This window comes from Ectobacillus sp. OTK (genome assembly GCF_059698935.1).
The window spans coordinates 4,139,750-4,255,092 of sequence record NZ_AP048547.1 but is presented as its reverse complement, the minus strand read 5'-3'; the positions used below and the strand labels follow the sequence as shown (position 1 = coordinate 4,255,092).

Sequence of the window (115,343 nt, the reverse complement as noted above, 5' to 3'; positions counted from 1 at the left end):
TTGAGGTAACGAAGCTAAAAAGCATTGTGCATGAAATTGATCCGAATGCGTTTATTACCATTATGAATACGCAGGAAACAAAAGGAGCAAAGTTTAAATCTGCAATCCATTAACAAGAGGTGGCGCCATCTCTTGTTTCACTTTAGGAAAGTATAAGTGCAGCTATACCTCTGTCTTCGCCTAACGGCTCGCCAATCGGCGAGTTCTCTTTATTTCGTGCAAATAGGCGAAAAGAGGAAAGGCCTATTCTATTGCAAGATAAATGAGTTTACAATCTGCGCGAACTGTACTATAATTCGAACAGATATAAATCGGAAGAATTCTGAATTATAAAGGTGAGATACGATGACATATTGTATAGAAATTGATCATTTGTCGTTTCAGTACGAGGATCAAAGGGTACTAGAGGATATTCATTTAAATGTTCCTAAAGGTTCTTTTCTTGGTTTGGTTGGTCCGAATGGTTCCGGTAAATCTACACTTTTAAAATGTATATTGGGTATTTTAAGACCAAACCAAGGAACGATTCGGTTATTTGGTACAGATAGCCGCAAATTTAAAGACTGGAATAAAATCGGCTATGTGTCTCAAAAGGCAAGTAGCTTTAATTCTGGATTCCCGGCAACTGTATTTGAAGTAGTATCAATGGGGCTTGTATCAAAAATCGGTTTGTTTCGATTTTTGAATAAAGCACAAAAGAAAAAGGTGCAGCAAGCAATCGCTGATGTCGGCATGAGCGAATTTATGGACCGCAACATTGGGGAATTGTCGGGCGGACAGCAGCAGCGTGTTTTTATTGCCCGGGCGCTTGTCAGCGAGCCAGAGCTTCTCATTTTGGATGAACCGACAGTGGGTGTTGATGCCGAAAATGTACAAAACTTTTACAGCATGCTGGAGTATTTAAATAAACAGCTTGGGATTACACTTATTCTTGTTACACATGATATCGGAGCGATTACGGAAAAGGTCACACATGTTGCTTGCTTGAATAAGCATTTGCATTTTCATGGAGAGACAGAGATATTTGAGGAGCGGAAGGACCATGATTTGTCATTATTTTATGGTCATCATATTCATCTGCTTGAGCATAGTCATGAGCATCACGGGAGGACAAGATGATACAAGATTTTTTGCAGTATGATTTTTTGCGTAATTCGCTTTATGCCGCTATTCTGATTGGTCTTGTTGCCCCGCTGCTTGGTGTGTTTATTGTCATTCGGCGCCTGTCGCTTATTGCGGATGCACTTAGCCACGTGACGCTTTCTGGTATTGCAGCAAGCCTTCTTCTGGAGAAAACATTATTTCCGGGAGGGTTTATTAATCCATTATATATGGGCATGGTGTTTTCCATCGGCGGAGCGCTGTTCATTGAAAAACTGCGGAGTGTGTACAAGCATTACCAAGAGCTTGCCGTACCAATTATTTTATCGAGCGGAATCGGACTTGGTGTGATTTTTATTTCATTAGCGAATGGTTTTAATACCGATTTGTTTACCTATTTATTTGGAAGTATCAGTGCGGTGAGCGAGGGGGACCTTTCCGTTATTATCGGCATAGCTGTTCTCGTCCTTGCGGTAGTTTTCCTTTTATATAAAGAATTGTTTTTACTTTCCTTTGATGAAGAGTATGCGACAGCAACTGGTCTGCGTGCCAAGTGGATTCACTTTATTTTTATTGTGCTGGTTGCGCTTGTGATTGCTGCGTCCATGAGAGTTGTCGGTATTTTGCTCGTATCATCGCTCATGACCTTACCAGTCGCGGCGAGCATTCGCATCGCAAAGGGTTTTAAACAGACCATTTTCTTTTCTATTCTTTTTGGAGAACTGGCTGTTATCGGAGGGCTTATCGTATCGTATCAACTAGATTTGGCTCCGGGCGGTACAATTGTAATGATTGCTGTTATGATTTTGGTCGGAGCGATTATGTGGAAAAAGAAAAAAACAGCGTAAAGTAGGGATGGACATGAACCTGACAGAAGCGTTAAAGCTAATGAAGGAGAACGGATTTAAGCATACAGGAAAGCGTGAAGATATGCTGAATTTATTTTCTTCACATAATAAATATTTAACAGCAAAAGACGTGTTGGAGAATATGAAGGATGATTATCCAGGCTTAAGCTTTGATACAATCTATCGCAATCTATCTCTGTTTGTTGAGCTTGGTATTTTAGAGCAAACGGAATTGAACGGGGAGAAGCACTTCCGCTTTACCTGCTCAACGACGAAGCATCATCACCACTTCATTTGTCTTGACTGTGGGAGAACGAAAGAGGTTCACGTCTGTCCGATGGACGTGTCCTTTCCAGAGTTCGAAGGCTTTGAGGTAACAGGACATAAATTCGAAATCTATGGGAAATGCCCAGAATGTACAAAATAAAAAAAGCGGACATGAGTTCCGCTTTTTTTATTTGAAGATAAGAATTATAACTTTTGAGGCGTAAGAGCTTTTCTTACTTTTGCTGCGCCTTCGCAGCGTATTCCTCTGCAATCTTGTCGACTTCTTTTTTCAATTCCTCTACCATTACAGCCTCTGGTACCTTACGGACAATTTGGCCTTTGCGGAAGAGAAGACCTTCACCGCGGGCGCCGGCAATACCGATATCCGCTTCTCGTGCTTCTCCCGGTCCGTTTACCGCACAGCCTAACACAGCTACCTTAATCGGCGCTTTTATTTTGGAAATGTATTCTTCAACTTCATTCGCGATGCTAATTAAATCAATTTCAATGCGGCCGCAGGTTGGGCATGAAATTAATGTAGCAGCATTGGAAGAAAGGCCAAATGATTTGAGTAATTCACGCGCAACCTTCACTTCCTCTACTGGGTCAGCGCTTAAGGAAATGCGCAATGTATTGCCGATTCCCTTGCTTAAGATTGCACCGAGACCTGCTGCGCTTTTCACTGTTCCGGCAAACAATGTTCCTGATTCTGTAATGCCAAGGTGAAGAGGGTATTGAAAAGCTTTTGCTGCTTTCTCATATGCTTCAATCGCTAGGTTTACATCAGATGCTTTCATGGACACGATAATGTCATGAAAGTCCAGATCTTCCAAAATCTTAATATGGTGAAGTGCACTTTCCACCATTCCGTCAGCTGTTGGATAGCCGTATTTCTCTAAAATATGGCGCTCCAAAGAGCCGGCATTGACACCGATTCGGATCGGAATACCTTTCGCTTTTGCGGCATTTACAACGGCTTCTACCTTTTCGCGTCTTCCTATATTTCCTGGATTAATGCGAACCTTATCGACGCCGCCCTCAATTGCCTTTAAAGCAAGACGGTAGTCAAAGTGAATATCCGCAACAAGAGGAATATTGATTCGCTTTTTAATATCCGCGATGGCATTCGCAGCGCGTTCATCTGGAACGGCAACGCGAACAACCTGGCAGCCTGCCTCCTCTAGGCGGAGAATTTCTGCTACCGTTGCCTCGACATCATGTGTTTTTGTTGTTGTCATGCTTTGTATCACTAATTCATTATTTCCACCAATTGTTAAGTTTCCGACCTTCACTGGTCGGGTTTTTGTACGATGTGTAATTTCATTCACGAACATATCGCTCTCCTTGTAAAAGAGTTAACCGTAACGGCTGCCCTCCCTATTGTATCAGTGCTTTCATAAAATTGACAAGAATTTATGATGTTCCTCATTTATATAATGGGAATTTATATCTCTTTCCTATTCTCAGCTTAGATGGAGATTCGTTTGTATTTAGCTTTTTAAAATCATTTGTAATCGTGTCTACAGAAGGCAGCTTGCCTCTTTTGTTAATGGCTTCTACAATGGAAAGAACGGTATCGCCGCTTTTCACCTCGATTTGTTCATATTCGGCATCTGCTTCGTTTTGCACGATGGTGCTGGAATCCTTAACAGGCTTTGCGGTTGTTTCCTGTGCTTTCGATTTGAGGAGCGGCAGCGTTCCAATGGTTATATCGTAAAATAAAGAGTATCCGATTAGTAAAATAACAAGCGTTATGCCGATGCGTTTCATACATTCTCCCCCTTCTTTGTAGAGAATATATGCTTGTCCTACAAAAAAATGCCGCACTCGGCGGCATTTTTACAACATTTTTTTTTCCTTTACAGGAGGAATTTCCTTCAATATTAAATAGAGAACAAAACACGCAACAGCGACGAAAATCAAAAATGAGTGTAAAACCACTATATTTAAGAATTTCATAATCATAAAAAATACAATCGGAATTGTAAAGCTGTACGCCGTCAGCGTCCATGCCTGCTTATAATTAAGATTGCGCCTCATTTGAGCGGCGAAAAACCTGCCGATGAAGGCAATAGCAGTCACGCCAAACAACACGACAAAGCTGTCAAACAAATATAAAAGCGTACCAAGAACAACTAAGGCAATCGGATAGATGCTTTGGATCATGCTAAGAAAATCTTCTATATCCGCTTTTGTGATCGTGGCATTGTTCAGCAACGAGTATTTATATGTTTCGTTGTTTGTATCTGAGACGATAACTGCTTGATGCTTTAAAAAAAACAAGCCATCCTGCTTGGTGAGAGAGGAAGGAAGCTCCTCGCTGTTTGGGTCAAACAGGAATATAAAATTATCCTCTTTTTTTAAAACGGGCTCCTGTATATCCGCTTTTAACTCTCCTTGTTCAATTGTAAATTCTGGAATTTCTGATTGTACGGTCCGTTCAGCAAGAGATAATTCCGTGCGGACCAAATTTGTCAAATGAACCATTTCTGGAATAAGGGCAAGTAAAGAAAGAAGAAATATGTATAAAATTGATTTTCCGATTTTTTGAAATCGATAGCGTGCCATATCTTTTGGGGAGTATATGCTTTTATACAACTGCTGGAATACTGACATGATTTCACTTCCTTCTTTAAAATTCGGCATCTTCATTGTAACGCAGCGGGAAGAGGAAGGACAAGGCATAGATATGGAAAGATTTGCGAGAATATGGAATAATTACGATTGACATAGTTATTTTACATATGATAAATTTATATATGTCTCAAGTTTGTATCGTTATGGCGGTGTAGCTCAGCTGGCTAGAGCGTACGGTTCATACCCGTAAGGTCGGGGGTTCGATCCCCTCCGCCGCTACCATAAAGGACCCTTAGCTCAGCTGGTTAGAGCAGACGGCTCATAACCGTCCGGTCGTAGGTTCGAGTCCTACAGGGTCCATCCATCTTGGAAAAGTACCCAAGTGGTTCAAGGGGTCGCACTCGAAATGCGATAGACGTGCAAGCGTGCGTGGGTTCGAATCCCACCTTTTCCGCCATACATATGATCAAAAGCTCAAGCTCCCAATTTGGGGCTTTTTTTATTTACTCTGGACAACTGCCAACATCAGTGATTCCTGAACAAGACAGGCTTTTCCGTTTCGTTCATTATGGGATGCTTCTTGCGAAAGAATCGCATTCCAAATTGTGTAAAATAAAAAGCAGATTTATTTTCCATCTTGAAAAAATAGTGTACAATAAGTATGGGCTATAGGCAGAGAAGCTTGCGTCCAAGTACATATACGGGAGGAATTACAAAATGGCAAAGTATGAATTACCACAATTACCTTACGCTTATGATGCGTTAGAGCCTCATATCGATAAGGAAACAATGAACATTCACCACACAAAGCATCATAACACTTACGTAACAAACGTAAACGCAGCTTTGGAAAACTATCCAGAATTGGCAGCGAAAAGTGTAGAAGAGCTTATCTCTAACATGGAAGAAGTACCAGAAGCAATCCGTACTGCAGTTCGCAACAATGGCGGCGGTCATGCAAACCACTCCTTATTCTGGACAATCCTTTCTCCAAATGGCGGCGGCGAGCCAGTAGGCGAGCTTGCAGCAGCAATCAACACAAAATTTGGCAGCTATGCTGCATTTAAAGAAGAGTTTACAAAAGCAGCTACAACTCGCTTCGGTTCTGGTTGGGCATGGCTTGTTGTAAACAATGGTGAAATCGAAGTAACAAGCACTCCAAACCAAGACTCTCCATTAATGGAAGGAAAAACACCTGTTCTTGGATTAGACGTATGGGAGCATGCGTACTACTTGAACTACCAAAACCGTCGTCCTGACTACATTGCTGCATTCTGGAATGTAGTAGATTGGAACGCTGTTGAGAAACGCTACCAAGAAGCAAAATAATGATTTAGCAGGCCGGATATCCGGCCTGCTTTTTTTAGGCTGTTTTCGCATAGATTGTTGCTTTTGCATGTGGCCGGCAGCACGCTGCAGCACTGTGAGAAGAGGTGAGAAATTAGAAATGAGAGGTTGATTGCAAGAGGCGAATAGCCTCTTGTTTGTATCGAAACATGTTCTGTTTATTCCTGCAGCAACAATTGTTTAGAAAAGAGCCTTTTTTATGCTGCTGCATGGGTCTTCAGTTGTTCTCCCCTTTTCCTTACATAATTCTCCCGTAACTCGGAAGACTAAACTTTGAAGTAAAGGGGAGTTTTGAATGATGAAAACAAAGCACTTAATTGGAGATGTGGAAATCAACCGTGATCTTGTTTTGCTGTTAACAATCGGCGGATTGTACACATTAGCTATTTCATTGTCCAATACGTTTGTAAACATTTACATTTGGAAGCAAACGAAGGATTTTCTGAATATCGGGATCTATAATTTAGCTGTTGTTGTAGCGCAGCCGGTTACATTTGCGCTTGCAGGGAAGCTGGCGAAAAATGTGGATCGCATCATTATTTTGCGCTTAGGAGTGAGTGCACTTGCCGCGTTCTTCATCACCGTTTTATGGACTGGAACGCATGCATCACAATATATTTTACTTATTGGAAGCATGCTTGGAATTGGCTATGGATTTTATTGGCTCGCATTTAATTTACTTACATTTGAAATTACGGAGCCGGAAACGAGGGATTTTTTCAATGGTTTCCTCGGGCTCTTAACGTCACTTGCCGGCATGGTCGGTCCTATTTTGGCCGGATATGTGATTTCCCACATGAAAAGATGGAATGGGTACACTTTTATTTTCATTCTTTCATTAACCTTATTTACTATTGCGATTGTGCTGAGTTTTTTCTTGTCACGCCGGGAGTGTGAGGGGAAATACGAGCTCATGAGAATTATTCGGGAACGGCGATATAATCGAAATTGGAACCGGGTGACGCTTGCTCATTTTTTCCAAGGACTTCGAGAGGGAACCTTTGTATTTGTTGTCTCGGTCTATGTGTACATAACAACGGGAAGTGAGCTTGCCATTGGAAAGTTCGGGCTTGTCAGCTCAGGTGTTTCGTTTATTTGTTATTATCTGGCAACTCGCTTCATTAAAGATAAGTATCGGAAAAAGGCAATTTTTCTTGGGGGACTGCTTTTGTACGCAGCGGTGTATCTTGTGATTATCGATGTCACCTACCGGAAGCTCCTCATTTATGCAGGCTGCATTGCGGTGGCGTATCCTATTTTGCTTGTGCCGTATATGTCCATGACATATGATGTGATCGGAAAGGCTCGTCAAGCGAAAGAGCTGCGTGTCGAGTATATCGTTGTCCGTGAGCTGTTTTTAAATTTCGGAAGAATCTGCTCCATCGTCTCCTTTTTGCTTGCTGTTCATTTTTTTCAGCCGCAGCAAAGCCTCCCTGTTTTGCTTGGCATTTTAGGAATCGGGCATTTTCTCATTTATTTTGCAGTTCGTAATGTAGCATATCATCCAACCGTGCAGCCTAAACCAGGACTGCAAGTATCTCGAACGAGGCAGGAACTTACGGAAGGTGAAGGTTAACTTCTCGTATGTTTTATGGTAGAATAAGAACTATGTGAGGACACCTTGTCTACAAGGTGTCCCTTTTTCCGGCTTACTCAATATAGCTGACTTCCAAAGCTATAGATGATGTGTTTGACTGAAAGGAGGGGAAGAGGAGAATGTCTCTTTTATAAGAGATTCCCTTGTGAAATGAAAAAGAAAAATAAAAAAAAGAAAAGCCCTGTGCCGCTCCGATTGAATATATTATTTTTTATGGTCTTTCTTATGTTCTCCGCGCTTATTCTGCGTCTTGGCGTTGTGCAAATTGTATACGGGGAGGATTATAAAAAGGAAGTGGAGCGCACCGAGAATTTAACGGTGAGCACGTCGGTGCCGCGCGGAAAGATTTATGACCGCTATCATCGTATTGTTGTCGACAATACCCCTCTGCGAACGATTACGTATACAAGAATGCAAGGATCTACAAATGAGGATCGCCTAAAGGTAGCCAGACAGCTTGCGCAGCTAATCGATATGCCGACCGATAAGGTTACCGAGCGCGACAAAAAGGATTTTTGGATGCTGCTAAATAAGGATCGCGCAGAGAAGAAAATCACAGCAAAAGATCGACAAGAGTTAAAAGATAAAAAAATTGATGATAACGAAGTATATAAACGCCAGCTGGCGCGAATTACGCCTGAGGAGCTGGCAGAGCTGACGCCGGCTGATTTGGAAGTACTAGCTATCAAGCGGCAAATGGATAGCGGCTATGCGAATACGCCGCAAATTATTAAAAATAAAGATGTGACGCCTGAGGAGTATGCGGTCATCAGCGAAAATTTGGATAAGCTGCCGGGTGTTGATACAACAACGGACTGGGATCGAAATTATACTTACGGCAACATGTTCCGAACGATTCTCGGCAATGTATCGAGCGCTGACGAAGGGCTGCCTGTTGATCGGCTGAATTATTATTTAGTGCGTGATTACGACCGTAACGACCGCGTGGGCAAAAGCTATATTGAGCAGGAGTTTGAGGATGTGCTGCACGGCACGAAGGCCCAGGTGAAAAATGTTACAGATAAAGATGGGAATATTTTAGAGACGATTTATCTTTCCAAAGGATCACGCGGAAACGATTTGATTTTAACGCTGGATATGGAGCTGCAAAAGAAGGTAGAACAAATTATTGAAGAAGAACTAAAGGCAGCAAAGGCCAAAGGGGAAACAATGCTTGACCGTGCGTTTGTTGTGATGATGAACCCGAAAAACGGGGAGGTTTTATCTATGGCCGGCAAGCAGCTCGTTACCAAGGATGGAAAGCAGGAGGTGCAGGATTTTGCACTTGGCACGATGACGAGCTCTTATGCGATGGGCTCTACTGTCAAGGGAGCAACGATTTTGACAGGTCTGCAAACAGGAGCCATTAAGCCAAATACAGTGCTGGTGGATGAGCCGATCCAAATTAAAGGAACTCCTGTTAAGAAATCGTGGAAAAATATGGGTTCTATTGGGGTAATCACGGCACTGCAACAATCATCTAACGTGTATATGTTTAAAACTGCGATGAACATCGCAGGCGTACAATATGTTCCAGGCCGTTCTATTGATGTTAAACAAAAAACCTTTGATACGATGCGTATGTACTTTAGCCAATTTGGCCTTGGTGTACCGACGGGTATTGATTTACCAAACGAGTCGACCGGCTTTAAGGGAACAGCTGACCAGCCAGGGCTTCTGTTGGACTTTTCAATTGGACAATATGACACATATACGCCGCTGCAGCTGGCGCAATATGTGTCTGTGATCGCGAACGGCGGCTATCGCATTAAACCGCAGGTCATGAAGGAAATTCGTGAACCGAGCACAACGCCGGGAGCGATCGGAAAAGTAGTAGAATCAACTGAGCCGGTTGTTCTTAACCGTATTGATATGGATGAGAGCTATCTTAAGGTTGTACAGGATGGCTTCCGTGCGGTTATGCAAACATCGAATGGAACGGGAGCTTCTCATTTTATGAACGCGCCGTACAAGGTGGCCGGAAAAACAGGAACGGCTGAAACCTTCTATGATGGTCCTGACAAGTCATTCAGAGGGACAGATGCCTATAACTTAACATTAATCGGCTATGCGCCGGACGATGAGCCAGAAGTTGCATTTTCTGTTGTAGTTCCTTGGATGAAGAATGATAAAAACGCTGTAAACAAGGAAATAGGCCGACGTATTTTGGATGCGTATTTTGAACTGAAAAAAGAAGAAGCAGCAATGGAAGTAAGTCCGTCCCTATACGGAGAAGCAGGAAACCAATAAAGAAAACTCACCGATTGGCAAGCCATTAGGCGAAGACAGAGGTGCAGCTGCACTTACACTGTATTCTTAAAATTTCCTAAAGGGTAAGAAAAACGGACACAGACGGTTTTGCTTTAGATAAAAATAGCAAAAAGCACACGATTCCTTCGATGAATCGTGTGCTTTTTTTTGGACAAGCTTCATATAATAATACAGCCCGATTGCTTGTACAAGTACAGTGCTTATCGAAATATGTCGACATTTACAAAAGATTTACAAAGCATTAAAACCCTATTAATAGTTACACATTATTCTTATTCGTGTAGTCCTGTGCGCAGGACTCTTTAGGAGGAAGTAACGATGAAAACAGGCTTTACAGGCATAGCTGCTTTGCTATTTGCTTGTACTGTATTTGCGTTCGAAGTGCACGCAAATCCCTATCTGCGGGGAAATGTGACGATGGACGGATCCTCTACTGTATTTCCCATTATGGAGGCTGTATCAGAAGAATATGCACATAAGCAATTCTATGTGAAAACACCCATTAGTATCTCTGGCACAGGGGGAGGATTCAATCGATTTATTAAAGGAGAAATAGACATTAATAATGCCTCCCGTCCTATTAAAAGAGAAGAGCAGGAAGCTGCAAAACAAAATAACATACGATATGCTGTATTTCCAATTGCGTATGATGGTCTGACTATTATTGTCAGTCATCGCAATACATGGCTTAAAAACATAACGGACAGTGAGCTGAAGCAGCTTTGGTCGGAAAACGGCACACAAAAGAAATGGTCTGATATCAATCCAAGCTGGCCGCAGCATCCCATTCACTTCTATGCACCGGGTGTTGATTCCGGTACATATGATTACTTTCAGGATACCATTTTAGGAGAACGGGACATGACAAGGTTTGCTACATTTTCAGAGGATGATAATGTGCTTGTCAAAGGAGTTATGACCGACCCGTATGCAATTGCTTTTTTAGGGTTTGCATACTACTCCTTAAATAAGCAAAATGTGAGAGCTGTCGCTGTAAACGGAGTGTTGCCTGAGAAGGAAACGATTCAGTCCGGCCTTTATGCACCTCTTTCCCGTCCGCTTTACCTGTATGTGAATGAGGCATCTATCCGTGAAAAGGAATGCGTGTACGATTACCTGCGCTTTGCTTTCCAGTATGGCGGACAGCTTGCGGAAGAGGTTGGCTATGTGCAATTACCGCGCCAAAAGTATGAGCAGCAGCTGAGACGATTAGATGAAATAAAGAAAACTCGCTGATTGGCGAGCCGTTAGGCGAAGACAGGGGCGTAGTTGCACTTATACTGTATTCCTAAAATTTCCGACTACGCCGAATGATTTCTAGCTGGAAATTTATACTTTCTTACAGTGTAAAAAGAGAAAAAACATAATCTTGCCTGGAGGATGGAAAGGGGTTTTCATCTTTGGCTTTGTCCAAACGCAGTCGTTCTGTCGGTTCGGTTCGTATGTTCATTCGGCATAACCGCAAACATCACAGAAAAGAACAGCTGCTCAGCAAAGCGGTTCCGGTTTTGTTGTTTACTGTAGCAAGTATATCGATCCTTACAACAGCTGGAATTGTATGGACGCTTGCAACGGAAACGACAGTTTTTTTTCAGCACATATCGATTACACATTTTGTAACGGGAAAAGAGTGGCTCCCATTTTTTCGAACAAACGCGCAATACGGTATTCTCCCTCTTGTATGCGGTACGCTTCTCGTGACAGCTATCGCGATGATTGTAGCCGTTCCAATTGGCCTTGGATGTGCGATATTTTTGAGTGAATATGCATCAGATAGAGTAAGAAGAATTGTTAAGCCCCTTTTAGAGATTTTGGCAGGTATTCCGACCATTGTATATGGATTTTTTGCGCTAACATTTGTCACACCTATGCTGCAAACGATCGTTCCAAGCTTGCAATTCTTCAATGCACTAAGTCCAGGCATTGTGATTGGCATTATGCTCATTCCGACTGTTGCCTCTCTTTCAGAGGATGCGATACATGCCGTTCCGTTTTCATTTCGGGAAGGTTCGCTCGGGCTGGGAGCTACGCGCTTTGAAACAACGGTTAAGGTTGTTCTGCCATCTGCTTTTTCAGGAATCATTGCTTCTATTGTGCTCGCTGTTTCCCGCGCGATGGGAGAAACGATGATTGTTGTCATTGCCGGGGGTTCGACCCCTGTGTTGTCTGTTAATCCGACGCAATCGATTCAGACATTGACGGCATATATTGTACAGGTCAGCCTTGGAGATGCGCCGCATGGCACGACCGCTTATTACAGCATGTATGCGGTTGGGGCTGTGCTGTTCATTTTTACATTTTTCATGAATATGGCCGCTCGTCATATCACTCATCGCTTTAAAGGGGGCTATTCATGAGCATGATAGACCACAAAGCAGTGAAGAAGCAGATGAAGAGGCGTTTTCGGATAGATGTGCTGCAGCGCTTGTTCTTTGTATTAGCTACTTTATTCTCATTACTGATTTTATTGCTTCTTATATATCAAATTGTGAAGCAAGGGACTTCTTATATAGATTTTGATTTTGTGACGCATTTCTCGTCACGAAAGCCGGAGAATGCCGGTATTGCCGCCGCTCTTTGGGGGACAATAGCATTAATGGCAATTGTAACCCCTGTTTCCTTATTGTTGGGAGTTGGAACGGCATTATATTTAGAGGAATATGCTCCAAGAACAGTATTTACAAGGTTTGTTGAGCTAAACATTCAAACGCTTGCCGGCGTGCCATCTATTGTATTTGGATTGCTTGGGTTAACCGTTTTTGTATACGGTCTTGGTTTAGGCCAAAGTCTATTGGCTGGCGGTTTGACGATGAGCTTGCTGGCACTTCCCACAATTGTGGTAGCCTCGCAGGAGGCGCTGCGATCCGTACCGCGTTCCTTGCAGGAGGCCTCCTACGCACTCGGTGCTACAAAGTGGCGAACGATGCGATCTGTTGTAATCCCTGCAGCGTTTCCAGGCATACTAACGGGATGCATCCTGTCCTTATCCCGCGCAGTAGGAGAGGCAGCTCCTTTGCTTGTGATTGGGGCGCTTGCCTTTATTAATTATTTGCCCGTTAGTCCGCTAGATGGCTTTACCGTTTTACCGATTCAAATTTTTAATTGGATGAGCAGACCGCAGGAGGAGTTTCATTCTGTGGCAGCTGCAGGGATTCTTGTTCTGCTTGCTTTACTGCTCGCAATGAATGCCATTGCTGTATTGCTAAGAAACCGAAAGCAAAAAAGATATTGACCGTTAAGAGATGGATGAAAGGGGAATTCAAAATGGCAGCTACCGTTGTAAACGTAAAAGTAAAAGGTGAGAAGACAAAAATAGATACACCGAAAAATATCGTATTTCATACGAAAAAGTTAAATCTTTGGTATGGGGAAGACCATGCGCTAAAGGATATTGATTTTAGTATTTATGAAAATGAAGTAACAGCAATTATCGGGCCAAGCGGATGCGGGAAATCTACGTATTTGAAAACATTAAACCGTATGGTTGAGCTTGTGCCAATCGTTCGTACAACGGGAGAAATTGAATATCGCGGACGTAACATCTTCGATAAGTCCTATCATGTCGAAGAGCTGCGTACTCACGTCGGAATGGTGTTCCAAAAGCCGAATCCATTCCCAAAATCCATTTATGAAAACATTGCATATGGTCCGAAGATTCACGGCATTCGTGATAAGAAGCAGCTTGATGAAATTGTAGAAAAAAGCTTGCGCGGCGCAGCGATTTGGGATGAGTTGAAGGATCGTCTTCATGACAATGCATATGGTTTATCAGGCGGACAGCAGCAGCGTGTATGTATTGCACGATGCTTGGCAATCGAGCCGGATGTGATTTTAATGGATGAACCAACATCAGCGTTAGATCCTATTTCTACATTAAAGGTAGAAGAGCTGATTCAAGAGCTGAAAAAGAACTTTAGCATCGTGATTGTTACGCATAACATGCAGCAGGCAGCACGTGTTTCTGATCGCACAGCATTTTTCTTAAGCGGTGAGGTTGTCGAATATACAGATACAAATCAATTATTTACAACGCCAAAGGACAAGAGAACAGAGGATTACATTACAGGACGTTTCGGTTAATACTTCATTGGTAGGGGGCAGACAAAATGGTACGTGGACAGTTTCACTATGATTTAGATACATTGCAGGCTAAAGTCATTGAACTAGGCGAATTAGCGAAGGAAGCTCTTGACACAGCAATGAACGGACTTCGTTCAAAAAATATTGAGTTAGCACTGCAGGTCATTGATAATGATCAACGAGCGGATGATCTAGAGGAAGAAATTAACGATTTTGCATTGATGCTTATTACAAAGCAGCAGCCTGTTGCTATTGACTTGAGACGGATTTTTGTATCCATTAAAATTGCGACGGACCTAGAACGTATTGCGGACCATGCAGTAAACGTTGCAAAATCTACGATTCGTCTTGGTGAGAAAGAGCGTACTATTACGCTTGAGGACTTAGAAACAATGTTTAAAAATGCGCATGAAATGTTATCTGTTGTAATGCAAGCCTATAAAGAGGAAGACTTGACATTGGCGAAGAAGGTAGCAGAAATGGATGATATAGTGGATGAGCTGTACGGAAAGTCCATTCGAGAGTTTATTGCTTTTATTCCGGAACATCCACAGGAAATCGCGCAAGTTACGCAAATGTCCTTGATTGCACGCTACATTGAGCGTGTTGCCGACCATATTACGAATATTGCAGAAAATGTGTTTTACCTTGTCAAAGGAAAGCATTATTTACTGAATGAGTAAAAGAAGCAGAGATGCTTCTTTTTTTCTTTGTACCCAAAAGGTATAAGCTATCTAGATAGAAGCTAATTCGGCGCATCAGAAAATTTTAGGAATAAAGTATAAATGTAACTATGCTTCTGTCTTCGCTAAAGGCTCGCCAATCAGCGAGTTTTCTCTACAAAAAATGATGTGCTTGACTTAGGTCTTTCTTGGGAAGTTTGCTCCGTTCTTGTAACAAAAACAACCTGTATGTAATCATAGCAGCTTGGAATGCACCTAGATAAGAAAGTTTGCCTTTCCTCTGAGGCAGATAAGTATTTTTTATTGTTCATATTCCAAAATTAGACAAAATACAGCGTTGTCACCGCTATTCACAGGTGTTATCATTTTATTGAGAATTCTATTTATTCTGACTATTATTATGAAAGTGTTTACAATATCTGCATAATTAGATAAGTCTCTTTTGGTAGAGACAGGAGGGAAGTATAAAAGTGTTGCAAATTCTTCTGTTAGCGTGGGAATATCCTCCAATGCTTGTGGGCGGTCTTGGAAGACATGTATATGAACTTTCTAAGGCCGTGGCTGCAAAAGGTCATACGGTTCATGTCATTACTACATATGTAGAGGGCTTCCGGTTTTATGAACAAATCAATCATGTACATGTACATCGCGTAAAAAGTCATTATGAAAATCGGGCAGATTTTTATACGTGGATTGATGGTTTAAACAAGGCTATTGTGCAATATGCACAGGTTTTGTGTAAGGAAGTTGCATTTGACCTTATTCATGCACATGATTGGCTTGTTTGCAGCGCTGCAACAGCAATTAAGCGACAGGAACGCATCCCTCTTCTCACTACGATTCATGCAACGGAGCATGGACGCAATAATGGGATTCATACATCACTGCAGTATGAAATACATATGAAAGAAAAAGAACTCGTAAAAGAGTCCGATGTTTTAATTGTATGCAGCACATATATGAAGCATGAGATTGAGCTGATTTTAGATGCATCTCCTCATAAAATCGCCATATTTCCCAATGGAATTGATACAAACTTTTTTGAGTTAAGTGTCGGGCAAAGTGTACGAAATGCATACGCATTGCAAGATCGAATCATTGTCTTCTCAATTGGACGCATTGTAAATGAAAAAGGATTTCAAACGGTTATTGATGCTGCCCCTGATCTTTCCAGGCGCTATCCTCGTTTAATGTTTATCGTTGCGGGGAAAGGACCCATGTTAGATTATTATCGTTCAGTCGTTATAGAAAGAGGACTCGGGCATGCGGTTTCCTTTGTGGGGCATATAAGCGAGGAGGAGCAAAGAGCGTTTTTGCAGGAAAGCGATATTGTACTCGTTCCGAGCTTGTATGAGCCGTTTGGCATCGTTGCATTAGAAGGGATGCTGGCAGCTAAGCCGACCATCGTATCTGATGTAGGAGGCTTGAGTGAGATTGTCATTCATATTGAGAATGGCTTTAAGATGCATCCTGGTGATGTAAGAAGCTTAACAGAGCAGATCGAACGTATTATTACAAATCCAAAGGAAGCAGCCAGAATTGCGCAAAATGGAAGGGAATACGTTCTGCAAAAATATAATTGGACAACAATAGCAGAAAATACAATTCGTGTTTATACAGAAGCAGTTCATCATTCTAAAAGTGGGGGTTGAGAGGAATGAAGGGAGTCATTTTGGCAGGAGGAAAGGGTACGCGTTTACGGCCATTAACATGCAATCTCCCAAAGCCTATGCTGCCTCTGCTCAATAAGCCGGTTATGGAGTATAGCTTAGAATTGCTAAAGCAGCATGGAATTCGGGAGATTGCTGTTACGGTCCAATACATGGGCAATGCGATTCAAAATTATTTTGGGGATGGAAGCAAGTGGGGAGTGAAGCTTCATTATTTTGAAGATTCACCTCCGCTTGGAACCGCCGGCAGTGTAAAGCAGGCAGAAGCTTTTTTGGATGAACCGTTTGTTGTTATCAGCGGTGATGCATTAACTGATTTTCAACTATCTCGCGGAATGGATTTTCATCGAAGCGAAGATCGCTTGGTGACTATTTTTTTAAAAGAAGTATCTCACCCGCTTGATTTTGGTCTTGCTGTTACAGAAGAAGACGGACGCATTGTGAAGTACATTGAGAAGCCAGGGTGGAATGAGGTTGTTTCTAATACTGTGAATACAGGGATTTATATTATGAATCCAGAGGTTTTCTCATACATGGAACGCAATATGTTCTATGACTTCAGTCGTGATATTTTTCCAAGATTGCTAGAAGAGAAGAAAGACTTATACGGTTATTTAAGTGATGGATATTGGCTTGATATCGGGACATTTCCACAATACAGACAGGCGCATTTTGATTTATTAACGAAAAAGGTGAATGTGAAGCTTCCGTTTACGGAGGTGTTGCCAACGGTATGGATGGGGACGGATGTTACAATCGAGGATGGAACAAAAATACAAGGCCCGCTTCTTATTGGCGATGGTGCTGTTGTGAAAAGCGGCGCACTGATTGAGCCGTATTCCATTATTGGAAAAAATAACATAATCGGCGAAAATACGCATGTACAAAAAACAATTTTGTGGAATGATGTGTATGTTGGAAAGCAATGCGAGCTAACAGGGACAACGGTTGCATCCGGAACAGTGATAGAGGATGGCTCGACATTGTTTGAAAAAAGCATTATAGCGGATCACTGCAAGTTAGGAAAAAACACGGTCGTTAAGGCTAAGATAAAGGTTGCACCTGGAAAAATCATTGAAGGAAGCTCCGTATTAAGCTCATCCCTTATGTCCGAGCAGGAAAGCACGCTTTCCTTGCTGCAAAGAGGCACTGCTGCCGGTCGGGCCAATTTAGATATTACCCCTGAATTCATAGTGAAATTGGCTGCAGCATACGGTTCTATTTTTCCTCTTCATTCCTCTATTTTAATTGGAGGTGATTGGAATCCGTATTCGCAGCTTATGAAACAAACGTTTATGAGCGGGCTGCATGCAGCGGGTATCCATACAATTGAGTGTCAGCCTGTGAGCGATTCTTGCTTTCGCTATGCGGCCTTGATGGAGGATGTGGCAGGAGGGGTGTTTCTATCTGTCTTGCAGCATGAAGATGAAGAAAAAATGATTGTCCGCTTTTATGATCGAGACGGCTATCCTATTTCTGTCCGTATGGAGAAAGAGATTGAAACAATGTATATGTCAGAGCTGTATCGGCATGTAAGCGTAACAAATATAGGCACAAATGCAGAGGCAAGCATTAGTGAAGAGCAGTATGTATATTCCTTGCTGCAATCTTTAAACATATCAATCATACGAAACGAGCAATTTCATCTTCTTGTAAATAAAACAGAGAATCCATTTCATAATATGGTGATTTCATTTCTGCAGCTTCTTGGGTGCTCTCTTACATGGGTATATTCGCAGGCGAACGAGAGCCATATTAAATCCCTCATGCAATCAAGCAAAGCCGATGTTGGTATTATCTTTCATGAGCAAGGGAGAATGTTTGAGCTGTACGACCGATTTGGAAATGTATATAAAAGCATCGGACCGGAGAACACTGCTATCCCGGATATCTTGCTCCATCAGGGAGAAGGAGTACTGTATCCCTTATTGCTAAAGCATGGAGCAAGCTATGTCATTTGCTATGTTAAGGAGGAGCGTCAAGGGGGAGAGTTTAGGCATAAGAGATTTGAGCATGATTCTTTATACCAGATTGGAAAGCTATTAGAGCTCATTTCATCTCGAAAGCAACCGCTTCATGGAGTTTTTGAGCAGTATCCGCAATGCTATTTATTTTGGGATGAGGTGGTTTGCCCGTGGGGAGAAAAAGGGAAGGTCATGCGCATGCTTCTAGCTGATATGCAGAATCAGGAGATGGAGGTCATGGATGGAATTCGATTTCAGTATGAAAATGGGGACTGGTCCTATATCGTATCCGATCTCAGTCAGCCGAAGCTCATCGTGTATTCTCAGTCGTCAAACCCGGAAGCCGCAAAGGAAAAAAATATACATCTAATCGAAAAAATAAGACAATATCAAAAGGTCTAGAAATTTTGTGAAAAAGGTGATATCATAGTCTAGTCTGATTTATGCCACAATGACTGGAGGGAAATAAGAATGCGCGTAAATATCACTTTGGCTTGCACAGAATGCGGCGAGCGTAACTATATCTCAAAGAAAAACAAACGTAACAACCCAGAGCGTCTTGAGCTTAAAAAATATTGTTCAAGAGATAAAAAAGCGACATTACACCGCGAAACAAAGTAAGCAGTAGGAATTCCTACTGCTTCTTTTTTATAGCTTAAGAAAGCATAGCTTTTGTGGAACTGGCTCTCAGAGTGAGCAAAAGCGGGGCATGTCCAATTTTCTTGATAAAAGGAGGGTGTGAGATGAGCGAGGTTAAACAACAGCTTCGGAAGCAAGTAAGGGAGCGTATGATGTGCATACCAGAGGAACAAAGGAAGCAATGGTCTAGGCAAATTGCCAGTCGTTTATATGAGCAGGATGAATGGAAGCAAGCCCGTACGATAGGTATTACGATTTCCGTGGATGAAGAGGTTTCTACATTTGAGATCATTGAACGGGCTTGGCAGGAAGGAAAGAGAGTAGCTGCACCAAAGTGCGAGCGGCTTTCCAGGACAATGAGGTTTCGTGAAATACAGCGCTGGGATGAGCTTGAGAAAGTATACATGAATCTAAGGGAGCCGATTCCAGCTCTTACGAAAGAAATTGCTCCTGATGAGATTGACCTGCTTATTATGCCAGGCATTGCATTTACAGAGCAAGGAGATCGTTTAGGATACGGTGGAGGCTATTATGACCGATTTTTATCCCATTACAGCGGTCATACAATCGCACTTGCCTATTCTCAGCAGCTTGTTGCCTCTATTCCAATGGATGAATATGATAAACGTGTACAGAAAATTGTAACAGAGTCGCGGGTATATAACAGCTTGTAACGTATGGCTCTCCTCTAAGTAACCTATAGGTACATGCTTGGAGATTATTTGAATGTCGATAGCCTCTATCCATGCTTATATTATCGGCGAGCATGGCAATACGGAGCTGCCTGTATGGAGCCATGCAACGGTAGGAGCACAAACCTTGCATGAGGAGGAAAAACAAAAGTTTACTCATTCTGTGCAGGTGCTTCGCCAGACGATGTCACCTGTTTTATAAGGAAATACTGCAAAAAGACAAATCGCTAAGAAGGTTTGTCTTTTTTATATCTCATTCCCATAAGCAGCTTCCCTTTCAGCAAAGAACCCTCCTAGCTAAAGGAAGTGCTTGATAACCGCTTTTGTGATCAAAACAGAGCGATTCCGCTTTTTTGTGACCGCACAATCCTGATTAAGAGACGTACTGCATACTTTTAATAATAAGAATTAAACTCTCCCGCCTATTTGTTAGTATTGTCGCACCTCTGTACAAATTGAGGAGGGAGTCTTCTTGGCTAAAAACGATAAAAAGGGAATTGGAGGAGATTTCTTGCATCAGCGACAGGATTCCTTATATTGGGCGCTGCTCTATAGTCTCGTATCTTTACATAAGTATGAACTCCTGTATTACTCTGAGGAACAAGGAGAAGCATGGCTGCAATCCGCAGCACTTAAAAGCAATGCGATTGTCCGCGTGAAGCGCTGCGATGTGGATTGGAGCAGCTGGGTAAGAAAGGATTTGGAGCAGCTTGAACAGACGAGGCTCCAACGGTTTCGAGGAAAGAAAAAGGTATACAATATTTATATTTCGCGGTTTGAGCCTTTGGATGATTGGCAGGCGGCAGTTGCAGATACAAAAAGCCATGCTTTTGTTAGAACAGTATTCTTCACCGAACATAACGAAAAGCGGCAAATCGATTTTATGCAGATGGCGCTAAGAATGAGCGATGCAGAGACAGCAGCTGTATGTTCTCTCAAGGAGGAACCGGCTGACGTAATACGGCTTCGCCTGTACCGCTTTTTGGAATTGAAGAGAAAGCAGCAGCAGCACCTTTTAAATTATGCTCGTCCAACCATTACTAAGCTATTTGCGGCTATTCAAGTCATGATGTTTGGGGTTCTAGAATACTTTGGAAGCAGTACGGATACCACAACACTTATTACATTCGGCGCGAAATATAATCCGCTTATTTTACAGGGGGAATGGTGGCGTTTCTTTACTCCTATGTTTTTGCATATTGGCCTGTTGCACCTTTTTATGAATACGGCAGCACTCTACTATATTGGGAGTCAGGTTGAGCGTATTTTAGGAAATATGAGATTTTTATTTGTTTATTTGTTTGCGGGCTTTTGCGGCAGTCTTTTGAGCTTTGTGTCCTCAGATAGTGTATCTGCAGGTGCCTCAGGAGCCATTTTCGGATGCTTCGGGGCTCTCCTGTATATCGCTGCGTCGTATGCAAAGGTATTTTCCAAAACGATGATGCAAAGCGTTCTGACACTCATTGGGGTCAATCTGTTATTTGGGTTTGCTGTTCCCGGCATTGATAATGCCGGGCATATTGGCGGTTTAATCGGGGGATTTTTGGCAACTGTTATTGTACACGTCCCAGAGAAAAAAGGATCGTTATTTCGGAAAGCTGCAGCACTGCTTATTACCCTTTTGTTTGTCGGTGCCCTGCTGTTTTATGGTCTGCGCATTCAAGGAGGCGGCGTCTAGATGCTGACAAAGATACAAGAATGAAGCGGTGTATTGTAAATGCAGAAGGAAAAATGATAGAAAATGCCGAACATAAATAAATATGCGTAATGGATAAAGAGTAAATTGACGCCTCCTTCTGTTCTTTTTATAATGAGGATGGGAACGTTTTCTTAGAGCAGGATGCACGAAGGAAGGTGAAGCGTTGACATCCATTTACGACATTCAGCAATTATTAAAGAAATTCGGAACCATCATTTATACGGGAGAACGTGTTGCCGATTTAGAATTGATGGCGGACGAATTGCATGAGCTGCATGAGGCGCGGCTAATTGAAGCAAAGGACTATGAAGCGGCTTTGTTTGTGCTTAAACAAGAAATTCAAAAACAAAAAGACAAATTACATTAAGGGGTGCGTCATGCAGGAGAAATGGTTAGTAGGTGTCGATCTTGGGGGCACAACAATTAAACTAGCGTTTATTAGCGTATACGGCGAGATTTTACATAAATGGGAAATCCCGACGAATATTAGTGAGCAAGGAAAGCATATTACTGTTGATATTGCAAAGGCAATTGATGAAAAGCTGCAGGAGCTAGGAGAGCAAAAGAGCAAGCTTGCGGGCATCGGTATGGGAGCGCCAGGACCGGTACATATGGCAACAGGCTTGATTTATGAGGCAGTAAATTTAGGGTGGAAGGATTATCCGCTCAAGGATTTGCTTGAGGTAGAAACAGGACTTCCAGTTGTAGTTGATAATGATGCAAATATTGCAGCCATCGGCGAAATGTGGAAGGGCGCTGGAGAAGGCGCGAAGGATATTGTGTGTGTGACGCTTGGTACGGGAGTCGGCGGCGGTGTAATCGCTAACGGAGAGGTTGTACACGGCGTAAGCGGAGCAGGCGGCGAGATTGGGCATATTACGGTTCTTCCAGAGGGAGGAGCTCCGTGTAATTGCGGAAAAACTGGCTGTTTGGAAACAGTGGCATCTGCAACTGGCATTGTACGTTTAGCGAAGGAGGCACTTCAAAGCAGCAAAGAAGAGAGCGAGCTTCGCGGCAGATTGGCTGAGGCGGGTACAGTAACCGCAAAGGATGTATTTGATGCTGCGCGTAATGGGGACACATTTGCCCAAAGCATTCTTAACCGTGTGGCTTCCTATTTAGGACTGGCTATTGCAAACTTTTCCAATGCATTAAATCCAGAGAAAGTCGTGATAGGCGGGGGAGTATCAAAAGCTGGAGATGTATTGCTGCAACCGGTTCAGCGCTACTTTGAAATGTATGCATTTCCTCGTGTTGCAAAAAGTACAAAGCTGGCGATTGCTACGCTTGGCAATGATGCAGGCGTGATTGGCGGCGCTTGGTTAGTAAAAACAAAAATAGGGAAATATTAAAGTAAAGAAAAAAGCCTGCACAGGCTTTTTTCTTTTGGATAAAAAGAAGGGAGAGTGAATGATGCTGACCAAATGGCGCTTCGTGCTGACAACTGTTTTTCTGCTATGGTTAAAAACATATATCGTATGCAAAAGCGTATTTGAAATCGAACTAAAAAATAAGACACAGGAGCTGCTTTTATGCGTCAGCCCAATAAGCTCGCTTTTCTTTTTTATTGGTCTTTCTTTTTTTGTGAAAGGAAAATGGCAGGTTCTTGTTGTACTGCTTACGAATGTTTTTTTGTCACTCATACTATACGCAAATATAATATTTTACAGCTTTTTTCATGATTTTCTCACGTTCCCTGTATTGTTTCAGGGAAATAATATGGGAGATTTAGGATCCAGCATCCGGGAGCTGACAAGCTTGCAAACAGCCTTCATGTTTGTGGATGTGCTGCTGCTTGCAGCAATTGTGCGGCGGTTCCCTTCTTTTGCACGTCCAGTACATCTTTCTTATGCGGAGAAGGCAGTTTATTTTTTTTGTGTATGGGCTTTGTTTGCAGTAAATTTGGTTCTTGCAGAATTAGAGCGGCCACAGCTGCTTACGCGCTCATTTGACCGTGAAATGCTTGTTAAAAATCTTGGCCTATTTAATTACCATATTTACGATGCAGTGCTGCAATCACGTTCGTCCGTGCAGCGTGCTATGGCTGACGGAAACAAATTAGTAGAGATTGAGAACTATATTTCCATACATAAAAAGAGACCGAAAGCGCGTCTATTTGGAAGCGCTAAAGGAAAAAATATTCTAATCATTTCAATGGAATCTCTACAAAGCTTTGTTATTGACAGCAAGGTAAACGGACAGGAATTAACGCCATTTTTGAACAAGCTCAAGAGAGAAAGCTATTATTTTAATCAATTTTATCATCAAACGGGACAAGGGAAGACATCCGATGCGGAATTTATTATGGAGAACTCATTATTTCCGTTAGATAGAGGAGCGGTGTTCTTTACTCATTCCGGCAACGAGTTTATTGCTTTTCCGGAAATTATTAAGGGACACGGCTATTATTCCGCTGTGTTTCATGCAAATAACAAAAGCTTTTGGAATCGGGACTTGATGTATCCGTCACTTGGCTATGACCGTTACTTTCACGGTGCATATTATACAGCTAATACGGATAACTCCGTTGGATGGGGGCTAAAGGACCGGGAGTTTTTTGATCAGTCGATTGCTTATATCAAGTCGCTTCCACAGCCGTTTTATGCGAAATGTATTACGCTCACCAATCACTTCCCATTTAAGCTGCAAGCGCAGGACCAGCTTATTCAAGGAGTGAACTTGACGGATGGAACGCTAAAGCGATATTTTGCAACGGTTCGCTATACAGATGAAGCTATTCGGTACCTCGTAGAGCAGCTTAAGGAAGAAGGGCTATATGAGCACACATTGCTTGTTTTGTATGGAGATCATTACGGAATTTCCGAGAACCATAATAAGGAAATGGCTCAATACCTAGGAAAAGAAACAATCTCTCCCTTTGATCAGCTTCAACTGCAGCGTGTTCCGCTGCTCATTCATATACCGGGACATGAAGGTGCAACCATTTCCCGCATAGCAGGGCAAGTAGATGTGAAGCCGACACTTTTGCATTTGTTAGGCATTGACGAAAAACGAGATATTCATTTTGGGGAAGATGTGTTTTCACCGGACAAGGAATCATTTACAGTGCTGCGCGATGGCAGCTTTATTTTAGACCGATACGTATACACGCGCGGTGTTTGCTACGACAAACAAACAGCTTCGCCTGCCTTGTTTGAGAATTGTGCGCCCTACATTGAACGCGCTAAGACGGAGCTGCAGTATTCGGATCGAATTATTTATGGTGATTTGCTTCGTTTTTTTGAGGGGAGCAAACGGACAAGCAGGCAGCATAAAATGCTATATTAAAAGGGCTCTGAAGAACCAGAGCCCTTTAATATATTAGATAAAAAACGATGTACAGCTTCCTTGACCTGCTTACTGCGAAATTTCTGCCATAAGCAGGCTGAGGTCGCTTTTCTGATTAGTGTGCCGGCGGGTAACCGTTATTGAGTACAGTCATGATCGTAAACCAGCCGAAAACAAGAAAGGTTGCTGCGGAGAAGGCTACTCCTAGCATATTCTTGTCCTTGAAGGTTTTGAGCGTCGCGAATACGCCCAATAGCGTTACTAGCGCGAAAATCACTACAAGGCCCATATATATCCCCCTCTGCTCTCCCACCTCTTTGCATACGGGAGTTGTAAAAATATTCCCTCTTTTTTCATTGTACATGGTTTTCCAAAAAATGTCGAGGTGAAACCGCTGACAAATATGCAGCTCCTGTGACTCGTTTTATTTTTGAACTGCCCTCCGCCTACTCGCTAACGCTCCTTTCCCACAAGGGGACTTCCGGTGGCCGAAGGCGGGAGATTCTGATTCCTAAGAACTCCGTTCAATCGAACAGATATGGATTAGGCGATCCCTGCCGTTCCATGCAGAGAGAAAATGGTGTATCATGAAAGTAAAATACAGGTTTGGAGGAAATATACATGAAATTGAAATGGAGACAGCTTCCCCTAGGACCGCTGCAAACAAATGCATACGTGCTGCGTAATGAGAAAAAGGAGTGTGTAATCTTTGATCCAGGGCATGAAGGGGAGAAGCTGATTAGCTACCTGCAGCAGGAGGGGCTAACGCCGCTTGCGATTTTGTTAACACATGCTCATTTTGACCATATTGGCGCAGTAGATGATGTGCGTGACACCTATACGATTCCTGTTTATTTACATAAAGAAGAGCAATATTGGCTATCTGACCCCGAGTTAAACGGCTCATATATGTTTATGACAAACCGCGAAATTACAACAAAGCCTGCAGATCGGCTGATTGAAAGAGAGGGAGAGCTGACAATTGGCTCATTTACGTTTACTATACTGGAGACACCAGGACACTCTCCAGGAAGCGTCTCGTATTACTGCAAGGAAGCTGGTGCAGTATTTTCCGGGGACGCTCTGTTTCAAATGAGCATTGGACGGACCGATTTGCCGGGCGGCAGCTTTAATGAGCTGATAATGAGTATTGAAAGCAAGCTTTTTTCATTACCAGATGATACAGTAGTGCTCAGCGGTCATGGCCCTAAGACGAGCATTGGCTTTGAAAAAGCAAACAATCCGTTTTTGAAATAAGGGGAGACGCGATGCGGGATATTTTAAAGGAAGCTATGCGAGAGCGGAAAGAAAACGCTATTCCCTATAGCACGTTTATCGAGCTTGCTCTTTATCATCCGGAATATGGGTACTATATGAAAGAGAAGGAAAAGATAGGAAGAGCAGGAGATTTTTTTACAAGCAGTAATGTGTCTTCTATATTTGCTAAGCAGTTTGCCCGATTTTTCATGCGTCTTGTATCAGATAGAATTGTACCGCCGATCATTTACGAGATTGGAGCAGGCACGGGCAGGTTTGCCCGCGATGTATTGACTGAGTGGAGCACAAGTGAGCCTGACTCCTTTTCGAAGCTGCGCTATATCATCATTGAGACGAGTCCTTATCATCGCAAGATGCAGCTTGCGATGCTCTCATCGTTCGGAAATGTGGCGCAGTATGCTTCTCTTGCTGATGTACCTGAGGGACTTGAAGGGATTGTATTTTCCAACGAGCTGTACGATGCGTTTCCAGTGGAAGTGGTGGAGCAGCAGGATGGTGCACTATGGGAGGTATATGTCAGCCTGGAGGATCATCAGTTAAAGGAAGTAATGCATCCGCTGCAAAATAAAGAGATCGTTCAGTACTTGGAGAGGCACAGCTTGCATTTGAAAAACGGGCAGCGTTTTGAAATTCCGCTTGCGATGGGGCGATTTGTGCAAGAGCTTAGCAGGCGTGTAAAACGAGCTGTGTTCGTGACTATTGATTATGGTTACACAAATGAAGAGTGGATGCATCCCAGCCGCCGAGAAGGAAGCTTACGCGGGTATTATGAGCATCAGCTCGTCCGTAATCCGCTTGAACGTCCTGGTGAGATGGATTTGACGGCGCATATTCACTGGGATGAGCTGCGCCTGGCGGGGGAGGATGCCGGATTACATACATTGCTTCGAATGAAACAGCGCTCCTTTCTCCTTAGCACGGGTATTTTACAGCATCTTGTAAATCATCAGGATAGAAATCCTTTTTCAGAAGCAAACAAGCAAAACCGTGCCATTCGTTCTTTGATTTTAAGCGGCGGGATGAGTGATGCCTTTGATGTACTGATTCAGCAAAAGGGCATTCCACAGCTGCATCTAGAACGTTATATGGACTTTGCTGTTTGCTCCATGTCGTTTTAACGAAATGAAAAGAAAAATGGCCGATTGACAAGTCTTTAGGCAAAGACAGAGGCTCAGTTGCACTGATACTTTATTCCTAAAATTTCCTGATGCGCTGAATTTGCTTCTATCCGGAAATTGATACCTTATTAAAGTGCAAAAAAATTCCCCCTCCTCAAACATGTAACAGGCACAGCCTGGCGGCAGGCGGAGGAGGGGATAAATAATTAAAAGCGTAGAGACAGCTCTGCGCTTTTACATTATAATCATCTTTGCATTAAGATAAGAAAATGTAAAAGTACAAAAGTAAGTATGTTCTGCTACAAAAGTAAGTATGTTCTGCTACAAAAGTAAGTATGTTCTGCTACAAAAGTAAGTATGTTCTGCTACAAAAGTAAGTATGTTCTGCTACAAAAGTAAGTATGTTCTGTTACAAATAGGAGTGTTGATTTTTCTTAATTAAATAGTACTTGAATGAGTTGGATTACTTTTTCATTTTGTACGTCATAATAAATTTCCAGCCCTTTTCGTTCGCTTGTTACGATTTTAGCACTTTTTAGCTTAGCTAGATGCTGTGAAATCGTAGATTGCGGCATATTTAAGCAAGTGTACATAGTAGATACATTGCTAGCTCCTTTCTCAATCAATCCTTTCACGATGCACAGACGTACTGGGTGTGCGAGAACCTTTAGTAGCTCTGCGTTATTTTCATAGACTTCTAATTCTTCTTGGAACATTTCCAACATGTCTTCCACCTCCGTCTCCGTATATGCTGCAAGTATAGCACATAATATACATAACAAAATTTTAAGATGAATAGAATGGGTTTTGCAAAAAAAAAATTTAAAAATAAAGAAAATGTAAAAAAAGAGAAGGAAATGTAAAAAGGAATTTTATAAAATCAGGAAAAAGGGAGAAAACCGGCTAATTTGGCTGAAAATGAGGATTGTGAAATTTTAATAGTAAAATAAGAGACTTTACATGTGTTTTTATTTTATCTATTTTTCGAGTAATTTTGCACACTGGAATGTGTCTAATTTTTAACGTGATTTCGAAAGAACCCTCCTTCCTCAAGGAGAGCGCAGGGGAGAGGTTCATAGGACAATCGGTTAGAAGGAAAAGTACAGGAGCTTTATCTTTTGAATAAAAGCAAAAACCCAGGTTTCCCCGGGTTTTAGATTAAAGAGATACAGCGGATGCTTTAACTGCCGCAAGTGCTTGCTCCATGTCGCGAATGAGATCGTTCGGATTTTCGAGTCCTGCAGACAAGCGAAGAAGAGAAGCGGAGATGCCGCGTTTTTCTCTCTCCTCCTGCCCCATCGCAGCGTGCGACATTTTAGCAGGGTATGAAAGAATCGATTCTACAGCGCCAAGGCTGACTGCGAAAACTGGAAGCTTAACATGTGCAAGAAATTGCCGAAGCGCTTCTTCGTTTTCAAGCTCAAAGGATAAAACAGCACCTGCATCTGCTGCTTGCGCAAACTGGATAGCATGTCCAGGATGATCAGCAAGTCCTGGATAATAGACGTGCTTCACCTTTGGATGTGCTTGTAAATATGCGGCAATTGCTTCAGCGGCTGCAACGGAGTGCTGCAGGCGGACATGAAGCGTTTTTAGGCCGCGCAGCACAAGCCAAGAATCCTGCGGACTGAGAATTGCGCCAAACGCATTTTGTAAAAAGTAGAGACGCTTTGCCAATTCTTCATCCTTTACAACCGCAAGGCCTGCCATCACGTCGCTATGCCCGGCAAGGAACTTCGTTGCGCTGTGAAGTACAACATCTGCTCCTAGCTCAAGCGGCTTTTGTGAAAGCGGCGTTAGGAAGGTATTATCTACAAATGTTAACGCGCCTGCTCGTTTGGCGATTTCGCATACCGCACGAATATCCGTAATTTTCAAAAGCGGATTAGAAGGCGTCTCCATATAAATGACCTTTGTATTTGGACGGATTGCCGCTTCTACCTGCTCTAAGTCGGTCATATCGACAAAGGTATGGCTAATGCCGTAGCGCGTTAATACCTCTGTTACAACGCGGTACGTTCCGCCGTATACATCCTCGGTAATGACAACATGGTCTCCTTGAGATAAAAGAAGGAATGCAGTTGAGATTGCTGCCATGCCGGATGCAAATGCAAAGCCTCTCACACCGCCTTCTAAAAGCGCGATTGTTTCTTCGAGCACCTCACGTGTCGGATTGCCGGAGCGGCTGTAGTCATATTTCCCAAATCCATCTACATCAAGCTGATGGAACGTAGAGGAGTTGTAAATCGGAACGCTCACAGCTCCTGTACCTGGATCGTATTTAAAACCGTTATGAATTAGCAGTGTATCTTGCTCGTATCTTGTCATGCTTTCACCCCTTCACGCACTGCGATAAGAGCTTGCGTTAAATCTTGAATTAAATCTTCTGCATTTTCAATTCCGACAGAGAAGCGAAGCAGGCGATTACACACGCCGCGCGCTGAGCGAATTTCTTCCGGAATCTCTGCATGTGTTTGCGTAGCTGGATAGGTCATCAAGCTTTCTACACCGCCTAAGCTTTCGGCAAAGGTAATAAGCTTTAAGGACTGTAAGAACGGATTGACCCAGCTTTCATCCGCTAAACGGAAGGAAAGCATACCTCCGTTTCCTGGATATAAGACATCTGTAATGCCGTCAGCATCTTCTAAAAATGCCGCAATCGCTTTTGCGTTTGCTTCATGCTGCTTCATACGAAGAGCCAATGTTTTCATCCCGCGAATCACAAGCCAAGAATCAAACGGACTTAATACAGCGCCAGATGCGTTATGGTAATAACCAATTTGCTGACATAGCTCCTCGCCTTTTGCCACAATCAAACCGCTTAATACATCATTATGTCCGCTTAAGTATTTTGTAGCACTATGGATGACAATGTCTGCACCAAGTAAAATAGGCTGCTGCAGCACTGGCGTATAGAATGTGTTATCTACAATTAAAAGAAGATCATGTTTTTTCGTGATTTTTGCGACAGCGGAGATATCAGTTACTTCCATTAAAGGATTGGTAGGAGTTTCCACGAATACAGCCTTTGTGTTTTCGGAAATTGCCGCTTCCACTTCCGCTAGGTTATGCGTATCAACATATTTAAAGCGAACACCCCATTTATTTTCATGCTCTGTAAATAAACGGTACGTTCCACCGTATAAATCTTTAGATACAATCATTTCGTCTCCTGTTTTAAACAGAGAGAGAACAACAAGAATGGCAGCCATACCAGAGCTGCATGCAAAGCCTTGATCGCCGCCTTCTAGATCAGCAATAGCGTGCTCCAAAATTTTTCTTGTCGGGTTTCCTGTGCGAATATAATCAAAGCCAGTAGATTGTCCAATTCCTTCATGACGATAAGCAGTAGAAAAATAAACAGGTGGATTAACTGCTCCTGTAGCCGTTTCGCTGCGGTTTCCAATTTGAGCTAGTTTCGTTTCTTGTGAATACATGATAGAGTCCTCCTTAAATAAACAAATAAAGCCTTCTTTTTGTGAAAGAAGGCTTTGTGCGCGGCGCGAATACCTTCTTATCTCTCAAATTCTGTTAGAATTTGCTGGAGTTAGCACCTTTTTAACTATGTGTTAATGGTTGCTGAGGCGTCATCAGGCCAGATCCCTCGACCTCTCTGGATAAGAGAAAAATTATAAAATTGTAAATCCTCTATATAATTTATACTAAATGCACTATAAAAATCAATTCCCTTTTTATAATCTTCCGTAAATTCTTTGATTTCAAAAAATGCCATTGACTTAACTGAGGTACACATGCTAAATTAAGTGAAAATTGGGATTTGCTATATGAATACGATAATGCCGATTCTATGTTATCATAACCTTAGATGAAAATATAATGCTCTTATCGAGAGAGGCAGAGGGAAAGGCCCGATGAAGCCCGGCAACCTTCAAGTTTGTATGCTTGAAACGGTGCTAACACCTGCAGAACGAATCTGTTCTGGATGATAAGAGGGACATGAAACCCCCTCTTTCTGTGTGAAGAGGGGGTTTTTTAATAAGAATTAGGCGGTGTCTGCACAGCTAGCCCTTAGAAGAGGAAACCTGCCTGCCGTAAAGGCCAAAAGCGCCTTTCACGGTAAAGAACACACGGAACGCTTCTGTGAATCGGCTTCGCCCGAACTACGGCGTTTTGTGCGTGGGTTGTTTGCCTGTCCTAGCTAAGCAGGGCGCTTGCGCTTTTCGTAGTAGCATTTTCCTTCCGGGAACGGAATTGCACATATATTGACTAGAGAAAGAAGGGGAAGAGATTGAGGCTATTAGATAGATTAAAGGGAGGCATCGTGCTCGGGGACGGTGCGATGGGAACACTTTTATATTCACATGGCTTGCAAAGCTGCTTTGAGGAGTTAAACGTAACGGATCCGGAGCGAATTATTGATATTCATCGGCAATATGTAGAAGCTGGCGCGGATGTCATTCAAACGAATACGTACGGAGCAAACGAAGGAAAGCTTCGCATGCACGGCTTAGGGGACCAAGTCTCCCGCATTAACCGTGCAGCTGTACAAAATGCGAAGCAAGCGGCTAATAAAGACACATTGATTATTGGTACAATCGGCGGTATGAAGCATATCGGCGGTGTTACAATTAATGAGGTAGAACGTGAGTTTATGCTGATGGAGCAGGCAAATGCCTTGCTTGGAGAAGGGATAGACGGCCTTTTGCTTGAAACGTTTTACGATGAAACAGAGCTGCTGCACGCGCTCCGTATTTTACGAAAAGAAACGAATGTACCGATTGTTGCGCAGCTTGCTTTGCACGAAGCAGGACTTACGCAAAGCGGAACATATGCAGAAACGATTTTAGCGGAGCTTCTTGAGCAAGGAGCGGATGTTGTGGGTCTCAATTGTCGTCTTGGTCCTCTTCATATGATTGAATCATTGCAATTGGTATCCATTCCAGAAAAAGGGTATTTATCTGCATATCCAAATGCAGGCTTGCCGAAATATGCAGATGGTCGTTACACTTACGAAGGAACTGTAAAATACTTTGAGGATACAGCGGAGCAGTTTGTAAAGCAGGGAGTACGTCTTTTAGGAGGCTGCTGCGGTACGACACCTGAACATATAAGAGCGATGAAACGAGTGCTTGCAGGTGCTGCACCGGTTCTTGAGAAAGAGCGTCACGTTCGTCCGGCTCCTGTTGTTGTAAAAGAGGCGCCTTCGATTCAGAAGGCTACGCTGGCAGAAAAGGCAAAAAAGGATACAACGATTATCGTTGAGCTGGATCCGCCAAAAACACTGAATACGCAGCTTTTCTTTGAAGGGGCAAAGGCGTTAAAACGCGCAGGAGCTGATGCGGTTACGCTTGCTGACAATTCACTGGCTAGTCCTCGCGTTTCTAATATGGCGATGGGCGCGCTTCTAACTCGTAACGATATTCCGGTACTCACGCATTTAACGTGCCGTGACCATAATTTAATCGGACTGCAATCCCATTTGCTTGGATTATCGGCTTTAGGTCTTCATGAGGTGCTTGCGCTCACAGGCGACCCTGCAAGAGTCGGTGATTTTCCTGGGGCAACATCTGTATATGATGTTTCTTCCTTTGAGCTCATTCGCATGATTAAGGAAATGAATCAAGGACGCTCGCCTTTAGGAAAAACGATTGGACAAGCTACGACCTTCTCAGTAGCGGCTGCCTTTAACCCAAATGTACGTCATTTGGATGCGGCTGTACGAAGAATGGAGAAAAAAATAGAAGCGGGTGCGGATTACTTTTTAACGCAGCCAATTTATGATTTGGACGTGCTCTATAGAACATACGAAGCGACAAAGCATATCGAGCAGCCTGTGTACGTTGGGATTATGCCGCTTGTCAGCAAGAAAAATGCAGATTTTCTGCATTATGAAGTACCAGGTATTACATTGCCTGAGGAAGTGCGCCGCCGTATGGATGGCCATGCTACGCCGCAGGAAGCGGCTCAGGAAGGCATTCGTCTTTCCGAAGAGCTTGTAGATGAAGCAATGAAGCTGTTTAAAGGCATTTATTTAATTACGCCTTTCTTGCGATATGAAATGACGGAAACGCTCGTCCGCTATGTAAGAGAAAAACAAGAGCAAAGAGAGGAACTAAACGCATGAAACCAATCGAACAAGCGCTTGAAGAACGCATATTAATACTAGACGGTGCGATGGGGACAATGATTCAACAAGCTGATTTGAACGCGGATGATTTCGGCGGCGAGGAATATGAAGGCTGTAATGAATATTTAGTTATGACGCGCCCCGATGTCATTGTAAATATTCATAAGGCATACGTTGAAGCAGGCGCTGATATCATTGAAACGAACACATTTGGTGCGACAAATATCGTACTAAGCGACTATAACCTGCAGCATCTGGATGAAGAGCTGAACGTGATTGCAGCGAAGTTGGCAAAGCAAGCCGTGTTAGAGTGCGGCAAGGAAGCATACGTGGCCGGTGCAATGGGGCCGACAACAAAGGCGATCAGCGTAACGGGCGGTGTTACGTTTGATGAGTTAATCGAGGCGTATCATCGCCAAGCGCGCGGCTTATTGCGCGGCGGGGTAGATTTGCTTTTAGTTGAAACAAGCCAAGATATGCGTAACGTAAAGGCTGCCTGCATCGGCATTGAAAAGGCATTTGAGGAGCTTGGCGTGAAGGTGCCTCTTATGATTTCCGGAACGATTGAGCCGATGGGAACGACGCTTGCGGGTCAAACGATCGAGGCGTTTTATCTTTCTATCGAACATTTAAAGCCGCTGTCTGTTGGATTAAACTGTGCGACCGGACCAGAATTCATGCGCGATCATATTCGTTCATTAGATACACTTTCCGAGTGCTATATTTCTTGTTATCCAAATGCCGGTTTGCCGGATGAGGATGGACATTACCATGAATCGCCGCAATCGCTCGCTCATAAAGTAAAGGCATTTGCGGACGAAGGCTGGGTAAATATTGTCGGCGGCTGCTGCGGTACAACGCCGGATCATATTCGCGCGATGAAAGAAGTGCTGGAGCAGTCCCAGCCGCGCAAGAAAACAGCCCGCTCCGGACATGCTGTCAGCGGTTTAGAGTCATTGCAATACGATGACTCTATGCGCCCTTTGTTTGTTGGAGAACGGACAAACGTTATCGGATCTAGAGCGTTTAAACGTATGATTGCGGAAGGGAAGTTTGAGGAGGCGGCTGAAATTGCCCGCGCCCAAGTGAAACGGAATGCTCACGTAATCGATGTTTGTATGGCGGATCCGGATCGTGACGAAATGCAGGATATGGAGACATTTTTACAATATGTAACAAAAATGATTAAAGCTCCGCTGATGATCGACTCTACTGACGAAGCGGTTATTGAACGTGCCTTAACGTATTCCCAAGGAAAAGCGATCATCAACTCTATTAACCTAGAAAACGGGGAAGAACGCTTTGAAAAGGTTGTGCCGCTTGCGAAACGATATGGTGCTGCTCTTGTTGTCGGTACGATTGACGAGCAGGGGATGGCAGTTAGCGCGGAGCGGAAGCTTGAAATTGCAAAGCGCAGCTACGATTTATTAACGACTAAATACGGCATCCGTCCGTCTGATATTATTTTTGACCCGCTTGTATTCCCGGTTGGAACAGGGGATGAGGAATATATCGGTTCTGCAAATGCGACGGTAGAAGGTGTTCGGTTAATTAAGGAGGCTATGCCGGAATGCTTGACGATTCTTGGCGTAAGTAATATCTCCTTTGGTCTTCCTCCTGCTGGACGCGAAGTACTGAATTCTGTGTTCCTGCATCACTGTACGAAGGCTGGGCTTGACTACGCTATTGTTAACACAGAAAAGCTAGAGCGCTTCGCTTCGATTCCGGATGAAGAAAAGCTGCTAAGCGATCGTCTTTTATTTGAAACGAGCACAGAAACACTTGAGGAGTTTACGGCATTCTACCGTGTGGCTAAGAAGAAGGAAGAGGTTTCTCGTGAAAGCTTAACGCTTGATGAGCGTCTAGCGCGTTACATTGTAGAGGGCACGAAGCAAGGCTTATATGATGATTTACAAATCGCTCTTGATGAAGGCCGCAAACCTCTTGATATTGTAAATGGACCGCTGATGACAGGTATGGACGAGGTTGGCCGTTTATTTAACAACAATGAGCTGATCGTTGCTGAGGTATTGCAAAGCGCGGAAAGCATGAAGGCAGCTGTTTCCTATTTAGAACCGCATATGGAAACGGCAGATGTTGCGAAAAAAGGAAAAGTCATGCTTGCGACAGTTAAGGGCGACGTGCATGATATCGGCAAAAACCTTGTTGAAATTATCTTAGCTAACAACGGCTTTGAGATTGTGAATCTTGGTATTAACGTCCGCTCTGATCAGCTTGTGCAGCAGGCGAAGGAGCATAAGCCTGATATTATCGGCTTGTCTGGGCTTCTAGTAAAATCCGCACAACAGATGGTATTAACAGCTGAGGACTTAAAGGCTGCTGATATTCATATCCCAATCTTAGTAGGCGGTGCGGCGCTTACACGTAAATTTACGGAAACGCGTATTTCCCCATCCTATGAAGGTCTTGTATTGTACGCAAGCGATGCGATGAATGGTTTAGATCTTGCGAATCGCCTGCAGCATGAGGAAGAGCGGGAGAAGCTGGCGCAGCAAAAGCAGGAAAAGCTGCAGACAATTGTTGTGAAGGAAGAAAAGGTTGTAGAAATTCCAAAGGAAATCGAGAAGCTTCCGCCAGCACCAGTGATGGTTCCGGATTCTACAAAGCGCGTTGTGCTTCGTGATATTCCAGCATCTCATGTGGCACCGTTTGTAAACCGCCAAATGCTGCTTGGTCACCACCTTGGTGTGAAAGGTCAAGTGAAAAAGCTGCTAAAAGAAGGCGACAAGCGTACGCATGAGTTGAACGATTTAATTGATGAATTGCTGCAGCAAGGCGAATCTTGGCTTCGTCCGCAGGCTGTGTATCAATTCTTCCCAGCGCAAAGCAACGGTCAGGAGATTCTTATTTATGACCCAGAGGATACATCTCGCGTGCTTGAAACATTTACGTTCCCAAGACAAATGAAGGCGCCGTACCGTACGCTTGGCGATTATTTACGCCCAGTTGGAGACGAAATGGATTATGTGGCGTTTTTCTCCGTAACTGTTGGAGCAGGAGTAAGAGAAGTAGCTGAGGAATGGAAGCAAAAAGGCGATTATTTGCGCAGCCATGCGATCCAATCGTTGGCGCTTGAGCTGGCGGAAGGACTGGCTGAACGGACGCATATGCTCATTCGTGACCGTTGGGGCTTCCCAGATCCGGCAAGCATGACAATGGATGAACGCTTCCGTGCGAAATATCAAGGTATTCGTGTATCATTCGGCTATCCGGCTTGTCCAGAGTTGTCCGATCAAGAAAAGCTATTCCGTTTAATTCGACCAGAGGAAATCGGGATTCAATTAACGGAAGGACATATGATGGAGCCGGAAGCGTCTGTTACTGCGATGGTATTTGCTCATCCGAAGGCTAGCTACTTTAGTGTTATTTAATGGCTATTTTCGGGTAGATTACCGCTTTTGCATCTCGTACAGCAGCACTGTGCGAAGAGGCGGGAAGTCAGAAGTGAGAGGTCGACTGCAAGAGGCGAATAGCTTCTTGCTTGTATCGAAACACGTTCTTTTATTTCTACAGCAGCAATTGTTTAGAAAAGAGCCTATTTAATAAGAAAAAGCGCTCCCGCCGCTTGCCAGGAGGGGGCGTTTTTTCTTTCACTAACGCCCATAGTAGGAATAAAACCTTTGAAACTTGACGGTATATAGTATAATGGATAAGGAAATCTGTTCATAAAGGAGCTGCCAACATGAAAAAAATCGTGTTTACAGGCGGAGGGTCTGCCGGACATGTAACGCCGAATTTAGCGCTCATTCCGAAATTACAGCAACGCAGCTGGAACGTTCATTATATCGGTTCAAAGGACGGCATTGAAAAAGGAATTGTAGAGGGAGCGGGTATTCCGTATACAGGGATTTCAAGCGGAAAGCTGCGCAGATATTTTGATTTAAAAAACTTTAAAGATCCGTTTAAGGTAATGAAGGGTATCATGGAAGCATACGCGCTTATACGCAAGCATAAGCCGGATGTTGTGTTTTCAAAGGGCGGCTTTGTCTCCGTTCCGGTCGTAATTGGGGCGTGGCTCAACAAAGTGCCGGTATTTTTGCACGAATCGGATATTACACCGGGACTGGCTAATAAAATTGCACTTCGATTTGCGACGAACATTTTTGTAACCTTTGAGGAAGCGAAAGCGCATCTTCCAAAGGAAAAGGTAATTTACACTGGTTCACCGATTCGAGAGGATTTGTTAAAAGGAAAGCGTGAAAAAGGATTGACGCTGCTTGGATTTACTCCGCGTAAGCCTATTATCATTGTGATGGGCGGAAGCTTAGGAGCAAAGCGAATTAATGAAGCAGTTAGAGCGGCTTTACCGGAGCTGCTGCAAAACTATCAGGTTGTTCATTTATGCGGTAAAGGGAATAAGGATGAAAGTTTAGAAGGAACTGAGGGCTACCGACAATTTGAGTACATAAGCAGTGAGCTCCCTGATGTATTGGCCGCAGCTGACCTTGTCATTTCGCGCGCTGGCTCTAACTCCATCTTTGAGTTTCTCACATTGAAAAAGCCAATGATTCTCATTCCTCTCTCGAAAGCAGCCAGCCGCGGAGACCAAATTTTAAACGCGCAGGCATTTGAGAAAAAGGGGTATTGCCATGTGCTATATGAGGAAAATCTGGAAAAGGATACGTTAATTGAAGCGGTACAGCATGTTCAGAAAAACCGTCTTCACTATAAAGAGAATATGCTGCGCTATTCTGCAGAAAACTGCCTTGAGGAGATTATGGGCTATCTGGAGAATGCACGAAAAAAATGACCTTTTATTGGGTCATTTTTTTCGTGTGCATATTGTTGATTTCAACTCTTTTATTTTACAGTCTATAAGCCGCTTACCCTCATACATACAAGCATACTCATACAAGGCCGAGTGACTGAGGGCATGAGGTAGAAATATGCATAGATTGCTTACGACTCCGTTATTATCCGGGTTGAAAATCCAGGCAAGAGGCTTCCAGTCAAGAATACCTTCTGTCATGGCAACAGGAGTATCATAACAAAAAGAGTCTGGTACTTCAGCAAGAAATAAATGCATGCCTCCATAATATGTCTCATTTTCGCTCCAAGTCACCACACCTTTATAGGTAACAGAAGGAAGAGAAATATGGGTTTCTTCATAGACTTCCCGCAAAACACCAGCCTCTGGTGATTCCCCGGTATTCAGCTTTCCGCCTACCCCGTTCCATAGTCCCATATTTGGTGAAAAGTTACGGTTTAAGAGAAGCAGCTCTTTGCCTCGCTTTATAAAACAAATCGTATACATATACATCGTATATCCCTACTTTATTTACATTCTGTTATAATTATACAATAGGACTGAGTTAGGAAAAAGAAATCTTTCTATCTTGCTTTAGCAATTGTACTTGTATAGCCAAACATCATAATGTGTAAGAAGCAGGAACGGTAAAAAAGAAAAAATAGTCGAATGAAGCAAGGATGTATGCTACAATAGGGATATTTAATGGGGAATTCCAGTTTATTTCACCATCATATAATGTAAAGGCAAGAAGCTGTGAACAGTTGATTGTATTATACAGCATAAAAAAGTATGGAATCGTTACCTTTAGATTTTGGACTGTCCGTTCATTGTTTTCCGGCTCAGGTGAGTGTAGAGGAGTGTAGAATATGGGGATGCATCTCTTTGGAAATATTATTGTCGTTTTATGTATTTTATCTTATATTGGGAGCTTTTTGTTTTGTGCAATCAGCCCTTTTTTACACGAAAGAAAGCTAAAGAGGCTGGAGCTTGCAGCAGAGTTAGCTATTCTATCAGAGAAGCTGTACAGAGAAAACAGAGTTTAGGAGAACATCGTTTGTAATATTTTGATTTTGCCTTTCTTTTTTTCAATCAGCGGGTTGCGGAATTCCTCTTCATTTAACGACATGCAGCAATATGCTGCATATCGTTTCTTCTAGCTTTTGTCTCCTTAGAATTGTTCATATACAAAATTAATCTTGTAATCTATTACATATCTCCCATTTCCTGTTACTAATGTGAAACCGTATTCCGTTACCAACTTTTATGTTATGCTGATAGTAGATTCAAAGAATAGAAAAAGGGGTATCGATCATGATTCCGAGACGAAACAGAACGAGGAAGAGGAAAAAGAAGATAAGGTTGTCACTTTCTATTTTTTTAGTTTCTACGGCTGTTGCCGCAGGAGGAATTTCGTGGTGGTATAGTGCAGGGGGAAAACAAGAGATCGGTGCTAAGCGTACAACAGCTGTAGCAAATGAAGTGAAAACAGAAACTCCTGAGCCTAAGTCTCCAGAGCCGGTTCCGCAGGAGGATCCTGAAATCAAACTTGTTTTTTCAGGGGATACAATGTTTGATTGGGCGCTGCGTCCTGTTGTAGCACAAAAGGGAGCGGATTTCCCTTTTCAATACGTCAAACCGCAAATTGAAAGTGCTGATTATGCATTTGTAAATTTGGAAACGTCATTTACCACGCGCACTCAAAGGATTCCAGGGCAAAAGTTTTGGATTAAAAGCGATCCAGCAACAATCAATGCTATTAAAAATACAGGCTATGATATTGTATCCTTAGGGAATAATCATTCATTAGATTATGGCAGAGGAGCATTACTGGACTCTATTGCCAATGCTGAAGGTGCCGGGCTGCAATACGTGGGAGTAGGCCGGAATGCAGCGGAGGCCTATGCAGCGAAGGAGGTCACAATTAAAGGGAAGAAAATTAAGTTTCTTTCTTTCGTTCGTTTTATGCCAAGTGCAGACTGGACAGCAACGGGCACAACGCCTGGCGTGGCTGGCGGCTACGATTTAAATGTAGTAACAAAAACCATTAAAGAACAAAAAGGCGATGCAGATTATCTAATTGTATATATGCACTGGGGTGTAGAGCAGACAAATACACCGGCTGCTTATCAAAAGGAATATGTGGCAAAGATGACGGAAGCAGGAGCGAATGCGATTGTTGGAAGCCATCCGCACTGGCTGCAAGGCTTTGAATATTACAATGGGGTTCCGGTTGCATATTCGCTTGGAAACTTTCTATTTCCAGAATACGTAAAAGGACATTCTGCTGAAACAGGTGTGTTAACGCTCACGTGTAAGGGAAAGGACATTCAGATGTCGTTCTCGCCATATGTCATTCGCGGCAATCAGATTCAACCGATAGATGGACAGGAAAAGGCTGCGATGTACCAGTATTTACAATCGATTTCCTATGATGTGGAAATTACAGGTGATGGAAAAATCGTAAATAAACGAACTGTTGCACAGTAAAACGAATAGGGCTGCTTCAAAAGGAGTATGATGCACCTTTTGAGGCAGCCCTATTTTGTGCTTTAGAAAAGTATACATTTCCAAGATGGGCAGCGATTTGATGTAGTGAGAAATTTTGAGTATAAAGTATCAGGACTACTCGTTTACTGAACAAACGATAGGAAACTTCATTTGAAACTGGGCCAAGTTGAAAAAATAATACATCGGCGATTGCTTCTAAAACGAGCAGGTATCCTGTTTAAGCCATTTTGCATATTCACTTTTTTAACGTTGGCTGTTATTTGGATTCAAATAGGAGGGAGCGATACTCATTTGGAGTGAGACCCTCGACCTTTTTAAATACTTTACGGAAATATTTATCATCTTGATATCCAATCATATGGGCAATTTCATAAATTTTGAAATCCTTATTTTTTAATAAAGCCTTTGCTCGATTCATTCGAATCTTTACGACATAATCAGAGATATTCTCCTTGAATTCTTGCTTGAATTTCCTTGAGATATACTCTCTGCTTAAATAAAAGCGATCTGCTATCTCTTGAAGCTTTACATCTCGATCGAAGTTAGCCTGAAGGTATTTTTCAATGTCGTAAATAATATTGATGTTTTTCTGCAGCGATCGTCGTTTTATTCTAGTTAAGAAGAGAGAAATCTCTCGTTTTTTTCTTTCAATATATTTTTCTAATTGAAAGGTACCGTTTTGATCGAAGAAAAGGTCAATATGCCCAGTATCAGTCTCTGTTACAGCGGAAGGAAGCTCATATTTTTTAATCCACCGATTGCTTATAACTTGATATTCCTTTTCAAAATGCATAAGCTGTTTTAATGATAAGAACCCGTTTTGCGTAAATTCCTTCGTAATTCGTTCAATGATTTCCTCAAATGCTCCTATTTCACCAGCCTGTACAGCCAGTTCAATATCAGAAGAATAAGCCATTAAACTCTTTACATCAGTCTCAGCTGGAATTTTGTGTACATAGACTTTTTCCTCGTTTGTGCTCAGTATATTACTGTTTAATAAAAGCTGTTTGGCATAATGGTAAGAATCAATCAATTTGGAGCTGTGATTCACTGGGCTTCCTAAGGCGATCGGACAAGACACGTGCAGTACATCCCTTAAAGCCTGATAAATGCGTACTAGCAATTCGGATATTTGCTCAAATTTGTCCCAGAATATAATAATCACTTCGCCTTTATTGGATAAATAACGAAAACCAATACCGCAGTCATTTTTCGTTACTATTTCATTAATCACGTTCAATACAGTAAAGTAGGTTAAATCCCGGTCACCTTGGAATTCTGCAATCGTTCTGCCGCTTATTCTGACAAGAGCAGCCATATAATCTTGGGATAAATGAAATCCAAGCTCTTCATATACGTTTTCCTTAATGGTATCGTTATTTATAAATTTGGTAAGCATTCGATCCCGATAAATCGGCTTCATTTCATTAATTAATTGATGGCTGCTTTGATGTTTCTTTCGCTCAGCTTCTTCTTTTTTCCATTCTATTACCGCATTTTCTAACGTTTGATTTAAAATCTCTGGATCAATGGGCTTTAAAATATAATCAAAGCTCCCAAAGTGAATGGCTTTTCTCATATAGTGATAGTCGTCATATCCGGTTACACAAATCGTCTTGCTCGTTGGGTGTTGTTCTTTAATCTTCTCCAGCAGCTCGATGCCATCCATCTTTGGCATCTTCATATCTGAAAAAATGATAGCTGGTTTATATGTTTGAATGAGAGAGAGGGCCTCTTCTCCATTTGCTGCTTCATAAATTTGATCAATTCCATACCGTTCCCAATCTCCTAGCAGCCGTATCCCCTCCCGAACATGCTGTTCATCATCTACAATTAGTACTTTCATGAGGGTTGCATCTCCTTGCTTAAGGTCTTTGGTATTTCGATCATAACCGTAAATCCGCTGTTTTCATCACTTGTAATGAGCATTTTTGCCTCATTATTGTAGTAAATCTGTAAGCGATCATAGATATTTTTTAAACCAATCGATTCTCCTTGCTTTGTGGTAGTAGGAGATCGTTCTATCAATCCTTGCTGAAGCCTTTTTACCTGCTCGCCATTCATTCCTCTTCCATTATCCGTTATATTAATGTAAACGATTTTGTGGTCCTGCAAATGAGCGTCGATATGAATAAGGGCTGTTTCTGTTTGCTGATCAAATCCGTGCTTAAAGCAATTTTCTATAATTGGCTGCAACATCATTTTTGGTACAAAAACATCTTCTAATTCAGGTTGAATATGCAGTTCATATTCAAGCTGATCGCCAAATCGTTGTTTTTGTAAAGTCAAGTAATCCTTCACATGCTGCACCTCTTGTGCAAACGGTACAATATCATCCTTCATATTTAAGCTATATCTCATAATCTTCGATAAAGAAGTTAGCAGGGAGTATACTTGAACTGCTTTATGCTTTAAAGCCAGCGTACCGATAGACTGAAGGGCATTATACAGAAAATGCGGATTAATTTGTGATTGCAATACCTGCAATTGCGAGCGTTTATTTTCAAGCTCCAATTTATATTCCCGCTGAATCAAGTCATTAATCGTAGCAATCATTAATTTGAAATGCCTGCCGAGCATTCCAAATTCATCGTTTCCTAATGAATCAAAATCAGCTTGAAATTCGCCTTTTTCCACCCTCTTCATATTTGCGATTAATACCTTAATCGGTGAGGTGAATTTGAAGGAAATAACCATAGTGGCCAATACAACGATAATTAATGTAACAATACCAATTAAAATATTAATAAAGGCAGTTTCCCTAGCGCTTTGATATAGAAAATCATAAGGAATTCTTTTTACAATATACCAGTCTTTAAATGGTGCGGAAAACCTCTCATGAACAATCACACCAGAAAACTGCTTATCCTTCCATTCCAAGCTGTGACTTGATAAAGGCGCCTTTTTCACATTTTGAAACCATTTTTGATTATTTTCTGTTCCTATTAACTTTTCTTCAGAGGAGTAAATGATTACTCCATTTTCATTCATAATATAAAAATTTTCCGCTCCTTTCATATATAAACGATCGGCGATTGCACCGAGCTGCGAAAGGTTAATATCAATGGATAAAAAGCCTAAAAAATCTTCGGAGGGGACATTTTTTATTATATTATGAAAGCTTAAAACCTTTTTCTTTTCTGAATCCGGAATAACAGATAAATTGTTATAGCTATAGATTTCATGCGGCGGTTCAATTTCAGTATAGTTATGGGATGTAATTAATCGAAAATAGTATGGATGTGAAAAGACATCCTCATATCTCCCGCGTCCGCTTACATTCCAATGGTAGTTCGTATAGGAGTCCTTTCCCTCATGAATATACAGATGCAATTGTTCAAATTCAGGACGCGTATTATACAAATACAAGAGTACTCTGTTCACTTCTTCCTGGTTTTGTTCTAAATTGCTGGAAATCCCGGCCCTTAAGGTATTCATAAGCGGGTTATATGTGTACAGTGTTGTTGTGATTTGGGCGATATCCTGTAAATAGGTTGTAATATCCTGTTTCCCGCTTTCAATTACATCATGATTGGTTGAAACAAAACGATCCTTAAGAGACTCCTTTGTATGATAGTATGTGATTGCGATGGCTGACCCAAAAGGGAGGACGGTTACAATCATTAGAAAGATAATAAGTTTTTTACGAATACTCCATCCCATATCATTTTGGTTAGTTTAAGGTGTATAGCAGTACAAAACATCATACGAAACTAACCACTCCTCCTTCTCATAAGTCTTTTAAATATTCTAGAGCATACATATGTTTTTTCATTGTAGCATAAATCGGAACCGGTTTTAACTGGTACAGAATCGCTTAGCAACATCTTGACTTTATCAATATTTGCTGCACCTAACAAGAGATCAATTTTAGAGTGTGTTCAATATTTTACACCCTATCGGTCAATGTAAGCCGTTTCATTATTTCTGCTATCCTTTAAAATAAAGATATCGGAGGTGCAGTTGATGAATAATCAGAGTAAATTGGAAAATGCAAATGTGACAACCCTGAATAACGGGAAACATACTAAGGTTTCTGAGGCAGCTACCTTGCTGAAGCAAAGGAAGCTGAAACAAGCAGGATTGTTCGCACTATTTGTTGGGCCAGCCTTTTTAGCCTTTACCCTGATCGTCTTAATTCCATTTTTCACAGGGATGTATTACGCATTTACCGATTGGAATGGGATCACGGGTACCGTGAAGTGGGTTGGACTCGATAACTTTAAATATTTATTTACAGAAGACAAGCAGTTTCAAACATCCTTTTGGCTAACACTTCGTTATACGGTTATCGCAATTATCCTTACAAATGCAGTAGGCTTTGGACTCGCATTGATTGTGACGAGAATGCTGAAAACAAGAAATGTGCTGCGCACAGTGTTTTTCTTGCCGAACTTAATCGGAGGCTTGTTGCTTGGATTTATTTGGCAGTTCATTTTTATCAAAGGCTTTGCATCAATTGGACAGCTGACAGGTCTTTCTTTCTTTAAATTGTCTTGGCTTGGGGATGAAAAAACAGCCTTCTGGGGCATTGTCATTGTCAGCGTATGGCAAGGTGCGGGTTATCTGATGCTAATTTACACAGCGGCTCTGCAAAACGTACCGCAGGAGTTGATTGAAGCAGCAACAATTGATGGAGCGAACCGCTGGCAGGTGCTTCGCCACATCACATTACCAATGGTAGCGCCGGCTGTCACAATCTGTTTATTCCTTACCATTTCATCATCATTTAAAATCTTTGATGTCAACCTATCGTTAACAAACGGTGGTCCATTTAAATCAACAGAAATGTTAGCGCTTAATATTTACACAGAAGCGTTTGTCAACAACCGCTACGGCCTTGGAGAAGCAAAAGCATTAGTGTTCTTTATCGTAGTAGCGCTCATTACAGTGATTCAAGTTACGTACACGAAGAGAAAGGAGATTGAATCATAATGGGAAATAAGTATACTGGAAAATTATTTATCCTTGAAATCATCGCCATTTTGATCGGTCTTGTCTTTCTAATTCCGTTCTATTATGTCGTAACGAACTCTTTAAAATCTTTCTCTGAGATTTTAATGAATACATCCGCTCTGCCATCTGTCCTGCAGTTTAAAAACTATGTGAACGCATTTCAGCAGATGGATTATTTGAAGGTATTTTTCAACTCACTCATCATTACAGTAGCTAGTAACGTTATTATTGTGGTGTTCTGTTCGATGGCAGCCTATATGCTTGTAAGAACGAAAAAGAAAATTAGTAATATCATCTTTATGACGTTTGTAGCGGCGATGGTCATCCCATTCCAGTCCATTATGATTCCGCTTATCAAGGTAGCGGGGAATCTTGGGATGCTCAACAGCATTTGGGGATTGGTCTTTATGTATCTAGGATTTGGATCCGGGATGGCAATCTTCTTGTACCACGGTTTTATTAAAGGCATTCCGGTAGAGCTTGAAGAGGCGGCAATTATTGATGGCTGTTCACCGCTTGGGGTGTTCTGGAGAATTGTATTCCCGTTATTAAAACCGATTACAGTTACGATTATCATTTTGAACAGCTTATGGATTTGGAATGACTTCTTATTGCCAATGCTTGTATTACAAGACCCAGAATTACGAACAATCCCGTTAGCGACGTTCTTCTTCTTCGGTCAATATACGAAGCAATGGGATATGGCACTAGCAGCATTAGTGATCAGCATTATTCCATTATTAATCTTCTTCTTCTCGATGCAGAAGCACATTATTAAAGGTATTACAAGCGGCTCAATTAAATAAGCCGGGAAATGCGGTTAATATCATATGTCTGCCCCATAGGATGGGTAGACATATGATAGAGATAAATTAGATATATATACTAGGGGGTAAATAAACATGAAAAAATTTCCATTCGCAGCAGGTGCATTGTCATTATCTTTGCTTTTAGCAGCAGGTTGTTCTAACGATAAGACAACAGGAGAGAAAAAAGATACTGCCGGCGGAACAGGCGATAAAGTTGTTATTGACTTGTTCCAAGGAAAGGTTGAAATTGCCGATCAATTGAAAGCGCTAACAGATCAATATACAAAAGAGCATCCAAATGTTACATTCAATCTGCAAACAGTGGGCGGCGGTGCAGATGCTTCAGCAGCATTAAAAGCGAAGTTTGCTTCGGGAAGCGCGCCTGATATCTTTACGATCGAAGGCTACCAATCCACTATAACATGGAAGGATAAGTTAGAGGATTTATCTGACCAGCCATGGGTAAAGGATGCATATGAAAGTGCATTAAAGCCAACGACACTAGACGGAAAAATTTATGGACAGCCAGCTAACCTAGAAGGCTATGGCTTTATCTACAATAAAGAATTATTCAAAAAAGCTGGCATTACAGAGCTGCCAAAAACAATGGATCAGCTAGAGGAAGCAGCGAAAAAGCTAAAGGCTGCCGGTATTACCCCATTCTCAATCGGATATGCGGAGTGGTGGGTACTAGGAAACCACGGCTTGAATATGCCATTTACAACGCAGGCAGATCCGGATGCATTTGTTAAGAGCTTAAATGACGGTACAGGTAAGATTGAAGGAAATGAACAATTCAAGAAATACTTCGACCTATTAGACTTAACAATCAAATACGGCAATGCAAACCCATTAACAACAGACTACAACACACAAGTTACATTGTTTGCGAGCGGCGAGGCTGCGATGATTCAGCAAGGGAACTGGATTCAACCAATGCTTGATAAGCTAAAGCCAAACATGGATGTCGGCATCCTGCCAATGCCTCTTAGCAATGACGCTGCTGCTTCCGATAAGCTGGCAGTTGACGTACCAAACAGCTGGGTAATTCACAACGGGGCACCTGAAGCAGACAAAAAGGCTGCAAAGGAATTCTTAAACTGGATCGTGTCCTCTGAAGCAGGAAAGAAAGCAATGGTGGAAGAGTTCAAATATATCCCGGCCTTCAAAACAATTGAAGCAAAAGCAGAAGATATCGGACCATTAGGTGCAGAACTTGTGAAATATTCTAAAGAAGGAAAAACCTTCTCTTGGCAGTTCCCGAAATATCCAGATGGTGCAGCACAGCAATTTGGTGCAACTTTACAAACGTATGTTGGTGGAAAAGCATCTGAAGAAGAGACTATGAAGGCTCTTGATGCAACTTGGGCTAAATTGAAAAAATAATAGATAAGTGACTCAAAAGGACTCATTCAAAAGGTGGAGTATATACCTGTTGGATGAGTCCTTGTTTTGTAATAAGGAAAAATGGTTTACACTATATAGGAATATACATAAGGGAGATAAAGAAATGAATGTACAGGATCAGTGGAATACAAAATTTTTGGACGTTGTCCGCCAAAGCGAACTCAAACGTGATGCAACGCGAGAGCAGCTATTATTTCCAGATAGTGAAGAAGTCGAAGAATTGATGGATGACTACGGATACGAGGCTGTTTTGGAGCGGGAGCACGATGACGAACTGGAGGGGATACTGGGCGAGAATCTCTTTGAGATTATGGAGCGTTCTGTTTTTTCAGCTGAGCATCCGCGCAAGCAGCTCATTTCATTTATTAACGGATTAGGGTTTCATCTTCTTGACTGGATTGTACTGCTTGAAACGGAGTTTGGTGTAAGCAGTGCACAATTTACAGGAGAGGTTACGAAAAAAATGGAAAAGCGGCTGCCGCACTTTCCATACATCGACAGAGAAACAAGCATCTTTGATGTAACGTTTGGGGAAGCAATGGAGCTTTTGGAGCAGGTAACTGACGGAGCGGTATCGATCCGATAATTTTACACTTTAAGAAAGCATAAATTTTCAGCTAGAAGTTCATTCGATGCAGCAGGAAATTTTAGGAATAAAGTGTAAGGGCAACTACGCCTCTGTCTTCGCCTAACGGCTCGCCAATCGGCGAGTCTTCTTTATCGGACATAAAAAAACTCGTTATAGATGAATAACGAGTTTTTTTGTGTCCGTTTGTGGCTGCTTGTTTAGAATACGATTGAGTTTCTCCACAAGGAATGTACACATCTCCAGCCGCTTTGCTACCTCTTTCAGTTCTACAATGTTAGAGGTTTCAATCGGATACATGCAGACGTTGAACTTTTTAAAAGCTTTGCTGTATATAATTGTCACGTAGTTGTTCATAATATCTGAGTTATTATGGAAGTGGAATTGTTTTGTTTTCTTGCAATACTCGACATCCTCAAAGCCGAAAGATTTCAACGCCTGCACAATTTGCATGATCGTCAGGTTGTTCATAATAACCCCTCTTTTTGAAATTTTTTCTAGCTCCTTGGTTCCTTCTTTATTGTAAGGCCTTTTATCGCAATACTCAATGAATTGTGCTTGGTTTTTAGTACCTTTTTATCAGATTGAAACATCGTAAAGGAATTGTAATAAATTTTGAGATTATGCAATAAAGGAAAGGGACTATTTTTCAAACTTCATCATATACATACAGAAATGGAGCAAGAAAAAGAGGTGAATTGCTTGAATTTTGACATTACAGGGCAAAAAGCCTATGTGAAAAACGGTCCGCATCGAGATCAGATCGGAATGGTAAAGCGGAATACAGGAAGCGGTCCAGAATATACCCTCGTAATTGGGGGCGAGCTTCATGTAGATGTAGAGCTGCAAGACTTAGTGCTTGTAGACGTTGATTTGAAAGAGTTTCATGATTGGTGTGAACGCAATGGATATATCTAAAGGGGACAGGGGGGTCCTCTTTAGCATTGTGTGATTCGTTCCAGCTATTTATGTCATGCTGATGCAGAATACATGGTACACAATAATGACGGCGGGCATAACAGCTGAAATGGACAAGTCTTGAATCTAAGAAATTAAATATTTGTATAAAAAGCGACGGATCAGAGGACCGCCGCTTTTACACTTTACGAAAATATAAACCTCCAGCTAGAAGCTCATTCGACGCAGCAGGACATTTTAGGAACAAAGTGTAACTACGCCTCTGTCTTCGCCAAATCGGCGAGTTTTCTTTATAATATCAGAATGTATATGTTGCTCTTTTTTTGTTCTGTAAGAAATTTGGGGAATTGTCTAGCTTCAGCACCCAGCCCCTCGCAGTCAAATAGCCCTCACCACATAAGGACAAAAAGCGCCCTTAGCGGTGAGAAGCATTTGTCTGCCCCAGCTAAGCAGGGCGCTTGCGCTTTTCTTAATGACCTACACCTGGAACGAGCAGGAACGTTGTGTAATATGTAAAGCCGATGAAGAACACTGTTAAATATGCGCCAAAAACATACACATACATGCGTTCCGACAACTTTAAATAGCTTAAAAGTACGAAAAATCCAGTTTGACCAAAGAACAGTAATGCTGTTTGCGGCATATCGCCTAGATAAAACATAACAGCGAAGATGCCTGTCCAAAAGCCTAAAACGCGAAACATACGCTCCATTCGTATCCCCTCCCCTTCGGATAATTGGTCTCTCCGTCTCCATTATAAAGGACTTTTCTTATTATTGTAAACATTTACAATAATAAGAAAAGTGCCAGGGTTCAATTTTGCCCCAAATATACAACGGAGTTTTCCATTACAAATCAATATTTTGACAGATATAGCGATCCAAAGGAATAAGCCCCATTGTGTTGGAAACATTAGGAATAACACAAGCGAAGTCTGTCCGGTTGTTATCGGAAGCGAAAACAAAAAAGAAAGATGAATATGTTAGCATATAAAAAGGTGTGTGCCGGCATTATCAGCCGAACTACTAAAATAGAGCAGTGTCTAGTTTCATCGACTTGCCTGCTATGTGGGAAGGCCTGATGACCAATAGGAAAAAAGTGCCTCATCACTTGGAAAACTGTCCCTATCGCGAGCAAATTAATTAATATGAACCTTATAATTGCAGGATTTGCAATCGGTAAGCATGCTTTCTGTACGAACAAGCTTTACAGCTGGGAATAGAGCTTGAAAAATGCCTTGCATCATCAACCCGTGCATATTGCAAATGGCCTTCGGATACTCTGCAGCCATTTCCTTAAAAGGACAATTATGTACTTGATAAAATACCTTCGTTTCATCCTTACTCAGTTCAAATTGAGGGGATAATCCTGCTGTTGTCATTGCTTCCTTTGCAATGTTGACTTTATCTTCTTTTGAGAGCTCTTCTTCGGAAATGCTAAGCTGATTTATGTGACGCATCATTAAATCCCGGCCGAAATGTTTTCCTGTTTCGAATAAAGCCTGCTCGCCGATGCTTCCTAAGCGAAGCAATGCATCAAGGGCAATTTGCGATAGCAGCTTGTAGTCGCGAAACGGAAATTGCAGCTGGATGACGTCGTTCGAGAGACGATATAAACGGCTCGGTCTGCCGCCTTTTCCTGTTTTTTGTGTTTCGGAAATGAGCATATTTACATCTTCAAGTTTTGTTAAATGGAGGCGGGCTACATTTGGATGAATATTAAATTCATCTGCAATTTCCTGTACTGTTACCTGGTCGTGCTTTTGAGAAATATATTGATAAATGTAATATCTCGTTGGATCTGCTAATACACTCGTAATCTTTAATGCCTGTTCCATTTTAGTCGCCACCTTTATATGTGTTGGAGGATATTAACATTATAATACAGGCAATGTTACATAATAACAGGGCAGGAGCACTATTCATGAATTGTTCATATTTCTCCTATAAAATATGTCTGAAATGTGAAGCGGAAAAGGCGAACATAGCAGGAGGAAAAGGCTTTAATAGCAATTTTTCTTCTCGTTGCTTCTATGGTATATAAAAGAGAGAGGAGGTGATAGATATGAAAAATGTGGAACAATTTGCAGATAAGATTTTAAAGGAGGCCTATGAGTTAAAGGCATCGGATATTCATCTCGTGCCGACAAGAGAAGGAGCAGAGATCCGGATGCGGGTAGATAAGGATTTGGTTACAAAGTATACAATTTCTAAGGATTTTTGTGAACGAGTAATTTCCCATTTTAAGTTTTTGGCGGCAATGGATATTGGCGAGAGAAGAAAGCCTCAAAATGGTTCACTTGAACTGCAAATGGGTTTTGGTGACATGCATTTGCGTATGTCGACCTTGCCGACTATTCAAAATGAAAGTCTTGTTATTCGTGTTCATTTACAAGCATCCGTACAGCCTCTTTCCGAGCTGTCCCTCTTCCCGAATTCCGCCAAAACGCTTCTTTCCTTCCTTTACCATTCCCATGGTCTCATTATCTTTACAGGACCAACTGGTTCCGGTAAAACGACGACGATGTATTCGCTGCTAGAGACAGCAAAAACAACATTCAATCGGAGTATTGTTACGCTTGAGGATCCGATTGAAAAGCGCAACGATGGCCTGCTGCAAATTCAAATTAATGAACGTGCCGGTATTACGTATGAAACGGGATTAAAGGCTGTCCTCCGCCATGATCCTGACATTATTTTAGTAGGGGAAATTCGTGATGCACAAACTGCAAAGGTGGCAGTTCGTGCCAGCTTAACGGGCCATCTTGTGTTAACGACACTGCACACAAAGGATGCAAAGGGAGCTGTACTGCGCCTGCTTGATTATGGTATTACTCTAGAAGAGATCGAACAATCGTTGCTTGCGGTTGCTGCTCAAAGGCTCATTGAAGTAAAATGCCCATTTTGCCAAGGAAAATGCTCACCGCTTTGCAAAAAGCTGCGTCGTCTTCGGCGCCTTAGCGTATATGAGCTGTTGTATGGACAAGCCTTGCAGGAGGTGATTCGAGAGGCGAGGGGCGAACCAGCTTCGTATTGCTATACAACGCTCCGACAGGCGATGAATAAAGGGTATGCGCTCGGATTTATCGGAGAAGAGGATGCCCGTGTATAAGCGGACTGTAACAAAATGGACGTTGCGTGAGCAGGTTGTGCTGCTTCGTCATCTTGGCAATTTGCTTGAGAAGGGCTACTCGCTTTGGCATGCGCTCGAGTTTCTGCAATTATATGCGACAAAGGAAAAACAACAGCAGCTCCATCGGTCAGTTGAGCAGCTAAAAAATGGCGGCAGTCTGTACAATGTTTTTACAGACCTTAGGTTTCACCGCGATATGCTGGCATATTTGTTTTACGCTGAGCAGCACGGCGATATCGCCTTCGCTTTAAGACAGGGAAGTATGTTTCTAGAGCGGAAGGAGAAGCATTATCGAAAGCTGCTGCAAGTGCTGCGTTATCCGATATTTTTACTTTCCTTTTTGACTGTGATGATCGTTTTGTTTAACACCGTGCTGTTTCCGCAGTTTGCAAGTCTTCACAGCTCTGCAGCTTCTGAATCCTCAATGCTGGTGGATACTATTTTGCTGTTTATCCGCTTGCTTCCTTACATGTTTGGAATCTTCCTTTCCCTCATTGGGCTAGCTATTGTTTTGTACTATGCGTACTTTCGAAAGCTGCACCCGGTTACGAAAATGAACTATCTCCTCTCGATTCCTATTATCAAATCCTTTTGTTTGTCGCTAAACTCGCATTATTTTGCCGTGCAAATGAGCAGCCTGCTGCAAGGCGGCTTGTCTGTATTGGAGGCTTTTTTATTAATGGAGCAGCAGCGTCATCAGCCATTTTTTCAGAGTGAGGCCATGGATATGAAGCGTCTGCTTGTCGGAGGTGAAACATTGGAGCACATTTTGAAGGAGCGGCCGTACTACGAGAGGGAATTGTCTTATGTAGTGACGCATGGGCAAGCAGGGGGGACCTTGGCGAACGAGCTGGCAGATTACAGTGAGATGGTTGTAGAGAAATTAGAAGCACGTGTAAGCAAGCTTGTGCTAGTAGTACAGCCTCTCTTATTTTCTGTTGTCGGCCTGATTGTTGTCCTGATGTACTTAGCTATTTTGCTTCCTATGTTTCAAACGATGAGTTCTATGTAAAGGGGAAATCGCATGAAAAATGAAAAAGGCTTTACCTTGCTGGAAATGCTGCTGGTTATGTTTGTCATTTCTGTTTTATTGCTGTTGATTGTGCCCAATATCGTCAATCAACGAAAGATGGTAGAGGGAAAAGGCTGTGATGCATTGCTTCGTGCGGTATCTGCACAGGTGCAGGCATATAAGCTGGAGTATGACAAAATTCCAACTATTGAAGAACTGGAAACAGGCGGATATATCACTTCAAAAACATGTCCGAATGGAAAGGTGATTCAGGTTTCTGCAGAAGATGGTTCCGTTAGCGCAGAATGAGCAAGCAGATCGTACGTAAGGAGAAAGGCTTTACCTTTCTTGAAACCTTGCTTGTTTTGCTAATCATGTCGATTCTGATCTCCATTGCCTCCGTTACCTTGCTTCCGCTTTCTGATAGCCGGAAAGCGAAGCAGTTTGTAGAACAGTTTCGTCAGGATATTGCATTTATGCAACAGGCAGCGATTAGCAATAATAGCCGATATAGCCTGCGCATGTATACGGCCGACCATAAATATGTCATTACAAAGTCAGGGGATGCCGGTATTGTACTGTCGAGAAGCTATGACCCTATGGTAGCGATCGATATCAATACGATGCCAAATCCTCTTACATATGGTCAAGACGGCAATATTAACAAAGCAGGCACGATGTATGTTCGGCATAAAGAGGTAACATATCGCGTTGTGTTTCAGCTGGGAAGAGGGAGAATGTATTACCATGAGGAGTGAAGGAGGGTATCTTATGCTTGAAATGCTCATATCACTTACAGTTTTGCTGATGATTGCTGCATTTTTGCTGCCGCAGACCATTGCAGTCATACAAGATAGGAAAAACATCCGACTGGCTCAGGCTGCAAATGTATTTTTACGTGAACAGGTTGTTTCTTACCGATTTGATGCCCGTCCCCCGGATTCTGCGGTGCAGAATGTACATGGCACGAAGTATACAGCTAGGTGGAGCGAAACAGGGGATGCATACAGCGTATGCGTAATTTGGAAGAATGTGCAAAGCAAACAGCAAAGCAAGTGCCGCTATGTTGCGAAATAAAAATCTCGGAGAACATGGTTTCACATTGCTTGAAATGATGTTTTGTGTATTTTTGCTGTCAGTGCTGCTTCTGATTGCACCGCGGCTGCAGCCTTTGTTTTTTGGATTGCCCAAGCAAAAAAGCTTTAACGAATTTGAATGGATTATTTTTTTGCAGCAAGCACAAATGGAGTATCGGGAGGCGAAAACAGTACAGTCTATTGATAAAAAATTGCTTATGAAGGACCCAAGCGGATTTCTCGTCACGTACACGGCGGCAGGGACTCAGTTAATTCGAAAGGTAAACGGCAGTGGAAATGAAATTTTATTACAAAATGTAAAGACCGTGTTTTACGAGCGATCCTCAAACAAGCTTGTTATCCATGTCCAAGATCTGGATGGCAATATGCACAAGGGGATTTTAACCCGTTTGTCTGCGTTGGAGGAAGCATAGGTGCGGAATGAACGAGGAGCTACCATGCCGGCTGTTCTTATATTTACTTTTTTATTTCTTGCGTTGTTTCTTCATCAGGTAAATCTCTGTCTATTAGAAAAGCGGTTTTATTATGAGACGGAGCAGTTTTTTCTATTGGAGAATATAATGACGAATGCAGTTTGGGAGTTTCAACGCGATGTGCAGACGAATGACATCCCGGCTGCCTATGAGTATGAAGAAGGAACGGCACGTCTATCGCAGTCCCTTTCTTCGTCGGGTTTGCTGCAGGTTTCGATTCACTGTGTAACAAAGGAAGGAAGGGCATATAAAGCAAGCTTTTTCTATGATAGAGATAACAAACGAATAACGAGTTGGACAGAGAAGCGATAAGGAGAATCAGCTGGTGATTAAATAAAAATGGAATGGGCATACTGATCATTTAGAAATATGCAGGTGGTGAGAGTATGTCGACTAATGATTACGTAAAATTTGTCACACAGCAATTCGTGACATACATGGATAGTCCGAAGCAGGAACGAAAGCAAAAGCGGGAGCAGCGCCGCAGCATGCGTGATCCGTTTCTTGTCAGATGGTTCGGCATTTTGCCTCTTAGTCTGGCGCTGCTGTATAAGGAGCTGCGGATGAAGCATGAGAATACCAAAAAAGATGCATAGCGCCTGCTTTTTGGGCGTTTTTTCTATTTTAGAAGAGTATAAAGTGAAGGAAGGGAGGAATAGAGATGCATAAGCCGAAATTATTCAGTATCCTTTTCTTTACACTATGCTTAGGAATGATAACAGGCTGGATTACATATATGATGACAATCGCTATGAATATCTTATCCAAGTGAGAAGAATAATCAGTTTAAAATTATTATTACTTAATGTTGACTTAAAAGTAAAACTTGCTATAATAAAGATTGTAATCATTCTAAATAAGTAATCAATGTTGTTTATGCGTGAGGAGGACCATCAACGTGGCAGAACGTTTAGTAGGAAAACAAGCACCTCGCTTCGAAATGGAAGCAGTATTAGCTAATAAAGAATTCGGTAAAGTAAGTCTTGAGCAAAATATGAAAGAAGGCAAATGGACTGTACTGTACTTCTATCCAATGGACTTTACATTTGTATGTCCAACAGAAATTATTGCGCTTTCTGACCGTTATGATGAGTTTGAGGACTTGGATGCAGAGGTAATCGGCGTATCTACTGATACGATTCATACACATTTAGCATGGATTAACACAGACCGTACGAAAAATGGTTTAGGAGATCTTCGCTACCCATTAGCCGCTGATACAAACCATGTTGTATCTCGTGAATATGGCGTGTTAATTGAAGAAGAAGGAATTGCCCTTCGCGGTTTGTTCATTATTAGCCCAGAGGGAGAATTGATGTACCAAGTTGTACACCATAATAACATTGGACGCGAGACAGACGAAGTATTGCGCGTATTGCAAGCATTACAAACAGGCGGGCTTTGCCCGGCAAACTGGAAACCAGGTCAAGCAACACTATAATAAAGGGGGATATAATCATGAAATTACGTGAACCAATGCCAGCTTTAGACGGCGCAACACATACATTAAACGATGCGGTGGTAAGAGAAGATTTAATTGGAGATGCTCCAACATTAATCCATTTCTGGTCTGTAAGCTGCTACTTATGTAAAGAAGCAATGCCGCTTGTAAACGAGCTTCGCGACGAATATGACGACCGCTTAAATGTAGTGGCAGTTCATATGCCTCGTTCCGAGGAAGATTTAGATTTGGGCTTAATTGAGAAAACAGCAGAGAGCCATGATATTATTCAACCGATCTTGGTTGATAATAACCATGCGATTACAGACGCATTTGAAAACAAATACGTTCCGGCATATTATGTATTTGATAAAACAGGTGTACTTCGTCATTTCCAAGCAGGTGGAAGCGGTATGGAAATGCTTCGTAAGCGTCTTGAGCGTGTATTAAACGAGCAATAAACAAGAAAAAGGGCCGGGCGCCATTCATTAGCGCCTGGTCCTTTTTAAAGGATAAGAATTATAACTGTGAGTAATGTCCAATCTTAGTACGAACCTCGCGTTTTGTGCACAGGCGGTTTGTCTGTCGGGATTAAGCAGGGAGTCCCAGCTTTTCTTATTCAGTAATCGCTCCGTCCTGATGCTTTTGCTCCTGATGTCTTGGCGCAGTGGCTTCAGCTTGCTGTTTGCGCTCTGCTGTAATATTATTTCTGTTAACCTTTTGTTCGTTGGATCCTAAATAAACGCCTCTATCATTATTCCTAACAACCGCATGAAAATCTTCATTAATCATTGGTTTTAAACTCCTTTTCTAAAGCATTTCTTCCTTAATATGTGCATAATAAAGGGGAAGTAGTCGATATTTGTCTGAGATATGAACATTGTTCACAAAATGTTCGTAAAATAATTGTATGCACGGTTTTTATATTGTTTTATAATGAAACCATGCAAGACCTTTAGCATACATTATTGTGAAATGACTAACATATAATGCTTGTTCATAGAAATGAAAACGTTGTCAAAATGGAGGGAGAAGAAATGAGCAAATTTTTTTATGATCGAAATTCAGCTGAAATCGAAAACGTAAAGCTGTTAGAGTATGCGGAAGTGATTTATGGAACAGGAGGCCGCTCTGTATTGGAGAACTTAATGGCTAAGGCCTCGATTCGCCTTAGGGATTTGTATCCTGACAAATCAGACGAGCAAATATCCCATCTTGTGAATCAAGGGCTCTATCATATGTTTAGCAAATATGTAGAAAAGCAATAAAAGAACGTCTTGTTTTTATACTTTAAGAAAGCATAAAATTCCAGTTAGAAACTTATTCGGCGCAGCAGGAAATTTTGGGAATAAAGTATAAGGGCAACTGCGTCTCTGTATTCGCCTAACGGCTGGCTAATCGGCGAGTTTTTCTTTAAAGGCCATTGCATAAATTCACCCTTCTGACAAAAGCTACAAATGAATCACTTTTGGCAGGAGGTGCAGCATATGAGCAATGGGTCCGGGGGTTCTAAAAAGAATCAAGAAAGCGATGCGAATCAGGTGACTGCGAGCACAAAAGCGCATCAGCGCCGCATGACGAAGATTCATCAGCAGGAGCATAATGACGGTCGTAAGTATAACGGCAAGATATAGGCTGGGAACGTACGGCGATATACAGTAACGTAAATAAAAAGCAGCGTCGATCAAGAGACGCTGCTTTTTATTATACTCTATTGGGCGTTAAATAAAACAAGCCGCCGTTAATAATTTCAAACACAATTTTTGGTTCGTACTGCTCCTGCAGCGCTTGCTTCTCAATCTCGTAGCTGTCGGGAATTTCCTCCATATCCGTATAAAATTGATCCAAAAGCTGCAAGTCATGCGCCCATCTTAGGCGCGCTTCCTCTGCCCATGTATGGTCCTCCCTAGAAACAAGAGACTTCACGGCTTCTTCAATTCGGATTAACCCGCTTTTCGGCATAATCATCGGCGTCAGCGTAAAGCAAAAGTCAGGAATCTTCGGTGTGAGCGGGATTGTTTGCAGCGTCTCGTGGAAATTGCTTACCATCATCCCCGTAATGAGATGCAAACCGAGTGAATACAACGTTTCTTTTTTTCGGTCGCATTGATAAGAAACCTTCAGATTGACTCCAAGCCATGGGTGAAGGGGGATATTTCCGTTTTCACTCGTATGGACCTCTTCATATAGGCGAATATAGGCACCAAGCTCCTGCGCCGCACGGAAGACTTGATGAAGACGAGGAGACCCGTAGTGAACCGCTTCCCCTTTTACGTCCTCAGGAGCGCGCTGGGGATCCGTAATAAAGGTAATCCGCATTGGGTTCGGCACGCCGCCTGTTTTCTCTAAATAGTGCCAATAAAACGGCCGATTCATGAGCAATTTATCCATCTCGACAGTGAGCTGTACATCTAGTAAGGCGTTCGTGGCATGTTTGATTTCACATTGATTTGCTGTGAAAAAACGGTGCAGGTAATTATGAATTTCATGTTGCTGCATAATGATCCGCTCCTGTTCCGCTTCGCTGTGCAAGCTCGATAACGGAAGTCAAATTATCCATTTTAATTCGTATTTCTCCTTCACTTTTAGAGCCGGCAAAAATTTCGTGCAGATGGTCCTCAATATTTTTCATATCAATTCGTGTTAAAATATCATCCAATTCCCCAATTACCCGCTCAAATAGATTAATTTTCTCATACAGCAATTTTAAAATATGCTCCTCTACCGTGTTTTTTGTCGCCATGTTGTAAATATGGACATCGTTCTTCTGACCGAGGCGGTGAATGCGGCCGATGCGCTGTTCAAGCCTCATTGGATTCCATGGTAAATCGTAGTTAATCATATGATTACAAAACTGCAAGTTAATCCCCTCGCCGCCGGCCTCTGTTGCAATTAATACTTGTGCATGATTTTGGAATAATTCCTTCATCCAATCCTTTTTGCCCCGCTTAAATCCTCCGCGAAACGGAACAGATGAAATGCCATGCTGCTTTAAAAACCACTGCAAATACATTTGTGAGGCACGGTACTCTGTAAAAATAATAACTTTATCGTTAATGCTTTTAATAATCTCCAGCGTTTTCGCCGCTTTTGAGTTAGAAGGAATCGCATTAATTTTCTCCAGCATTATATGAATATGAGGGTCAATGACGTAATCTGGATTGTCCCGCTGCCGTTTTTCTACATATTTTTTCAATGAGAAATAGACGGCTTCCCGGCTGCTGCATGCCTCCCGTTTTAAGGTTAAAGAAGAAAAGGCCGATGTAAAGGCATTTTCAGTCCTCCAGTTGTGAATCGCTTCATACAGCTCTCGTTCCTGCTCGTTCAAATCAATAAACACAGTATGAACCTGCCGCTTCGGCCACTCAATGCCCGTATTGTGGCGACGGTTTCGCACCATTACCTTATTGATAAGCTCCTTCAAATGCTGGTCGGTCTCGAGCGTTCTGTTGTTAGAAGCGTAATATTCCTCAAAGTTAGATTGATTGCCGAGATGCCCTGGCTTTAAAAGCGAGACGAGGTTAAAGATTTCATCAATTTTATTTTGAACGGGCGTAGCTGTCAGCAGTAAGCAAAACTTCTTTTTTAGTAGTTGCGCAAACTCATAGTTTTTTGTTTTATTGTTTTTTAGCTTGTGTGCTTCATCAATAATGATTAAATCGTATTCCATGTTAAGCACAATGTCGCGGTGCGGTGCCCGTTTCGCTGTGTCGATGGAGGAGACGATAACATCAGCCTGCTCCCACGAATAGCTTTTTCGGTGTGCAATAGCAGGAATATAAAACTTTGTATTGAGCTCGTATGCCCATTGGGAGACCAGTGAGGCAGGGACGAGAATGAGTGCCTTTTTAACTAGCCCGCGAATCATATACTCCTTCAGAATCAGCCCGGCTTCAATTGTTTTGCCAAGTCCGACTTCATCCGCTAAAATGGCTTTTCCGTTCATTTCTTCAATGACTGTTTTCGCTGCTTCCAGCTGATGGGGTAAAGGTGTTAAGTGCGGCAAGTATTTTGGCGCCTGCAAGCCTTCAAATGAAGGGATGAGCAGCTGTTTTTCCGTTTCGTATGCAAGATTGTACAAATCCCAATTTGACCATGGTCCATCGTCTTCTATTTTTTTCAGAAACTCTTCCTGCCAAGACCGGTTTGCCGTCATTTCCACATTCATGTGCTGCGCCCTGCCTTTCTATAAAAAAATTATGAAGCAAATTTCCTAATAGGAATATTGCTGATATGAAATGAGAAATGTTAGGATATGGATAAAGAGAATGAAATCTTTTGTATTTTATCCTGAATTTGTAACTTTTATGTATATTTTTGTCATAACGTATTTTTCATCGTTTTGTCCAACATAGCGCAAGGGGGAGGAAACATGGTTCGGTTACATCGCACACCTTTATTTGACGTATACGCAGCATACGGAGCGAAAACGATTGATTTTGGCGGCTGGGAGCTGCCCGTTCAGTTTTCAAGCATTAAGGAAGAGCATGAAGCAGTACGTACGGCAGCGGGATTATTTGATGTTTCTCATATGGGGGAAATTACAGTAAGGGGAAGCGGCAGCTTCGACTTTTTACAGCTTATGCTGACAAATGACCTTGCTTTGCTTTCAAGCGGCGGTGCACAATATACGGCGATGTGCTATGAGGATGGCGGCACAGTAGATGATTTGCTTGTATATAAAAAAGGGGAGCAGGACTATCTTCTCGTTGTGAATGCAGCTAATATCCAGAAGGACTATGAGTGGCTTCTTGCTCATGCTGGAGAAGACGTGCAAATCGAAAATGTTTCGGACGAAATCGCACAGCTTGCGCTGCAAGGTCCGAAGGCGGAAAAAATATTGCAAACCTTAACAGTAGAGCCTTTGCAAGATATTCAGTTTTTTAAATTTAAAGATGATGTAGATATACAAGGCATGCCTACTCTCGTATCTCGAACCGGTTATACGGGAGAAGACGGGTTCGAGCTATATTGTAAGAGCGAAGATGCACGCAGGCTTTGGGAATTGCTCATGCAGGCGGGGGAGGCAGAAGGGTTGAAGCCGTGCGGTCTCGGCGCCCGCGATACTCTTCGTTTTGAAGCTGCGCTTCCATTATACGGCCAGGAGCTGACGAAGGAGATCACGCCTATTGAGGCCAGAATTGGCTTTGCTGTGAAGACGAATAAGGAGCGGCATTTCCTAGGAAAAGAAGTGTTAAAGGATCAAAAGGAAAATGGAGCGCCGCGCAAGCTAGCGGGAATTGAGATGATAGAACGGGGAATTCCGCGCAGTCATTACGCGGTGTTTGCTCAAGGGAAGAAAATCGGTGAAGTAACGAGCGGGACACAATCACCAACATTAAAGAAAAATATCGGTTTGGCACTGCTGGACGAAGCGTTCGCAATGCTTGGTACGGAAGTCGAGGTGGAAATTCGCGGTAAGCGGGTAAAGGCTATTGTAGTACCTATCCCGTTTTATAAACGATCTAAATAGGGGGTATATGTGATGCTGCATCGTTATTTGCCGATGACAGAAGACGATAAAAAAGAAATGCTCCATGTAATTGGCGTCGAGTCGATTGAGGAATTGTTCTCAGATGTTCCAGAGCGCGTGAGATTTCAGGGCGATTTACAATTGAAGCCTGCAAAAGCTGAGCCGGCATTGTTAAAAGAATTGTCGCAGCTTGCCGGCAAAAATGCAAACGCAAAGGAATATGCATCGTTTCTTGGAGCCGGTGTGTACGATCATTATGTTCCGGTGATTGTAGACCACGTAATTTCCCGCTCCGAGTTTTACACAGCATATACACCGTATCAGCCTGAGATTTCACAGGGAGAATTGCAGGCTATTTTCGAGTTTCAGACGATGATTTGCGAATTAACAGGTATGGATGTAGCCAATTCCTCCATGTATGACGGCGGTACAGCCCTTGCGGAAGCAGCCATGTTAGCAGCAGGGCATACGCGTAAAAAGAAAATTGTCGTATCAAAAGCAGTTCATCCAGAAGCAAGGGATGTACTCAAAACATATGCCACCGGACAAAACCTAGAGGTGGTAGAGATCGGCTGCACGGATGGCGTAACAGACCTAGAGGCCCTTGAGCGCCAAATGAATGAGAACGTTGCTTGTGTTGTTGTGCAGTATCCCAACTTTTTAGGACAAGTGGAGCGCTTAGCGGATATTGAAACAATCGCGCACCAGCATAAAGGGTTGTTTATCGTATCAGCGAATCCGCTCGCGCTCGGGGTATTAATGCCTCCCGGCAAATTTGGTGCAGATATCGTGGTCGGTGACGCGCAGCCGTTTGGCATTCCAGCTCAGTTTGGAGGGCCGCACTGCGGTTATTTCGCTACAACAAAGGCGCTCATGCGCAAAATTCCGGGACGTCTCGTCGGCCAAACAACAGATTCAGACGGAAAAAGGGGCTTCGTATTAACCCTGCAGGCACGTGAACAGCATATTCGCCGCGATAAAGCGACGTCTAATATTTGCTCGAATCAGGCGCTTAATGCACTTGCTGCAGCTGTCGCGATGACGGCGCTCGGCAAACAAGGCGTAAAGGAAATGGCTCTTCAGAACATTTCTAAAACACAGTATGCGAAGAAGAAATTTGAGCAGGGCGGCTTTACCGTTGCGTTTTCTGGACCGGCCTTTAATGAAATTGTTGTCAATTGCAAGCGTCCGGTAAAGGAGATCAATGAAGGGCTCATGCGCTGCAATATCATTGGCGGCTATGACCTGGGCAAATATGATGCAGAGCTTTCCAATCATATGCTCGTCGCCGTAACAGAGCTTCGGACGAAAGAGGAAGTCGATATTCTTGTGAAGGAAATGGGGGATATGCAATGACAATGCAGGATCAACCGCTCATTTTTGAAATCAGCAAGCCGGGACGCATCGGATACAGCCTGCCTCCTTTAGACGTAGAGGAGGCGGACCTAGAAGCTTTATTTGGCAGCGAATACGTTCGCACCGAAGCCGCCGAGCTGCCGGAGGTATCGGAGCTAGACATTATGCGTCATTATACAGCGCTATCGAGACGTAACCACGGTGTGGATTCTGGCTTTTATCCTCTTGGTTCTTGTACAATGAAATACAATCCCAAAATCAACGAGCATGTTGCTCGGCTTGCAGGATTTTCTCATATTCATCCGCTTCAAGATGAAAGCACAGTGCAGGGTGCGATGGAGCTTATGTATGACCTTCAGGAGAGCCTAAAGGAAATTACAGGAATGGACGCGGTGACGCTGCAGCCGGCAGCGGGTGCTCATGGAGAATGGACAGGACTTATGCTCATCCGAGCCTACCACGAAGCAAGAGGCGATTATAAACGTACAAAGGTGCTCGTTCCCGATTCAGCACACGGCACAAATCCTGCTTCTGCAACCGTAGCCGGGTTTGAGACCATTACAGTGAAATCTGACGAAAACGGGCTTGTCGACTTAGAAGATTTAAAGCGATATGTTGGCGAGGATACAGCGGCTTTAATGTTGACAAATCCGAATACGCTCGGATTATTTGAGAGAAATATTTCAGAAATGGCGAGCATTGTACACGAAGCGGGCGGAAAGCTGTATTACGACGGTGCTAATTTAAATGCAGTACTAAGCAAGGCTCGTCCGGGAGATATGGGCTTTGATGTTGTGCATTTAAACCTTCATAAAACATTTACAGGCCCGCACGGGGGCGGCGGCCCAGGCTCTGGTCCTGTTGGTGTGAAAGCTGATCTCATTCCGTTTTTGCCAAAGCCGATATTAGAGAAAAGAGAAAATGGCTATGTATTTAACTATAACTGTCCAGAGTCTATTGGCCGCGTGAAGCCGTATTACGGAAATTTCGGCATCAATGTCCGTGCGTATACGTACATTCGCTCTATGGGGCCGGAGGGCTTGCGTCAGGTTACGGAATATGCTGTGCTAAATGCCAATTATATGATGAGACGACTGGCGCCGTATTATGATTTGCCGTTTGATCAGCATTGCAAGCATGAGTTTGTACTATCGGGCAGGCGTCAAAAGAAGCTTGGTGCAAGAACGCTTGATATTGCTAAACGTTTATTAGACTTCGGCTATCATCCGCCAACGATCTATTTTCCGCTTAATGTTGAGGAATGTATGATGATTGAGCCGACGGAAACGGAATCGAAGGAAACGCTGGATGCGTTCATTGACGTGATGATTCAAATTGCGAAGGAAGTAGAGGAGAATCCGGAGGTTGTGCAGGAAGCGCCGCATACAACTGTTGTGAAGCGTCTTGATGAAACAAAGGCGGCGCGCAAGCCTGTTTTACGCTACGAAAGGATATAGGCAAGGCCTGTAGAGGAGCTGGACATGTCTAGCTCCCGCGACCTGCTCCCGTCTTCAGAATAATCTCCCATGCAAAAGGCAAAAAGCGCCTTTCATAGGGAAGAACACACGGAAAACCCATGAATAGGCTTAGCCCCAGCTTTTCTTATGTATGTCCTTGCGCCTAAGCTTGCGCCCATGATATAGTTGGAACGGAATGGAAGGCCAAAAATAGAGAGAATTCGCGGGTTTTGGAAGCCTTCGATCGATATCTATTATTCATTTACATATTGTTTACAAAAAACAGGCATATAATAGGGCCTGCAGCCATACATTTTGAAATGGTAATACCGTGAAGAGAGGGGAACAGTATGAGGCAAAACATCAGCTTTTATCTATTTATCACAGCTTTCGTGATGGTAGCTGCTGTAACAGTCTATTTGATTGTGAATAATGACTGGTACAATGCTGTAAATCCAATTATGTTAGTGTTTATGTATATCGGCATTGCAGTTGTCAGCTTCGGCATGAGAGAAGAGATGTTAAACCGATTTGAGAAGTAGTACATAGAAAAAGAGCTAAACGATCGTGTTTAGCTCTTTTTTGCAGAATAGCCTTCGGCAAAAAAGGAAGAACTGCCTGCTTTGCCGGAGAACATTCTTGCGAGGAAGCCCGAGGCAGACCGTATTCGCTTTTTTATACTTTAAGAAAGTATAAAATTCCAGCTGGAAACTCATTCGACGCAGCGGGAAATTGTAAGAATAAAGTGCAACTGCGCCTCTGTCTTCGTCTAAAGGCCCGCCAAGAGTTTTCTTTAGCGAAAGAGGCTTGTGACAATATGATAAAACGATCTCGTGCTCCAAAAATGAGCCGGAATGTTATACGAATGGGCTGTCATGCTTAGAAATATAACCAAAAGGATAAACAAAAAGAAAAAAAGCAAAATGTGTTTATGAAAGGATAACTCCATCTCATTCGCTCCCTTCTCTATATATGTTTATCTTTTGTTAACAGATATAATTTATGAGTAAAAATCTCAGCTGATTGCCTTTAAACCGACGGCACCGATTACGATACAGCTTAAATACATCATGCGCCGCCAATCGGCAGGCTCTCGGAAAAATAAAATACCAATGATGACACTGCCGGCTGTTCCAATGCCCGTCCATACCGCATAGGCAGTTCCCATCGGCAATTCCTGCATTGCTCTTGATAAAAAGAAAAAGCTTAAGCTAAAGCTTGCAATAAGCGATAGAAGTGAAGGCCAATTTTTTCGTTCACTGGCCATTTTCATCGAAAGTACGCCCGCTACTTCCCCAAGCCCTGCCAGAATCAGAAATACCCAAGCCATTATTACTGCGCCTCCTTTTTCTGTTCACTTGTTAACCGCTTTAAGCCCATTACACCCCCGATTAGGAGTGCGATAAACATCAGCTTTGCGATCGATACAGGCTCTCCGAAGAAAATCATCTCCACAAGGACAATGCCGCTTGTGCCAATACCTGTAAATACAGCATAAACCGTGCCGACAGGAAGCGTTTCAAACGAACGAAACAAAAACCAGAAGCTAAGTAAAATAGCAGCTGAGACTCCTGTCCATTCGAGGAGAGAGCCCGCATGCTTTAAGCCCATTACCCAAATAACTTCAATAAGGCCTCCTACAAGTACATAGATCCATCCCATTATGAATCTCCTTTCTTTAGATACGAATTCCTCGCCAGAATATAGGCCACGTTGCATGTAGACGCTTTTGAAAGCCGTCTGGCCCGCTGCACTGCAGTTCAACCATAAGTCCATCAAATAAGCATAAATAAGCAGCCACAGCCGCCTCAGCGCTTGCTGCAGCAATTATGTTTTTCTCTATAGCCTCTGAAAACACAGGAGTAAGCAAGTCTCCTGCTTCTTCCACATACTGGTTTGCTTTTTCTACAATCCGCTCCTTGAATGCAGCCGGCGGAAAAAATAAGGATCGAAGCCAAAACATCGCTTCTGCATTTTCGCAAAAGCGTCTTTCATAGCCTTCGAGCAGCTCATATAGGAAAGAGGATAGGCTTTTATTTTTATGCACTGCCACACAGCTTCGCAAGTAATGTATATCTTGCTCTAACGATTCGTCTAAGCAAACGAAATAGAGCTGCTCTTTTCCTGTGAAGTGTGCGTAAAGTGAAGGCTTCTTAATACCAACATCATGTGCGATGTCGGAGAGAGACGTACCTTCATAGCCGAATTGGGCGAAGCGGGCAAGTGCCGCCTCCTTAATACGAGTAGCTGTCATAGTAACCAACCTTCCTACCGTTTGGTAGTTTAAAGGTAAAAGAAAAAGGGAAAAAAGTCAAGGAAGGAGTTTGTCGCAAACGAGTCGAAAGGGTAAGAAAAAGGAGGCTTTAGGAGATGATTTTCTTTTCGTTTCCTGTTTTAGAGACAGAGCGATTTCGATTGCGAGATTTAAAAAGAGAGGATGCGCCTCATTTGTATGGCTATTTTTCCGATGAAGAGGTTGTACAATATTACGGCTTAGAGCCGTTCACACGAAAGGAACAGGCAGAGCAATTTGTGACGCAGGTGAAGAGCGGGTTTCGTAATGGAACGATGATTCGGTGGGCAATTGTTGATAAACAAACAGAGGAGCTTATGGGGTCGGTTGGCTATCATAATTGGAGCAGGCAGCATCACCGTGCGGAAATCGGCTATGAATTAAAGAAGGAGATGTGGAGACAAGGCATTATGACAGAGGTGCTGGAAATGGTGATTCCGTTTGGATTTGATAAGCTCCTTTTGAATCGAATCGGCGCAACTGTACGTGAGGAAAATGTTTCCTCACGCGAGCTTCTTCATAAATTCGGATTTTCGGAGGAAGGTATACTTCAGGAATACCAATATTACTTAGGAAACTTTTATGATTTGCTGATGTACGGCTTAACTCGCAGCACGTATGAGGCAAGGATAGAAAAGAAACAATGCTAGTAAATGTGCCCCTCTGCTTAGTCTTTAGTTAAAGGAGAAGAAAATAAGAGGAAGGAAGTTTGCTATGCGAAAGATTAGTTTGTTGTTGATAACTCTTTGTTTCTTTGCGGGCAGCTGCCAATCAAAAGAAGAAACTTTGCCGGTGAATCAAAGCTCTGAGCCAAGGGAGGAGTTTCAATTTATGGCTGAAGCTGCTGTGTATGAAGATCGTGCTGAAGTAAAGCTGCAGCTTTATAATAGGGGGGATAAGCCGCTTTCATTAACTTTTCCATCTTCCCAACAATTTGAGGTTATCATAAAGCGTGCAAGCGGAGAGGAATTGTACCGATATTCAAAGGGTAAAATGTTCTCGCAAGCATTAACAAATGTTGAGCTGCAGCCAGGGGAAACAAAAACATGGCAGACAACTTGGAATTACGATAAAAATCCGTTTCAAAAGGGAGAGGAGTATACGATTATAGCGAAACTGCTCCCAATTAAGGTAAATGGGCAGAAAGTATCAGCAGATCTGTTCACAAAAACAATTTCTTATAAAGGCGGTGACGTGACAAACCCAATCGAAGCAGCGTTAACATATCCTTAGAGAAAACTCGCTGATTGGCGAGTCTTTAGGCGAAGACAGAGGCATAGCTGCACTTACACTTTGTTCTTAAAATTTCCTGCTGCGCCGCATGAGCTTTTAGCTGGAAATTTATACTTTTTTAAAGTGTAAGAAAAAGGACATACTCTCTAGCGGTGAGTATGTCCTTTTTCTGCAAGATTAAGAAGATACGAATGTTTGTTGCCTGCTTTTTTAATTTATGCTTTCTTTTTAATTTTTCCTGTCCAAGTTTTAAAGCCGCCTTTAAGCTGATACAGTTCCGTATATTTCTTTTTCTTGAGGAACTGTCCCGCGCGTCCTGTACGAAGACCGTTTTGGCAATATAGATAAACCGGTTGATCAGGACGAATTTCCTTATAACGCATCCGAAGCTGCGATAGTGGAATGTTACGGGAACCTAGGATGTGGCCTGCGTTATACTCATCTGGTTCACGAATATCAATTAGTTGAGCCTTACGGTAGCCGGCGCGGAATTCTTCTTCAGTAAGCGATTTAACAATTTTACGCTGATAAAAGAATAGAATTACAGAGTATGCCATAAACGCTACAACAGCTACAAGGAAGATGGTTAGATTAGCTGACAAGATGAATCGACTCCTTTTTTCTTACTTCTACCATTTCATATTATAATGGTGCTAGCATGATATGCAATATATTCATGAATTGTAGGACGAAATTTCGTATCTTTTCACAAACTCTTGCGAATTTGGTAGACTATAACATGCAAATAACACTAGGCAAGAGGTGTAGTATGGAAAAAGAGCAGTGGTATTATATCAACTCAGGAAAGTGTTCCCCTTCTTATAACATGGCACTTGATGAATGCCTGCTGAACTGGCAGAGCGCAGGCGCTATGCCGGCAACGATTCGATTTTATGAATGGGAGGTCCCAACTCTATCAATTGGATACTTTCAGCGTGTCGAAAAGGAAATTGATATGGAGGAAGTAACAAAACGGGGTTTTGGCTTTGTGCGCCGTCAAACAGGGGGGCGGAGCGTGCTGCATGATCGCGAACTCACTTATAGTGTGATTGTCTCGGAGAATCATCCAAAGATGCCGAAAACAGTAACAGAAGCGTATCGCGTTATTTCTCAGGGGCTTCTAGAAGGCTTCCGAGCGTTAGGATTAGATGCATATTTCGCTGTTCCAAAGACCGAGCAGGAGCGTGAGGATTTAAAAAATCCGCGGTCCGCTGTTTGTTTTGATGCACCGTCCTGGTATGAAATCGTTGTGGAGGGGCGTAAAATTGCAGGAAGTGCACAAACGCGCCAACGGGGAGTTATCCTGCAGCACGGATCGATTCCGCTTGAAATTGACCTAGATACACTATATGACTTATTCCTCTTTCCAAATGAGCGCTTGAAGGAGCGTATGAAGAGCATGTTTTCATCTAAGGCGGTAGCAATAAACGAACTAACGGATCGGACATTTACAATCGAACAGCTTACCGAGGCGTTTCGGGTTGGTTTTGAAAAGGGGCTGGATATTGAGCTGGTTCCATATGAGCTGACAGAGGAACAACGCGAGGAAGTAGAGCGTCTTGCAAAGGAAAAATATGAAAGTGATGAATGGAATTATAAAAAATAAAAGTGGACATAGCAAAGCAGACCGCTGGAGCTGGATGATGCTTCGAAAAGGAATGTTTTCTTCTTTAAAGAAAACTCGCCGTTAGGCGAAGACAGAGGCGTAGTTGCACTTACACTTTGTTCCTAAAATTTCCTGCTGCGTCGAATGAGCTTCTAGCTGGAAATTTATACTTTCTTAAAGTGTAAGAAAGGCGGCTAAAACGAGATGCTTTTAGCCGCCTTATAAAAGACCAACAAGCAAAGCCTGTAAAAGGGTTTGTTTGTTGGTCTTTTTCTCATGTGCTTTTTTCTTGTATCACAGGCGAATGGGAGCCGCTGCGAACATCCCAGCCAGCCTGCTTAAAATAAAGGGTATCTTTTAAAAAATTACGATACAAAAGGGTGAGATGATCTTATAGTACCACGCTATTTAGAAGGTCTGCTCTGTTATTCTAAAAGCTCAAGTTTTTATACAAGATTTAATATTTTATCAAGACTGATGCCTCTTGTTTTTAGTTCACGAAGGCTGCGAACAGCATCCATAATTTCCGCGTCAAAATCTAATGAAACTCCCTGCTTTTTTAGTTCTTCTTTTAGAGCTTCAATGGAATCATCCATATCCAGGCCTAAATCATAATCCTGACACACCTCTTTTGCTTTAGAAACGAGACGTTCATAATGGCCAGCCAACTCAGATTGTGTTTCCTGTGCAAATGGTTCCTCTATTACTGCAGGCTTGACCGGAGGGACTGCTGCTTCCGCGGCGCGTACAATTGGTTCAGGGGCAGCCTGCTTCACAGTCTGTGTACTGGATGCGCTTACTGTCTCAGCCTTTACTTGCGGAACGATCGGCTTGTTCACCTCTTGTGGTTTAGCCTCTATACGAACTGGAGCTGGTGATAGAGGTTCGGCTTTCTTTGCTCTATCTTTCTCTGGAGATATCGTTGTATGTATAGCAGCAGGTTTGCTCTCTTCCTCGCTTATTGCAATCGGTTCGGCTTCGGCATCCGCTTCTTCCTGTGCATCCTTGCTCCACATCACACGTTCGATTTCTAAGATAACGTTATTTTTCTTCATATCTGTTAGCAGCGCCTTACCAACTTCAGCTTTGCCTGTAAAATCAACCGTTTTGTAAATGACGCTTTTATTCCAATCGACCTTACCGCTTAGAAATAACTCTTCATTGGACTTTGGGTGTAACCCCTCGATTTTAATTTCCTCATTCACGCCATTTTTGCTATATACCATAATTAAAGATGCAGTTACCTCTTTATCAGCAAGCATGAGTTCACGCACCATTTTCCCAGTCCGCACATTCGTTTGTTTCTTAACCGACATTCCTTTTCCCCTCTCATCCATTCATAGTTACAAAAATCCGAATAATAAAATAACGGCTCACGAAATCATATCATACAGAGAAAAAAAGAGGCGAGTCAACAATTTGCTTTTTTATACTTTAAAAAATTATAAAACTCCAGCTAAAAGCTCGTCTGACGCAGCGGGAAATTTAAGTATAAAGTATATATGCAACTACGCCTCTGTCTTCGCCAATCGGCGAGTGTTCTTGAAAGAATTAAGAAAATATAGCTTTTAAATCGTTGTCTAGTTCCCGCGGCCTGATCCGCTCTCCAGAATAACCTTTGTCACAAAAGGAAAAACGCATTTTGTAAGAGAGCATTTGCCTGTCGGGATAGGGCAGGACGCTTACGTTTTTTTATTTTGGGTCTTTCTTGCATAATTATGTCTGTCAGTTGTTTGTAAAATTAGTCAGGTATTATTGCTGCGTATACACAGCCCGTACGGAAGGAAGCAGTATTTCTTCTTCATGCAGCCGTTTCGCCAGCAGAAATTTTGCTTCCTGCGCCGCTTGCAAATAATGCATATCCTGCACCGTGGCAGCAATGGAAAATTTGAAGCCATAGGGGGATGCATCGAGAGAGGATAATCCCCAGTAGCGGTACGATTCTGCAAAATTACCGTCTGCATCCCGCAGCAGATATTCCCTCTGCAGCTCGTTTAACTCTTCGCATAATGACTCCAGCAGCACGCGCACACGGGTCGGATCTTCTTTGAAATCTATAATGACGCTTTCGAAGACACGCCGGTGATTCACGTTTCCGTTCACAACCTTTAACACTTCTCCATTTGGCACCGTCATTAATCGTCCATCCGTCAAACGAACGCTCACAGCACGAAATCCCAATTCTTCTACATTCCCTGCCAATTCGTTATTGATGGTGACAAAATCCCCTTTTTTCAGCTGACCCTCAAACAGAAAGAAAAATCCGTACAGAAAGTCTTTAATGGCAGATTGTGCACCAAAGCCAACAATAGCAGTTAGCACGCCGCCCGCAACAAGGATATTTCTCCAATCAACAAACGGTTGGATTGCCGTTATAAGAACAAGGATAAGCGTTAAGTACTTGGATGTGTTTTTTACAACAGACTCAATGGTATTTTCTTTTTTCTCATCGATAAAGTTTGTTCGCTTGAAAAATTGATGAAGCGAGTAGCGAAGAACCCAAAATCCACAGTAAGCGATAATATAAGTAAAAATCACATCAATGACGACTTGACCGTAGCGATTGGCGTAAATACCTGATACGAACTCCCACATTGCTGTTCCCTCCTTTGTTAAGTAAGTGCCTAGTGTTCATAGCGAGCAAACCGGGCTGTGTACATTTTTTTATGTATTCTTTTCAATTATACAGAATTACAAAGAAAAGTGATGTTGGCAAGGACTTTTTTATAAGTTTTCCATTTTTCTTGGTATGGAAATCATTAAACTTACGCAAAGGTAGTATTTCGCCCATACTACAGGTAAAGCAGGGTTTTATAGAAAGAGGTGAATGCAGTGGAGCCGTTTATACCGAAATTAGTATATATTGAGCCGCAAGCGTTAGAATATCCGCTCGGGAAAGAGCTATATGATAAATTTACAAACATGGGTTTAGAGGTTCGCGAGACAACCTCTCATAATCAAATCCGAAACCTTCCGGGAGAGAATGAGCTGCAGCAATATCGAGTTGCGAAATCCACGCTCGTTGTCGGAGTAAGGCGTACACTAAAGTTTGATACGTCAAAGCCTTCAGCAGAATATGCGATTCCGCTGGCGACCGGATGTATGGGACATTGTCATTACTGCTATTTACAGACGACGCTTGGCAGTAAGCCGTATGTTCGTGTATATGTGAACCTTGATGAGATTTTTTCCCAAGCGCAAAAATATATGGATGAACGTGCACCGCAGATTACACGCTTTGAGGCAGCGTGTACATCCGATATTGTTGGAATCGATCATTTGACGCATGCATTGAAGAAAACCATTGAATTTATCGGAAGGACAGAGTATGGCCGCTTGCGATTTGTTACGAAATACTCGCATGTTGATCATTTGCTGGACGCGGAGCATAATGGGAGAACGCGATTTCGCTTTAGTGTCAATTCCCGTTATGTTATTAAACATTTTGAGCCGGGGACATCTCCGTTCGAGGATCGAATTGCTGCTGCACGAAAGGTAGCGCAGGCGGGCTATCCTCTTGGATTTATTGTTGCACCTATTTATAGGCACGATGAGTGGGAGGAGGGCTATCATGAATTGTTTCAGCGTTTGCATGCATCTCTGCAGGATTTAGATCTGCCGAACCTATCGTTTGAAATGATTCAGCATCGCTTTACAAAGCCTGCTAAAAAGGTCATTCAGCAGCGCTATCCGAACACGAAGCTCGAAATGGATGAAGAAAAAAGAAAGTATAAGTGGGGCCGGTATGGTATTGGAAAATATGTGTATCCAACAGATGAGGCTGCGCAGCTAGAGAAAACCATACGTTCCTACATTACGGAATACTTTCCACAGGCGGAAATTCAATATTTTACGTAATGGGGCTTATCATCTCTTCCCTTGTCACGAAGCGCTTTCTATTGTATCATTTTATTGATTGCTTAGCGCGGAGGATAAAGAAAACTCGCCGATTGGCGAGCCTTTAGGCGAAGACAGAGGCGTAGTTACACGTATACTTTATTCCTAAAATTTCCTACTACGTCGAATTAGCTTCTAGCTGGGAATTTATACCTCCTTAAAGTGAGAAAAAGGATTGGATGGAGGAAACTGATGCCTACCCCTAGTATGGAAGATTATATAGAACAGATCTATCTTTTGATTGAAGAGAAGGGCTATGCCCGCGTATCCGATATTGCGGAAGCGTTAAGTGTACATCCGTCGTCCGTTACAAAAATGGTACAAAAGCTTGATAAAGACGAATACTTAATTTATGAAAAATACAGAGGACTTGTATTAACCGCAAAAGGAAAAAAAATTGGAAAGCGTCTCGTATACCGTCATGAACTGCTCGAGCAGTTTATGCGCATTATCGGGGTGGAGGAAAGCGCAATTTATGGGGACGTTGAGGGAATTGAGCATCATTTAAGCTGGGATGCTATCGACCGAATCGGTGATCTTGTGCAATATTTTGAAGAAGACGCTTCGCGTGTAGAAGCGCTCCGCAATATACAGAAAACGAATGGTGAATAAGAAAGCGGACACGGCCTTCCCTGCTCCCGAAGGAGACAGTTCTCTGCACATGGAGGCGCTTTTTTGCTCGGCAGGAGGCGTTCTTTCTCTACAGGGAGCAGACCTTGGGAGCTAGACATGCCCTAAAGGTATGCTTTCTTATCTCACAAAAGAAAGACCGCACATCAAAACGATGCACGGTCTTTCTTTTTGCCCTTTTTCCCCTCGATAACAGTTAGATGGGATGGCTTTCGCTTCTTTTTCAATAAACCAACAGATGTTTTTTTGTTTTTTGCATCTAAAGACAATTTTTTGCTTAGAGGTGTTACATTCGGTTTTGCATATTTCCGCTTAGACTGTTTAGCTGCACGGTCGTAAGAGGAGCGGGAATTTTTTCCCTGACCTGTAAACAGTTTGTAAAGCCAGTAAAAAGCAACTACCACAATCCCGATGGTTAACAAGTTTTTTAAGAGACCGCCAGGATCCTCAACAGCAAAGGAGACAAGCTGGAATACTGCCAGCCCGATTACGAGAAAGAAAAGGACTAAGGCAAAGGATCGACCGTTCAAGGGATACACCTCCTAATGTCATTGCTTTAGAAAAACGAAAAATACAATTATTGCTTGCCTTCTAAACGAAGCAGTTCATCAAATGATGCGATGGCAACCTCTACTTGATCATCTGTAGGTTCCTTCGTGGTGAGAAGCTGCAGCCATAATCCCGGATATCCGAGAACGCGCAAAACGGGAATATTGCGCACCAAATTTGTAACCTGCAATACTTCAAACGAAATTCCCAGCACAACGGGAATGAGAAGGATACGATTGATAACGCGTGCCCACAGCGGGTCTGTCGGTACAAGCAAGTATACAAACATCCCGACAATGACAGTAAATAGAATAAAGCTGCTGCCGCAACGATAGTGGAGACGCGTTTGAGCCTGCACATTTTCCACGGTTAGCGGAAGGTTGTTTTCATACGCGTTAATCACTTTATGTTCTGCTCCATGATATTGAAATACCCGCTTAATAAGCGGTGTAAGAGAAACAAGATAAATATAGATGAGAAGAAGAATAAGCTTAATGATGCTCTCGATCATGACTTGAGCGAGGTGCGAAGGAAATATGGATCTCGTCAAGTCTGCCAGTACCGCAGGAACAGCAGTGAAAATAACTTTTCCAAATAGAAAGGAAAGAACGCCGACTGCCGCTACTCCAAGGAACATTGTGAGCTTAGATTGTTCTTCTTGTTTCTTTGCGATCGTGTGATCATCATGCGGATCTACATCAAACCGTTCTGATGAGAAGTTCAAATGCTTTGATCCGTTTGCGCTCGCATATAAAATTGCAGCAATGCCGCGCAAGAATGGAATGCGTTTAAGAACGTCAAGGAATCGGTTCTTCATACGCGGCAATCGGTAAAATTCGATTGATAAATCCTTTCTTCGAACGGCTGTAACAGTATATTCTCTGCCGCCGAACATAACTCCTTCTATTACGGCTTGCCCGCCGTATATTTGTTTTGCTTCCTCTGCCATGTAAACACCAACCTGTATTTATTTTCTTCATTGTATCGGTAAAACTTGCCTTCTGACAAGCAAAATAGAAAGGTTGGGTTTCCATACTCTTTGTTTTCGTTATAGACATGTTTTTTTCCTTTTAAACTCCAAATTTCAACATAAAATTTCTCTGTTGTGGGCATATTAACAATCGGGGTGAAAAAATGGAAAATAAAAAAGAACAACCGTTATCTTTCACAAAAAAGGTGGCGCAAATTGGGTTTTTTGGTGGTTTGTTTTGGAGCTCTATCTGGTATTTTCTCCATATCTTTTCCTTCTCGAAGGTTGGGCCGAATTATATTATTATGCCGTTTGCGTTGGGAGATTGGAAGCAAGGTGTTTGGGGGAATCTATTGGGCATTGTGCTTATGGCCATACTATCGATTCTGGCTGCCATTTTATATGGAGCTTTGTTTAAAAGGTTTCAAGGTATCATTCCAGGTATTATTTACGGGATCTTTTGGTGGGCCGTTCTTTTCTTTGCAATCGGGCTTCTATCTCCAGTCGTGGAATCTGCGCTGGAATTTCCGCGGCCTACGTTCGTTACAACTCTTTGTATTTTTATTTTATATGGCGTATTCATCACTTATTCCGTGTCCTTTGAAGCTGCAGAAGAAAATCGCACAAAACCTTCTGATGAGACAGCCTATTCAAATAAGCCTTGAGCTATGATAGAATGTTCTAAGAACATTCTTTTTTGTTAGGGTCTCAGACAACGAGAAGATTGCTCCTCATGAACGGGCCAAACTTAAGCCGTCGCGGCATGCAGGACATGTACGGCGAAGAGGCGTAGAACAGATTATGTTATGGGGAGGCGTAAGGATGGAAAGATTAACAAAGCTGAGAAGTATGCTGGAGCAAGAAGGCATTGACGGGCTTTTGCTCACAAACAGCTATAATCGTACATATATGACAGGATTTACGGGAACAGCCGGTGTTGTATTGCTTTCTGCAGCGCGCGCGCTTTTTATTACAGATTTTCGTTATGTGGAGCAAGCGCAAAAGCAGGCAGTCGGCTATGAGATCATCCAGCATACAGGTCCGATTGTAGAAGAGGTGGCAAAGCGTGCAAAGGAGCTTGGTATCACGAAGCTCGGCTTTGAACAAGATACTCTTACATACAGCGAATATAGAATGTATGGTGATGAGACAGAGGCAGAGCTTGTGCCTGTTTCCGGTCTTGTAGAAAAGTTACGCTTGATTAAGACCGATGCGGAGATTAAGATATTAAAGGAAGCTGCACAGATTGCGGATGCTGCCTTCACTCACATTCTATCATTCATTCGCCCAGGCGTTTCCGAGCTTTCAGTGTCGAACGAGCTGGAGTTTTTTATGCGCAAACAAGGTGCTGCCTCTTCTTCGTTCGATATTATCGTTGCTTCCGGGCATCGTTCCGCGCTGCCGCATGGCGTAGCATCTGAAAAGCTGATTGAAAAAGGTGAGTTTGTTACATTGGACTTTGGTGCGTATTATAAGGGATATTGTTCGGACATTACGCGTACAATCGCTGTCGGCGAACCTTCTCAGGCGCTGAAGGATATTTATGATGTGGTTCTTGAGGCGCAGCTGCGCGGATTGAATGGCATTCGTGCCGGCATAACCGGAAAAGAAGCAGACGCCTTAACGCGTGATTACATAACAGAAAAAGGCTACGGACAGTATTTTGGCCATTCTACAGGTCACGGTATTGGTCTTGAAATTCATGAAGGACCCGGGCTGTCTTTTCGTTCTAACACGGTGCTTGAGCCGGGCATGGCTGTTACTGTCGAGCCGGGCATTTATATTGCGGGCTTAGGCGGCGTACGCATTGAGGATGACGTTATTGTAACAAAGGAAGGTAATGAAATTTTGACTCATTCCTCGAAGGAGCTCATTATTTTATAACATACTAGTAGGAGGATTTTTAGAATGATTTCAGTAAACGATTTTCGTACAGGTTTAACAATCGAAACAGACGGCGGAATTTGGCAGGTTATCGAATTCCAACACGTAAAGCCGGGTAAAGGGGCAGCATTCGTACGCTCCAAGCTCCGCAACCTTCGTTCAGGCTCCATTCAGGAGAAAACATTCCGCGCAGGTGAAAAAGTAGAAAAAGCGCACATCGAGAACCGTCGTATGCAATATTTATATGCAAGCGGTGAAGCTCATGTATTCATGGATAATGAGAGCTATGAGCAAATTGAAATTCCAGCGAAGCAAATTGAGCGCGAGCTGAAATTCTTGAAGGAAAACATGGAAGTATTCATCATGACATTCCATGGTGAAGTGCTTGGCGTTGAGCTTCCAAACACAGTAGAGCTAAAGGTTGTAGAAACAGAGCCTGGTATTAAAGGCGACACTGCATCTAACGTAACGAAGCCTGCAACATTAGAAACGGGCCTAGTTGTACAAGTGCCGATCTTCATTAACGAAGGTGAAACGCTAATCATCAACACAGTAGAATCAAAATATGTATCCCGTGCGTAATAATATAGGAAAAGAAGAAGAGAGCATAGTGTGCTCTCTTTTTTTTTTAGAAAATATAACGTTTTGCGTACTATCTCCATCGCGGGCAAAACAGCTCGATTCCATTTTTCTTATAAAGCTTTATCTCTTTTACCTCTAAACTACAAATGGCTCCTGTTCCAAGTCTCTCCTGAAAAATCCTTTTTTCCACTTCTGAAATGGACAACCGACGCATATCGTGGTACAAACGTATTTTTTACAGCAGGAAGGTGAGCAGATGAAACAATGGATAGCGGGGATGGAAGCAGCAGTGCTTGCGATGGCGACGCTCCGTCTTTTGTCGGGAAGCATTGAGGTTTTGGCAGCGCTGCTGATGCTTCATTTCAATGATGCGAAAAAGGCGCTGGCGATAAACGGAATGCTTGCATTTGTCGGACCAACAGTATTGATCTTGACAATGTCGATTGGAATTTTAAGCGTAGCGAATGAGCTGTCGTTTTTAAAGCTGTTTTTTCTGGTGCTCGGTGTGAGCTGTATTTTAATTGCAGTATTTAAGTAGAAATAAATCGGGGAGAAGGCCATGAGAGAAGTATTAGAGATATTGCCAAGAGAAATACAGTCCTTACTTAGAAAAGAGCCGCTTGAGGGGCTGGAGGAAATTCGCATTCGCCTGCAGAGACCGCTTGAATGTGTGATGCGGGGAAAGCCGCATTTTTATGATTATATCGTCAGTGCAGATGATGCACTGTATTTGCTTAACAAGCTCAGTCAATTTTCGCTGTATACGATGGAAGAGGAGCTTAAGCGAGGATATGTAACACTGCGCGGCGGACACCGCGTGGGCCTGGCGGGTAAAGTGATTACAGAAAAAGGCGCTGTGAAAATGATTCGCGATGTGGCGTCCTTTAATATTCGCATCGCTAAACAAAAGCTAGGCATTGCCGAGCCGCTTTTACCGTACGTATATGAAAATAGATGGCTGAACACGATGATTATCGGACCGCCGCAAACAGGGAAAACAACGCTGCTGCGCGATGTTGCCCGCATGATAAGCACTGGTGTGGAGAAACGGGGAATCCCATCTTCTAAGGTAGGGATTGTAGATGAGCGCTCCGAAATTGCCGGCTGTGTAAAGGGAGTTCCGCAGTACGAGCTCGGAGCACGCGTTGATGTGCTAGACGCTTGTCCAAAAGCGGAAGGGATGATGATGCTCATCCGCTCAATGAGCCCCGATGTGCTTATCGTGGACGAGATAGGGCGTCAGGAGGACAGCGAGGCGATTATGGAGGCGGTAAACGCGGGTGTGCAGCTATTTGTAACGGTTCACGGCTATGAGAGAGACGATGTATTGAAACGGCCATCCTTGCGCGGACTGCTGGAGCTTGGCTTATTTGATAGATTCATTGAATTATCACGTGTACATGGACCGGGAACTGTACAGCAAATTAAGGGCAGATCCGGGCAAACGCTACTGCAAAAGGCGAGGGTGAACAGCGTATGATCAAAATCATTGGAGCGGTTCTCATTGTTGCGGCAACAACATGGATTGGCTTTGAGTTTGCAAATAAGCTCAGGGAGCGCCCGCGGCAGCTTCGATTAATGCGCTCGGCGCTGCAGTCGCTGGAAGCGGAAATTATGTACGGACATACGCCGCTTGCAGAAGCAGCGCAGCGGCTTGCAAAACAAATGCCAAAGCCGCTTTGCTTCCTATTTGAGGGCTTCGGGGAGCAGCTGAAGCAGGGAGAAAAAACGGTGCGGGAAGCATGGATGGCTAGCTTAGAGAATGTATGGAAGCGGGCAGCAATGAAGCAGGCAGAGTATGAGATTTTGCAGCAGTTTGGCGAAACGCTTGGGCAGCATGATCGGGAGTCGCAGCAAAAGCATATTCGCTTATGCTTAACGCATTTAGAACGAGAAGAGGGGGAAGCAAAGGAGGCGCAGCTTCGCTCTGAAAAAATGATAAGAAGTCTCGGGGTGTTGTCGGGGCTCCTTATCGTCATTTTATTGCTGTAGGGGGAGAGGAGCATGTCCATCGATGTTGGCTTGATTTTTCAAATCGCAGGCATTGGCATTATTTTAGCCTTTATTCATACGGTGTTAAAAGAGCTAAAGCGCGAGGATATCGCCAACTGGGTCATTCTCGTCGGCTTTGTTGTCATTTTATTTCATGTGGCGTTTTTAATTAATAATTTGTTTGAAAAAATTAAAAGTGTCTTTTTGTTCCAGTAAGGGGGGCGGCTGTCATCGAGATTTTGCAAATCGTCGGCTTGGGACTTGTCGCCACCTTTTTGGCAGCACTTTTGAATCAGCATAAATCAAGTTTAACCACTTTGTTTGTCGTATTTGCCGGGAGCGTGATGTTTCTTATCCTAATTGATCAAATTCAGGCTGTGCTGCATATGATTGAGCGAATTGCCAGCCAAGCAAAGGTAAGCAATGTGTACGTGGAAACATTGCTGAAAATCATTGGAATCGCCTACATTGCTGAGTTTGGCGCACAGGTGACGAAGGATGCGGGACAGGGTGCAATTGCTTCAAAAATCGAGCTAGCCGGGAAAATTTTAATTCTCGTGATGGCGATTCCGATCCTAACAGTTGTCATTGAAACCATTCTTGGTTTTTTGCCGAAGTAAGGAGGTGAAATGATGCTAAAAAAAACAAGCGCCAAGCTGCTATTTTTGTTTCTTTTGCTTTTTTCTTTGCCGAATGTAGTACAAGCTTCTCCGCCGACGCAGCAGCCGATTGATGAGCAAATTGTAAATGACCAGCTAAAAAAGCTTGGGATTGAAGACATTCGCACCTATTGGGAGGAGCTTGTAACAAACTACGGCGGCTATTTGCCCGAAAGCCAAAAAGGAAGCTTTTTGGAGTTTATAAAAGGAGAAAAGCACTTTTCGATCCAGGAATGGTTTAAGGGGCTTGTCAAATATTTGTTTCATGAGCTCATCGCTAATAGCAGACTGCTTGGGACGCTCATTTTGCTAACGATATTCAGCGCGCTTTTGCAATCGCTGCAGTCAGCGTTTGAAAAGAGCAGCATCGGAAAAATTGCAGATGCAGTTGTTTACATGGTACTAATAGTGTTTGCGTTAAACAGCTTTTATATTGTCACAACGTATGCGAAGGATACGATTCAAATGATGATTGATTTTATTCTCGCGCTTCTTCCGATTCTGCTTGCGCTCATCGCAACTGGAGGCGGCGTCGTATCTGTTTCATTCTTTCACCCGATTATCGTCTTTTTAATGAATACAAGCGGCATGTTGATGAATTATTTCGTGCTTCCGCTGTTATTTCTAGCTGCGATTTTAAGCATTGTCAGCACGATGAGCGATCAATACAAGGTAACGAAGCTATCCAAGCTGCTGCAAAACGTAAGCGTTGGCGCACTTGGCGTGTTTTTGACGATATTCCTCGGCGTTTTATCCGTGCAAGGAACAGCAACAGCGGTGGCGGATGGCATTGCAGTGAAAACGGCAAAGTTTATTACCGGTAACTTTATTCCTGTTGTCGGCCGCATGTTTACCGAGGCAAGCGACACGGTGCTAGGCGCTTCAGCTCTTCTAAAAAATACAGTCGGCATTGCGGGGGTCGTCATGTTGCTTTTAATTGTTGCATTTCCAGCGATTAAAATTTTCGCGATTGCGTTTATTTATAAATTTGCTGCAGCCGTGCTGCAGCCGCTTGGCAGCAGCTCTGTGATTCAATGTCTTGATATTATCGGCAAAAGCATCATTTATGTCTTTGCAGCACTCGCTATCGTCTCTCTTATGTTCTTTTTGAGCATTAGCATCATTGTTGCAGCCGGCAACTTAACGCTGATGGTGCGCTAGGAGGTGAGGGAATGGAATTTGTAACAGAGTGGGTTCGCAATATTATTATCTTTCTTTTGTTAGCAACTGTTCTTCATATGGTCTTACCAAGCTCAAGCATGCAAAAGTACGTGAAGTTCGTCGTGAGCCTGCTGCTTATCGTTCTCATTTTAAGCCCCCTGTTTAAGCTGATGAAAGCAGATGTGCCTGAGCTAATCGACAAATTGACCCAGAAAACGTACGGTACAGAGGGAGGAATAGAAAATTTAATAGATCAAAAGAAAACAGAAATACAAGCCTCACAGCGTGCATATATTTTAGAACAGATGGCTGTCCAAATGAAAAAGGAAGTGGCGCAGAAGCTGCAGGATGAATATGGCGTCACAATAGCCAATCTGCATCTCATCGTTCCAGAAGACAAGCAGGATGTGAAATCGCAGCAGGATATTCAGTCGGTCGCCGTTACCGTCTCCAAAGAGGAACCACAGCGCTCAGGAGCCGTGGAGGTGGTGGAGAAGGTGGATATCGACACAAGCAAACCGTATGAATCGCGCATGGACAACGATGCATCTCAGGATATTCAAAAGTTTCTCGCGCAGGAATGGCAGCTAGAGAAGAGCAAAATTCAAGTAAATACAGAAGGGGGGACAGGAGAAGCAAATGAATGATAAGAAGCCTAACATCTTTCGCAAGCTTTTCAAGGGAGACGGCGAAGATGACAAAGCGACAAAAAAGGTCGCGCCGAAGCTTGTGCTCGTATTGCTGGCGCTGGGTATTGTGCTCATGTTTTCTGGAAGCTTATTTCAGCCGAGGAAAGAAGAGACGGCCGTATTTAGTCCGCAAACGAGCACTGAAGCGGAAAAGGACGTCCCTGCATTTGCCAGCAAAAGCAATGATTCTTCCTCTGTCATTGAAAGGTATGAAAAAGACTACGAAGACCAGCTGCGAGATGTCCTTGAAACGGTAAAGGGCGTCAAGGATGTAAGTATCGTTGTTAATCTCAATTCCTCGGAAGTGAAGGTTATTGAAAGGGAAACAGAAACGCGCACGCAAAGCACGGACGAGACAGACCGTGATGGAGGACAGAGAAAGGTGACAGAATCCTCCACCAATCAAAAGCCAAGCATTATACGGGAAGACAACAAGGAAGGTCCTATCGTCACGCAAGTAGATAAGCCGGAGGTACGCGGCGTTCTCATCGCGGCGAAAGGAGCCGATAACATAGAGGTTAAAAAAATGATTATCGAAGCAGTTACACGCACACTCGGTGTACCGAGCCATCGTGTCTCTGTTTTGCCAAAAAAACAATAGGGAGGAACAGAAGTGGTGAAAAAGCAAACAGTATGGTTGTTAACAATGCTTAGTCTTGTCGTAGTGTTGTCTGTCTATTACGTAACAACGCCCGATAGCCAGAAATCAAATATGGTAACGAACCCTGTGGAGCAAAGCACGAAGAGTAAGGATGCAGCTTCTAAGGATACAAGCAAGGATACTTCGGTGAAATCCACCGGAGATGAGCAGTTTACAGAACTTCGTTTACAGATGGAAGATCAGCGCAGCGAAGCAAAAGCAGAATTACAAAGCATTATCACATCCACTACTGCTTCTGCACAAGAAAAAAGCAAGGCATATGAAGATTTTAAGGCAATCAATACATTAGCTGAAAAAGAAGCGCTCCTAGAGACATTAGTAAAGAGCCAAGGTTTTGATGACGCACTTGTACGCGCAGACGGCGAATCTGTCCGCATTACAGTAAAAGCTGAAAAACTGTCTAAGCAGGAAGCAAACAAAATTATTCAGCTTGTCAAGAGCGAGGTTGGCCAAAAGCAGGTTGCTGTAAAATTTGAGCCATCTAAATAAGAGTACAGTAGCTACTGGGAGTCCCCCGGTAGCTTCTATTTTTGAGAAGGCTTGCCCGGCTTTCCTTTTGAGTGTTGATCCGTTATCTCCCTCATTTGAAAAGGTTCTGCAGTGCACTCCCGCAAAGAAACAGAAGCGAAATTCTAAAGAAAACTCGCCGATTGGCGTAAAGTATAAGAAAGTGGTCTTGCCAATTTCACATAAGGCTTGCTATTATTACTAGGTAATAAGCAGTGACCAACTGTAAAATTTTTTCAAAAAAACACGCAGGAAGCCTAAAAATAATTGGAATTTAAAAAAACCTGTCGTAAGATGGAATTAAATACGTAACCAAGACAAGTATATGGGAGTGAGTGTAGATGTTTAAAATCCAGGAAGTTCGTGAATTAATTAAGCTAATAGACAACTCGAACATTGATGAATTCGAATACGCAAACGAAGGCACAACAATCAAAATGAAGAAGCAAGGAAACGCTACAGTTGTGTATGAAGCAGCTCCTGCCCCGAAGCAGGCGGCTCCTGCCCCGGCAGCTCCTGCTGCAGCAGCTAACCCTGCTCCTATCGTCCCTGTGCCAGCTGCTGCAGTTGAGCAAGAAGCAGCTCCGCAACCGGTAGAGAATGCAAATCTGCATAAAATTACATCACCGATGGTTGGTACGTTTTACGCTTCCCCATCTCCAGATGCCCCTGCATATGTAGGAGTCGGAGATCGAGTAAACAATGACACTGTTGTTTGTATTGTTGAAGCGATGAAGCTCTTTAACGAAATTGAAGCAGAAGTAAGCGGGGAAATTGTGGAAGTATTAGTGAAAAACGGTCAGCTTGTTGAGTATGGTCAGCCATTATTTCTTGTAAAAGCTTAAAGGAGTTAAGAGCTATGATAAAAAAAGTATTGATTGCAAACCGCGGGGAAATTGCAGTGCGTATTATCCGCGCCTGTAAGGAGATGGGAATTGAAACAGTTGCCATTTATTCCGAGGCTGATAAAGAAGCGCTTCATGTGCAGCTGGCTGATGAGGCGTATTGCGTTGGCCCGACCCCTTCAAAGGAAAGCTACTTAAACCTCACGAATATCATTAGCGTCGCGAAGCTTACAGGCTGTGATGCAGTTCATCCCGGCTACGGATTTTTGGCCGAAAACGAAACCTTTGCGGAGCTTTGCCGTGAGTGTAACATCATTTTCATAGGACCAAGCCCGGAAGCTATTACAAAGATGGGCATAAAGGACGTAGCGCGCGATACAATGAAGGAAGCGGGCGTACCAATCGTACCCGGCTCGCAAGGAATCATTGAAAGTACGGATGAAGCGGTTGAACTCGCAAATGAAATGGGATATCCTGTTATTATTAAGGCGACAGCTGGCGGCGGCGGAAAAGGAATTCGCGTAGCACGCAATGAGCAAGAGCTTGTGAAGGGCATTCAAATTACGCAGCAGGAAGCTAGCACGGCATTTGGCAATCCGGGCGTATATATCGAAAAGTATATTGAAGATTTTCGTCATGTTGAAATTCAAATCATGGCAGATTCACATGGAAATGTGATTCACCTCGGCGAACGTGACTGTACGATTCAGCGCCGCCTGCAAAAGCTGCTTGAGGAAACACCTTCCCCGGCATTAGACGAAAACATTCGCCGCCAAATGGGTGAGGCTGCGGTCAAAGCAGCAGCAGCAGTAAACTACACAGGGGCAGGTACGGTTGAATTTATTTACGAGCACAAGCTGAAAAAGTTTTATTTTATGGAAATGAATACAAGAATTCAAGTAGAGCATCCTGTTACTGAGATGGTAACGGGCGTTGACTTAATCAAGGAACAAATTCGTGTCGCATCAGGAGAGCGTCTTTCTCTTACGCAAGAAGAAGTAAGCTTTAACGGTTGGGCCATTGAATGCCGCATTAATGCGGAAAACCCAATGAAGAACTTTATGCCATCTCCTGGAAAGGTGCAAATGTACTTGCCGCCGGGCGGATTTGGTGTACGTGTCGATTCAGCTGTGTATCCTGGGTACAGCATTCCTCCTTACTACGATTCGATGGTTGCGAAGCTAATTACGTATGGAAAAACAAGAGAAGAAGCAATCGCAAAGATGAAACGCGCTTTAAGCGAATTCGTCATTGAAGGTGTACATACGACCATTCCGTTTCATTTGCAGCTTCTTGACCATCCTGATTTTGTAAAAGGAGATTTCAACACGAAATTTCTTGAGGAACATGAGCTTGTAAAGCGATAAAACAGCGGAATTGGCTCGGTTTGTTCGTGAAGGGGACAGTTCTCCAAGCGATGGGGCGCTTTTTGCCCCATTGGCCAAAGGGATTTTTCCCGCAGCGGGCAGGCGATGAGGCTGAACAGCATCCCAAAAGCTATACGTTCTTATTTTAAAAAGGAGGTTTTGTTCATGGCGGAAAATATGTTAGATATGGGGCAAGAAACGAACCTCGGTAAAGTAGAAATCGCTCCTGAGGTCATTGAAGTGATCGCGGGTATTGCTGCTACGGAAGTAGAAGGAGTTGCAGCAATGCGAGGCAATTTTGCAGCAGGCGTTGTAGAACGTCTTGGAAAGAAGAATCATGGTAAGGGTGTAAAGGTAGAGTTAACGAATGAGGGAATTGTTGTGGATGTATATGTGCTTATGTATTTCGGCGTATCCATTCCTTCAGTTGCGCAGCGCATTCAAGACAACATTCGTCAAGCTTTGCTTACAATGACAGGCCTTGACTTAAAAGAAGTCAATGTACATGTTGTAGGCGTTACCTTTGATACGCCAAAAACAGAAGTAGATCCGATTTAACGAAGAAAAGCGGACATAGCTCGATTTTCCTGCGGCGGAGATTCCTCCAAAGCGGGGGCAGATGCAGTAGCTAGATAGACCCAAAATTTATTACTTTCTTGTAGAGAAAGGACCGATTGGGCATTATGCCTCGGTCCTTTTTGTACTGTTAAGAAAGCATAATATTGGGGGCTTTATCTAGCTCCCATGACCTGCTTGCTGTGGGGAAAGGCCTCCGCCTTCCGGAGCAGGGCGGATTGTGTCCGCTTTTCTTACACTTTAAGAAAGAGTATAAATTTCCAGCTAGAAGCTCATTCGACGTAGTAGGGAATTTTAGGAACAAAGTGTAAGTGCAACTACGCCTCTGTCTTCGCCTAACGGCTCGCCAATCGACGAGTTTTCTTTACACTTTAAGAAAGCGTAAGTTTCCAGCTAGGAGTTAGTTCGACGTAGCAGGAAACTTTAGGAACAAAGTGTAAGTGCAACTACGCCTCTGTCTTCGCCTAACGGCTCGCCAATCGACGAGTTTTCTTTATTAAAATTTATTTTGTCATTCGTATGTATGGATTGTTGTAAATCCGTACATTCTGCAGGAAAAAACAGGTTGAAGTTAACTTTTTCGGCAAATGGCAAGGTGAGTCTGTGTATAAAGCAGTAAATTGTGGTATGATTATGGTATTATGAACAAACATACATATTGAGCTGATAAGCTGATGCTCGACTTATAAATTATGACAGTATAACAAAGCATAAGCATAAAAGTAAAAGGAGAGTTACCATGAAACGCAGGACGGCTAGAGAAAGAGCGATGCAAGCACTCTATCAAATGGATATCGCAGGAGATATAGATCCGAAAACAGCGCTTGCTAATACCTTAGAAGAGGAAGGAGAAAGCAGCAACGCCTTTTTGGAGCAGCTTGTGATTGGCTGCGCAGAGCATAAGGATGAAATTGATGCCATGATCAGTAAGCATTTGGAGAACTGGAAGCTTGATCGCGTCGGCACAGTCGACCGCAATATTTTACGCATTGCTGTATATGAGCTGAAGTATATGGAGGATATCCCGCATAGCGTATCCATTAACGAAGCCATCGAAATTTCAAAAGTTTATGGAGATGATGAATCGCGCCGATTTATTAACGGTGTGTTATCTAAAATTAAAGAAGCATTATAATGTTGATTAGGGGGATTTAACATGACAGCAGAATTAATTAAAGGATTAGAAATTGCACAGAAAAAAAGAGGCGAGCTGAAGGAACAAACGGCGAAGCTAAAGGAGCAAGGCGTAACGCCAGGATTGGCAGTGATTCTTGTCGGAGATGATCCAGCATCTCATTCCTATGTAAAAGGGAAGCAAAAGGGCTGCGAAGAGGTTGGAATTTACTCAGAGCTTATTAAGCTTGACGCTACGATCACGGAGGAGCGCTTGCTTCAGGAAATCGACCGCCTGAACGAAGATGACAATATTCATGGCATTCTTGTACAATTACCGTTGCCAAAGCATATTAACGAAGATGCTGTCATTGAGCGCATCTCTCCTGAGAAGGATGTAGATGGATTTCATCCGATTAGCGTTGGTAAAATGATGATCGGACAGGATACGTTTCTGCCATGTACACCGCATGGCATCATAGAAATGGTAAAGGAAAAAAATATTGATATGCGCGGCAAGCACGTTGTTGTTATCGGTCGAAGCAATATCGTTGGAAAACCTGTTGGACAGCTTTTCTTAAATGAGGATGCGACGGTGACATATTGCCATTCCAAAACAGTGAACCTTAAGGAAATTACAAAGCAGGCTGATATTCTTGTTGCGGCGGTTGGACGTGCAAAGATGGTTACAGCCGATTACGTGAAGGAAGGGGCAGTTGTCATTGACGTTGGTGTAAATCGTCTTGATACAGGCAAGCTGTGCGGAGATGTTGATTTTGACGAAGTACAAAGCATTGCAAGCTATATTACACCAGTTCCAGGCGGCGTTGGTCCAATGACGATTACGATGCTGCTTCATAACACTGTATTATCCGCTGAACGCGCGAAGGCTGCTTACGCTAAAGCGTAACGGAGCCAAAAGGGTATGGAAACGAAATATTTAACTGTCACGGCTTTAACGAAGTACATTAAAGCGAAAATGGAACGCGATCCGCATTTGCAAATGGTTTTTCTAAAAGGAGAAATTTCGAATTTTAAGCACCATGGCCGCGGCCATATGTACTTTACGTTAAAGGATGCAGGAGCCAAAATATTGGCGGTCATGTTTGCCGGTTATAACCGAAGCCTTGCATTTATGCCGGAGGACGGTATGACAGTTTTGGTGAAGGGGCAGATTTCTGTTTACGAGGCAAACGGCAGCTATCAAATATATGTGCAGGAAATGCAGCCAGACGGTGTCGGCAATTTGTATTTGGCATATGAGCAGCTTAAGGCGCGATTGGAGCAGGAAGGGTTGTTTTCACAGCTGTATAAACAACCGCTGCCGTCTTATCCGCAAACGATCGGGGTCATTACGTCCCCGACTGGAGCGGCTGTTCGTGACATTGTAACGACCATTAAGCGCAGGTATCCGATTGCAAAGGTTATCGTGCTGCCAGCTCTTGTACAGGGAGAATTTGCGGCTGCATCTATTGCCCAGGCGATTCGTACGGCCAATGAGCTTGGAACAATTGATGTGCTCATTGTCGGGCGCGGCGGCGGCTCCATTGAAGAGCTGTGGGCGTTTAATGAGGAAGAGGTTGCCAGAGCGATTTACGCAAGTCGTGTGCCTATCATCTCGGCGGTTGGACATGAAACGGATTTTACGATTGCTGATTTTGTAGCAGATATGCGTGCGCCGACACCTACTGCAGCAGCGGAGCTAGCGGTGCCAAATATCATTGAGCTGAAGGAACGTGTTGTCCAGCGAACGCTGCGGTTAAATCGGGCGATGCACGGTTATATGAGGGAAAAACGGGAGCTGCTGCAGAAGCTGCAAAAATCGTATGCGTTTCGATATCCGAAGCAGCTGCATGTGCAAAAGGAGGAGCAGCTAGACCGGCTGCTTGACCGGCTGCAACGGGCTAAGCAGCAGTATATGGAACGCAAGCATACGCATGTGCAGCGGCTTTCACTCCGCATGCAAAAGCACCATCCTGCGGCAAAGCTCGCGCAATCTAGAGGAATACTCGCTTCACTGCAAAAGCAGCTGCAGCGGGAAACCCAGACAATCGTGAAGACGAAAGCTTTTACCTTTACTCGGGCAGCCGAAAAGCTCGATGCATTAAGCCCGCTTCGCATTATGATGCGCGGCTACAGCGTTGCCAAGGATGAGCAAAAGCGGATTTTAAAAAGCGTAAAGCAAGTGCAGCCCGGAGATGCAATCACAGTACAGGTTCAGGATGGGCTGCTTGATTGCCATGTATGGGGAATTGAGGAGCGTGACTTACACGATGGAAAAGAACATAAGCTTTGAAGAAGCGATTGCAAAGCTAGAACAAATCGTTGAAAAGCTGGAGCAAGGGGATGTCCCGCTTGAGGATGCCATTTCGTATTTTAAAGAGGGAATGGAGCTTTCAAGCATTTGCGATGAAAAGCTAAAGGCAGCAGAGGAGCAAATGACGATTATTCTTGGAGAAAACGGCGAACTTCGTCCATTTGATGTCGGAGGATCCGAAGCATGAGCGTGCCGTTTGACATCTTTGCAAAAGAAAGCAAGCAGGTAATTGAAAGCCAAATTACAGAATATGCAAAAGCAGTTTCGTGTCCGGCTGTTTTACGGGATGCAATGCTGTATTCGCTCAAGGCGGGCGGCAAGCGAATTCGTCCTCTTCTTCTTTTTGCGACGCTTCATGCGTTTCAAAAGAAACGGGAAATCGGTCTCGCCGCAGCGAGTGCTTTAGAAATGATTCATACATATTCTCTCATTCATGATGATCTTCCTTGCATGGATGATGATGATTTACGCCGCGGTAAGCCAACCAATCATAAGGTGTTTGGGGAAGCAATGGCGGTGTTGGCAGGAGATGGACTGCTAACATATGCGTTTCAGGTGCTGGCTGAAAACCGCCACCCGGAAGTAACAGAAGCGATGAATTTACGGCTTGTGCTTGAGCTATCAAAAGCAGCTGGACCAGAAGGCATGGTTGCTGGACAGGTAGCGGATATGGAAGCGGAAGGAAAACAGCTGACGCTCTCACAGCTTGAATATATTCATCGAAACAAAACAGGACGGTTGCTGGAGTTTTCTGTATTAGCTGGAGCGGTGTTAGCAGGAGCTTCTGCCATGCAAACGGAAAAATTGATGGAGTTTGCGCGCAATCTTGGTCTTGCCTTTCAAATTCGTGATGACATTTTAGATGTGGAAGGAAACGAAGAAGAAATCGGCAAACGTGTTGGAAGTGATGCGACGAACGAGAAAAGCACATATACGACACTCTTTTCTATGGAAGAAGCAAAGCAAATTTTATACGAAACGACGGAACGTGCTAAGAGCGCTGTTCGCTCCTTGCAGCTGCAGGACGAATATTTACTGCAAATTTGCGAGCTTGTGGCAAATCGTACTCATTAGAGCATACACGATTTGGATCAATATAGTATTTTTATTCTGCAAAAACTCGCGTTTGTTGAGCACTTTTATATTTTATGATATAAATGTAAACAAAGGTTTTTCTCTTATGGTGATAAAAATTGTATAAAAGAGAAAGTAACGGCCGTTATCACTCTGTGTTAGCGGCTCTTTTTTCAAATACTAGGAGCCGGCTATGTACGGAGGCTCTCTAAAGCCCCAAGGGCCGTGCGTATTGGTCTTGTCCATGTCACTGCTATACAAAAGAGCTTGTCGAGAACCGCATATCCTTGTCTGTAGACGAATATAGTACGAACAGGAGCAAAGCGGCCGAGTCCGCTCGGCTTAAAGAAAATGCTACTAACTTTACAGGTTTTTTTCTATAATAATTCAAGTGACGTATCTGAATACGATTATGAAATGAAAGTGAGTGATCCTCGTGGATCTGACGCAAATTCAAAACCCCAGCTTTTTAAAAGATATGTCTATAGAGGAATTGACAGAGCTGGCCGCTGATATTCGCAGCTTTTTAATTAAAGAACTATCCAAAACGGGCGGACATATTGCACCGAACTTAGGAGTCGTTGAATTGACAATTGCGCTTCATAAGGTGTTCCGCAGTCCAAAGGATAAATTTCTTTGGGATGTTGGTCATCAATCGTACGTGCATAAAATTTTAACTGGACGTGCGAAGGACTTCGACACACTACGTCAATATAAAGGGCTATGTGGATTTCCAAAGCGCTGTGAGAGTGAGCATGATGTATGGGAGACAGGCCATAGCTCTACTTCCTTATCAGCTGCAATGGGTATGGCGATTGCACGCGATTTGAAGAAAACAAATGAATATATTATTCCGATTATCGGAGACGGCGCGCTAACAGGCGGAATGGCGCTAGAAGCGCTTAATCATATCGGACATGAAAAAACAGATATGATTGTGATTTTAAATGACAATGAAATGTCGATTGCACCAAATGTGGGAGCGCTTCATAATGTGCTCGGCCGTTTGCGCACAGCTGGCAAATACCAATGGGTGAAGGACGAGCTGGAATATTTGCTAAAGAAGATCCCTGCTGTTGGAGGCAAGGTAGCTGCGACTGCGGAAAAGGTGAAGGATGGCTTAAAATATATGTTTGTTTCCGGGATGTTTTTTGAAGAGCTTGGTTTTACATATTTAGGGCCGGTTGACGGCCATGATTATGAGAGCTTACTGGAAAACCTTCATTATGCAAAAAAAACAAAGGGTCCCGTCCTTGTTCACGTTATTACGAAAAAAGGGAAAGGATATAAGCCGGCTGAGAGCGATATAATCGGTACGTGGCACGGGACTGGTCCTTACAAAATCGAGTCTGGTGATTTTGTGAAGCCGGCGGGCGATCCTCTTCCTCCTGCTTGGAGTAAGATCGTGAGTGATACAGTGCTGAGAATGGCAAAGGATGATCCCCGCATTGTTGCGGTGACACCGGCGATGCCTGTTGGTTCGAAGCTTGAAAAGTTTGCGAAGGAATTCCCTGATCGTATGTTTGATGTAGGGATTGCGGAGCAGCATGCGACAACGATGGCAGCTGGTCTGGCAACACAAGGGATGAAGCCATTTTTGGCCATTTATTCAACGTTTTTACAGCGGGCGTATGACCAGGTATTGCATGATGTATGCCGGCAAAACTTAAATGTGTTTTTCGGCATTGATCGCGCTGGACTTGTTGGCGCGGATGGTGAAACGCATCAGGGTGTGTTTGATATCGCCTTTTTGCGTCATATGCCAAATCTTGTGATTATGATGCCCAAGGATGAGAATGAAGGACAGCATATGGTATATACAGCACTATCGTATGATGATGGTCCGATTGCGCTTCGTTATGCACGCGGAAATGGCTTAGGCGTTCCGATGGAGGAGGAGTTGAAAAACATCCCGATTGGAACATGGGAAACGCTCCGTGAAGGGGCTGATGCAGCAATCTTAACATTTGGTACAACAATTCCAATGGCAATGGAAGCAGCGGAGCTTTTAGAGAAGTTGGGTATTTCCGTACAGGTGGTCAATGCCCGCTTTATTAAGCCGATGGATGAAATGTATTTACACGATCTATTCAGCAGGCAGGTGCCTGTCTTAACGCTTGAGGAGGCATGCCTTGCAGGCGGATTCGGAAGCGGAGTGCTTGAATTTGCACACGCAAAGGAATACCATAATGCATTGGTGGAGTGCATGGGTATCCCAGATCGATTCATTGAGCACGGCAGCGTAAATAAACTGCTTGAGGAAATTGGTCTTACAACAAAAGACGTGGTGGAGCGCATTCAGGCGATTGTTCCATCCAAACAAAAAAGGGCGTAATATATGAGCGGAAAGAAAGAACGAATTGATGTATTACTTGTAGAGCGGGGACTTGTAGAAACGCGCGAAAAGGCAAAGCGCGCCATCATGGCAGGTCTTGTATATTCCAACGAAGGGCGCCTTGATAAACCAGGCGAAAAAATTGCAGCGGATACACCTTTAACGGTGAAAGGGCAAGTCATGCCATATGTCAGCCGCGGCGGCTATAAGCTTGAAAAGGCACTGAAGCATTTCCACATTGACTTGACGAATAAAATTATGCTCGATATTGGCGCATCAACAGGCGGATTTACTGATTGCGCGCTGCAAAACGGTGCAAAGCTCTCGTATGCACTTGATGTCGGCTATAACCAGCTTGCCTGGAAGTTGAGGCAGGATGAACGTGTGGTCGTAATGGAGCGAACGAATTTCCGCTATGTTACGCCTGCCGATTTTCAAGAGGGAATGCCGGAGTTTGCGAGCATCGATGTATCATTTATCTCACTTCGCTTGATTTTACCGGTGCTGAAAACAGTGCTCATGCCAGAGGGCGATGTAGCAGCGCTTATTAAGCCGCAATTTGAGGCAGGGAAGGATCAGGTCGGAAAAAAGGGAATTGTACGCGACAAAAAGGTGCACGAAGCTGTTGTAGAGAGCATTGCTTCGTTTGCATTAGAAGAGGGCTATGATGTTTGCGGTTTGACGTTCTCTCCCATTACAGGCGGAGATGGCAATATTGAATTTTTAATCCATCTCAAGTGGCGGCCTGGGCGAGAGCGCGGAGAAAATCTTTCTCCTGTTTCCGCTGCGGAAGCGGTGGCCGAAGCGCATGAGACGCTAAAGCAAAGGGAACAACATGAATAATTGCTGAAAACGTAAGGAGCCTATCATCTCTAGTAACGGATGATAGGCTTTTCTCTTAGAAAGCACAGCTTTAGATCATTCTCTAACGAGTACGGGTTGTTCCTTCTGCAGAGGCAAAGTATATGTTTTTTTAGGGTGATTACGTACAAACTAACGGTTATAAGCTAAAGGCTGCTGTGTTGACTATGTTGAACCATCCAGTTTATGTGCATAAATATACATTAAGATGATCTGAGCATATTGATTATGCTTGAAAACAAATATGTACAACTGTTTCATTATGCGTTAACATAGAAAATGAGAGACTAGAATAGGGAGAATCTTTGGAAAAGTGTGTGAGGTGCAAGAATAATGAATAAAGGTCAGCGCCATATTAAAATTCGTGAAATTATTGCGAATAAAGAAATTGAGACGCAGGACGAGCTTGTTGATATTTTGCGTAATGAAGGTTTTAACGTAACACAAGCTACGGTGTCCCGCGATATTAAAGAACTGCACTTAGTAAAGGTGCCGCTTCATGACGGCCGCTATAAATATAGCCTTCCGGCAGATCAACGATTTAATCCGCTGCAAAAGCTAAAGCGCAATCTAATTGATTCCTTCATCAAGCTGGACAAGGCAGGTCATATGATTGTATTAAAAACGTTACCTGGTAACGCGAATGCTATTGGAGCGCTTATCGACCATCTCGAATGGGATGAAATTCTCGGAACTATTTGCGGCGACGATACATGCTTAATTATTTGTCGTACACCAGATGATACAGAATCGATTTCTGATCGGTTATTAAATATGCTATAACAGACTGCGTGTCTGTCGCTATGCTTCAAAAAGGTCTGATATCCTTTCTGTTTAGAGAAGCTTAAAAATGAACCGTTGTTTTTTTATTTCGGTATAAGGAAAAGCAGGAAAGCGCCCGGAAGTTTTTGAATTTCGAGCGCTTTCTCTTTTTTTAGAAATATGGTATTGTGAAAACGAGGTGAATGAGGCATTGTTATCGGAACTATCGATTAAGAACTTTGCGATTATTGAGCTATTAAATATTTCGTTTCAAAAAGGCCTTACTGTTTTGAGCGGGGAAACAGGTGCGGGGAAATCGATTATTATTGATGCGATCAGCCTTCTTGTTGGCGGACGCGGCTCATCCGAGTTTGTGCGCTATGGGACGGAAAAGGCTGAAATTGAAGGATTGTTTTATGTAGAGCATGCCGCCCATCCGTGCGTGGAAAAGGCAAAGGAATTGGATATTGATGTTGAGGATGGGATGCTCATTCTAAAGCGTGATATTTCCGCGACAGGAAAAAGCATTTGCCGCGTAAACGGAAAGCTTGTGACGCTTAGCGCCCTGCGGGAAATAGGCAAGACGCTTGTAGACATTCACGGGCAGCATGAAACGCAGGATTTAATGAGCGAAGAGCGCCATCTTTCTATGCTTGATTATTTTGATGCTGATATTGTGATGAAGCAGCTCGAGATCTACCAAGGCTATTATGATCAATATGAAAAGGTAAAAAAGCAGCTGAGGTCGCTAACAGAAAATGAACAGCAAATGGCGCACCGGCTTGACTTGATTCAGTTTCAAGCAGAGGAGATTCGCAAAGCGGATCTGAGGCCGGAAGAAGATCAAGAGCTATTAGAAGAGCGGACCAAAATTGCAAACTTTGAAAAAATTTATAAGGCGCTCGGCGATGCGTACCGATCATTATCCGGAGACAATTGCGGATTGGATCATGTGCGAAATGCAATGGGACAAGTTGAAGGCATCACGGATATTGATACGTCGCTTAAGGAGCAATACGATACAATTGCAAACAGCTATTATTTGCTGGAAGAGGCTGCATACGCGCTGCGCGAGAAACTCGATATGATGGAGTATGATCCAAAGCGTCTTGACTATATTGAAACGCGTTTAAATGAAATTCGGACGCTGAAAAAGAAGTACGGCCATACGGTGGAGGAGATTTTGGAATATGCTTCTTCCATTGAGGAGGAAATTTCCACGATTGAAAATAAGGACGTACATATCGAAAAAACAAAGAAGCAGCTAAAAGAGCTTGAGGCCGCAGCGGTGAAGGAAGCCATAGCACTTAGCAACATGCGTCAGGAGCTTGCTGTCCGTTTGACAGCTGCCATCCATCAGGAATTAAAAGAACTGTATATGGATAAAACAAAATTTGAAATTATAATCGGAAAGCGGGAAGGCTCACTAGATGATCCAATTGTGGACGGCATTCCAGTAAAGCTTGGTACAGACGGCTACGATCAGGTGGAGTTTTACATTTCCACAAATCCAGGAGAACCGCTAAAGCCGCTGTCTAAGGTTGCATCAGGGGGCGAGCTGTCACGTATTATTTTGGCGTTAAAAAGCATCTTTTCCAAGCATCAAGGTGTAACGTCTGTCATTTTCGATGAAGTGGACACGGGCGTAAGCGGGCGTGTAGCACAAGCGATTGCCGAAAAAATTTACCGTGTGTCTGTCGGCTCACAGGTGCTTTGTATTACGCATTTGCCGCAGGTGGCATCTATGGCTGATACGCACCTATTTATTCGGAAGCAAATTGCAAATGAGCGTACGACAACGACAGTTAATGTATTAAATGAAGAAGAGAAGGTGACAGAAATTGCCCGGATGATTTCCGGCGTTGAAATCACCGACTTAACAACCGAGCATGCAAGAGAGCTCCTGCAGCAAGCGGGCGCTCTCAAGCATTCACAAGCTATCCTGTAGATGGGATAGCTTTTTTCTTTCCAGTGGTTATAAACAAGGCGTGACAAGGAGAAATTAAATGGTGAAGCCGCTTGGCTCAATGTGGGTTAGAAGCGAGGAGAGTGAAAGGTTTGAAATTGAGACAAATTAGATATATATTTGGTGCATTTCTCCTTGTTTCGCTGCTAGTTATCGGGTTGTGCAAACCCGTTCGAGATTTTTTGGTTTTCCCTAAGCAAGTTGTATTATTTGAAGGACAGCATTCTCAAGTTTCACCATCGGTTCCTGTGTTTCAAGCAACCTCCACAAATCCATCTGTTTTTACAATTGGAGACCCGCAGCAAAAGGAACAAGCGCTATCAGTGAATGCCCATGAAAGCGGCGAAGCTGAAATGGTACTGGAGTTGGCAGGATTTCCTGTGAAAAAGGTAAATGTAAGGGTGCTAAAGGATTTTAGAGTACTTCCCGGAGGACAATCCATCGGAGTAAAGCTAAATACAAAAGGTGTGCTTGTTGTTGGGCATCACCTGATCCAAACAGCAAACGGCCGATTATCTCCTGGAGAAACAGCCGGCATTAAGGTTGGAGATATGATTACCGAAATAAACGGTAAAACAATCGAACGCATGAGCGATGTTGCTCCGTTTATTCAGCATAGCGGAAAAACAGGCGAGCCTTTAAATATTGTGCTGCTACGGGATTCAAAGCAGATTCGAACGAAATTAACACCGCTGAAGGCAAGAGATGAGGAGTCGTATCGCATTGGACTATATATCCGCGATTCGGCAGCCGGCATTGGAACGATGACGTTCATCCATCCACAAACAATGAAATACGGCGCACTTGGTCACGTCATTTCGGACGGTGATACGAAAAAGCCAATTCAAGTAGAGAATGGACAAATCGTTCGTTCAACAGTTACATCTATCCAGCGTGGAAGCAATGGAGACCCTGGCGAGAAGCTGGCGCGTTTTTCACCGGACCGTGCGATTATCGGAAATATTACCACGAACAGTCCGTTTGGCATATTCGGCAAGCTAAACACAAACGTCAAGAACGGCATTATGGATCAAGCTCTTCCGATTGCTCTATCACATCAAGTGAAAGAAGGTCCGGCCAAGATTTTAACGGTCATTGAAAAGGATAAAGTAGAAGAATTTGATGTGGAAATTGTCAGCAGTATTCCGCAAAAATTCCCTGCTACAAAAGGAATGGTTGTCAAAATTACAGACAAGCGGCTTCTTGAAAAAACAGGCGGTATTGTGCAGGGCATGAGCGGAAGCCCAATTATTCAAGGCGGTAAGCTCATTGGAGCTGTTACCCATGTCTTTGTAAATGATCCAACCAGCGGTTACGGTGTTCACATCGAATGGATGCTAAACGAAGCAGGAATTAATATTTATGACCAATATGACCATCAGAAAAAAGCAAGCTGATCCATCTCAGCTTGCTTTTTTCTGCCAGTTTCACATTTAGAGGTTTTTCCCCTTTTTGTTTTAGTGTAAAATGAGAGAGGATAATGTTTTTTCTTCGTACAATCATATATAGAAGCAGAAAGAAGAAAAATGCTGTCTCCTGCTGTCTGATAGACATAAAAAGCGGGGAACGAAACGAAAAGCTGCTGAAAAACAAAAAAAACGTGAGAAAATCAGGATTTTTCTTGCTTTTTTAGTAAATGAGGAAATTTTTTAAAAGGAAATTTTAAACAATTGTCGAAAACTTCATTCATGTAACTTGTACTTTGCAAAGGAGAGAACTGGAGTTAGGAAAAAGGAGGAAGAGCTGTGGAGAAGATTAAAGTATGCCTCGTGGATGACAATAAAGAACTAGTCTCCATGTTGGAGGGCTATGTGTCGGCACAGGACGATATGGAAGTAATTGGAATCGCCTACAACGGACAAGAATGCTTGAACATGCTAAAAGATAGAAATCCGGACGTGCTCGTATTAGATATTATTATGCCCCATTTGGACGGTCTAGCTGTTTTGGAGAAGCTTCGCATGATGGACAAACTAAAGCAGCCAAATGTGATTATGTTAACTGCCTTCGGCCAGGAGGATGTCACCAAGAAGGCCGTAGATTTAGGAGCTTCATACTTTATCCTAAAGCCGTTTGATATGGAAAACCTAACGAGTCATATTCGTCAAGTAAGCGGAAAACCGAGCGCCATTGTAAAACGTCCGCTTCCTGCCTTCCATTCTTCGATTTCAGACGGAAAGCCGAAAAACTTGGATGCGAGCATCACAAGCATTATTCACGAAATCGGTGTTCCAGCCCATATTAAAGGATATATGTACTTACGCGAAGCGATTTCCATGGTATATAACGATATTGAATTGCTTGGTTCCATCACGAAAGTGTTGTACCCGGACATTGCCAAGAAATATAACACAACTGCAAGCCGCGTAGAACGCGCAATTCGCCATGCGATTGAAGTAGCTTGGAGCCGCGGGAACATCGAATCGATTTCCTCCTTGTTTGGCTATACAGTTTCGATGTCAAAGGCGAAGCCGACGAATAGCGAATTCATCGCGATGGTTGCGGATAAACTAAGACTTGAACATAAGGCTTCTTGAGAGGGTTAGAAGCAAGGAGTTGGGCGTTTTTGTAACTAAATCTGAAAACCAACGAATTACGTATGTAACGAATGAATTACATAAGTAATCAACGTTGAATAATAAAACCTTCTATATTATTGGAATGATCCAGTAGATAGGAGGTTTTTTATTTTAAACAATCTGAATTTGCTGCAAAAGCTTACATTCGTCATAAAAATAAAAGCCACGTTCCTTTACCATCAGAACGCGGCAAGCGGGAATTTGCGAGGAATACCCACTACTCTTATAGGATTTGTTGAAATTTGATTTTTTATGTACTTTGTTAGTTGTAGTCCGGTGCTGGTGTTGTGTTTTTAGGAAAATGTCATTACCTGTAATGCCGACTTATGTAAGCCTGACATCCATATGATATGTATCCTTGTTTTTTATTAGGTTAAGTATATAGACCATCACACAGGAAAAAAACTCATTTTGCATTAGATATATTAAATATGAATAAAGGAGCTTGATGATTCTTGTCCTCAAAAAATAGAAAACATTTTGACCCTTGCAATCCTTATCCTTGTGTGTCTCCTATCCCGATTCCAGGTCCTCAAGGCCCCCCAGCAATTTTAATGGCTCTTCAGTTCAACCTGTAAATAGTACAGATGTAATTTTTGCCGGAGAAGGATTTGTATTTATAAGAAAGGTAATCATTGCACCGATAGTAACGTGCGTACGATTCCCTTCATGTTCACTTCCTTAAAGTTCTATCATTCTTAACATGATTTTATGATATAATTTTTTAGGTTCATTGTATGTTGTTAAAAAAGCAAGATTAATAGATTAAATAGATAAAAAATGATAGAGGGGGTAAGGGGAATTGAAACGGTTCTTTATACTTTCACTGGTTATGGCAGTGATGTTCTCCCAATTTTCTTTCTTCAATTATGCACAGGCCGAAGAAGTAGAACCGACTATTTCAGTGAAGCTAGTCAATTATTTAGGGAATCAAGGTGAGATTACGATCAAGCCTGCTGATGTGTATGTTGTCAAGGATACAGCCTTACGATTAGAGGCAAATGCTGAGTATCAAGTGAAGGCGACGAGTAACGGCGTTGCTTTGTATCAAGGCTCTCAAAGCTTAGGGACATTTACAAGCTTTGAAGTTATTCCTTCTCATTACAGTGCGCCATTATTCATTAATGGACGAAAGTATTTAGGCAAGGTTTCTTTTACAAATGAAAGCGGCAAGTATGTCCGGCCAATTAATACGCTGCCGATGGAGGACTATGTGAAGGGCGTTGTTCCAAATGAAATGCCTGCTTCCTGGAACTCGGAAGCATTAAAGGTACAAGCTGTCGCAGCGAGAACGTATGCCTTGCAGTATGTAAATAAGGTCATTAACGATACAATTAGTTATCAGGTATACGGCGGTTATACGTGGTATGAGCGCAGTACAAAAGCGGTTGATGATACGTTTGGTGAAGTGTTAAAGTACAACAATTCATTAATTAGCGCTGTGTTTTCTGCGAGCAATGGCGGACGAACAGAGTCTAACGCGAATGCCTGGGGAAGCACTGCGCTTCCGTATTTTACCATTAAGGATGACCCGTACGATATTGCTGCTGCTTGGGCATTTACATTGCAAAAAAAGCAGATCGATTTGTCTAATAAAGATTTGAAAAATCCAGGCTCGTGGTGGAACACGGTGAGTGAAGCAGATGCGAAAATTACCGCTAATATAAAATCGTGGATGCTGGCAAATGGATACGAAGGGAAAGATATTAAAATTGTCAATATTCCAAAGCTGACATTGTATGCTCCTTCATCTGGCGGTCGCGTCACGAAGGGCGATATCAGCGTTGAATATATAGTGAAAAATGAATTAGATGCAGCTGGAAACCTGCTTGTGCAGCATTTGGATTTCACTGGTGCTGCCGCTTCGAGAATTCGAGCTATGATTGGCAATCGTGTAATCTTAAGCTATCTTGTGACCGAAACAAATGAGAACAGCACATCTATTACTATTAAGGGAAAAGGTGACGGTCACGGTGTTGGGATGAGCCAATACGGCGCAAAGGCAATGGGTGAAGCAGGGAAAAGCTATCGGGAAATTTTAGACTTTTATTACACAGGCGCCGCTCTTTTCCCTTCGTATCAAACAAGGGCTGAGAAAGAGGAAGCGCCAGCGGAGCTCCCAGCTAAGGGAGAATTAGATAGTCCACCATCTGGAGCGGCACTAAGCGGAACACAAACGGTGAGCGGCTGGTTCTTAGATGGAAGCGGTGTGTCGAAGGTTGAGGTATTGGTAGACGGTGCGGTAAACGGTACTGCCCAGTACGGCATCGCAAGACCGGATGTAAAGCGAGTATACCCAGCATACAATAACGGAAATGCAGGGTATCAGTATGTATTAGATACAACGAAGCTAAGCAATGGAAGTCATACAATTACTGTGCGAGCGACTGGCAATACTGGCAAAATGACGACGCTGCCGGAACGCATCATAAATGTGTCCAATCAGACGCTGGCAGCGCGCGGCGCATTGGACAGCCCAGCGGCAAATGCGGCAGTAAGCGGAACACAAACGGTGAGCGGCTGGTTCTTAGATGAAAGCGGCGTGTCAAAGGTCGAGGTACTGGTGGACGGTGCGGTAAACGGTACTGCCCAGTACGGCATCGCAAGACCGGATGTAAAGCGAGTATACCCAGCATACAATAACGGAAATGCAGGGTATCAGTATGTATTAGATACAACGAAGCTAAGCAATGGAAGTCATACAATCACTGTACGAGCGATTGGCAATAATGGCAAAATGACGACGCTGCCGGGACGCATCATAAATGTGTCCAATCAGACGCTGGCAGCACGCGGCGCATTGGACAGCCCAGCGGCAAATGCGGCAGTAAGCGGAACACAAACGGTGAGCGGCTGGTTCTTAGATGGAAGCGGCGTGTCGAAGGTTGAGGTACTAGTGGACGGCGCGGTAAAGGGTGCTGCCCAGTACGGCATCGCAAGACCGGATGTAAAGCGCGTGTATCCAGCATATAACAACGGAAATGCAGGGTATCAGTATGTATTAGATACAACGAAGCTAAGCAATGGAAGTCATACAATCACTGTGCGAGCGACTGGAAATAATGGCAAGGTGACGACGCTGCCGGGACGCACCATAAATGTGTCCAATCAGACGCTGGCAGCGCGCGGCGCATTGGACAGCCCAGCAGCAAATGCGGCAGTAAGCGGAAAGCAAACAGTGAGCGGCTGGTTCTTAGATGGAAGCGGCGTGTCGAAGGTCGAGGTACTAGTGGACGGCGCGGTAAAGGGTGCTGCCCAGTACGGCATCGCAAGACCGGATGTAAAGCGCGTGTATCCAGCATATAACAACGGAAATGCAGGGTATCAGTATGTATTAGATACAACGAAGCTAAGCAATGGAAGTCATACAATCACTGTGCGAGCGATTAGCAAGACCGGCAAGGTAACGACGCTGCCAGGACGAACAGTGAAAATTGCTAATTAATGAACTAAAACCAATGAAAAGGGCTAACCTCAAAAAGGCACGTAATGTGACTTTTGGGGTTAGCCTTTTTAGTTGGCAGATGAAATAAATATGAGGCAAGTACAAATAGACTAAGGATTGTAACTGCTAGCAAGGTGAATTGTTTTTTCATAAGTGCTCCTATTCTATATAGTGGTAATTTGTTATAAATCGAATTATACCAAAATTTCATGGTATGACTTTGCTGATTTATATTTAAAAACCCCAGTAAAATATTGGGCATGTCCGATGGTCCGTTTACACTTTCCGATATTACAAAAGCGATTATGAAACTGCATGGAGAGGGTACAGTTAATTTGAAGGCAGAGGCTGCAAAATCCTTTTAAGCAGTCAATCCATTAAAAAAGGAGATTTGATTGATGCGGGAGCCGCAATAGGAAGAGAGACGAGCTAGGGGCTTCGAATACATTGATATAAGGAAAAAAGCAGGTTCCCCCTGCTTTTTAATTTTCTTCCTTCTTCTGTTTCTCAAGCTCCATAAGCTTCTTAACTAAAATATGCTGCGGCATATGCATAAGCTGCTCAAGCGGCACATTTAAAGCCTTTGCCAGCTTGACAGCAGTCTCCGGTGAAAGTTGTAAAGGTCGCATGACTTTCCCTCCTTTTTTGTATAGTATAACATAACAGGGAGGGATGAATCATGACGCTTATCTTTGGACACCGCGGCGCGGCGGGTACGTTTCCAGAAAACACAATGCCGTCCTTTCAAGAAGCGGCACGGCTTGGTGCTGATGGTATTGAGCTCGATGTACAAATGACGAAGGATGGAACGGTTGTTGTGATTCACGATGAAACGGTTGATCGGACGACAAATGGCAGCGGGGCGGTTATTGATTATACATATGATGAGCTGTCAAAGCTTGATGCGAGCCATACGTTTAGCGAGAAAACCGGTTTTTGCGCTATTCCGACATTGGAGGAGGTACTGCGCTGGCTGAGCAAAACTGAGCTGCTCATTAATATTGAGTTTAAAAATAATAAACGTAAATACCGCGGGCTAGAAGAGGAAGTCATTACCCTTGTGCGAAAATATAGTTTAGAGCAGCGCACCGTTTTCTCTTCTTTCTCTCACATGAGCATAGTCAAATGCCGTGAGCTGGCGCTGGATATCGAAACTGCTCTCTTATATAAGTTTGGTGTGCGTATTCCATGGCTGTATGCAAAAAGATTAGGCGCCAGCGCGATTCATCCGAATTATAGGTACATTGCAGTGCCGGTGATGCGGCTGACGATGCTAAATAATATTGCGGTGAGACCGTATACGGTCAATGATGAGGAATCTCTGCGGAAGCTTGGGAAGCTTGGAATTTCCGCTGTTATCACAGATTATCCGGATAGGGCTGTTCGCATACTGCGCCGCAAAGAGGAGATTCTCCTCTGAGAAACTCCTCTTCTAGAAAGAATAACCTTTTGGAGTGTTGTCTAGCTCCTGCAGAATAACCCTAGGCCAAAGGAACAAAGCGCCTTATGCGCGGGTTATTCTCTTTTACAGGAGCATGGGCAGGCTTTAATAGTTTCGTTCATACCAGTGCAGCTGCGCCTCTGTCTTCGCTAACAGCTTGCAATTGGCAAGTTTTCATTATTTTCGAAACCGGGCCTGCACTTTGTTGCGCTTTCGATCGCGGTGCAGGATAAAGCCTCCGAACACGTATATACCGACTCCAAACAATACAAGGCCTATCAGAAATTGCACCCATAATGCAGGGAGAGGCGGCTGTAAAATAGCAAATACGGTATCACGCATGAGCTTGATTCCTGTGACAGCAAGGAAAATGGGAATGAGAGCGAGCAGCAGGGCGATGAAACGGATCATATGTCTGTCTTCCTTTCAGAAAATTCCTATTTATATAAAAGCATCTTACAGCTTGTATTTATTTGTCAAGAAGTATTAAAGTAAGTATGATAAGTGTATGAAAAATCTTGCATGATTTGTCCGGGGAGATGACAAATGTGAAGCGAAAGGTCATGATTATCGGGGCAGGAAAAGGCGGGAGTGCCATTTTACGTTTGCTGAAGCAATCGAATGTTCTTGATGTCAAGGTAATGGTTGACTGTAACGAAGCAGCACCGGGAATGGTGCTGGCAAAACAATTTGGCATTCGAACGGAAACCGATTGGAGAACGGTTGGACAAACAGAGGTGCATGTTATTTTTGATACAACAGGGCGGCAAGACATGTATCAAGCTCTTTTACAAGAGAGAGGGGAGCATGCTATTATCGTCCCTGGTGCGGCTGCAAAGCTGATTGCCGGGCTTGTGCAGGAAAAGGATTTGCTTATTGTACAGCTTAAGGAACAATCCAAGCAGAGGGATTTAATTTTCAACTCCGCTCATGATGGTATGATTGTTGTGGATCGGACTGGGTGTATTACGTTATTTAACAAAAGTGCAGAAAAGATGACTGGCTATAAAATGGATGAGGTCATCGGAAAATACATAGTAGAAGTGATTGCGGGGAGCAAGCTTCCCCGTGTACTCCGTACTGGAGTCATTGAGGTTCACCAGGAGCTTGAGCTTGAAAATGGCACCAAAATTATTACGACGCGTATTCCTATTATAGGTGAGGATGGAGATATAACAGGAGCATTCGCTGTTTTTAAAGACATTACAGAAGTTGTAAGCTTAGCGGAAGAGGTAACGAATTTAAAAGAAATCCAAATGCTGCTGGAGGCGATTATCCATTCTTCAGAGGAGGCAATTTCCGTTGTGGATGAAAAGGGGCGCGGTATCATGATTAACCCCGCTTACACAAGACTGACAGGCCTAGAGCGGGAGGATGTGATTGGAAAGCCGGCCACCGCCGATATCGCTGAAGGAGAGAGCATGCATATGAAGGTGCTGCAAACGCGCCGTCCCGTCCGCGGCATTCAGATGAAGGTCGGACATAAAAAGCGCGATGTAATCGTTAATGTTGCACCTGTCATTGTAGACGGTATTTTAAAGGGAAGCGTTGGCGTGATACGCGATGTTTCGGAAATTCAAAAGCTAACCGGAGAACTGCAGCTTGCCCGTCAAATTATCCGTACACTGGAGGCGAAATATTCATTTGAAGATATTATCGGCTCCTCGGAGGGAATTTCTCTTGCCATTGAGCAGGCGAAACTCGGGGCAAATACGCCGGCCACTGTTTTGCTGCGCGGAGAATCTGGTACGGGCAAGGAATTGTTCGCGCATGCTATTCATAATGGCAGCAACCGCAAGTACAATAAATTTATTCGCGTCAACTGCGCCTCACTTTCGGAATCTCTTCTCGAAAGTGAATTGTTTGGCTATGAAGAGGGGGCCTTTTCTGGAGCAAAGCGCGGCGGAAAACGAGGATTGTTTGAAGAGGCGAACAATGGAAGTATTTTTCTTGATGAAATTGGCGAGCTATCAGCGAGCACGCAAGCAAAGCTGCTTCGCGTCCTGCAGGAAAAGGAAATTGTCCGCGTCGGCGGCACGATGCCAATCTCGGTAAATGTGCGCGTGATTGCAGCGACGAATGTGAATTTAGAGAGGGCGATTTTAGAAGGGAAATTTCGAGAGGATTTATATTATCGAGTTAATAAAATTCCGATTTATATCCCGCCGCTGCGGCAGCGCAAGGGGGATATTCCCGCGATTGCCGAACGGCTTATTCAGAAAATTAACCAAGATTATGGACGAAATGTAGAAGGATTAACCAAATCGGCAATACAACGTTTACAAATGTACGATTGGCCGGGAAACGTCCGTGAGCTCGAAAATATTTTAGGAAGAGCTATTATTTTTATGAATTATAATGAGATGTACATCGATATCTCGCATTTACCATCGCTTCTTTCTGAAAAAGAAGTGGAAACAGTAAAGAAAGCTTCAGAAGCATCTGTAGAGACAGCCTCGCTTGAGAAGCTGGTTGCGGAATTTGAAGGGCGAATTATTACTGAGTACTTAGACAGGTTTGGGGGCAATAAAACAAAAACAGCAAAAGCATTGGGCATCTCCCTCCGAAACCTGTATTATAAGCTTGATAAATATGAGCATGCAAAAAATAGCACGCAATAATTTGCATAGCATGTAGGTTTTTGCATAGTTTTTCTGCAGCTTTTAGAATGATTCGCATTGTCTTTCAATAGATTTCCCTCGGTTTATAAAGGAGGTTATTTTTTAGAAGATCAGAAAGCATACCTTTTTGCAGGGACGCTGTCCAGCTCCCGTGGTCCAGGGCGGACCGTGTCCGCTTTTCTTATTTTACACAAAAATGGAATAGTATTTGCTTGCTAAAAGAGCGAGGGTAAAATAAGGAAGGCTGGAAACAGATTTAGATATGCTTATCAAAAAAATTCCGCAGCAGGAAAAAGAACTGTAGATGCTGCGGGAGATGCATATAGTTTACTCGTTCCGAACATGGAAGCAGGTAATCTCTCATACAAATGACTTGTTTATTTCGCATATGCACGGATCAGTGCGATGGTTGCAGGCTCAAATACCCCAATTGTTGTAGTGTCGCGTTCGGATACGGTGAAAACCAAACTTTATTCGTCAGCTTTAGCAGCGATGGCTGTTTTATCATCATGGGTAGACATACAAGGGGGAACAAAAGGTGGAAATTTTCCAGTACATGGAGAAGTATGATTATGAACAATTGTTATTTTGTCAAGATCGGGTCTCTGGTTTAAAGGCCATTATTTGTATTCATGATACAACGCTTGGTCCGGCTCTTGGCGGAACACGGATGTGGACGTATGATTCTGAGGAAGCAGCGATTGAAGATGTTCTTCGCCTCGCAAAAGGCATGACATATAAAAATGCTGCGGCAGGCCTGAATTTGGGAGGCGGCAAAGCCGTAATTATCGGCGACCCGCGAAGGGATAAAAGCGAGGCGCTGTTTCGAGCGTTTGGCCGCTTTGTTCAAGGCTTGAACGGACGTTACATTACGGCTGAGGATGTTGGCACAACAGTAGCGGATATGGACATTATTCATGAAGAAACAGACTATGTAACAGGTATTTCCCCTTCGTTTGGTTCCTCGGGTAATCCTTCTCCAGTGACAGCATTTGGTGTATATCGCGGGATGAAGGCAGCGGCAAAGGAAGCGTTTGGTACAGATAGCTTAGAAGGAAAAATAATTGCTGTGCAAGGTGTTGGAAATGTAGCCTACAATCTATGCAAGCACTTGTATGAAGAAGGAGCCAAGCTTATTGTGACCGATATCCATAAAGAGTCGGTCCAGCGCGCTGTAGAAGAATTTGGGGCAAAAGCTGTTGACCCGCAAGAGATTTACAGTGTACAGTGCGATATTTATGCGCCGTGCGCGCTCGGTGCAACTGTAAATGATCATACGATTCCTCAGCTGAAAGCGAAGGTCATTGCAGGAGCAGCCAACAATCAGTTGAAGGAAAACCGTCACGGAGATGTATTGCACAACATAGGTATCATCTATGCGCCTGATTATGTGATCAACGCGGGCGGTGTGATTAATGTCGCGGATGAACTATACGGTTATAATAGAGAGCGGGCCCTTAAAAAGGTTGAAGCAGTGTATGAAAATATCGAGAAGGTTATTGAAATTTCAAAGCGAGACGGCATTCCGACATACCTGGCGGCAGACCGCTTGGCGGAGGAGCGTATTGAGCTTATGAAGCATGCAAGAAGCACATTCTTACAAAACGGCCATCATATTTTAAGCCGTCGTTAATTTAAAGGAGAGAGTGGAAGGAAATCTTTTGTTTTTCGCGTAATGGTTATGAAGGAAGCATCTTTGCATAGATTTCACATCCGTATCATCGATCCGGGAAGTACATCTACAAAAATAAGAGTCTTTGACAATGAACGATCTATTCTAGAAGAAACGATTTGACACAGCGAGGATAAGCTCGGAATATATCTGTGTACTATCGATCAGCACGAGTTTCAGAATGAGGCGATTTTAGCAGTTCTCCATTCCTATGGCAGCAATACCTCAAAGCTCCGCGCTATTTTCGGCTGAGACGGGTTGCTGCGGCCATTGAGGGAGGCTGAGCTTGTATACCGCGCCATGGCATATCGGAAATTGGCGCGGCAAGCGCCGTGCTAATAGGAAATATAGATGCTATTATTTTAACAGGCGGATTGGCATACAGTAAATGTCTCATCAGGGAAATACAAGAGCGTCTCCCGGAGTGCCGATGTCATTACGTGACTGAGGGAGCGCTTTGTGTTCTTCTCAAAGAGGAAAGTGCAAAAGAGTATATTGTAAGAGAAATGGTAGGCAGGGGCTGAAGAACATGGCAACAGAATATGATTTAGTCATCATTGGCGGCGGCACAGGCGGCTATGTCGCTGCAATCCGCGCTTCGCAGCTGGGATTGAAAACAGCGCTTGTGGAAAAAGGAAAGCTTGGCGGCACTTGCCTGCACGCGGGATGCATTCCAAGCAAGGTGCTGCTGCGCAGTGCGGAAGTATATAGGACAACGAAAAAAAGTGAGGAGTTTGGCATAATCACGAGTGATGTGGCGCTTGACTTTTCAAAGGTGCGAACGCGTGTGGACAGCGTTGTGAATCAGCTGTACCGAGGCGTACAGCATTTGATGAAGCAAGGGAAAATTGATGTATATGAGGGATACGGCCGTATTTTAGGGCCTTCTATCTTTTCGCCGATGCCAGGGACGATTTCTGTTGAGATGAAGAGCGGGGGAGAAAATGAAATGCTTCTTCCGAAAAACGTAATAATCGCAACAGGATCTAGGCCAAAATCACTTCCTGGCTTAGAATTAGACGGTGTATACGTCATGTCTTCTGATCATGCCTTGCAAATGCAGAAGGTACCGAAATCGATTATCATTGTAGGCGGCGGTGTGATTGGTATTGAATGGGCATCGATGCTGTCTGATTTTGGCGCAGAGGTTACGGTGCTTGAATATGCCAATCGTATATTACCATCTGAGGATGCGGACATTTCAAAGGAAATGGAACGTCTTTTAAAGAAAAAAGACATCCGCGTTGTAACCGGTGCGAAGGTATTGCCGGAGACGCTTGTGAAGGAAAACGGTGTGAAAATTCAAGCGGAGCACCAAGGTGGGCGAGCAGAGTTTACTGCTGAAACTATGCTTGTGTCTGTTGGGAGACAAGCGAATATTGAAGGCTTTGGCTTAGAAAATACAGATATCGTGATAGAAAACGGTTATATTCAAACGAATGGATATTATCAAACAAAGGAGTCACATATATATGCAATCGGCGATGTAATTGGCGGCTTGCAGCTGGCGCATGCGGCCTCGCATGAAGGAATAATCGCAGTGGAGCATATTGCCGGGCAAAAGCCGCTTCCGATTGATTATTCGTACGTTTCAAGGTGTGTATACAGCAGTCCCGAAGTCGCGTCCGTAGGCTATACAGAGCAGGAAGCAAAGGAACGAGGCTGTCAGTTGAAGATTGGGAAATTTCCATTTCGCGCCATTGGCAAGGCACTCGTCTACGGGGAAACTGACGGATTTGTAAAAATCATTGCTGATAAGATAACAAATGATATACTCGGCATTCATATGATTGGCCCGCACGTAACAGACATGATTTCTGAAGCAGGCTTGGCGCGTGTACTTGACGCGACACCGTGGGAAATCGGAAAAACGATTCACCCGCATCCATCCTTATCCGAAGCAATCGGGGAAGCCGCCTTGGCAGTGGATGGAAAAGCGCTGCATTCGTAATTTGGGAGGGGAAATTGATGATTCAAAATACATTGCGTCACGAAGAGCTTGGCTTAACGAATGAAACGGTATTAGATATGTATCGAACGATGCTGCTGGCACGCAAAATCGACGAACGGATGTGGTTATTAAACCGCGCTGGGAAAATTCCATTTGTTGTTTCGTGTCAAGGACAGGAAGCAGCACAGGTTGGAGCGGCGTTTGCACTTGACCGGGATAAGGACTATATCTTGCCGTATTACCGTGATATGGGCGTTGTGCTAACATTTGGAATGACGGCAAAGGAACTAATGCTTTCTGCGTTTGCGAAGGCGGAGGATCCAAACTCTGGCGGCCGGCAAATGCCAGGCCACTTTGGACAAAAGAAAAATCGCATCGTTACCGGATCTTCTCCGGTAACAACGCAGGTGCCTCATGCAGTTGGCATTGCGCTTGCCGGACGATTAGACGGAAAGGATTTAGTCACTTTTGTAACGTTCGGGGAAGGCTCTTCGAATCAAGGAGATTTTCACGAAGGAGCGAACTTTGCCGGCGTTCATAAGCTTCCTGTTATTTTTATGTGCGAAAATAATAAATACGCGATTTCCGTACCAGTTGAAAAGCAATTAGGCTGCAAAAACGTATCAGATCGTGCAATTGGATACGGTATGCCGGGTTATACAGTGGACGGAAATGATCCGCTTGAGGTTTACCGAGTCGTAAAGGAAGCGGCAGATCGTGCGCGCAGAGGAGAAGGGCCAACCTTAATTGAAGCTGTCTCCTATCGTTTAACGGCGCACTCAAGCGATGATGATGACCGTGCGTACCGGACGAAAGAGGAAGTGGAGGAGGCAAAGAAAAAAGATCCAATCCACACCTTTGCCCTCTATTTAAGGGAAGCCGGCATACTGACAGATGAAAAAGAACAGCAGCTGTTAGATGAAATTACGACGATTATAAACGAAGCGACAGAGTATGCAGAGCAAGCTCCTTACGCAGATCCTGAAGCTGCGCTGCGATACGTATACGGGGAATAAGGAGGAACATCTTATGGCGGTAATGTCTTTTATTGATGCCATTACAATGGCGATGCGCGAGGAAATGGAACGAGATAGACGCGTATTTGTGCTAGGAGAGGACGTAGGACGAAAAGGAGGCGTATTTAAAGCAACGCAAGGCTTATATGACGCCTTTGGCGAGGATCGCGTCATGGATACGCCGCTTGCGGAATCGGCCATCGCCGGCGTAGCAATCGGTGCGGCCATGTATGGCATGCGTCCTGTTGCGGAAATGCAGTTTGCTGACTTTATCATGCCGGCTGTAAACCAAATTATTTCCGAGGCGGCAAAAATTCGCTATCGTTCTAACAATGACTGGACTTGTCCGGTAACGATCCGCGCTCCGTTTGGAGGAGGCGTGCATGGTGCGCTCTACCACTCGCAATCTGTAGAAGCGGTTTTTGCTAATCAGCCGGGTTTGAAAATTGTGATTCCTTCGACTCCGTATGATGCAAAGGGCTTATTAAAAGCAGCGATTCGCGACGCGGATCCTGTGCTGTTTTTTGAACATAAGCGCGCCTACCGCCTTATAAAAGGGGAGGTGCCGGATACAGATTACGTACTGCCGATCGGCAAAGCGGACGTGAAGCGCGAGGGTGAGGATATTACAGTTATCACATACGGCTTATGCGTGCATTTTGCGCTGCAGGCGGCCGAGAAATTGGCGCAGGATGGAATCAGCGCTCATATTCTTGATTTGCGTACGGTGTACCCGCTTGATCAAGAAGCGATTATTGAAGCTGCATCCAAAACGGGAAAGGTGCTTCTTGTGACAGAGGATAATAAAGAAGGAAGTGTAATGAGCGAGGTAGCAGCAATCATTGCAGAACATTGCTTATTTGAGCTGGATGCGCCGATTAAGCGTCTAGCAGGGCCGGACGTACCAGCAATGCCGTATGCACCGACGATGGAGAAGTTCTTTATGGTAAACCCGGACAAAATTGAAAAAGCGATGCGCGAGCTTGCAGAATTTTAATCGGGGGAGGAACAGCAATGACTCTTGAAAAAATTATAATGCCCCAGCTCGGTGAAAGCGTAACGGAAGGTACAATTAGCAAATGGCTTGTATCCGCAGGAGACTATGTGAAGAAGTACGACCCGCTTGCTGAGGTTATGACAGATAAAGTAAATGCCGAAATTCCGTCTTCCTTTGAAGGTGTAATTCAAGAATTGGTTGCAGATGAAGGGGATACGCTTCTAGTTGGAGAAGTGATTTGTACGATAGAGGTAGAGAAGAAGGAAGCAGACATTCAATTAGGCGGAGCCGAGGAAGGGATTCAGGCAAGCATGGATACAAAAGCGCCTGCTCAGAAGGTGCGTTACTCCCCAGCTGTCTTAAGGATTGCAGAGGAGCATGGAATCGATTTGCAGCAGGTGCATGGTACGGGACTAAACGGCCGGATTACGCGAAAAGATTTGCTCAAGCTGGTAGAGCTTGGCAGTATCCCAACACCGCAGGCAGCACTCCCAGAAGCACTGCCAGAAGTGTCGACAGAAACGCCGGCTCCTGCTGCACAGCAAGAGCTGAAGGAAGAGCCGAGACCGAAAGAGGCTGAAACGAAGGTGCTGCCTCGCGCAGTGGTTATGCCGGCCATGAAGGGGGATGCCATTATCCCTGTATCCGGCGTGCGCAAGACAATTGCTGCGAATATGCTGCGCAGCAAGCATGAAATCCCTCATGCTTGGATGATGGTCGAGGTGGATGTAACGAATCTCGTTGCTTACCGCGATCGCATTAAGGATGAATTCAAGGAACGTGAAGGCTTCAACTTAACGTACTTTGCGTTTTTTGTAAAAGCAGTCGCACAAGCCTTAAAGGAATTTCCACAGGTGAATTCCATGTGGGCGGGAGATACGATTATTCAGAAAAAGGATGTTCATGTCTCCATTGCCGTTGCTACAGAAAACGAGCTGTTTGTTCCTGTGGTTAAGCATGCGGATGAAAAAACAATTAAGGGCATCGCACGCGATATTTCTGAGCTTGCGCGTAAGGTACGAACCAAAACCTTAAAACCGGATGATATGCAGGGCGGGACGTTTACGGTCAACAACACAGGCTCGTTCGGGTCCGTTCAGTCGATGGGCATTATTAATTACCCGCAGGCGGCAATCTTACAGGTCGAGACGATTGTGAAGCGTCCCGTGGTGATAGATGGCAGCATGTTAGCTATTCGCGATATGGTCAATCTTTGTCTGTCTCTTGATCACCGTGTGCTGGACGGCTTGATTTGCGGGAAATTTTTAGCGCGTGTGAAGGAAATTTTGGAGAATACATCAGAAGAACATACGCCGATTTACTAACGGCTGCAAGAATGGGAAACGAGGAGGATGATCCAAACATACACTGATGTGTGTGTTAGATCATCCTTCTTTTGTTTATGGGAATCCATGACCTCGCATTGTACAGCATTAATCCTGCTTTTAGGGCACTGCTTTCATGATAATTGTTAACGTAATGGAGAGATTAGCAGAGAAACTTATATTTTGGGAATTATGTAATATTTTGGGTTATAAAAAATAGGAAACTTAAGAAGGTAAATGGAAGATATTAGTTGAAAAGAATAATTATATGCTTCATTCAGACATGGTTAATTTGAGGGGATATATCTCCTTTTAGGAGGAATATATGTGAAAATTTGGAAAATCATCGTATTCTATATCCTGACAGCTATTGTATACGCACTATACAAAGTCATTTTTATAGCCCTTCATTTAGAGTTGAATGCTTCTTTGACCTATGAAAAGATACTCAGCTATCTTGGCTTTGCTTTGTTCCTCTTCTTTTCCTTTTCTGTTGCCTACTCTTATAGAAAACGCTTACACCACGCGTTCCTTCTCACTTGCTTTTCCTGCCTATGGACATCCAATGTTGTTTGGCTTTGGGTATATTTGCGTATTTTGCAATAAAGAAAAACCGCCGATTGGCGAGCCCTTGGATGAAGACAGAGGCGCAGCTGCACTTATACTTTATTCCTAAAATTCCATGCTGCGCCGAATCAGCTTTCACCTGGAAATTTACACCTTGTCAAAATATAAAAAAACGCTTGCCCTGTTTGGCAAGCGTTTCTTATTGCTGTTTTTCTTTCCCCTCTACATGGATGCGATATAAATTGGCGATAACATGCGTTTTATACAATTCAAGCTTCCGCTGCTCATGCTTTGAAATCCCAACCGCTTTTAATTGCTGAATATACCAGCCCTTTGAATACATATACGCCATGAATCTATCCCTCCCTTTGCCATATGTATATGAAATATTTTCATTGAAGAGAAGAAAAAAATTGGCGGTCAAAAAGGGAAGAGTTATAGTAAGCTAAAAGAATGAAGTGAAAAAACAAAAAAGAAAGGCTTGCGAATATGGGATATGTAGAAGAATTACGAAAGCTTGTCGGACATAGGCCGCTCATCCTTTTTGGTGCAGTTGTGCTTTTGCTCGACGATAAAGGGCGCGTTCTGCTGCAGCAG

The 115,343-nt window shown here is 43.3% G+C and carries 114 protein-coding genes, 3 tRNA genes, 6 pseudogenes and 2 riboswitches (2 of these 125 running past the window's edge); of the genes and pseudogenes, 96 read left to right on the top strand and 27 right to left on the bottom strand.

Going from position 1 to position 115,343, the window contains the following annotated elements; translation table 11 throughout:
• The 4 genes from AC6HZ4_RS21115 to AC6HZ4_RS21100 all read left to right on the top strand — a co-directional run.
• Positions 1–113, top strand: the final stretch of a protein-coding gene (locus tag AC6HZ4_RS21115) for a YitT family protein (protein WP_497491725.1). 769 nt of this gene lie to the left of the window's left edge; the window shows 113 of its 882 coding nt (coding positions 770–882); its start codon lies beyond the left edge, outside the window; its stop codon occupies positions 111–113.
• A gap of 232 nt (positions 114–345) precedes the next feature.
• Positions 346–1,119 (top strand): metal ABC transporter ATP-binding protein, encoded by a 774-nt coding sequence (locus AC6HZ4_RS21110; RefSeq protein ID WP_497491723.1) that lies wholly within the window; start codon positions 346–348, stop codon positions 1,117–1,119.
• Entirely contained in the window at positions 1,116–1,949 is an 834-nt protein-coding gene (locus AC6HZ4_RS21105; protein ID WP_497491721.1) for a metal ABC transporter permease, read from the top strand. Before AC6HZ4_RS21110 ends, AC6HZ4_RS21105 begins: the two co-directional genes overlap by 4 nt.
• 13 nt (positions 1,950–1,962) lie before the next feature.
• The gene (locus tag AC6HZ4_RS21100) at positions 1,963–2,376 is read left to right on the top strand and encodes a Fur family transcriptional regulator (protein WP_497491719.1); all 414 of its coding nucleotides are present in this window, start codon (positions 1,963–1,965) and stop codon (positions 2,374–2,376) included.
• A gap of 73 nt (positions 2,377–2,449) precedes the next feature.
• On the opposite strand, the gene ispG is transcribed toward AC6HZ4_RS21100, so the two are convergent.
• From ispG to AC6HZ4_RS21085, 3 genes are all read right to left on the bottom strand, one after another.
• A complete protein-coding gene (ispG, locus tag AC6HZ4_RS21095) occupies positions 2,450–3,535 on the bottom strand; it encodes a flavodoxin-dependent (E)-4-hydroxy-3-methylbut-2-enyl-diphosphate synthase (protein ID WP_497495794.1) in 1,086 nt (361 codons plus the stop codon).
• Positions 3,536–3,641: 106 nt separating this feature from the next.
• The gene (gene yqfZ / locus AC6HZ4_RS21090; protein ID WP_497491717.1) at positions 3,642–3,986 is read right to left on the bottom strand and encodes a protein YqfZ; all 345 of its coding nucleotides are present in this window, start codon (positions 3,984–3,986) and stop codon (positions 3,642–3,644) included.
• A 69-nt stretch (positions 3,987–4,055) separates the two neighbouring features.
• Positions 4,056–4,832: a DUF1189 domain-containing protein gene (locus AC6HZ4_RS21085; RefSeq protein ID WP_497491715.1), complete on the bottom strand. Its 777-nt coding sequence runs from the start codon at positions 4,830–4,832 to the stop codon at positions 4,056–4,058.
• Positions 4,833–4,998: 166 nt separating this feature from the next.
• Here AC6HZ4_RS21085 and AC6HZ4_RS21080 point away from each other — a divergent pair.
• The 20 genes and pseudogenes from AC6HZ4_RS21080 (at position 4,999) to AC6HZ4_RS20985 (ending at position 24,723) form a co-directional block, all read left to right on the top strand.
• Positions 4,999–5,075: transfer RNA gene (locus tag AC6HZ4_RS21080), tRNA-Met, on the top strand.
• Positions 5,076–5,079: 4 nt separating this feature from the next.
• Positions 5,080–5,153 (top strand) — tRNA-Ile (locus AC6HZ4_RS21075).
• 8 nt (positions 5,154–5,161) lie between these two features.
• Positions 5,162–5,250 (top strand) — tRNA-Ser (locus tag AC6HZ4_RS21070).
• 260 nt (positions 5,251–5,510) lie between these two features.
• Positions 5,511–6,122: a superoxide dismutase [Mn] gene (gene sodA / locus AC6HZ4_RS21065; protein WP_497491713.1), complete on the top strand. Its 612-nt coding sequence runs from the start codon at positions 5,511–5,513 to the stop codon at positions 6,120–6,122.
• A 316-nt stretch (positions 6,123–6,438) separates the two neighbouring features.
• Positions 6,439–7,716, top strand: coding sequence for an MFS transporter (locus tag AC6HZ4_RS21060; protein ID WP_497495793.1), 1,278 nt, complete (start codon positions 6,439–6,441; stop codon positions 7,714–7,716).
• Between the two features lie 171 nt (positions 7,717–7,887).
• On the top strand, positions 7,888–9,987 hold the full coding sequence (locus AC6HZ4_RS21055; RefSeq protein ID WP_497491711.1) for a peptidoglycan D,D-transpeptidase FtsI family protein: 2,100 nt from the start codon (positions 7,888–7,890) through the stop codon (positions 9,985–9,987).
• A 339-nt stretch (positions 9,988–10,326) separates the two neighbouring features.
• Complete coding sequence (locus tag AC6HZ4_RS21050) at positions 10,327–11,244, top strand: PstS family phosphate ABC transporter substrate-binding protein (protein ID WP_497491709.1); 918 nt, start codon at positions 10,327–10,329, stop codon at positions 11,242–11,244.
• Between the two features lie 164 nt (positions 11,245–11,408).
• Complete coding sequence (gene pstC, locus AC6HZ4_RS21045; protein ID WP_497491707.1) at positions 11,409–12,365, top strand: phosphate ABC transporter permease subunit PstC; 957 nt, start codon at positions 11,409–11,411, stop codon at positions 12,363–12,365.
• Positions 12,362–13,240, top strand: a complete 879-nt coding sequence (gene pstA / locus AC6HZ4_RS21040) for a phosphate ABC transporter permease PstA (protein ID WP_497491705.1) — start codon at positions 12,362–12,364, stop codon at positions 13,238–13,240. Before pstC ends, pstA begins: the two co-directional genes overlap by 4 nt.
• Before the next feature lie 32 nt (positions 13,241–13,272).
• Positions 13,273–14,088 carry a phosphate ABC transporter ATP-binding protein PstB gene (gene pstB / locus AC6HZ4_RS21035; protein ID WP_497491703.1) on the top strand — a complete coding sequence of 272 codons (816 nt, stop codon included), beginning with the start codon at positions 13,273–13,275 and terminating at the stop codon, positions 14,086–14,088.
• Positions 14,089–14,114: 26 nt separating this feature from the next.
• The gene (gene phoU, locus AC6HZ4_RS21030) at positions 14,115–14,771 is read left to right on the top strand and encodes a phosphate signaling complex protein PhoU (protein ID WP_497491701.1); all 657 of its coding nucleotides are present in this window, start codon (positions 14,115–14,117) and stop codon (positions 14,769–14,771) included.
• A 470-nt stretch (positions 14,772–15,241) separates the two neighbouring features.
• Positions 15,242–16,423 (top strand): glycosyltransferase family 4 protein, encoded by a 1,182-nt coding sequence (locus AC6HZ4_RS21025; protein WP_497491699.1) that lies wholly within the window; start codon positions 15,242–15,244, stop codon positions 16,421–16,423.
• A gap of 5 nt (positions 16,424–16,428) precedes the next feature.
• Complete coding sequence (locus AC6HZ4_RS21020; protein WP_497491697.1) at positions 16,429–18,807, top strand: sugar phosphate nucleotidyltransferase; 2,379 nt, start codon at positions 16,429–16,431, stop codon at positions 18,805–18,807.
• Between the two features lie 69 nt (positions 18,808–18,876).
• Positions 18,877–19,026: a 50S ribosomal protein L33 gene (gene rpmG / locus AC6HZ4_RS21015; protein WP_497491695.1), complete on the top strand. Its 150-nt coding sequence runs from the start codon at positions 18,877–18,879 to the stop codon at positions 19,024–19,026.
• A 122-nt stretch (positions 19,027–19,148) separates the two neighbouring features.
• Positions 19,149–19,718 carry a 5-formyltetrahydrofolate cyclo-ligase gene (locus AC6HZ4_RS21010; protein WP_497491693.1) on the top strand — a complete coding sequence of 190 codons (570 nt, stop codon included), beginning with the start codon at positions 19,149–19,151 and terminating at the stop codon, positions 19,716–19,718.
• Positions 19,719–19,742: 24 nt separating this feature from the next.
• Positions 19,743–19,866, top strand: a pseudogene (locus AC6HZ4_RS21005) (L-lactate dehydrogenase); the annotation flags it as partial.
• Positions 19,867–20,208: 342 nt separating this feature from the next.
• Positions 20,209–21,414: a rhomboid family intramembrane serine protease gene (locus AC6HZ4_RS21000; RefSeq protein ID WP_497491691.1), complete on the top strand. Its 1,206-nt coding sequence runs from the start codon at positions 20,209–20,211 to the stop codon at positions 21,412–21,414.
• A 184-nt stretch (positions 21,415–21,598) separates the two neighbouring features.
• On the top strand, positions 21,599–21,802 hold the full coding sequence (locus AC6HZ4_RS20995; protein WP_497491689.1) for a YqgQ family protein: 204 nt from the start codon (positions 21,599–21,601) through the stop codon (positions 21,800–21,802).
• Positions 21,803–21,812: 10 nt separating this feature from the next.
• The gene (locus tag AC6HZ4_RS20990) at positions 21,813–22,787 is read left to right on the top strand and encodes an ROK family glucokinase (RefSeq protein ID WP_497491687.1); all 975 of its coding nucleotides are present in this window, start codon (positions 21,813–21,815) and stop codon (positions 22,785–22,787) included.
• Between the two features lie 58 nt (positions 22,788–22,845).
• A complete protein-coding gene (locus tag AC6HZ4_RS20985) occupies positions 22,846–24,723 on the top strand; it encodes an LTA synthase family protein (protein ID WP_497491685.1) in 1,878 nt (625 codons plus the stop codon).
• A 115-nt stretch (positions 24,724–24,838) separates the two neighbouring features.
• Here the strand turns inward: AC6HZ4_RS20985 and AC6HZ4_RS20980 are convergent, their stop codons facing one another.
• Positions 24,839–25,012, bottom strand: coding sequence for a DUF2759 domain-containing protein (locus tag AC6HZ4_RS20980; protein WP_497491683.1), 174 nt, complete (start codon positions 25,010–25,012; stop codon positions 24,839–24,841).
• Between the two features lie 338 nt (positions 25,013–25,350).
• Between AC6HZ4_RS20980 and AC6HZ4_RS20975 the strand changes: the two genes are divergently transcribed.
• Both AC6HZ4_RS20975 and AC6HZ4_RS20970 read left to right on the top strand, forming a co-directional pair.
• Positions 25,351–25,980, top strand: coding sequence for an MBL fold metallo-hydrolase (locus tag AC6HZ4_RS20975; RefSeq protein WP_497495792.1), 630 nt, complete (start codon positions 25,351–25,353; stop codon positions 25,978–25,980).
• Between the two features lie 11 nt (positions 25,981–25,991).
• Positions 25,992–27,119: a class I SAM-dependent methyltransferase gene (locus tag AC6HZ4_RS20970; RefSeq protein WP_497491681.1), complete on the top strand. Its 1,128-nt coding sequence runs from the start codon at positions 25,992–25,994 to the stop codon at positions 27,117–27,119.
• A gap of 434 nt (positions 27,120–27,553) precedes the next feature.
• Here the strand turns inward: AC6HZ4_RS20970 and AC6HZ4_RS20965 are convergent, their stop codons facing one another.
• The 3 genes from AC6HZ4_RS20965 to AC6HZ4_RS20955 form a co-directional block, all read right to left on the bottom strand.
• Positions 27,554–27,844, bottom strand: coding sequence for an ArsR/SmtB family transcription factor (locus tag AC6HZ4_RS20965; RefSeq protein WP_497491679.1), 291 nt, complete (start codon positions 27,842–27,844; stop codon positions 27,554–27,556).
• A 433-nt stretch (positions 27,845–28,277) separates the two neighbouring features.
• The gene (gene metC, locus AC6HZ4_RS20960; RefSeq protein WP_497491677.1) at positions 28,278–29,447 is read right to left on the bottom strand and encodes a cystathionine beta-lyase; all 1,170 of its coding nucleotides are present in this window, start codon (positions 29,445–29,447) and stop codon (positions 28,278–28,280) included.
• Positions 29,444–30,556, bottom strand: coding sequence for a methionine biosynthesis PLP-dependent protein (locus AC6HZ4_RS20955; RefSeq protein WP_497491676.1), 1,113 nt, complete (start codon positions 30,554–30,556; stop codon positions 29,444–29,446). Before AC6HZ4_RS20955 ends, metC begins: the two co-directional genes overlap by 4 nt.
• Before the next feature lie 74 nt (positions 30,557–30,630).
• A riboswitch (SAM riboswitch) is annotated at positions 30,631–30,743 on the bottom strand.
• A gap of 216 nt (positions 30,744–30,959) precedes the next feature.
• Positions 30,960–31,072, top strand: a riboswitch (SAM riboswitch).
• Between the two features lie 296 nt (positions 31,073–31,368).
• On the opposite strand from AC6HZ4_RS20955, the gene AC6HZ4_RS20950 reads away from it, so the two are divergent.
• From AC6HZ4_RS20950 to murG, 3 genes are all read left to right on the top strand, one after another.
• Positions 31,369–33,204: a bifunctional homocysteine S-methyltransferase/methylenetetrahydrofolate reductase gene (locus AC6HZ4_RS20950; RefSeq protein WP_497491674.1), complete on the top strand. Its 1,836-nt coding sequence runs from the start codon at positions 31,369–31,371 to the stop codon at positions 33,202–33,204.
• Positions 33,201–36,599 (top strand): methionine synthase, encoded by a 3,399-nt coding sequence (metH, locus tag AC6HZ4_RS20945; protein WP_497491672.1) that lies wholly within the window; start codon positions 33,201–33,203, stop codon positions 36,597–36,599. The genes AC6HZ4_RS20950 and metH overlap by 4 nt, the downstream gene beginning before the upstream one ends.
• Positions 36,600–36,910: 311 nt before the next feature.
• On the top strand, positions 36,911–37,978 hold the full coding sequence (gene murG / locus AC6HZ4_RS20940) for an undecaprenyldiphospho-muramoylpentapeptide beta-N-acetylglucosaminyltransferase (protein ID WP_497491670.1): 1,068 nt from the start codon (positions 36,911–36,913) through the stop codon (positions 37,976–37,978).
• A gap of 12 nt (positions 37,979–37,990) precedes the next feature.
• Here the strand turns inward: murG and AC6HZ4_RS20935 are convergent, their stop codons facing one another.
• Entirely contained in the window at positions 37,991–38,488 is a 498-nt protein-coding gene (locus tag AC6HZ4_RS20935) for an NUDIX hydrolase (protein WP_497491668.1), read from the bottom strand.
• A gap of 356 nt (positions 38,489–38,844) precedes the next feature.
• Here AC6HZ4_RS20935 and AC6HZ4_RS20930 point away from each other — a divergent pair, with 356 nt between their 5' ends.
• Together AC6HZ4_RS20930 and AC6HZ4_RS20925 are read left to right on the top strand one after the other, a co-directional pair.
• The gene (locus tag AC6HZ4_RS20930) at positions 38,845–39,021 is read left to right on the top strand and encodes a hypothetical protein (RefSeq protein ID WP_497491666.1); all 177 of its coding nucleotides are present in this window, start codon (positions 38,845–38,847) and stop codon (positions 39,019–39,021) included.
• Between the two features lie 484 nt (positions 39,022–39,505).
• Positions 39,506–40,465 (top strand): annotated as a pseudogene (locus tag AC6HZ4_RS20925) (CapA family protein); the annotation flags it as partial.
• 277 nt (positions 40,466–40,742) lie between these two features.
• Here AC6HZ4_RS20925 and AC6HZ4_RS20920 read toward each other — a convergent pair.
• Complete coding sequence (locus tag AC6HZ4_RS20920) at positions 40,743–42,332, bottom strand: response regulator transcription factor (protein WP_497491664.1); 1,590 nt, start codon at positions 42,330–42,332, stop codon at positions 40,743–40,745.
• A complete protein-coding gene (locus AC6HZ4_RS20915) occupies positions 42,329–44,149 on the bottom strand; it encodes a sensor histidine kinase (protein ID WP_497491662.1) in 1,821 nt (606 codons plus the stop codon). Before AC6HZ4_RS20915 ends, AC6HZ4_RS20920 begins: the two co-directional genes overlap by 4 nt.
• A 303-nt stretch (positions 44,150–44,452) precedes the next feature.
• Here AC6HZ4_RS20915 and AC6HZ4_RS20910 point away from each other — a divergent pair, with 303 nt between their 5' ends.
• The 4 genes from AC6HZ4_RS20910 to AC6HZ4_RS20895 all read left to right on the top strand — a co-directional run bounded on the left by AC6HZ4_RS20910 (position 44,453) and on the right by AC6HZ4_RS20895 (position 48,244).
• Entirely contained in the window at positions 44,453–45,421 is a 969-nt protein-coding gene (locus AC6HZ4_RS20910; protein ID WP_497491660.1) for a carbohydrate ABC transporter permease, read from the top strand.
• On the top strand, positions 45,421–46,248 hold the full coding sequence (locus tag AC6HZ4_RS20905) for a carbohydrate ABC transporter permease (protein ID WP_497491658.1): 828 nt from the start codon (positions 45,421–45,423) through the stop codon (positions 46,246–46,248). Before AC6HZ4_RS20910 ends, AC6HZ4_RS20905 begins: the two co-directional genes overlap by 1 nt.
• A 96-nt stretch (positions 46,249–46,344) precedes the next feature.
• Positions 46,345–47,637 carry an ABC transporter substrate-binding protein gene (locus AC6HZ4_RS20900; protein ID WP_497491656.1) on the top strand — a complete coding sequence of 431 codons (1,293 nt, stop codon included), beginning with the start codon at positions 46,345–46,347 and terminating at the stop codon, positions 47,635–47,637.
• Between the two features lie 124 nt (positions 47,638–47,761).
• Positions 47,762–48,244: a hypothetical protein gene (locus AC6HZ4_RS20895; RefSeq protein WP_497491654.1), complete on the top strand. Its 483-nt coding sequence runs from the start codon at positions 47,762–47,764 to the stop codon at positions 48,242–48,244.
• A gap of 153 nt (positions 48,245–48,397) precedes the next feature.
• Here AC6HZ4_RS20895 and AC6HZ4_RS20890 read toward each other — a convergent pair whose 3' ends face one another.
• Entirely contained in the window at positions 48,398–48,715 is a 318-nt protein-coding gene (locus tag AC6HZ4_RS20890; protein WP_497491652.1) for a hypothetical protein, read from the bottom strand.
• Between the two features lie 231 nt (positions 48,716–48,946).
• On the opposite strand from AC6HZ4_RS20890, the gene AC6HZ4_RS20885 reads away from it, so the two are divergent.
• Positions 48,947–49,162, top strand: a complete 216-nt coding sequence (locus AC6HZ4_RS20885) for a DUF3912 family protein (RefSeq protein WP_497491650.1) — start codon at positions 48,947–48,949, stop codon at positions 49,160–49,162.
• Between the two features lie 469 nt (positions 49,163–49,631).
• On the opposite strand, the gene AC6HZ4_RS20880 is transcribed toward AC6HZ4_RS20885, so the two are convergent.
• Together AC6HZ4_RS20880 and AC6HZ4_RS20875 are read right to left on the bottom strand one after the other, a co-directional pair.
• Complete coding sequence (locus AC6HZ4_RS20880) at positions 49,632–49,874, bottom strand: DUF2626 domain-containing protein (RefSeq protein WP_497491648.1); 243 nt, start codon at positions 49,872–49,874, stop codon at positions 49,632–49,634.
• Between the two features lie 426 nt (positions 49,875–50,300).
• Positions 50,301–50,999 (bottom strand): helix-turn-helix transcriptional regulator, encoded by a 699-nt coding sequence (locus tag AC6HZ4_RS20875; protein ID WP_497491646.1) that lies wholly within the window; start codon positions 50,997–50,999, stop codon positions 50,301–50,303.
• 227 nt (positions 51,000–51,226) lie between these two features.
• Here AC6HZ4_RS20875 and comGA point away from each other — a divergent pair, with 227 nt between their 5' ends.
• The 10 genes from comGA to AC6HZ4_RS20825 all read left to right on the top strand — a co-directional run bounded on the left by comGA (position 51,227) and on the right by AC6HZ4_RS20825 (position 56,778).
• A complete protein-coding gene (gene comGA, locus AC6HZ4_RS20870; protein WP_497491645.1) occupies positions 51,227–52,273 on the top strand; it encodes a competence type IV pilus ATPase ComGA in 1,047 nt (348 codons plus the stop codon).
• Positions 52,260–53,306 (top strand): competence type IV pilus assembly protein ComGB, encoded by a 1,047-nt coding sequence (gene comGB, locus AC6HZ4_RS20865; protein ID WP_497491643.1) that lies wholly within the window; start codon positions 52,260–52,262, stop codon positions 53,304–53,306. Before comGA ends, comGB begins: the two co-directional genes overlap by 14 nt.
• Before the next feature lie 12 nt (positions 53,307–53,318).
• Positions 53,319–53,615 (top strand): competence type IV pilus major pilin ComGC, encoded by a 297-nt coding sequence (gene comGC / locus AC6HZ4_RS20860; RefSeq protein ID WP_497491641.1) that lies wholly within the window; start codon positions 53,319–53,321, stop codon positions 53,613–53,615.
• On the top strand, positions 53,612–54,064 hold the full coding sequence (gene comGD / locus AC6HZ4_RS20855; protein WP_497491639.1) for a competence type IV pilus minor pilin ComGD: 453 nt from the start codon (positions 53,612–53,614) through the stop codon (positions 54,062–54,064). Before comGC ends, comGD begins: the two co-directional genes overlap by 4 nt.
• Before the next feature lie 13 nt (positions 54,065–54,077).
• Positions 54,078–54,383, top strand: a complete 306-nt coding sequence (locus tag AC6HZ4_RS20850; protein ID WP_497491637.1) for a hypothetical protein — start codon at positions 54,078–54,080, stop codon at positions 54,381–54,383.
• A complete protein-coding gene (comGF, locus tag AC6HZ4_RS20845) occupies positions 54,370–54,816 on the top strand; it encodes a competence type IV pilus minor pilin ComGF (protein ID WP_497491636.1) in 447 nt (148 codons plus the stop codon). The genes AC6HZ4_RS20850 and comGF overlap by 14 nt, the downstream gene beginning before the upstream one ends.
• Positions 54,817–55,188, top strand: a complete 372-nt coding sequence (comGG, locus tag AC6HZ4_RS20840) for a competence type IV pilus minor pilin ComGG (RefSeq protein WP_497491634.1) — start codon at positions 54,817–54,819, stop codon at positions 55,186–55,188.
• A 74-nt stretch (positions 55,189–55,262) separates the two neighbouring features.
• Positions 55,263–55,472: a YqzE family protein gene (locus AC6HZ4_RS20835; protein ID WP_497491632.1), complete on the top strand. Its 210-nt coding sequence runs from the start codon at positions 55,263–55,265 to the stop codon at positions 55,470–55,472.
• 302 nt (positions 55,473–55,774) lie between these two features.
• Complete coding sequence (locus AC6HZ4_RS20830) at positions 55,775–56,317, top strand: peroxiredoxin (RefSeq protein ID WP_497491630.1); 543 nt, start codon at positions 55,775–55,777, stop codon at positions 56,315–56,317.
• Positions 56,318–56,334: 17 nt separating this feature from the next.
• Complete coding sequence (locus AC6HZ4_RS20825) at positions 56,335–56,778, top strand: TlpA family protein disulfide reductase (protein ID WP_497491628.1); 444 nt, start codon at positions 56,335–56,337, stop codon at positions 56,776–56,778.
• A gap of 154 nt (positions 56,779–56,932) precedes the next feature.
• Here the strand turns inward: AC6HZ4_RS20825 and AC6HZ4_RS20820 are convergent, their stop codons facing one another.
• Positions 56,933–57,109 (bottom strand): hypothetical protein, encoded by a 177-nt coding sequence (locus AC6HZ4_RS20820; protein ID WP_497491626.1) that lies wholly within the window; start codon positions 57,107–57,109, stop codon positions 56,933–56,935.
• A 245-nt stretch (positions 57,110–57,354) separates the two neighbouring features.
• Here AC6HZ4_RS20820 and AC6HZ4_RS20815 point away from each other — a divergent pair, with 245 nt between their 5' ends.
• Positions 57,355–57,585, top strand: coding sequence for a hypothetical protein (locus tag AC6HZ4_RS20815; RefSeq protein WP_497491624.1), 231 nt, complete (start codon positions 57,355–57,357; stop codon positions 57,583–57,585).
• Between the two features lie 219 nt (positions 57,586–57,804).
• The gene (locus AC6HZ4_RS20810; RefSeq protein ID WP_497491623.1) at positions 57,805–57,951 is read left to right on the top strand and encodes a hypothetical protein; all 147 of its coding nucleotides are present in this window, start codon (positions 57,805–57,807) and stop codon (positions 57,949–57,951) included.
• A 70-nt stretch (positions 57,952–58,021) separates the two neighbouring features.
• Here AC6HZ4_RS20810 and AC6HZ4_RS20805 read toward each other — a convergent pair whose 3' ends face one another.
• Together AC6HZ4_RS20805 and AC6HZ4_RS20800 are read right to left on the bottom strand one after the other, a co-directional pair.
• Positions 58,022–58,816: a YqhG family protein gene (locus AC6HZ4_RS20805; RefSeq protein WP_497491621.1), complete on the bottom strand. Its 795-nt coding sequence runs from the start codon at positions 58,814–58,816 to the stop codon at positions 58,022–58,024.
• Positions 58,803–60,485, bottom strand: a complete 1,683-nt coding sequence (locus tag AC6HZ4_RS20800) for a DEAD/DEAH box helicase (protein WP_497491619.1) — start codon at positions 60,483–60,485, stop codon at positions 58,803–58,805. The genes AC6HZ4_RS20805 and AC6HZ4_RS20800 overlap by 14 nt, the downstream gene beginning before the upstream one ends.
• A gap of 204 nt (positions 60,486–60,689) precedes the next feature.
• Between AC6HZ4_RS20800 and gcvT the strand changes: the two genes are divergently transcribed.
• The 4 genes from gcvT (at position 60,690) to AC6HZ4_RS20780 (ending at position 65,145) form a co-directional block, all read left to right on the top strand.
• The gene (gene gcvT / locus AC6HZ4_RS20795; protein ID WP_497491617.1) at positions 60,690–61,790 is read left to right on the top strand and encodes a glycine cleavage system aminomethyltransferase GcvT; all 1,101 of its coding nucleotides are present in this window, start codon (positions 60,690–60,692) and stop codon (positions 61,788–61,790) included.
• A 12-nt stretch (positions 61,791–61,802) separates the two neighbouring features.
• Entirely contained in the window at positions 61,803–63,146 is a 1,344-nt protein-coding gene (gene gcvPA / locus AC6HZ4_RS20790) for an aminomethyl-transferring glycine dehydrogenase subunit GcvPA (protein WP_497491615.1), read from the top strand.
• Entirely contained in the window at positions 63,143–64,603 is a 1,461-nt protein-coding gene (gcvPB, locus tag AC6HZ4_RS20785) for an aminomethyl-transferring glycine dehydrogenase subunit GcvPB (RefSeq protein ID WP_497491613.1), read from the top strand. Before gcvPA ends, gcvPB begins: the two co-directional genes overlap by 4 nt.
• Positions 64,604–64,953: 350 nt before the next feature.
• On the top strand, positions 64,954–65,145 hold the full coding sequence (locus AC6HZ4_RS20780; RefSeq protein WP_497491611.1) for a hypothetical protein: 192 nt from the start codon (positions 64,954–64,956) through the stop codon (positions 65,143–65,145).
• A 473-nt stretch (positions 65,146–65,618) separates the two neighbouring features.
• Here the strand turns inward: AC6HZ4_RS20780 and AC6HZ4_RS20775 are convergent, their stop codons facing one another.
• From AC6HZ4_RS20775 to AC6HZ4_RS20765, 3 genes are read right to left on the bottom strand one after another with little or no spacing between them, the layout of a single operon-like run.
• Positions 65,619–65,933: a DMT family transporter gene (locus tag AC6HZ4_RS20775; protein WP_497491609.1), complete on the bottom strand. Its 315-nt coding sequence runs from the start codon at positions 65,931–65,933 to the stop codon at positions 65,619–65,621.
• Positions 65,934–65,935: 2 nt separating this feature from the next.
• The gene (locus AC6HZ4_RS20770) at positions 65,936–66,265 is read right to left on the bottom strand and encodes a DMT family transporter (RefSeq protein WP_497491607.1); all 330 of its coding nucleotides are present in this window, start codon (positions 66,263–66,265) and stop codon (positions 65,936–65,938) included.
• Between the two features lie 16 nt (positions 66,266–66,281).
• Entirely contained in the window at positions 66,282–66,857 is a 576-nt protein-coding gene (locus AC6HZ4_RS20765; protein ID WP_497491606.1) for a TetR/AcrR family transcriptional regulator, read from the bottom strand.
• A 116-nt stretch (positions 66,858–66,973) separates the two neighbouring features.
• On the opposite strand from AC6HZ4_RS20765, the gene AC6HZ4_RS20760 reads away from it, so the two are divergent.
• The gene (locus AC6HZ4_RS20760) at positions 66,974–67,546 is read left to right on the top strand and encodes a GNAT family N-acetyltransferase (protein ID WP_497491605.1); all 573 of its coding nucleotides are present in this window, start codon (positions 66,974–66,976) and stop codon (positions 67,544–67,546) included.
• Between the two features lie 64 nt (positions 67,547–67,610).
• Positions 67,611–68,129, top strand: a complete 519-nt coding sequence (locus AC6HZ4_RS20755) for a BsuPI-related putative proteinase inhibitor (RefSeq protein WP_497491603.1) — start codon at positions 67,611–67,613, stop codon at positions 68,127–68,129.
• Between the two features lie 215 nt (positions 68,130–68,344).
• Here the strand turns inward: AC6HZ4_RS20755 and AC6HZ4_RS20750 are convergent, their stop codons facing one another.
• A complete protein-coding gene (locus tag AC6HZ4_RS20750; protein WP_497491602.1) occupies positions 68,345–68,731 on the bottom strand; it encodes a rhodanese-like domain-containing protein in 387 nt (128 codons plus the stop codon).
• 167 nt (positions 68,732–68,898) lie between these two features.
• Between AC6HZ4_RS20750 and AC6HZ4_RS20745 the strand changes: the two genes are divergently transcribed.
• Positions 68,899–69,735, top strand: a complete 837-nt coding sequence (locus AC6HZ4_RS20745; RefSeq protein WP_497491601.1) for a lipoate--protein ligase family protein — start codon at positions 68,899–68,901, stop codon at positions 69,733–69,735.
• A gap of 446 nt (positions 69,736–70,181) precedes the next feature.
• Here AC6HZ4_RS20745 and AC6HZ4_RS20740 read toward each other — a convergent pair whose 3' ends face one another.
• A complete protein-coding gene (locus AC6HZ4_RS20740) occupies positions 70,182–71,051 on the bottom strand; it encodes a hypothetical protein (RefSeq protein WP_497491600.1) in 870 nt (289 codons plus the stop codon).
• A 436-nt stretch (positions 71,052–71,487) separates the two neighbouring features.
• The gene (locus AC6HZ4_RS20735) at positions 71,488–72,330 is read right to left on the bottom strand and encodes a mechanosensitive ion channel family protein (RefSeq protein WP_497491599.1); all 843 of its coding nucleotides are present in this window, start codon (positions 72,328–72,330) and stop codon (positions 71,488–71,490) included.
• A 237-nt stretch (positions 72,331–72,567) separates the two neighbouring features.
• Here AC6HZ4_RS20735 and splB point away from each other — a divergent pair, with 237 nt between their 5' ends.
• Complete coding sequence (gene splB, locus AC6HZ4_RS20730; protein WP_497491598.1) at positions 72,568–73,593, top strand: spore photoproduct lyase; 1,026 nt, start codon at positions 72,568–72,570, stop codon at positions 73,591–73,593.
• A 231-nt stretch (positions 73,594–73,824) separates the two neighbouring features.
• Positions 73,825–74,244 (top strand): transcriptional regulator MntR, encoded by a 420-nt coding sequence (gene mntR / locus AC6HZ4_RS20725; protein WP_497491597.1) that lies wholly within the window; start codon positions 73,825–73,827, stop codon positions 74,242–74,244.
• Between the two features lie 164 nt (positions 74,245–74,408).
• Here mntR and AC6HZ4_RS20720 read toward each other — a convergent pair whose 3' ends face one another.
• Together AC6HZ4_RS20720 and AC6HZ4_RS20715 are read right to left on the bottom strand one after the other, a co-directional pair.
• Positions 74,409–74,792: an SA1362 family protein gene (locus AC6HZ4_RS20720; RefSeq protein ID WP_497491596.1), complete on the bottom strand. Its 384-nt coding sequence runs from the start codon at positions 74,790–74,792 to the stop codon at positions 74,409–74,411.
• A 47-nt stretch (positions 74,793–74,839) separates the two neighbouring features.
• On the bottom strand, positions 74,840–75,760 hold the full coding sequence (locus AC6HZ4_RS20715; RefSeq protein WP_497491595.1) for a DUF1385 domain-containing protein: 921 nt from the start codon (positions 75,758–75,760) through the stop codon (positions 74,840–74,842).
• Positions 75,761–75,945: 185 nt separating this feature from the next.
• Here AC6HZ4_RS20715 and AC6HZ4_RS20710 point away from each other — a divergent pair, with 185 nt between their 5' ends.
• The 27 genes from AC6HZ4_RS20710 (at position 75,946) to AC6HZ4_RS20580 (ending at position 103,156) form a co-directional block, all read left to right on the top strand.
• Positions 75,946–76,446, top strand: coding sequence for a YqhR family membrane protein (locus AC6HZ4_RS20710; protein ID WP_497491594.1), 501 nt, complete (start codon positions 75,946–75,948; stop codon positions 76,444–76,446).
• 157 nt (positions 76,447–76,603) lie between these two features.
• On the top strand, positions 76,604–77,665 hold the full coding sequence (pepQ, locus tag AC6HZ4_RS20705) for a Xaa-Pro dipeptidase (protein ID WP_497491593.1): 1,062 nt from the start codon (positions 76,604–76,606) through the stop codon (positions 77,663–77,665).
• 24 nt (positions 77,666–77,689) lie between these two features.
• Complete coding sequence (gene efp, locus AC6HZ4_RS20700; RefSeq protein WP_497491592.1) at positions 77,690–78,247, top strand: elongation factor P; 558 nt, start codon at positions 77,690–77,692, stop codon at positions 78,245–78,247.
• Between the two features lie 256 nt (positions 78,248–78,503).
• The gene (locus AC6HZ4_RS20695; RefSeq protein WP_497491591.1) at positions 78,504–78,785 is read left to right on the top strand and encodes a YqhV family protein; all 282 of its coding nucleotides are present in this window, start codon (positions 78,504–78,506) and stop codon (positions 78,783–78,785) included.
• A 21-nt stretch (positions 78,786–78,806) separates the two neighbouring features.
• Entirely contained in the window at positions 78,807–79,727 is a 921-nt protein-coding gene (gene spoIIIAA, locus AC6HZ4_RS20690) for a stage III sporulation protein AA (RefSeq protein WP_497491590.1), read from the top strand.
• The gene (spoIIIAB, locus tag AC6HZ4_RS20685; protein ID WP_497491589.1) at positions 79,724–80,239 is read left to right on the top strand and encodes a stage III sporulation protein SpoIIIAB; all 516 of its coding nucleotides are present in this window, start codon (positions 79,724–79,726) and stop codon (positions 80,237–80,239) included. Before spoIIIAA ends, spoIIIAB begins: the two co-directional genes overlap by 4 nt.
• Positions 80,240–80,251: 12 nt before the next feature.
• Positions 80,252–80,455, top strand: coding sequence for a stage III sporulation protein AC (spoIIIAC, locus tag AC6HZ4_RS20680; RefSeq protein WP_497491587.1), 204 nt, complete (start codon positions 80,252–80,254; stop codon positions 80,453–80,455).
• A 23-nt stretch (positions 80,456–80,478) separates the two neighbouring features.
• Positions 80,479–80,859 carry a stage III sporulation protein AD gene (gene spoIIIAD, locus AC6HZ4_RS20675; protein ID WP_497491586.1) on the top strand — a complete coding sequence of 127 codons (381 nt, stop codon included), beginning with the start codon at positions 80,479–80,481 and terminating at the stop codon, positions 80,857–80,859.
• Between the two features lie 12 nt (positions 80,860–80,871).
• The gene (gene spoIIIAE / locus AC6HZ4_RS20670; protein WP_497495791.1) at positions 80,872–82,059 is read left to right on the top strand and encodes a stage III sporulation protein AE; all 1,188 of its coding nucleotides are present in this window, start codon (positions 80,872–80,874) and stop codon (positions 82,057–82,059) included.
• Between the two features lie 11 nt (positions 82,060–82,070).
• A complete protein-coding gene (gene spoIIIAF, locus AC6HZ4_RS20665) occupies positions 82,071–82,706 on the top strand; it encodes a stage III sporulation protein AF (RefSeq protein ID WP_497491585.1) in 636 nt (211 codons plus the stop codon).
• On the top strand, positions 82,699–83,349 hold the full coding sequence (gene spoIIIAG / locus AC6HZ4_RS20660) for a stage III sporulation protein AG (RefSeq protein WP_497491584.1): 651 nt from the start codon (positions 82,699–82,701) through the stop codon (positions 83,347–83,349). The genes spoIIIAF and spoIIIAG overlap by 8 nt, the downstream gene beginning before the upstream one ends.
• Positions 83,350–83,361: 12 nt before the next feature.
• Positions 83,362–83,898: a SpoIIIAH-like family protein gene (locus AC6HZ4_RS20655; protein WP_497491583.1), complete on the top strand. Its 537-nt coding sequence runs from the start codon at positions 83,362–83,364 to the stop codon at positions 83,896–83,898.
• A 359-nt stretch (positions 83,899–84,257) separates the two neighbouring features.
• Positions 84,258–84,761, top strand: coding sequence for an acetyl-CoA carboxylase biotin carboxyl carrier protein (accB, locus tag AC6HZ4_RS20650; protein ID WP_497491582.1), 504 nt, complete (start codon positions 84,258–84,260; stop codon positions 84,759–84,761).
• Between the two features lie 14 nt (positions 84,762–84,775).
• Entirely contained in the window at positions 84,776–86,128 is a 1,353-nt protein-coding gene (gene accC, locus AC6HZ4_RS20645; RefSeq protein WP_497491580.1) for an acetyl-CoA carboxylase biotin carboxylase subunit, read from the top strand.
• Between the two features lie 165 nt (positions 86,129–86,293).
• A complete protein-coding gene (locus AC6HZ4_RS20640) occupies positions 86,294–86,686 on the top strand; it encodes an Asp23/Gls24 family envelope stress response protein (RefSeq protein ID WP_497491579.1) in 393 nt (130 codons plus the stop codon).
• A 757-nt stretch (positions 86,687–87,443) separates the two neighbouring features.
• Positions 87,444–87,839, top strand: a complete 396-nt coding sequence (nusB, locus tag AC6HZ4_RS20635) for a transcription antitermination factor NusB (protein WP_497491578.1) — start codon at positions 87,444–87,446, stop codon at positions 87,837–87,839.
• Between the two features lie 21 nt (positions 87,840–87,860).
• Positions 87,861–88,727, top strand: a complete 867-nt coding sequence (gene folD, locus AC6HZ4_RS20630) for a bifunctional methylenetetrahydrofolate dehydrogenase/methenyltetrahydrofolate cyclohydrolase FolD (RefSeq protein ID WP_497491577.1) — start codon at positions 87,861–87,863, stop codon at positions 88,725–88,727.
• A 15-nt stretch (positions 88,728–88,742) separates the two neighbouring features.
• The gene (gene xseA / locus AC6HZ4_RS20625; protein WP_497491576.1) at positions 88,743–90,113 is read left to right on the top strand and encodes an exodeoxyribonuclease VII large subunit; all 1,371 of its coding nucleotides are present in this window, start codon (positions 88,743–88,745) and stop codon (positions 90,111–90,113) included.
• Positions 90,091–90,321 carry an exodeoxyribonuclease VII small subunit gene (locus AC6HZ4_RS20620; protein WP_497491575.1) on the top strand — a complete coding sequence of 77 codons (231 nt, stop codon included), beginning with the start codon at positions 90,091–90,093 and terminating at the stop codon, positions 90,319–90,321. The genes xseA and AC6HZ4_RS20620 overlap by 23 nt, the downstream gene beginning before the upstream one ends.
• Positions 90,318–91,208 (top strand): polyprenyl synthetase family protein, encoded by an 891-nt coding sequence (locus tag AC6HZ4_RS20615; RefSeq protein WP_497491574.1) that lies wholly within the window; start codon positions 90,318–90,320, stop codon positions 91,206–91,208. The genes AC6HZ4_RS20620 and AC6HZ4_RS20615 overlap by 4 nt, the downstream gene beginning before the upstream one ends.
• A gap of 436 nt (positions 91,209–91,644) precedes the next feature.
• Positions 91,645–93,543, top strand: a complete 1,899-nt coding sequence (gene dxs / locus AC6HZ4_RS20610) for a 1-deoxy-D-xylulose-5-phosphate synthase (protein WP_497491573.1) — start codon at positions 91,645–91,647, stop codon at positions 93,541–93,543.
• Between the two features lie 3 nt (positions 93,544–93,546).
• Positions 93,547–94,386 carry a TlyA family RNA methyltransferase gene (locus AC6HZ4_RS20605; RefSeq protein ID WP_497491572.1) on the top strand — a complete coding sequence of 280 codons (840 nt, stop codon included), beginning with the start codon at positions 93,547–93,549 and terminating at the stop codon, positions 94,384–94,386.
• Between the two features lie 351 nt (positions 94,387–94,737).
• Positions 94,738–95,187, top strand: coding sequence for a transcriptional regulator AhrC/ArgR (ahrC, locus tag AC6HZ4_RS20600; protein ID WP_497491571.1), 450 nt, complete (start codon positions 94,738–94,740; stop codon positions 95,185–95,187).
• 190 nt (positions 95,188–95,377) lie between these two features.
• Positions 95,378–97,114 (top strand): DNA repair protein RecN, encoded by a 1,737-nt coding sequence (gene recN / locus AC6HZ4_RS20595; RefSeq protein ID WP_497491570.1) that lies wholly within the window; start codon positions 95,378–95,380, stop codon positions 97,112–97,114.
• A gap of 101 nt (positions 97,115–97,215) precedes the next feature.
• Complete coding sequence (gene spoIVB, locus AC6HZ4_RS20590) at positions 97,216–98,529, top strand: SpoIVB peptidase (RefSeq protein WP_497491569.1); 1,314 nt, start codon at positions 97,216–97,218, stop codon at positions 98,527–98,529.
• Positions 98,530–98,877: 348 nt separating this feature from the next.
• The gene (gene spo0A / locus AC6HZ4_RS20585; RefSeq protein ID WP_497491568.1) at positions 98,878–99,669 is read left to right on the top strand and encodes a sporulation transcription factor Spo0A; all 792 of its coding nucleotides are present in this window, start codon (positions 98,878–98,880) and stop codon (positions 99,667–99,669) included.
• A gap of 844 nt (positions 99,670–100,513) precedes the next feature.
• Complete coding sequence (locus AC6HZ4_RS20580) at positions 100,514–103,156, top strand: SpoIID/LytB domain-containing protein (RefSeq protein ID WP_497491567.1); 2,643 nt, start codon at positions 100,514–100,516, stop codon at positions 103,154–103,156.
• Between the two features lie 482 nt (positions 103,157–103,638).
• On the opposite strand, the gene AC6HZ4_RS20575 is transcribed toward AC6HZ4_RS20580, so the two are convergent.
• Complete coding sequence (locus AC6HZ4_RS20575; protein WP_497491565.1) at positions 103,639–103,785, bottom strand: YycC family protein; 147 nt, start codon at positions 103,783–103,785, stop codon at positions 103,639–103,641.
• A 50-nt stretch (positions 103,786–103,835) separates the two neighbouring features.
• Between AC6HZ4_RS20575 and AC6HZ4_RS20570 the strand changes: the two genes are divergently transcribed.
• A complete protein-coding gene (locus AC6HZ4_RS20570; protein ID WP_497491564.1) occupies positions 103,836–104,576 on the top strand; it encodes a glycerophosphodiester phosphodiesterase in 741 nt (246 codons plus the stop codon).
• Between the two features lie 198 nt (positions 104,577–104,774).
• Here the strand turns inward: AC6HZ4_RS20570 and AC6HZ4_RS20565 are convergent, their stop codons facing one another.
• Positions 104,775–105,008: a DUF2627 domain-containing protein gene (locus tag AC6HZ4_RS20565; RefSeq protein ID WP_497491563.1), complete on the bottom strand. Its 234-nt coding sequence runs from the start codon at positions 105,006–105,008 to the stop codon at positions 104,775–104,777.
• A 137-nt stretch (positions 105,009–105,145) separates the two neighbouring features.
• On the opposite strand from AC6HZ4_RS20565, the gene AC6HZ4_RS20560 reads away from it, so the two are divergent.
• From AC6HZ4_RS20560 to AC6HZ4_RS20515, 10 genes and pseudogenes are all read left to right on the top strand, one after another.
• Complete coding sequence (locus AC6HZ4_RS20560) at positions 105,146–107,218, top strand: sigma 54-interacting transcriptional regulator (RefSeq protein ID WP_497491562.1); 2,073 nt, start codon at positions 105,146–105,148, stop codon at positions 107,216–107,218.
• 556 nt (positions 107,219–107,774) lie between these two features.
• Positions 107,775–108,851 (top strand): branched-chain amino acid dehydrogenase, encoded by a 1,077-nt coding sequence (gene bcd / locus AC6HZ4_RS20555; protein WP_497495790.1) that lies wholly within the window; start codon positions 107,775–107,777, stop codon positions 108,849–108,851.
• 48 nt (positions 108,852–108,899) lie between these two features.
• Positions 108,900–109,139 (top strand): annotated as a pseudogene (locus AC6HZ4_RS20550) (Butyrate kinase); the annotation flags it as partial.
• Between the two features lie 27 nt (positions 109,140–109,166).
• A pseudogene (locus AC6HZ4_RS20545) lies at positions 109,167–109,414 on the top strand (butyrate kinase); the annotation flags it as partial.
• Between the two features lie 5 nt (positions 109,415–109,419).
• Positions 109,420–110,841 carry a dihydrolipoyl dehydrogenase gene (gene lpdA / locus AC6HZ4_RS20540; RefSeq protein ID WP_497491561.1) on the top strand — a complete coding sequence of 474 codons (1,422 nt, stop codon included), beginning with the start codon at positions 109,420–109,422 and terminating at the stop codon, positions 110,839–110,841.
• A 17-nt stretch (positions 110,842–110,858) separates the two neighbouring features.
• A complete protein-coding gene (locus AC6HZ4_RS20535; RefSeq protein WP_497491560.1) occupies positions 110,859–111,857 on the top strand; it encodes a thiamine pyrophosphate-dependent dehydrogenase E1 component subunit alpha in 999 nt (332 codons plus the stop codon).
• 13 nt (positions 111,858–111,870) lie between these two features.
• Complete coding sequence (locus AC6HZ4_RS20530; protein WP_497491559.1) at positions 111,871–112,854, top strand: alpha-ketoacid dehydrogenase subunit beta; 984 nt, start codon at positions 111,871–111,873, stop codon at positions 112,852–112,854.
• A gap of 17 nt (positions 112,855–112,871) precedes the next feature.
• A pseudogene (locus AC6HZ4_RS20525) lies at positions 112,872–113,042 on the top strand (biotin/lipoyl-containing protein); the annotation flags it as partial.
• Positions 113,043–113,195: 153 nt separating this feature from the next.
• Positions 113,196–114,179 (top strand): annotated as a pseudogene (locus AC6HZ4_RS20520) (dihydrolipoamide acetyltransferase family protein); the annotation flags it as partial.
• A gap of 327 nt (positions 114,180–114,506) precedes the next feature.
• Positions 114,507–114,785, top strand: a complete 279-nt coding sequence (locus tag AC6HZ4_RS20515) for a hypothetical protein (protein ID WP_497491558.1) — start codon at positions 114,507–114,509, stop codon at positions 114,783–114,785.
• A 160-nt stretch (positions 114,786–114,945) separates the two neighbouring features.
• Here the strand turns inward: AC6HZ4_RS20515 and AC6HZ4_RS20510 are convergent, their stop codons facing one another.
• Positions 114,946–115,098 carry a YflJ family protein gene (locus AC6HZ4_RS20510; RefSeq protein WP_497491557.1) on the bottom strand — a complete coding sequence of 51 codons (153 nt, stop codon included), beginning with the start codon at positions 115,096–115,098 and terminating at the stop codon, positions 114,946–114,948.
• A 137-nt stretch (positions 115,099–115,235) separates the two neighbouring features.
• Between AC6HZ4_RS20510 and AC6HZ4_RS20505 the strand changes: the two genes are divergently transcribed.
• On the top strand, positions 115,236–115,343 hold the start of the coding sequence (locus tag AC6HZ4_RS20505) for an NUDIX hydrolase (RefSeq protein ID WP_497491556.1). The gene runs 357 nt beyond the window's last position; only the first 108 of its 465 coding nucleotides appear in the window; it begins with the start codon at positions 115,236–115,238; its stop codon lies beyond the right edge, outside the window.

Coding starts and splice junctions, on each gene's coding strand:
- comGA (WP_497491645.1), top strand. CDS start 51,227: ATGAAAAATGTGGAACAATTTGCAGATAAGATTTTAAAGGAGGCCTAT.
- AC6HZ4_RS20920 (WP_497491664.1), bottom strand. CDS start 42,332: ATGAAAGTACTAATTGTAGATGATGAACAGCATGTTCGGGAGGGGATA.
- AC6HZ4_RS20835 (WP_497491632.1), top strand. CDS start 55,263: ATGTCGACTAATGATTACGTAAAATTTGTCACACAGCAATTCGTGACA.
- pstB (WP_497491703.1), top strand. CDS start 13,273: ATGGCAGCTACCGTTGTAAACGTAAAAGTAAAAGGTGAGAAGACAAAA.
- AC6HZ4_RS20745 (WP_497491601.1), top strand. CDS start 68,899: ATGGAAAAAGAGCAGTGGTATTATATCAACTCAGGAAAGTGTTCCCCT.
- AC6HZ4_RS20815 (WP_497491624.1), top strand. CDS start 57,355: ATGAGCAAATTTTTTTATGATCGAAATTCAGCTGAAATCGAAAACGTA.
- AC6HZ4_RS20990 (WP_497491687.1), top strand. CDS start 21,813: ATGCAGGAGAAATGGTTAGTAGGTGTCGATCTTGGGGGCACAACAATT.
- AC6HZ4_RS21060 (WP_497495793.1), top strand. CDS start 6,439: ATGAAAACAAAGCACTTAATTGGAGATGTGGAAATCAACCGTGATCTT.
- spoIIIAA (WP_497491590.1), top strand. CDS start 78,807: ATGAGAGAAGTATTAGAGATATTGCCAAGAGAAATACAGTCCTTACTT.
- AC6HZ4_RS20740 (WP_497491600.1), bottom strand. CDS start 71,051: ATGTCGGTTAAGAAACAAACGAATGTGCGGACTGGGAAAATGGTGCGT.
- AC6HZ4_RS20985 (WP_497491685.1), top strand. CDS start 22,846: ATGATGCTGACCAAATGGCGCTTCGTGCTGACAACTGTTTTTCTGCTA.
- AC6HZ4_RS20780 (WP_497491611.1), top strand. CDS start 64,954: ATGAGGCAAAACATCAGCTTTTATCTATTTATCACAGCTTTCGTGATG.
- spoIIIAB (WP_497491589.1), top strand. CDS start 79,724: ATGATCAAAATCATTGGAGCGGTTCTCATTGTTGCGGCAACAACATGG.
- AC6HZ4_RS20930 (WP_497491666.1), top strand. CDS start 38,845: ATGGGGATGCATCTCTTTGGAAATATTATTGTCGTTTTATGTATTTTA.
- nusB (WP_497491578.1), top strand. CDS start 87,444: ATGAAACGCAGGACGGCTAGAGAAAGAGCGATGCAAGCACTCTATCAA.
- spoIIIAG (WP_497491584.1), top strand. CDS start 82,699: ATGAATGATAAGAAGCCTAACATCTTTCGCAAGCTTTTCAAGGGAGAC.
- AC6HZ4_RS20775 (WP_497491609.1), bottom strand. CDS start 65,933: ATGGCTTGGGTATTTCTGATTCTGGCAGGGCTTGGGGAAGTAGCGGGC.
- efp (WP_497491592.1), top strand. CDS start 77,690: ATGATTTCAGTAAACGATTTTCGTACAGGTTTAACAATCGAAACAGAC.
- accB (WP_497491582.1), top strand. CDS start 84,258: ATGTTTAAAATCCAGGAAGTTCGTGAATTAATTAAGCTAATAGACAAC.
- AC6HZ4_RS21105 (WP_497491721.1), top strand. CDS start 1,116: ATGATACAAGATTTTTTGCAGTATGATTTTTTGCGTAATTCGCTTTAT.
- lpdA (WP_497491561.1), top strand. CDS start 109,420: ATGGCAACAGAATATGATTTAGTCATCATTGGCGGCGGCACAGGCGGC.
- AC6HZ4_RS20900 (WP_497491656.1), top strand. CDS start 46,345: ATGAAAAAATTTCCATTCGCAGCAGGTGCATTGTCATTATCTTTGCTT.
- pstA (WP_497491705.1), top strand. CDS start 12,362: ATGAGCATGATAGACCACAAAGCAGTGAAGAAGCAGATGAAGAGGCGT.
- comGF (WP_497491636.1), top strand. CDS start 54,370: ATGTTGCGAAATAAAAATCTCGGAGAACATGGTTTCACATTGCTTGAA.
- ahrC (WP_497491571.1), top strand. CDS start 94,738: ATGAATAAAGGTCAGCGCCATATTAAAATTCGTGAAATTATTGCGAAT.
- AC6HZ4_RS20570 (WP_497491564.1), top strand. CDS start 103,836: ATGACGCTTATCTTTGGACACCGCGGCGCGGCGGGTACGTTTCCAGAA.
- AC6HZ4_RS20510 (WP_497491557.1), bottom strand. CDS start 115,098: ATGGCGTATATGTATTCAAAGGGCTGGTATATTCAGCAATTAAAAGCG.
- AC6HZ4_RS20890 (WP_497491652.1), bottom strand. CDS start 48,715: ATGAACAACCTGACGATCATGCAAATTGTGCAGGCGTTGAAATCTTTC.
- spoIIIAE (WP_497495791.1), top strand. CDS start 80,872: ATGCTAAAAAAAACAAGCGCCAAGCTGCTATTTTTGTTTCTTTTGCTT.
- accC (WP_497491580.1), top strand. CDS start 84,776: ATGATAAAAAAAGTATTGATTGCAAACCGCGGGGAAATTGCAGTGCGT.
- sodA (WP_497491713.1), top strand. CDS start 5,511: ATGGCAAAGTATGAATTACCACAATTACCTTACGCTTATGATGCGTTA.
- comGB (WP_497491643.1), top strand. CDS start 52,260: ATGCCCGTGTATAAGCGGACTGTAACAAAATGGACGTTGCGTGAGCAG.
- AC6HZ4_RS20895 (WP_497491654.1), top strand. CDS start 47,762: ATGAATGTACAGGATCAGTGGAATACAAAATTTTTGGACGTTGTCCGC.
- AC6HZ4_RS20820 (WP_497491626.1), bottom strand. CDS start 57,109: ATGATTAATGAAGATTTTCATGCGGTTGTTAGGAATAATGATAGAGGC.
- AC6HZ4_RS21110 (WP_497491723.1), top strand. CDS start 346: ATGACATATTGTATAGAAATTGATCATTTGTCGTTTCAGTACGAGGAT.
- AC6HZ4_RS21100 (WP_497491719.1), top strand. CDS start 1,963: ATGAACCTGACAGAAGCGTTAAAGCTAATGAAGGAGAACGGATTTAAG.
- metC (WP_497491677.1), bottom strand. CDS start 29,447: ATGACAAGATACGAGCAAGATACACTGCTAATTCATAACGGTTTTAAA.
- AC6HZ4_RS21055 (WP_497491711.1), top strand. CDS start 7,888: ATGAAAAAGAAAAATAAAAAAAAGAAAAGCCCTGTGCCGCTCCGATTG.
- folD (WP_497491577.1), top strand. CDS start 87,861: ATGACAGCAGAATTAATTAAAGGATTAGAAATTGCACAGAAAAAAAGA.
- AC6HZ4_RS20715 (WP_497491595.1), bottom strand. CDS start 75,760: ATGGCAGAGGAAGCAAAACAAATATACGGCGGGCAAGCCGTAATAGAA.
- AC6HZ4_RS20905 (WP_497491658.1), top strand. CDS start 45,421: ATGGGAAATAAGTATACTGGAAAATTATTTATCCTTGAAATCATCGCC.
- AC6HZ4_RS20910 (WP_497491660.1), top strand. CDS start 44,453: ATGAATAATCAGAGTAAATTGGAAAATGCAAATGTGACAACCCTGAAT.
- AC6HZ4_RS20915 (WP_497491662.1), bottom strand. CDS start 44,149: ATGGGATGGAGTATTCGTAAAAAACTTATTATCTTTCTAATGATTGTA.
- AC6HZ4_RS20640 (WP_497491579.1), top strand. CDS start 86,294: ATGGCGGAAAATATGTTAGATATGGGGCAAGAAACGAACCTCGGTAAA.
- gcvPA (WP_497491615.1), top strand. CDS start 61,803: ATGCTGCATCGTTATTTGCCGATGACAGAAGACGATAAAAAAGAAATG.
- AC6HZ4_RS21020 (WP_497491697.1), top strand. CDS start 16,429: ATGAAGGGAGTCATTTTGGCAGGAGGAAAGGGTACGCGTTTACGGCCA.
- AC6HZ4_RS20605 (WP_497491572.1), top strand. CDS start 93,547: ATGAGCGGAAAGAAAGAACGAATTGATGTATTACTTGTAGAGCGGGGA.
- AC6HZ4_RS21010 (WP_497491693.1), top strand. CDS start 19,149: ATGAGCGAGGTTAAACAACAGCTTCGGAAGCAAGTAAGGGAGCGTATG.
- AC6HZ4_RS20800 (WP_497491619.1), bottom strand. CDS start 60,485: ATGAATGTGGAAATGACGGCAAACCGGTCTTGGCAGGAAGAGTTTCTG.
- murG (WP_497491670.1), top strand. CDS start 36,911: ATGAAAAAAATCGTGTTTACAGGCGGAGGGTCTGCCGGACATGTAACG.
- yqfZ (WP_497491717.1), bottom strand. CDS start 3,986: ATGAAACGCATCGGCATAACGCTTGTTATTTTACTAATCGGATACTCT.
- AC6HZ4_RS20955 (WP_497491676.1), bottom strand. CDS start 30,556: ATGTATTCACAAGAAACGAAACTAGCTCAAATTGGAAACCGCAGCGAA.
- gcvT (WP_497491617.1), top strand. CDS start 60,690: ATGGTTCGGTTACATCGCACACCTTTATTTGACGTATACGCAGCATAC.
- spoIIIAC (WP_497491587.1), top strand. CDS start 80,252: ATGTCCATCGATGTTGGCTTGATTTTTCAAATCGCAGGCATTGGCATT.
- AC6HZ4_RS20760 (WP_497491605.1), top strand. CDS start 66,974: ATGATTTTCTTTTCGTTTCCTGTTTTAGAGACAGAGCGATTTCGATTG.
- AC6HZ4_RS20615 (WP_497491574.1), top strand. CDS start 90,318: ATGAGCGTGCCGTTTGACATCTTTGCAAAAGAAAGCAAGCAGGTAATT.
- rpmG (WP_497491695.1), top strand. CDS start 18,877: ATGCGCGTAAATATCACTTTGGCTTGCACAGAATGCGGCGAGCGTAAC.
- AC6HZ4_RS20805 (WP_497491621.1), bottom strand. CDS start 58,816: ATGCAGCAACATGAAATTCATAATTACCTGCACCGTTTTTTCACAGCA.
- AC6HZ4_RS20565 (WP_497491563.1), bottom strand. CDS start 105,008: ATGATCCGTTTCATCGCCCTGCTGCTCGCTCTCATTCCCATTTTCCTT.
- AC6HZ4_RS20765 (WP_497491606.1), bottom strand. CDS start 66,857: ATGACAGCTACTCGTATTAAGGAGGCGGCACTTGCCCGCTTCGCCCAA.
- AC6HZ4_RS20825 (WP_497491628.1), top strand. CDS start 56,335: ATGAAATTACGTGAACCAATGCCAGCTTTAGACGGCGCAACACATACA.
- comGD (WP_497491639.1), top strand. CDS start 53,612: ATGAGCAAGCAGATCGTACGTAAGGAGAAAGGCTTTACCTTTCTTGAA.
- AC6HZ4_RS20755 (WP_497491603.1), top strand. CDS start 67,611: ATGCGAAAGATTAGTTTGTTGTTGATAACTCTTTGTTTCTTTGCGGGC.
- AC6HZ4_RS20965 (WP_497491679.1), bottom strand. CDS start 27,844: ATGTTGGAAATGTTCCAAGAAGAATTAGAAGTCTATGAAAATAACGCA.
- comGC (WP_497491641.1), top strand. CDS start 53,319: ATGAAAAATGAAAAAGGCTTTACCTTGCTGGAAATGCTGCTGGTTATG.
- phoU (WP_497491701.1), top strand. CDS start 14,115: ATGGTACGTGGACAGTTTCACTATGATTTAGATACATTGCAGGCTAAA.
- AC6HZ4_RS20810 (WP_497491623.1), top strand. CDS start 57,805: ATGAGCAATGGGTCCGGGGGTTCTAAAAAGAATCAAGAAAGCGATGCG.
- AC6HZ4_RS20875 (WP_497491646.1), bottom strand. CDS start 50,999: ATGGAACAGGCATTAAAGATTACGAGTGTATTAGCAGATCCAACGAGA.
- AC6HZ4_RS20695 (WP_497491591.1), top strand. CDS start 78,504: ATGAAACAATGGATAGCGGGGATGGAAGCAGCAGTGCTTGCGATGGCG.
- AC6HZ4_RS20535 (WP_497491560.1), top strand. CDS start 110,859: ATGATTCAAAATACATTGCGTCACGAAGAGCTTGGCTTAACGAATGAA.
- AC6HZ4_RS21085 (WP_497491715.1), bottom strand. CDS start 4,832: ATGTCAGTATTCCAGCAGTTGTATAAAAGCATATACTCCCCAAAAGAT.
- AC6HZ4_RS20710 (WP_497491594.1), top strand. CDS start 75,946: ATGGAAAATAAAAAAGAACAACCGTTATCTTTCACAAAAAAGGTGGCG.
- AC6HZ4_RS21050 (WP_497491709.1), top strand. CDS start 10,327: ATGAAAACAGGCTTTACAGGCATAGCTGCTTTGCTATTTGCTTGTACT.
- AC6HZ4_RS20850 (WP_497491637.1), top strand. CDS start 54,078: ATGCTTGAAATGCTCATATCACTTACAGTTTTGCTGATGATTGCTGCA.
- xseA (WP_497491576.1), top strand. CDS start 88,743: ATGGAAACGAAATATTTAACTGTCACGGCTTTAACGAAGTACATTAAA.
- AC6HZ4_RS20735 (WP_497491599.1), bottom strand. CDS start 72,330: ATGTGGGAGTTCGTATCAGGTATTTACGCCAATCGCTACGGTCAAGTC.
- AC6HZ4_RS20980 (WP_497491683.1), bottom strand. CDS start 25,012: ATGGGCCTTGTAGTGATTTTCGCGCTAGTAACGCTATTGGGCGTATTC.
- pepQ (WP_497491593.1), top strand. CDS start 76,604: ATGGAAAGATTAACAAAGCTGAGAAGTATGCTGGAGCAAGAAGGCATT.
- AC6HZ4_RS20575 (WP_497491565.1), bottom strand. CDS start 103,785: ATGCGACCTTTACAACTTTCACCGGAGACTGCTGTCAAGCTGGCAAAG.
- AC6HZ4_RS20970 (WP_497491681.1), top strand. CDS start 25,992: ATGCGGGATATTTTAAAGGAAGCTATGCGAGAGCGGAAAGAAAACGCT.
- AC6HZ4_RS20530 (WP_497491559.1), top strand. CDS start 111,871: ATGGCGGTAATGTCTTTTATTGATGCCATTACAATGGCGATGCGCGAG.
- AC6HZ4_RS20620 (WP_497491575.1), top strand. CDS start 90,091: ATGGAAAAGAACATAAGCTTTGAAGAAGCGATTGCAAAGCTAGAACAA.
- gcvPB (WP_497491613.1), top strand. CDS start 63,143: ATGACAATGCAGGATCAACCGCTCATTTTTGAAATCAGCAAGCCGGGA.
- bcd (WP_497495790.1), top strand. CDS start 107,775: ATGGAGAAGTATGATTATGAACAATTGTTATTTTGTCAAGATCGGGTC.
- spoIIIAF (WP_497491585.1), top strand. CDS start 82,071: ATGGAATTTGTAACAGAGTGGGTTCGCAATATTATTATCTTTCTTTTG.
- AC6HZ4_RS20935 (WP_497491668.1), bottom strand. CDS start 38,488: ATGTATATGTATACGATTTGTTTTATAAAGCGAGGCAAAGAGCTGCTT.
- metH (WP_497491672.1), top strand. CDS start 33,201: ATGAAACCAATCGAACAAGCGCTTGAAGAACGCATATTAATACTAGAC.
- AC6HZ4_RS20880 (WP_497491648.1), bottom strand. CDS start 49,874: ATGGAGCGTATGTTTCGCGTTTTAGGCTTTTGGACAGGCATCTTCGCT.
- mntR (WP_497491597.1), top strand. CDS start 73,825: ATGCCTACCCCTAGTATGGAAGATTATATAGAACAGATCTATCTTTTG.
- AC6HZ4_RS20770 (WP_497491607.1), bottom strand. CDS start 66,265: ATGGGATGGATCTATGTACTTGTAGGAGGCCTTATTGAAGTTATTTGG.